The sequence below is a fragment of the Mesorhizobium sp. WSM4849 genome (genome assembly GCF_055811385.1).
In genome coordinates this window covers 1-112,025 of sequence record NZ_JBVVPW010000024.1, presented here as the reverse complement: position 1 = coordinate 112,025, position 112,025 = coordinate 1, and the positions used below count along the sequence as shown (strand labels likewise).

The following is a 112,025-nucleotide window of genomic DNA, read 5'->3' as shown; positions in this document are numbered from 1 at the left end:
CTTGTTGCAGGCCGGAAAATTCGCCGGATCGCGGAAATACGGACAGCGCGTGCGCTGCATCAGATTGCCGCCGATGGTCGCCATGTTGCGGAGCTGCGCCGAGGCCGCCTGCCACAGCGCATCCGAGACGGCGGGGAACCGGCTTTTTATCTCGGCATGGTCGGCGACGCTGCTCATCCTTGCCAACGCTCCGATCGTGGCGCCCCGGTCATCGACCGTGATCCCATCCAGTCCCTTGAGATGGGTGATGTCGACCACGGTTTCGGGTTCGGTGACGCCGCATTTGGCGAGATCGATGAGCGTCGTGCCGCCGGCGAGCAGCATGGCGCCGGGCAGCGCCGCCGCCTGGCGTGCCGCATCGATGGAATTGGCGCGCAGATAGGAAAAATCCCTCATGACGCGACCTCCAGTGCCGCCTGGCGCACGGCGGCGACGATGTGCGGATAGGCGCCACAACGGCAGAGATTGCCGGCCATATATTCGCGGATCTCGTCATCCGAGCCGGCATGGCCCTCGCGGATACAGGCGACAGCCGACATGATCTGGCCCGGCGTGCAGTAACCGCACTGGAAGGCGTCCTGTTCGAGGAAAGCGGCCTGCACCGCGTGCAGCGTGCCGTCGCCGTCAGAAAGCCCTTCGATTGATGTGACCGCCCTGCCCTCGGCCTGGGCGGCGAGCGTCAGGCAGGCCAGCACACGCTGGCCGTCGACATGCACGGTGCAGGCGCCGCATTGGCCCTGGTCGCAGCCTTTCTTGGTGCCGGTCAGGCCGAGATGATCGCGCAAGGCGTCGAGCAGCGTGACGCGCGGCTCGACCTCCAGTTCATGGCGATGTCCGTTGATTTGAAGTTGGATGGGAATTCGGGTTTTGCTTGTCATGGGGCGTCTGGCTCCTGTTGCTTGACGCGAAGGGGGATGATCTGGTGCCCGGCCGGCGAGCGGCAAGGGCGGGGAAGATCGGCGAAAACGGCGGCGCGCATAATCTCCCCCTCGAGGGGGAGATGGCCGCGAAGCGGCCAGAGGGGGTCGCCTCGCATAGAGCGCCACCCCCATCTGCCGCAGGAGGTCGTGCCCGGTCGAACCGACCCCCTTCTGTCGCCTTCGGCGACAACTCCCCCTCGAGGGGGGGAGATCACGCTCTCGCCGGCTTGCAGGCTCTCGACACGTGACATACCGGTCCCCTGGTTATATGATAAAGGTGCTCCACTAAAACGGAGGAGCCTCCGTTTATTACGTGGGGGGTGGACCCGTCGGGTTCAAGCCCCGTATTCGCAGTGGAGAAAATTTTGGCTTCGCAGCCGCCCGCAACCGCCAAAGACGAGCCCGACCCGACAGCGGCAAAACCGCTGCGCGCCGATGCGCAGCGCAACCGCGACGCGCTGGTCGAGGCAGCAGCAGCGGCCTTTGCCACGCATGGCGCCGATGCCTCGCTGGAGGAGATCGCGCGCCAGGCCGGCGTCGGCATCGGCACGCTCTACCGGCATTTTCCGACGCGCGAGCATCTGGTCGAGGTGGTCTACCGGCGCGAAGTGGAAAGCCTGTGCGTGGCCGCCGACGAGCTCGCTCTTCACCACCCGCCCGACGTTGCGCTCGAACAGTGGATGCAGCGCTTCGTCGACTACATCGCCACCAAGCGCGGGCTGGCGACGAGCCTGCGTATCCTGCTCAACACCAATTCAACCTTGTTCTCGGACATGTCCGGCCGGGTGACACTTGCCTTGCGGCAGCTGATCGAAGCGGCGGTCGCCGACGGTTCGATCCGCAGCGACGTCGACAGCTCCGACGTTCTGCACGCGCTGGGCGGCATCTATTCTGCGCCCGATACCGAGGACTGGCGCGACCGCTCGCGCCGGCTGGTGTCGCTGCTGATGGACGGGTTGAGGTTTGGGGCTGGCAAGTCCGCGAAGGGCGGGTGAAGGCTGGGCTGCCGAAAAGCGCGGCGCTGGGACGAAGTCCGCTTTGCGCCATTTCCGGGCGCTCGCGAGTACCGCCACCAATATCGCCTTTTCGACCCCCTCTCGGACCTTGCGCCCAAGGGGCCAAGGCCGATCCCGTGCGGCCAGTTGGGGAGAGGACTATTCAAGCCTCTTCCCAAGTTGCTCAATCCAGTCGAGTCGCGACCAGTTTGCCGTCCATCATCATCGGGATGATTGCCAGCTTCTTTTCTTCCATGAATTCCAGATCGGCGCTGCCTTGATTGAGGTCCATCAGTTGCTCGACTTTTCCATCCGGATGAATGCGAAAGAGCGCCCCTGCGACCCAATCGGTAACCAGCCAGTTCCCTGCCCCGTCCGATTCTAGACCATCTAGATTTCCAACAGGCTCGCCGGACCCGATGTCAGAGATGGCCTTCGTCTTCAGGTCGACCGCGATCAGATGGCCGGGTGTCTTGGACGAAAAATCCGGCTGGATGTCGCGACCCCAGCCGGCGACGAGGAGGCGACCGTCTTCGATACGCAGACCGTTCGGATGCAGAAGATCCTCGCTCTCGAGCCAGACGGAGAGAGCATCATTGTCCAGAACATAAATCCTGTTCGCCAGCATGTCGGAAGCAAAGACACGACCCGCCTCGTCGACGGCGGGATCATTCAGGAACTGAGCGCCTTCGGCAGGCCACGTTCCAGTGATTTTACCGCTCTCGACGTCGACGGCCACAAGCCGATCGATGTCGGTGACGAAAAGCGTATCGCCTTGCATCACCAATCCCTTGGGCGCATTAAGGCCGGTCACCCACTCGGCTGCCTGCAACTTTCCGTCAGGCGAAACCTTCGAAAGGTATCCGACCCCATCCCTGCCGGCGGGGTCGCCAACAATGTTGGAGAGGTAGAAGATGTTCCGCTTGGCGTCGAAAAATACGCTCTCCGGGGCCTTGAATCCGTCAAGCGACCAGACCTCCTCCGCTTTCGCAGGTGAGCCTGCCACTCCTAGTAGTAGAATAGAAAATAGAACTGACTGCAACTTGATCATGATAACCTCCCTATATTGTTTTTCTTGTGTATCCGGGTAAGTGCAACCGAACATTGCTTCGTCGCTTATGCAAAGCGTAGGGTTGCAGCTTCGATTCCGACAAATCCATCTGTCAGAGCGATTTCTGCTTAGCCTCGTCAACTTTACAATTCCCCAGATGAATGGCAGTTCCAACGTCAACTGTCCTGGAAGCCGTACTGCGGACGAAAAGCAACGCCTGACATCCCGCGACGCTGTACTCGGCGCGAGAGGCCGGTGTTCGAAAGCGACGCCTACTAATCGAAACGCCAGCCTGTCGCCTTTTGCGGACGGCCGATGCGGTTCGCCGAACGCATCATCGGCTCGAGGCTCGGATCGTTGATATTGCCGAAATCGGGCACGAGCGGCCGCCAATACCCAGGAAAGACCTGCCACTGAGTTCCACGAGAGCCTAGAGGCGGAAGGAGAGCCGAGCTTTCCGACCGGTCCGGGTGGGTGGGCCGAGCAACAGAGTGACGGCGCTAACGCCCAGCGTAGCAGCACCGACGCAACCGCCGACAACCAGGGTAGGTAAACACAGGTCCTGACGGGTAAATTCGCGCGCTTGCCGCGCCGCGATGACATCCTCAACCTCACCTGAATGCGGCTGTCGCCCCATTCGATAACGGAATGCCAGCGGAGCAAGTAACTCCGCGCTGAATTGCGTCCGGTGCGAAATCCTATGCGAACAAGCCGACTGCTCGATCGTAAAAATGGTCGAGAGCGCAGCGCCTGGCGGCAATCCGGGCGGCTTCAAGCAATTCCTCGCGACCCGAGGCGCCGTCCTTGTAGGTTGCGATGACCACGCGCGCGATCATTTCGGCGTCCTCGTTGTCAAGCTCCGCTTCGCCGGACCGCAAAATTTCCCGAACCACACCCCTCAAGAGATCCAGTTCAATGGTTGAAAAAACGCCCATATGGGGCGCGGATGTGCACTCCACCGCCATCTGAATTCCTCCCGCTGTCACGATATCAAACACGCGAGAGATTACAACTAAAGTATTAGACGAGCGCTTCGGAGGTCGTTCGGCACCCGAACACCGCTGCAACCTTGCTATGCCGCATTTGCCCGAAGTGCCGCGAAATGCTTTTCTCACGTTGGTACAAACAGAAATGGTGCCATCTCATTGCCGAAGCGTCCGCAGACAACGATCGACGTTTCAGGCGGTTGTCGGACCCAACACCTTACGGAACCCCGTTGCGCCGCATGACGTGCAGACGTAGCAAATGCGATTAGTCGGCCATCGATGGAGTACTCATGAAGAAGACTGTCGTTAGGGTTGTCTGTGCCATCGGCCAAGCGGGGCAGATTGGCCTCGATGGGCGCCTTCCCTGGGAAGGCAACCGGTCGCCGGAGTTCGTCGCCGACGTTGCACGGTTTTTCGACGTCACGAGAGGACACGTCTTGCTCGCCGGCCCCAAGACGATCGCGAGCGTTCCGGATTTTGCTCGCGCGGATCGGGAACTTGTCGTTGTTCGCTCCAGCATGGATCCCGAGGACACGCTCCAACGCTTTGCCGGCCGTGTCGTTTTCATCGGCGGCGGTCCACCGGTGTGGGACGCCTACGCGCGCTTCGTCAGCCACTGGGATGTCACCCGGCTGCCCTATGACGGGCCGGCGGACCGCTGGTTCGATGCAAGATGGCTTACGGGAAGTGGCGAGGTTGCGAGAAATCACGCGACCAATGAAGGCTCGGCTCGTTTCGATTCGGGGAACATTTAGACCACGTTGCGACCCAAGTTCCAGTCCGCATTTTCTGCGACTTTGCGGCAACTGATCGAAGCGGCGGTGGCCGATGGCTCGATCCGCAGCGACGTCGACGCCTCCGACGAGCTGGGCGGCATCTATTCAGCGCCCGACACCGAGGACTGGCGCGACCGCTCGCGCCGGCTGGTCTCGCTGCTGATGGACGGGCTGAGGTTTGGGGCTGGCAAGTCCGCGAAGGGCGGGTGAAGGCTGGGCTGCCGAAAGCGCGGCGCTAGAACGAAGTCGGCTACGCGCCAATTGGCGACGTTTGCGGGGTTCTCACCGAATGTCAGGTGCATGAGCGAAGGCGGGCATCAGCGGACTATGGGCAGCGCGAATTTCACCGCACCGGCATAGCTTCAGTTTCTTGCCGAGTTCGCCGCACGGATTAAGGCGCCTCTTGCCATTGCTGAAGCCTCAACTCAGCACCCGGCCTCGCGCGGGGCGGCTGCGACACACGAACTCGCGTGTTATCGCGATGCCTTTGTGATATGTTTCCTGCCCCACCGAAGCGGGGCCAAATGGCTGCGGAGGGAGCCCAATGAATATCGCAGTTTGGCTCAGAGGTTTAGGCCTGGAGCAGTACATTTCGGCTTTCGACGAAAACGCGATTGATGCCGAAATACTGCCGCGCCTCACCGCCGAGGACCTGAAAGAAATCGGGGTTGCCGCGCTTGCCCACCGCAAGCGCATCCTGGAGGCAATTGCCGCGATGCAAGGAGAGCCGGCGTTAGAGTCGGCGAAACCAGCTTCAGCCTCACCAATTCGGACGTCGGCTTCGGTTGAGCGGTCCGGCGAACCTGGACGGCCTCGCGAGGCAGAACGGCGTCAATTGACGGTCATGTTCGTGGATCTCGTCGGTTCTACCGCGCTTGCGACGCGGCTTGACCCTGAGGAGATGCGCGACCTCTTGAGGAAGTTTCAGAATACTGTCGCTGGCGAAGTCCTTCGCTTCGAGGGACACGTCGCGAAGCTTATGGGCGACGGAGTATTGGCCTATTTCGGTTGGCCGCAGGCACACGAGGACGAGGCCGAGCGCGCTGTTCGCGCGGCGCTTGCGGTGGTCGCTGCCGTAGCTGACTTGTCTTTGGGTGACGGGCAGCAACTCTCGGTCCGGGTCGGCATTGCAACTGGCGTCGTAGTCGTGGGCGACCTGATTGGTGTAGGTGCCGCGCAAGAGAATGCAGTCGTGGGCGAGACCCCCAATCTTGCAGCTCGGCTCCAAACTTTGGCCGAGCCGGGAACGGTAGTCATCTCGGAGCTTACCTATAGACTTATCGGAAAGCTGTTCGAGGTGACCAGAATCCGGCCGCAGCGGTTGCCAGGCTTCGACACGCCCATAAACGCATTCAAAGTGATTGGAGAGGGACGCGCCGAGAGTCGATTCGAAGCACTTCATGCAGCCGAATCTGCGCCGCTTACAGGGCGGGAACATGACATCGCCCTGCTCCTCGATCGGTGGCTGCTTGCCGCTTCCGGGGAAGGCCAAGTTGTCGAGCTATTCGGCGAGGCTGGCATAGGCAAGTCCCGCATTCTGCAAGAGCTGCTGGAGCGCCTAAAAGACGAGGCACACACGCGACTGCGGTATTACTGCTCGCCTTATCACCTCGAAACCGCCCTCTATCCTGTGACGGATCAGTTGCTCCGGGCCGGGAACATCAGGCGGACGGACCCGCCCGAGCGTCAGCTTGACTTTCTTGAGCAACTGCTCGCCGGTTCGACAAAGAACCCCAATGAGGCGATCCCACTAATCGCGGCATTGCTGTCGATCCCGACCGAGGGACGCTATCCCAAGCTCGACCTGATGGCGCAAAAACAGAAGTCTCGCACATTCGAGGTGCTGATCGAGCAGCTGGAGGCACTGGCCCGCAGCAAGCCGGTCCTGATGCAGCTTGAGGACACGCATTATCTTGATCCGATGTCCGCCGAGCTCTTCGACCAAATCGCGGGCCGGATTCAACACTTGCTTATAATGCTGATTGCAACTTCGCGACCGGAAGGCGCAGTCCGCTGGGCTGGTCTTCCGCACGCGACTTTTTTGACCCTGAATCGGCTCAGCCGTTCCCAAGCGGCCTCTATCATTGCAGCGATGACGGGGGGCAAGCAGTTACCCGCAACAGTGCTGGATCAGGTTCTGTCGAAGACCGAGGGCGTGCCGCTTTTCGTGGAAGAATTGACGAAGGTCGTGCTTGAATCGGGCCTGCTTGAAGAGCGTGACGGCGAACTCGTGCTGGCAGGCCCACTGCCTCCGTTTGCCGTCCCGGCCACTCTGCACGACTCGCTGATGGCCCGGCTCGATCGGTTGGCTTCGGTCCGGGAGGTCGCGCAGATCGGGGCAGTGATCGGTCGCGAGTTCAAGCACGAGTTGCTTGCCGCAGCCGCTGGACTTCCTGATTTTGAGCTTGAGCGGGCAACGAACGAGCTAGTAGCGGCCGGCCTTGTTTTCCGCCGCGGCAGCAACAGCCAAGTAACTTACGTCTTCAAGCATGCGCTCGTGCAGGATGCGGCCTACAGCAGCCTCCTGCACAGCCGCCGCCAGCAGCTTCATGCCCGGATTGCGTCCATTCTCGAGGAACGCTTCCCCGAAATCGTCACCACAGAGCCCGAACTGCTTGCCCACCACTTTGGTCAGGCGGGCCTTGTGGAAAAGGCTGTCGAGTACAATGAAATCGCTGGTCGTCGGGCGCTTTCTCGCTCTGTCTTGACTGAGGCGCTCGCCAGATTCGACAACGCCCTAACCGGGCTTTCGGCGATGCCACCGTCCGAAGAGCGTTCGCGGCGCGAACTTGCAATCCAGTTGGCGCTCGGCAGTACGCACGTTGCTGCGCAGGGCTTCGCAGCACCTTCGACAGCGGCCGCTTATGGTCGCGCGCGCGAACTCTGTGAGGAGCTGAGCGATACACGTCAGCTCTTTCCGGTTCTTTACGGTCTATGTCTTTACCACCTCTATGCTGCCGAGTTGGCGGAGGCGCGTAGCGCAGCGGACCGCCTGCTTGAATTGGCGGAAGCGAGCAACGACTGTGGGCTGTCGTTCTTTGCTCATCGGGCGGCCGGGGTCAGCGCGTTGCCTGCCGGCGAATTCGCCCGCGCCCGGGCACATCTCGAGCAGGCGCTGGCTCTCTACGATCCCCAGGAGCACAGATCGCCGGCGTTTGTTTACGCCTTCGATCCACGGGTCGTGTGCCTGGACTATCTCGCCCGCACATTGCTGCCGCTTGGGTTTCCTGATCAGGCTCTGGCGGCCAACGACGAGGCGGTTGCTGAAGCGTATCGTGTGGGTCATCGCAACAGCCTCGCTCTGCCATTATTCTTCGGCGGCGTCATCCGCCAGATCCTTGGCGATCGCGAAGGTGTCCGGGAACGCTGCGCAGAGTTGACCCGCATTGCCAGCGAAGCTGGATTCCGTTTTTGGCTTGCCGGCGCCGCAATCTTGAGCGCTTGGACACTCGCTGAGGCGGGCGATGCCGATCGGGGTCGCCTGGAACTCCAACGAGGCCTTGTTGAGTGGCGTGCGACCGGCGCGGAATTCATGGTTCCTTATTTCATCGCTCTTCAGGCGCAGATCCAGGTCAGAGCCGGCGACCACGATGTTGCACTCCGTTTGCTTAAAGAAGCACATGCCAGGATCGAACGCACCAATGAACGATGGTTTGCAGCTGAGGTGCTACGCCTACAGGGCGAGGTGCTCCTTGCAGTCGGGGGAAGACGGAGTTGCACTTGCCAAAAATCGCCTGTCTGACGCGCTGGCGATTGCCCAGGCCCAGGGTGCGCGATTCTGGGAGCTGCGTGCTGCGCTGAGCCTCGCGCGGGCCGACTCTCCCATTTCTGGTGCTCGCGAGCGGCTCGCACTCATCTATTCCGGGTTTACCGAGGGACAAACGTTGCCTGACCTGCAAGCCGCACATGCACTCGCAACACCGGCTGAAGACCTTCGGGCGGCCAATTGATTGAAATGGCGACAGACAAAGGAGGACGCCATGGCACAACCGACCGAGAATATCCGCGACGTGCTTCAGAAGGCGAATGATGGCTGGAATTCGGCCTTCAATAGCGGCAATGCTGACGCAGTCGCTGCTCTATATACACCCGACGCGGTTGTATTGCCGTCCACCCATGCCTTCGTAAGGGGGACGAGTGCTATCAAGGACTTCTGGAAGGAATTGATCTCGGCTGGTGTGGGGAACCATGGCATCGAACTCGTGGATGCAGTGGCCGCCGGTGACATTGCCTACGCGACCGGGAAATGGTCGGCCGAAGGCGGCGAAACGCAGCGCTACGAAGGATCCATAGTCACAATCTTCCGACGCGAAACCGATGGATCGTGGAGAGTATGCCTCCACACTTGGAACTGATGCGCTGCTTCCTGGGGTTGGATGGATCGCGGATCTACCGACGGCAAAAAAACCCAATACGCCAGGGACCGCGCCGTTTCGGAACGAATGGCAGATCCCCCACCCGAAGCTGTCCTTAGGTCACGCTGGCACCAGGGTTTCCGGATGTTGACGCCTCCTACGAACATGTAGGCGTTGAAGCGGAATGGTATTAGTCTGCGCGGTCTGGGGCTTCAGGGACGCGGCAAACGCATGGATTTCAGCTCAGGCCATGGCTATTTCCTCATCGGCGGCCTCATCCTGGTCGGTGCCGGGCTTCTGATCCTTTCGCTGATCGTCAATGCTCGTGTGGCACACAATGTGCGCCACGACATACGCCATCGTGAAAAGCTGCTGGAATATTATCGCAACATCTTTTCCCAGCTCGGGGTGATCCTGATCGGAATTGGCGTTTCTCTGTTCATCTTCTTTTTTCAGCAGAATTATCAGGACCAGCGCAAACGCGAAACGGAGCTGCAGCTGGCTCTCGCCAAACTGGCCGCGCGCATTGCTCGCGGCGCCGCCGTCGTCGAATACCTTGGCGAATTCGATGCGCTGCTGGATGATGGCGGGCCTTACATCAGCCCGGAGCTCGGTGGAACGAATGCCGCGATCAGCGCGCACGGGGCGGAACTCGGCAAGCAGGTCGCCCAGATCCTTCTGGTTGAGCGCGACGTTGAGGTTCAAGCCTTCGATATCCTGAACCTATCGCGCGATTTCGAGGCATCGTTCGTCGTCAACGAACTCGATCCCACGCTGTGGTTCAACATCGTCCGGGATGAGAGCGAGATCAAATATGCCACCACTCAGCTCGCCCTCGACTACAAGGACCTGCAGGATGCGATCGGCGGAGACTCGATCGCGGTTGCGATCGCAAGTCCCGAAAAGGAGGCAAAGATCAAGCAGGAGGTGCTCGACATCTTTTATGATGCCGACCTCTTGCGCCAGCGCAGCCGGAGACTTCTCGGCCGTGCGTGCTGGCTTTTCAGCAAGGGGCGCAGCTTCGTCAATCTTGGACCGGTCAACGAGATCGAAGCCGATGCCAGGTCGCACCAGGAATGGATCGACCGGTCGAAACGCTTCCTGACGCAGTTGAAGTCGGGAAGCGGCGATTGCTTCAAATTGCTCCAGTTCAGCCCGGCACCCTGAGTCGAGAACGCGGCGGCAAAAGGCCCGCCGCCCTGCGGGTCTAGGCTCAGACTCAGTCAGCTGGCTACCGCCGATGGTCGATATGGGGGTGGAATTTTGCCATTCGTCTTGCGGCGCTGGCCTAATCGCTGCTGATGCAGAACCGGATGACCATTCCGATCGAAGGCCCTATAACAGGCCGACAGGATTGCGATGATCAAGGGGAGACGATGCGCTACATACGTCCGCTTTCAATGGAAGATGCTGTTGGCCAGTTGGCCGGCTCGTCTGGCACGGCCGCCATTCTCGCCGGAGGCAGCGACCTCCTGGTGAGGATGAAAGGCGGCTTTATCGAGCCCGACCTTATCGTCGATATCAAGGCGATCGAGGGACTGGGCGAGATCAGGGAAACGGCGGAGGGCTTCGGCATCGGTGCGGCGGTCTCCTGCGCCCTGATGGGCGAGAGCGCGGCCTTGAAGAGGGAATGGCCGGGCGTAGTCGAAGCGGCCAAGCTGATTGGCTCGAAACAGGTGCAGGGACGCTGCACAATCGTCGGCAATCTTTGCAACGCCTCGCCGGCCGCCGACAGCGTGCCGGCGCTGGTGGCCGCCGGCGCCAGGGCATTGATCATCGGGCCAGGAGGCAGGCGCACGGTCGCGGTAGAGGCAGTGCCGACCGGGCCTGGCAAGACGTCGCTCGCCAAGGGAGAAATCATCGAGGCGATCCTGCTCGACAGGCGCGCGCCGCGCTCCGGCGATGCCTATCTGCGTTTCATTCCACGCACGGAGATGGACATCGCCGTAGTCAGCGCCGGGGTGAACCTGACGCTCGATGAGCAAGGTGTCGTCAAATCGGCCCGCGTGGCACTGGGCGCCGTGGCGACGACGGTGCTGCTGGTGGAAGAGGCCGCCGAAGCCCTCATCGGCAGGAAGCTGGACGAAGCCGCGCTGGAGCGGCTCGCCAAGGTCTGCTCGGGGGCCTGCCGGCCCATCGACGACAAGCGCGGCACCATCGAATTCAGAAGGAAAGTTGCGGGTGTGCTGGCCAGGCGGGCCGCCATGACCGCCTATGCACGTGCAGGAGGCAAATGATGGCCGGTGTAGCAGTCTCAACGACAATCAACGGCGACAATTTCGAGTACCTTTGTCAACCGGACGAGACGCTGCTCGATGTGCTGCGCGACCGCCTCGGGCTGACCGGCGCCAAGGAAGGCTGCGGCACCGGCGACTGCGGCGCCTGCAGCATCATCCTCGACGACCGGCTGGTGTGTTCGTGCCTGGTGCTTGGCGCGGAGGCTGAAGGCCGGCGCGTCGAGACCGTCGAAGGCATGGCGCATGGCGACACGCTGCATCCGCTGCAGCAGAAGTTCCTCGAGCACGCAGCACTGCAATGCGGCATCTGCACGCCGGGCTTCCTGATCGCTGCGAAGGACCTTTTGGCCAAGAACCCCGACCCGACCGAGGAGGAAATCCGCTTCGGCCTCGCCGGGAACCTCTGCCGCTGCACCGGCTATGACAAGATCGTGCGCGCCGTCCAGGACGCGGCAAACGTGATGAAGGGAGCATGACGATGAATTTCGATCCACGTTTCGCGGGGCGCAATTTCACCTCGGTCGGCACCCGCCCCATCCGTCCCGACGGCGTCGACAAGGTGACGGGCCGCGCGCGCTACGGCGCGGATTTCAACATGGCCGGCCAGCTGGTCGGGCGTGTTCTGAGAAGCCCGCACGCCCACGCCACGATCAGGAAGATCGACACCTCGAAGGCGGAGAAACTCCCCGGCGTGAAGGCAGTGATCACCGCCGCCGACCTGCCCGACCTCACCGATGGCGATTCCGCCATGTACGACATCCTCGACAACTGCATGGCGCGCAAGAAAGCACTCTATGACGGCCATGCGGTGGCTGCGGTCGCCGCGGTCGACGCCCGCACCGCCAGGCAGGCGCTGAAGTTGATCGAGGTCGACTACGAAGTGCTGCCGCATGTGACCGATGTCGACGAGGCGATGAAGCACTCGGCGCCCGTGCTCAACGACGCCATCTTCACCGCGGGCCTCGAGGAAAAGCCCGCCAAGCCGTCCAATGTCACCAAGCGCACTCAGTACGGCCATGGCGACGTTCATCAGGGTTTTGGACAGGCCGATTACGTCGTCGAACGCTCCTTCAAGACCGAGCAGACGCACCAGGGCTATATCGAGCCGCATGCCTGCGTGGCCAATGTCAGCTCGGACGGCACTGCCGACCTCTGGGTCTGCACGCAGGGCCATTTCGTCTACCGCCAGCACTGCGCCCAACTGCTTGGTATGGAAGCTTCCAAGCTTCGCGTCACCTCCTCGGAGATCGGCGGCGGTTTCGGCGGCAAGACCCATGTCTGGGCCGAGCCGGTGGCGCTGGCGCTGTCGCGCAAGGCCGGCCGGCCGGTCAAGCTGGTCATGACGCGCGACGAGGTGTTCCGCGCCTCGGGGCCGACCAGCGCCACCTCGATCGAGGTCAGGATCGGCGCCCGCAAGGACGGCACGATCACCGCGGCCGAGGCGACGCTACGCTACTCCTGCGGCCCCTATGCCGGCATGTGGGCCGAGATCGGCGCCATGACCGCGTTTGCCTGCTACAGGCTCGAGAACGTCAAGACGGTTGGCTACGAAGTGCTGGTCAACCGGCCGAAGACGGCCGCCTATCGCGCGCCATCGGCGCCGATGGCGGCGTTTGCGGTGGAAAGTGCCGTCGACGAGCTGGCCAAGGAGATCGGCATGGACCCGGTCGAGTTCCGGATCAGGAACGCCGCGCAGGAAGGCACCAGATCGTCCTACGGCCCGGTATACGGCCCGATCGGCATCGGCCCGACGCTCGAAGCGGCGAAGAACCATCCGCACATGAAGGCACCGCTAGGCAAGAACCAGGGCCGCGGCATGGCTTGCGGCTTCTGGTTCAACTTCGGCGGCCAGACCTGCACCGACCTCAACATCGGCATGGACGGCTCGGTCTCGCTTGCCGTCGGCACGGTCGATGTGGGTGGTTCCCGCGCGTCGTTGTCGCTGGTGGCGGCGGAGGAACTCGGCATCGCCTATGAGCAGGTCAAGGCGGTGGTGGCTGACACCTCCAGCCTCGGCTACAACGACATGACCGACGGCAGCCGCGGCACCTTCTCCTCCTCTATGGCGACGATCTCGGCCGCCCGCAACGCCATCAAGATCCTGCGGGAACGCGCCGCGCAGATGTGGGACATTCCCGTCGACGACGTGGTCTGGGAAAAGGGCCACGCCATCGCCAAAGGCGAGAAGTACGGCAACCTTGCGGCGCTGTCGCTGAAGGAGATCGCGGCCGCGTCAGGGAAAACGGGCGGGCCGATCGCCGGCCACAGCGAGCTCGTCGCCGACGGCGCCGGCGTCTCCTTCGCCACCCATATTTGCGATATCGAGGTCGATCCGGAGACCGGCGCCACGAGGGTCCTGCGCTACACAGTCGTGCAGGATGCCGGCAAGGCGGTGCACCCAACCTATGTCGAGGGGCAGTACCAGGGGGGTGCGGCGCAAGGCATCGGCTGGGCGCTCAACGAAGAGTACATCTACGGCAAGGACGGGCGGCTGCAGAACCCCGGCTTCCTCGACTACCGGATCCCGGTCTGCTCGGACCTGCCGATGATCGACACGCAGATCCTCGAGATCCCCAATCCCAACCATCCTTACGGGGTGCGTGGCGTCGGCGAGACCTCGATCGTGCCGCCGCTGGCGGCGATCGCCAATGCGGTGTCGAACGCCGCAGGCGTGCGGATGACGCATATCCCGATGTCGCCGCCGCGGATTCTCGCGGCGATCGAGGCGGAACGGGGAGGCTGATGGTCGAAGTAACGCTCTGGGGATCGCTCGGCGCAATCGCCGGAGGCAAGAGCAAGGTCGAGATCGAGGCGAAGGATATTCGGGAGCTGTTCAGGAAGCTGGCTGAGCAGTATCCCGGCTTCGAGCCCTTGATCGATCGCGGCATCGCCGTCGCTATCGACGGGACGATTTATCGGGATACGTGGTCGAAGGAATTGCCGCAAGGCGCGGAGATTTTTCTGCTGCCGAGGCTGGCTGGGGGGTGAGTGGGGGCGAGGACGTGCGGCATATAGAATGGCAGCTTTGCGCCTCATCTCAGTCGTTCCGCCCGAGGGCAGAGGCAACCGAAAGCGGACGCGCTGTTCCAGAAATCTACCTCTTGGTTACGGCAAAACGAACCACAAGAGCCCATCGACTAGACCGGTCGATGGGCTTCAGCCCAAGACATTCCAAACCAGACGGCCGAGTCCGGCTCCTTGCTCCAATCAATCAGGGCGTCGAGCGTCGCAGTGACGGATTGGCGAGGCAATCCGATAGCGACGATATCGTCCATCGCTTCATCGATGATGCTCGCAATGTTCCGGACAACTGCCTCAAAGTCAGGCTCGCCGGCGCATCCGCCAAAAAAGACAAATGTGATACGTCGTGGACGCAAGTCGGCCTGATGCAACAATTGAACAAGGCGACGTCCGATGATTGGATCATTGCCGTGTCGGTCGTAGGTTCGCTGATAGGCATGCCATAGTGAGGCAAATCCCGGTGGCTCGGGCCAGAGCCGCAGCCCATCATAGTCGTCATCTGACAATATCACCCGTCCGCCCGGTCGCACTGCGCCGGCCATGTTGCGAACAAGCAGCAACGGGTCAGGTAGGTGCTCGAGAACGAACCGCGCATGAGCAACGTCGAACTGTCCAAGCTCGTTATCGGTAAGAAGTGGAGCAAGCACGTCACCCTGCCTCATCTCCAGAAATGCCAAATCCCCATCGGCGTCAGCCTGGCGTAGCGCCTCCGCTATCTGCTCCGGGCTTCGCTCCAAAGCCAAGACCGGAACACCGGTGGCCCGCGCCATCATTCTCGAAAACTGCCCTAACCCAGCACCGAAATCGACGACCCGCTCGCCAACAACCAGCTGTGCAGCGTCGAGACATCGTTGATTAAGACGCTTGTTTAAAGCCGTCAGCCGTTGCTGCTCGGCTTCACTTGATCCATGCGTATAATGCGATGACGACATTCACTGCCCCCAGATCGAATGACCATCAGCTTCGCATAAGGTCGGACGGCGTCAAGATCAGCGGCTGTGAATTGAACCGTGGCGACCCCTGCGCCCGGCACATCAATTACCGCTTTGCGCCTATATCGGCCGTAGAGGGCGCGTTGGCCCCTACGCAAATGCAGACATCGCCGGTGTGGTTAAGTCACGTCTGCAGGCTATCCGCATGTTCCCGCGAAGGCTCGCAAGGCTTGAAAATACGCCGGTCATTCTGATCCAGACACTTAGGCGCGGCAATCTGCTCGGCAGGCTGACATGCCTGATCGGCAAGTCCCTCGGAAGACAGGAGACTTGCGGTCAACAAGAGGGTAGATTGCATCCCAGCTTCGGCTGAACTTCAGAGGGAAAGTTGGAACGCAGACTGGCCGCTATCCTCGCAGCTGACGTCGTGGGCTACAGCCGCATTATGGGCCTGGACGAAGAAGGTGCGCTGGCCGCTTTGAACCGCATTCGCGAGGAGTTGTTCAATTCCACCGTCTCGGACCACCGGGGACGCGTCGTCAAACAGACAGGCGACGGCTTCCTCGTCGAGTTTCCAAGCGTCGTAAACGCGGTTGCCTGCGCTGTAGCGATCCAAAGCGGCATGCGACAAAGAAATGCAAATGTGCCAACCCCCAATCGCGTCGACTTCCGCATAGGTATCAACCTCGGCGACATTATAGTCGAGGATGGCGATATCTTCGGCGACGGTGTCAATTTGGCCGCCCGGCTCGAGACATTCGCCGAGCCGGGCGGGATTTCCGTTTCTAGTTCCGTACGTGATCACGTCGGAGCCCGGCTCGACCTCACATTCGAGGACATGGGCGAGCAGTTGCTGAAGAACATCGACCGGCCCGTGCGAGTCTACAACATCCCCCTTGGCGCTTCGTCCGGAAGCGTGGACCGCGGCACGGCCGCCTCCGAGGACCGGCGCGAGAAGGAGAGGCCGCGGATTGCCGTGCTACCTTTCAACAATATGAGCGGCGACCCGGAGCAGGAATATTTCTCCGATGGCATAACCGAGGACATCATCACCGATCTGTCAAAAGTGTCAGGGCTTCACGTCGTCGCCCGCAATACCGTATTCACCTACAAGAGTAAGCCTATCAAGGTTCAGCAGACGGCACGGGAACTCGGCGTCCGATACGTCCTTGAGGGCAGCGTCCGCAAAGTGGGCCAACGCGTGCGCGTCACTGGTCAGCTCATTGACGGGAAAGATGGCACACACATCTGGGCGGACCGTTACGACCGTGACCTGACCGACATCTTTGCGATTCAGGACGAGATAACCCACACCATTGTCGAGCAACTCAGGGTCAGGCTTTTGCCTGAGGAGAAGAAGGCGATCGAGCAGCCGCCAACCGTGAGTGTCGAAGCCTACACCTATTATCTCAGGGGGCGGGAGTTTTTCCGCGAATGGACTAAATCGTATCTGCTTCTGGCACGCCGGATGTTTGCTATGGCAGTGGAACTGGACCCTAATTATGCGCGCGCATATGCCGGCATCGCTGATTGCGACTCGGCACTGTTCGTGTGGCATTCCGAGGAGATTTCACCTGATGCAATCATGGAAATGAGTGCCAAGGCGCTCACGCTCGATCCGGGTCTAGCGGAGGCCCATGCCTCGCTCGGGTTGGCACTCCTGCATAACAGGCGCCCCGAGGAGGCCAATGTAGCCTTTCAGCGTGCACTCGTCCTAGACCCTAATTCCTATGAGGCGAATTTCTTCTACGCCAGGCATTTTTACGTGAAAGGCGACTTCGAGGCGTCAGCCAAATATTTCGAACGCGCTGCGGAGATTCGTCCCGATGACTATGTCTCGGCGATGTTCCTGGCGGGTATATTTCGCCGACTCCGGCGCTTCGCGGATGCCGAGAAATGGGCGCGCGCGGGGATCGTATTGGCCGAAGGTATGCTTGAACTGCATCCGGAAAATGCCGGGCCTGCGCACCGCGGAGCGCTTTTACTGGCGTATCTGGGCGAACGCGAGCGGGCAAAGGAGTGGGCCGCCCGCGCCCTGGTGATCGATCCGGATGACCTTGTCGCCCACTTCAACATCGCGTGCGCGTATTCCGTCATGGGGGACCCCGACAAAGCGCTGGGTGTTCTTGGGAAAATCCTCCCGCACAGTACCTGGTATCAGCGGAGCTGGTTTGAAAACGAGCCGGACTTCGACCCGATCCGCGAGCATCCCCAATTCGGAAAATTATTCGCGGCTTTTGCCGGGCAACCAACAGCCGTCAGTGCGGCTGATCCTGGAGAATCAGCCGAAGCGGACCGTCCTCCTGAATAATGAGACGCGGGCAAACGACTGGCATAAAGGTTGGCGTTGAGGCGGACCACTTCCGACCAGTCGAGCTATCCAAATGCGAAGCGTACGTCCGCTTCCGCACTTCGTGCGCCAAAAGCCGTCAGTTCTTCGGCCCAAGGCAGACAGTTGTCTTCGGCCAAGTCGGGCCGCCACCAGCAATAATTCGTCCTCCCTCTATGCCCCCAGCGTCGGCTCCGTATTCACCTCCAGCGCCTCTTCCGCCTCATCCTCCTCGCCGAGAACCTCGCCGTGCACCCCCAGCGGCCGGCCTATCCAGATCGGGTCGACCAGATGATCGCGCTTGGGGTTGGTGGTGTTGGGGTGGATGAGGATGCTCAGGCCGCCATGGTTCAACATCAGCCACGGAACCAGGGTAGCGAAAATCCCGGTGGCGAAGGAGACCTGGTACATGGCCTGTTCGTGCGGGCCGACCGGCCCATCGCGCCAATTGCCCAGGCGCACGCGGAAGCGCTCGCCGATGCGCAGGCGCAGCCATTCGGCATGCTGCCGCTCGGCCGGCCCGTCATAGTAGATATGGGCGTGATAGCTGGCGATCTCCGCGAGAGGCCTTGGAGTGGCGGCGTCTTCGTTCACCTTGATGCTCCCCTTCGATGATTACCGGCAGACCCGAAGCATGGAAGGTCGACCTTGTCAGGCAGTGTTGATGCCGCCTCTTGCCGGGGGATAACTGGACAAGCGTGATTTTGACACTAGTCACCCACGCGCGCCAGCGTGCCGAGATGATTGCCGTCGAGAAACTCCATCGTCATCGCCGACGCCTTGCCGTCGGGGCCGAGCACAAAGCTTACGCCAGACGGCGCGTCCGGCGTCTCGGCGTCCGGATAGGTCAGGAACATGTCGCGGTCGAAATGCTCCAGTGAATAGGACCGGGCGCCGCCCGGCCCGACCTTGAGCACAAGGCCGTCGCCCTCACCCGACACAACCGCATCGCCGATGAAGTCGTTGAAATAGCGGCCTTTATAGGCGCTGGCCGGCCCGGCCGGGCTCGCCGGAGACGGCGGCGCGGCATAGGCGGCCTTGGCGGCGGCGACCGCCGGGCCGAACAAGCCCGCATAGGTATCGTCCCATGCCTTGACCCAGTCCTTCTCGATCTTTCCGTCAAAGGCCATATCGGCGAAGCTGTCGGACAGCCCTTCCGGCACGCCCGTCGAAAAGGCGTTGGCGACAATCACGATGCCAAGCTTCTCCTCGGGAAAGAGCGTCACCAGGGTGCGGGCGCCGACGCTGAAGGCGCCGGCATGACCCCAGCTCAGACCATGCCGGCCGAATTCGATGTTCCAGCCGAGGCCGTAGAAGGACTCGCTGCCGGAGACGGGGTTCTTGCCCCGCGTCATCAGGGGAACATGCGTCTGGTCCAGCGCGTCGGCTTTAATGAGGGTCTCGCCGGCATAGACGCCATTGCCGAGCACGAGGCGCACCCATTGCGAGAGATCGCGCGCCGTGGAGCTGACGCCGCCGGCGGGCGCCTGTGCATCCGGGTCGCGCTTTATCTTCGCCGCCCAGACGCCATCGACCCTGACGTGCAGTGCGGCGCGGTTGGCGTGCTTGATGAAGTCCGCATGACGGGAACTGGTCGAGGCCATTCCAAGCGGGCGGTAGAGCTTCTCCTCGGCGATCTCCTCCCACGACTTGCCCGTCGGCTTCGCGGCCGCGACGGCACCTTCGGTCAGTCCGAAATTGCTGTAGGAGTAGCCGGCGCGAAAGCTCGACGATGGCGACACGAACCGCAGGCGACGCAGGATCTCCGCGCGGTCGTAGCCAATGTCCTCGAGGTCGTCTCCGGCCGTGCCGGGAAGTCCGCTGCGGTGCGAAAACAGGTCGCGGACTGTGAGTTCGCTGGTCGGATAGGGCTCGGACAGCCGGAAGGCCGGATCGAGATCGGCGATTTTCGCATCCCAGGAAACGATGCGATCGCTGACCAGCGCCGCCACTATCGTTGCGGAGACCGGCTTGGACAGGGAGGCGATCTGGAACACCGTATCGGCGTCGACGGCCTCCGGCTTGCCGGCCTCGCGATGCCCGAACCCCTTGAGGAAGACCACCTTGTCGCCATGCACGACCCCGATGGCGAGACCAGGTACCCCACCATCCGCGACGACGCCTTCGGCGAGCGCCTCGAGCTTCGACAGGGCGGCAGTGATCCGCTCGGGCGTGTCGGCCGACGCCGCATGCGGCGAAAGCACCATGACGGCGATGAGGGCCCGCATCCCCCAGCGGCGGAAATTCTGACCCAGCCCCACGCTCGAGCTCCCCCTAACCCCTGCAAGAACTGGTCATACTACAGGCCGACGCAGGAAAGGCCAACCCTCGCTTGGTCGCGCTTCCCCTGTTCTTGCCTTTAAACAGGACTGACGGCGCCGTTCCGGTTTACCGCCAGGTAACTCGCCCGCCGGGCGAACAGGTCCGGGACCACTGCATGCACCTCCGCGATCAGGTCCTGTATCTCGGCGGTGAGAAGGACGCCGTTCTCGACGATGATCTTTCCGTCCACCATCGTCAGGTCGACATCGCTGCCGCGCACCGCATGAACAAGGTTGTGGTGCAGATTGAACCAGGGGCCGCTCATCAGCGGCGTCATGCGCGGCGTGTCGGTCCTGACTGCGATGATGTCGGCCTTCTTGTCAGGCTCGAGAGAGCCGATCTCATGATCAAGGCCAATGGCCTTCGCGCCTGAGATCGTGCCCATGCGCAGGACATCCCAGGCGTCGAGAGCCGAGGCGTCGAGCTTGTGCAGCTTGGCGAGCAGCGAGGTGCATTTCATGTCGTCGAACATGTCGAGATTGTTGTTCTCCTTCTCGCCATCGGTGCCGATCCCGACCGCCACGCCAGCGGCAAGCAGTTTTTCCACGGGCGCCGTCCCGCTCGCGAGCTTCATGTTGCTCACCGGATTGTGCGCCACGCCGATGCCATGCGCGGCGATGATGCCGATCTCCTCGTCATCGAGCCAAACGCAGTGGGCAAGCAGCACGTTTTTGGGCTCGAACAGGCCGAAGCGGCGCAGCACCTCGATGGGGCGCTGCTGGTAACGGCGGTCCATTTCGACAATTTCCGCCTGCGCCTCGTTGCTGTGGGTGTGAAAGCCCGTGTCGAACTTTTTCGCGAGATCAATGGCGCGCCTGTATCCGGCTTCGGTGGAGTAGAAGGCGTGCTCCAGGCCGACCCAGACGTGGATGCGGTCGTCGGCGCCGTGATGCCACTCTTCCAGCAGCTTTTCATTGGAATCGAACGTCTCGAAATAATCATAATCGGGATGCGCGCCCACGTAAGGCACCAGCACGGAACGGTTGCCGATCGCGGCCGCCGCCCGCGCGCTGCCATCCATATAGCGCCACATATCGACGATGGTGGTTGTGCCGGAGAGGACGGCCTCCGCATAGCAGAGCCACGAGGCGGCCTCTGCCTCGCGGGGCCGAAGCACGCGGTGCATCGGATCAATGTACATACGCAGCCAATCCCAGACCGGCAGCCCCTCGGCCGTGCCCCTCAAAATGCCGGAGTGGCAATGGGCATTGACGAGACCCGGCATGAGGAGGCGGTTCCTGAGCCGGCGGAGCTCTGTATGGGGATAAGCCTTCTCGATCTCCGACCTCTGGCCGACGGCGGCGATCCTGCCGGAACGCACGACGACTGCTCCATCCTCGATGACGCGGCGCTCCGCGTCCATCGTGATCACCGTGTCTGCGGCCAGTATCAGATCCCGCTCCATTGTCGCCCTTCCTTATCAGTTCCACTGCGGAAACTAAGTTTTCCGCGCGATGACGACAAGCGCATAGACTCGCGCATTGTGTGCGCATAATTAGAACAGGCGGGAAGGAACGCAGGATGCCCTTGATCACGCAGTCGGCGCGGCTGCTCGAAATGGTGGCCCGTTACGGATCAATCCGCAGGGCGGCCGAACGTGTCAATGCCGCCCCCTCGGCGGTGAACCGCCAGATCCTCAATCTGGAGGCTGAGCTTGGGACGCTCCTGTTCGAGCGCGTTCCGCGCGGCATGCGGCTGACCGAGGCGGGAAAGATCCTCGTCGATCAAATCCGTGCCTGGCAGCGCGACTACGAGTGCGCCCGCGCCTCCGTGGAAGGCCTGAAGGGTCAGAACGGAGAGTTGGTGCGGATCGGGGTGATGGAATGCCTGGCCGCCGATTTCCTGCCTCGTGCTTTCGGCGAGCTGCAGCAGGAGCATCCGGACGCCACGATGCGGGCGGTCGTGGACGGCACGGCGGAGATCGCGGCCCAACTCCTCTCCAACGAGATCGATCTCGCGGTCGCCTTCAACATGCCGCGCGACACGGGTTTGAAGATAGTCCACGAGATCCGGGTGGAACTAGGCGCCGTCATGCCGCCGAGCCATCGTCTGGCGCGGGAACAGGAAGTGCCGCTTTCGGCGCTCCTTGAATATCCTCTTGTGCTTGCCGATGGCACGCTGAGCATCCGGCCAATCGTGGACGCCATGCTGGAGCGCACGCGCAGGCCGGCCGCAGAAGCGGTCGTGACCAATTCCATCATAATGCTGAAGTCGATGGTGATGCGCGGAGCAGGTGTAGGAGTGCTCACGTCGGTCGACGTCTATAGCGAGGTCAAGGCAGGCCAGCTCTACTTCGCGCCGATCGCCGGCGCGCATGTCTTCGAACTGCTCTCCGTTTCGGTGCGTGACACCAAGGCGCTCAATCCCAGCGCGGTAAGGATGGCCGAGATCGTCTCCTCTGCCATGGACAAGTTGACTCAGCCTATCCCTGGGAACCAGCCGGTCAACGGTATCGAACAGACCACCGCTCAGCGGCGACGACCGTCATGAAGAGCCCGATCGACAACAGCGATGAGAGCACGATAGCGGCGTAGAGCCGGTCGGACTGATAGTTGAAGGTCGCCTGGATGATCAGCGCGCCGAGACCTTTGTCGGAGCCGATCCATTCGCCGACGATCGCGCCGATCACCGCGGTCGCCGAGGCGATCCGCAGCGAAGCGAAAAGCATTGGCAGCGCACGCGGCAGGCGCAGGCGCCAGAATACTTCCCAACGCGTCGCCGACAGCACGCGAAACAGCTCGTGCTCGCTGGGGCTCGCCGATTCCAGGCCCCGGATCATGTTGATCAACGTCGGGAAGAAACAGATCACCGCCGCGATCACGATCTTGGGCAGCATGCCGAGGCCGAAGATGAGGATGACGACCGGGGCCAGCGCCAGCACCGGGATCGTATTGAAGAACAGCACGACCGGAAAATAGGCAGCCTGAAGCGTACGGCTGTGCACGAAGACGACCGCCAGCAGCACTGCGGCGAGATTGCCGAGCACGAAGCCGGAGAGCGCCTCGATGCCCGTCGGCCAGAGGTTCGACAAGAGAAGCGATCCGTTCCTGGCAAACACGCCCGCTATCGCGGTCGGCGTCGGAACGATGTATGCGGGCACGCCGGCGAGCGGCAGCAGAACCTGCCATGCGAGAATGAGCGAGCCGGCGCCGAGGATCGGCAGCACTGTCTGTGCGAACGGCGAAAGCAGGCCCCGGTTCACGAGGCCGCTCCAAGAGCGGAGCGCATCCTGGCCATTGCCGCGACGATCGCCGGATCCTCGCGCGAGCATCTGTTGTCCGGCCCCTTCAGCGGACGCAGATCGTGGTCGGCGACGATCCGTCCCGGATGGGCGGCAAGCACGATCACGCGCTGCCCGAGATAGACGGCTTCGGCAATGGAATGCGTGACGAATAGCACGGTCGTTCCGGTCCGCCGCCAAAGGTTCAGCAGTTCGTCGTTGAGGCGGTCGCGGGTGATCTCGTCAAGCGCGCCAAACGGCTCGTCCATCAGAAGCAGGCGTGGCTCGCCAAGCAGCGCCCGGGCGATCGCCAGCCTTTGGCGTTGTCCGCCGGAGAGCTGATGCGGCAGGCGCTCACTGAGCGCCGACAGGCCGACGAGTTCGAGCAGTTCGTCGGCCCGGTCGTCTATCATGCGCGACAGGCTGCGGCGGCCCACCTGGATCGGCAGCCGTACATTCTCGCGCGCCGTGCGCCACGGCAAAAGGGTCGAGTCCTGGAAGACAAAACCCACGCCTCGGCCGGAGCGCACCGCCGACGGCGTTTCGCCCATCACGCGTATCGTGCCCGCGAGCGGCGCCAAAAGATCGGCGACAACCCGCAGAAACGTCGACTTTCCGCAGCCCGAAGGCCCGAGGATCGACAGTAACGTCCCGGCCTCGACTGTCAGTTCGAGACCGGAGATCACCGTCACTGGCGAGCGCCGGCCGGGATAGCCGACGTCGAGCCCGGAGGTCTCGATGGCCGGCGCGGCCATCAGGAGGTGGGCGCGCCGAGCTTCGGCCGTTCAGCCGCACTGAGTTCGAGAATCTCAGTCGTATAGACGTCCTCGGCCTTCGGCCTGCCGTTCGGGTATTGGCCAATCTGGTCAAGCAGCGCGATCTGGCTCTCGATCGAGGCAGGATCGAACGTGCCCCATCCATCCTTTTTCGTGTTGTCGTCGAACGACAGTTTCAGCACCAGCGGGATCGTCTTCTTTTCCCAGCCTGCGTCGATCTCGGGATAGGCCGCGACGAGCTTGTCGACCGCCTGCTCGGGATTGGCGTGGACCCAGCCCCACCCCCTGGCGACCGCGCCGATGAATTTTGCCAGGGTCGCGGAATCGGATTCAATGGCGCTGTCGGTCGCAAAATAAACGTCGGCATAGGACGCCAGGCCCAGCTCCGACAACAGCAGATCGATGCGATCATCGCCGACGACGCTGAGCGCCTGCGTGTTGGTGATCCAGCCGCCGATCGCATCCACGTCGCCACGGACGAGCGGGGCCTTGTCGAACCCGACATTGACGATGGTGACTTCGGAAGGGTCGGTGTTGTTCTTCGCGAGCATCGCGTCGATGGCGAAGCGCGCGGTCGGCTGCGTGCCGATCCGCATCCCCTTCAGGTCCGCCGCCGACCGGATCGGCTTCGCCGGTTTCGAGGTCAGCGCATAGGGTCCGGTGCGATAGCCGCAGGCAATGATCTTCACCGGAACGCCGCTCGCCCGCGCGGCATAGAGTTGAGGCGATTCGGAGAATTGGCCGAGCTGGGCGGCACCGGACACCACCGGCGGCACGGTGGCGGCGTTCGGTCCGCCGGGGCTGAATTCGACTTCGAGCCCGGCCTCTTTGAAGTAGCCATTGGCGACGGCTGCCACGTCGCCGATCTGGCCGTTCGACATCAGCCAGTCATACTGGATGACGAGCTTGGCAGCTGCCGAGGCGCTGGCGCCAAACAGCTGAAGTCCCGGCCCGAAAGCCGCCAGGCCGGCGGCGCCGGCCTTCAGGATCGATCTGCGATTCCATTGCGATGTGTTCCCACTCATCTTCTTGCTCCTTTGTTGGACGGTTTGCATGCGGCGCGGCCCTTCTCGCGAGGCCGTCGCGATCCAATCACACTTGCGTGTCGTGATAGTCGCCCGGCCCGGCGCCGGTCCAGGCGTAGAGCTCCCACAGCGTCCCGTCCGGGTCGTGGAAGTAGGCGCAGCGCGCGTTCCAGACATAGTCGCCGGGCGGCCCGACGAACGGCACGCCCTTGTCCGACAGCTCGGTATAGAGCCGGTCGACCTCGCCGGCGCTTTCGAGTTCCATGGCGACGCATGCCTTGTGCGCCTGCTTCGGTGAACGGACATTCGAGACGCCGCAGTGGCGATTGATGTGGTCCAGTTCCCATGCGGCGAGCGTCACGCGCTCGGAATGAAAATCGACAAAGCCCTCGGCGCGCCGTCTGATCCGGTAGCCGAGTTTTTGGGTGTAGAAGTCGATGGTACGGTCGATATCCTCGACAAGCAGGCAGATATCGGTGATTGCCTTGGTCTGCCCGAGCGACATGGTCATTTGCCTCGATTGATCTTCGCGGTGAGTTCGACGCCTACGCGCGCTGCCGCGCCTTCGATGTGCCGGCGCATCGCCTCGCCGGCAGCCTGCGGATCATGCGCGGCGAGCGCGTCGTAGATCCGCACGTGCTCGGCGACGTTGACCTCGACCAGGTCGTGGAGCGGGTTGGTGAGGCGGGCATAGTGGATCGACTGGCGGATCTGCTCGCAGACGAAGGAAATGAAGGTGTGGATGTAGCTATTGCCGGTGGCCCGGGCGATCGCCCGATGGAAAAGCAGATCGGCCTCGATGCTGCCATCCTCCCAGCGCTCCTCGCCGCCCATGCGGTCCAGCGCAGCCTTGATCGCGTCAAGATCATCGGATGTACAGCGCGCCGCGGCGAGTGTGGCGGACTCGGTCTCCAGAATGCTGCGCAGCTCGAAGAGCTGCTCCATGTTGCGCTGGTCTTTCAGTGCTTCACGGTCGATCCGGATGGCTGTCCGCTGTTCCGGCGCCATGACGAATGCGCCTACGCCCTGACGCGCCTCGATCATGCCATCGGCGCGAAGCTGCGCGATCGCTTCCCTGACAACATTGCGGCTGACGCCGAATTTATCGGCGAGCTGGCTTTCGGTGGGAAGCCGGGCTCCCGGGATGATGTCGCCGCCCTCGATCTCGCGGCTCAGATGCGAAGCGACGCGATGCGGAAGCGCCTCCACGCTGCCTATGATGGACGAACGCTGCTTCATGCGGCTTTCCCCTACAAATCGCCCGGACCAGGCATGAGACACGCGGGATTGAACAGGCCCGCCGGATCGAAGGCTGCCTTGATCGCGGTATGAAGCTGCCGCTCGCGCTGCGACAGGCCGGCCCAGAACACATGGCTGCGGCTGCGACCCACACCATGCTCGGCACTGAACGAGCCGCCGAGCGCGAGAGGGAAGGTCATGTCGGATGCTTCAGCGGCGTCCTTGACGTCCTGCAGCACGGCACCGGCGTCAGCTTGCAGCGTGAAGTCGAGCCGATCGACGGAGCGTATCCGATTGAGACGCTCAAGCGACAGCACGGCGAACTCCGAATTGTCTGGAATCGCGCCGCCGGCAAGTCCGGTATTGCCGCCTTGCACGACGATCGCGACACCGCTCTGCGAGCACCATCTCACAAACGCCTGGACGTCTTCCACGGATCCTGGACGCACGATGAAGCGGGCACTGCCGCGCCTGTCGCGGCCCCAATCGAGGAGGTGCGCTCTGCCAGTGGCGACCGTCCGTCTATCAGCGCATCACCCGCCAGCTGCGCAGGCAGCTCAGCAATTGCGCCGGAAGCTTCGCGTTGAAGAGATGGATGAACCGTAGTCATGGGTCCGATCATACGGTCATCCTACAACTTGGCAAGTCGCATTCTCTCGGTTGCCGTCTTCACTTCGGCGCCGAACTCCGCGGCCCACCCCGCAATCCACGCCCGCGCCTGAACTGTTCGCCCTCGAAAAATGCTATTTTTTACAACCGGCCGGGGCCAATGCCTTAACGTGCTGCCTGGAACTGTTCTTTGTCGGCCTGAAAATGTTTCAGATCCTTCGCAGTTTCTCGCTTGGCCAGGTCGGCCAGCGGCCGTTCGAAATGGGCTGCAAGACGATGATAGCGCTGAAGGACATGAAGGACGGCAAGGCCTCCGCCGGCCGACCCGACCTACACCGGGCTTGACATTTGCACTCCGGAGACAGCGGATACCTGCATCGCCAAATAGCACTATTGGGCGGGAGGAAACTCCCGCCCTTTTCCTAGGGGATATCAATGTCGGAATTGTTCTCGCTCAACGGCCGTGTCGCGTTGGTCACGGGTGCTTCGCGTGGTCTCGGCTTCGCCATGGCCAAGGCACTTGTGGAAAACGGCGCGACAGTGATCGTCAATGCCCGCGATCCGGCCGCCCTCGCCGCGGCGGCTGAAAGGATCGGTGCCGAAGCCCTGCCGTTCGATGTCACCGACGCGGCGATCTCAAGGGCGTCGCTGGAAGGAATCGTCGAACGCCACGGCCGCCTCGATATTCTGGTCAACAACGCCGGCATCCAGCATCGAAGTCCACTGGTCGAATGGCAGGACGAAGATTTCAACCATGTGATTGCCGTCAATCTGTCGGCCTGCTTCCGCATGATGCGCGACGCGGTGCGCCTGATGCTGCCAAACAAGTTCGGGCGCATAATAAACACCGGATCGGTTGCGGCGATACTTGGCCGTCCCACCATTCACGCCTATGTGGCGGCAAAGGCGGGGCTGCACGGGCTGACACGCTCGACCGCCGCTGAACTGGGCCGTCACGGCATCACCGTCAACGCGATCGCCCCCGGCTATTTCGCCACCGAGCTCAATACCGCACTTATGAGCGACGAGGCCTTCACCAAATGGGTCGAGACACGAACCCCGGCGGGCCGCTGGGCCCAGCCTGAGGAGCTCGGCGGAGCCGTGGTGTTTCTTGCCTCCGACGCTGCCGCCTACGTCAACGGACATGTACTGGCCGTTGACGGTGGGCTATCGGTTTCCCTCTGACCGGCAACGTGCCTTTCAGGAATAGATTTCAGCCGGGCAGCGCTGCGAGATCTGCGAAGACCGGCTGAGTTAGCCAATCCCATAGACCAGGCTCACGCGCCCGTCGGGAAGCTGCTGAACCTTCCGCAGTTCGAGCCCGCGACGATTTTGCGTTGCTCCAAACAGCGCCTTCCCTTCCCCGACGAGCAGCGGATAGACGATCAGCCGCAGTTCATCCACCAGCCCGGCATCGATAAGGCTCGCGGTCATTCGAGCACCGCCCATGAGATAGATATCCTTGCCCGGCTGCTGCTTGAGGGCAGCGATGTCTTCGAGGCTCCGCACGAAGCGGGTCTTTGGCCAGGCCGCCGAAATCATTGTGTTCGAAAGCACATAATGCGCGGTCTGTTCGGCAAAGCGGGCCCATTCGAGCTCCGCCGGCGTCGGTAATTTGCCGGTCATCGGCAGCGGCTTGTCCGGCTCATTCTGGATCGCGCTCCAGTAGCGCTCGTAGCCGACGTACATGACGCTCCCGAGCAGGCAGGCATCGATCTGCGGCGTCAGCCCATACTCCTCCGACCACGCGTCGACCCAATCGGCGTAACCCTCGGGTCCCTCCATCTTGCCGTCGACGGAAACCTTCATTCCGGTGATCAATTTGCGCATGACTTCCTCCATCGGGCTTGCGAAATGCAAGCACGTTTCATCGTCGGTTCGTTGCTGGTGTGCGAGCCTCCAAGGGCCGATGCCGGTGGAGGCTGGGCGGTGACTTCAGGGGTTGGCCGACGCGATCGTGTCAGGCCGGCAGGCGGCGGTCGTATTCTTCCCGCAGGCGGCTCCAGCCGTTCCAGAAAGAGGTCGGGGTCTTGCCCGCGAGGCGGGCAGCGAGCATGTCGAGGTGCATGTGCCAGCCGGCGGTGACGTTGAGCTGAATTGCGCGCTCCGGCAGCCGGCGATGGATGACGGTGAGCAGCACATCGTTGCCCTTCGGCTCCAGCAAGAAGGAAACGCCGCCGGTGTTTCCCCAGGTGATGGCAAGCTTGTAAGGCGGATCGAGCTCGGTGATCCGGCCCTCCATCCGATGCTCTTCGGGGAAGCCCGCAGGGCGCTGGCCGGGCGGATCGGTCAGCTCGTCGTTACGCCAAACGAATTCGAACGACGTGCCGGCCTTCATTTCCATCTGGCCCGCGGCCATCCACTGCCGACGCAGGTCACTCTCGGTGAGATAGGCCCAGACCCGCTCGATAGGGCCAGGCAAAAGCCGCTGGATGGTGAATGTCGCCGGCTCGGTCAGCTCGCCATAGGCTTCGATGGTTTTCATCTGGTTCATTGGTCGTTTCCTTCTTTTGAAGTGGGCGATTTCCTGGAATCATCCTGGGCTTTGCGTGCGTCCTCCTCGCGAAGGAGACGTTCGAGAACATCGAGACGGTTGGTCCAGAAGCGCTCGTAGAAGCCAAGCCATTGGTGGGCGCTGGCCAGCGGTCCGGGTTCGAGGCGGCAAAGATGCGTGCGGCCCCTCACCTCGCGACGAATAAGCCCGGCATTCTCCAGCGCCTTTATGTGCTTGGAGGCGGCGGCCAGCGACATGTCGAACGGTTCCGCCAGCTGGCTTACCGTTCGCTCGCCGCCGGCGAGGTCGCGAAGCATCCTCCGGCGAGTGGCGTCGCCAAGCGCGTGAAAAACCGCGTCGATCTGGGATGTCTCTAATTCAACCATGGAGTTGAATATAGAGGCGCGTTTTCGGATTGTCAACCGTTTGGTTGAATGATTGTGGGAAAACCCCTGCTACGCCAGATTCAGCAAAATTTCAGAAATCTTCCGGTACGCACCCGTTCTTTGGCTTCATTGTTCTCAAGAAAGAAGGAACCGGATGAGGTCGACCATGTCACTGAATGAGAACACGCGCCAAGCCGCCCGGCAGGAACTCCTCGAATATGTATCTTGCGTTATGGCTGCGTCGCCTTGTGCGCCCATGCCTGGAACGATGTTCGAAATGCTCGAGATCATCGCCATGGACAGGCGGATGGCTTCCAGCCAAAGTGAAGGCGAATCAAATTCCTTTGGTCCCTTGACGTCTGAGCGGATTGAGACCCCAATCAGGCAGCGTCTAGTCAGGCTGATCAGGTCGGCATTCGATGTCGCAAGAAAATCCAGAGCCCGTTCTGGCACTTGGCAGGTGCGAGCTTGATCTGGCGCGCGGCCTCCTTCTCCGCGACGGGAAACCTGTTGCTCTCCGCTCCAAGGCGTTTGATCTGTTAACCTATCTCAGCAGGAATGCTGGGCGTGTCGCGACCAAGTCGGAACTGATGTCAGCGGTGTGGCCTGATGTCTTCGTGACCGAGGACTCACTGACGCAAGCCGTCAGGGAGTTGCGAAAGGCTCTGCAGGACGAAAGCCAAACCATTATCCGCACGGTCGCCAAACGCGGCTACGTCCTCTCTCTTCTCGATGCGCCAAAGCCAGAGCGCTCTGGACAGCCGAGCGTTGCGGTACTGCGCTTCAGCAATGAAGGTGCGCCGGAAGACACCCCTCTGGTTGACGGCTTCGCCGAGGACATTGTCAATGCGTTGGCTCGCTTTGGAACGGTCGTTGTGCTGGCGCGCAATTCCGGATTTGCATTTGTCTCGGATTCCGCTTCCGATTGGCGTGCCATTGGCGACAGCCTTGGCGCAACCTATTTGGTCCGTGGCAGGGCGACGACTCGCGCAGACGGCATGCGGGTCACCGTCAGCCTCATTACCGCTTCGACGGGTGGAGTTCTCTGGAGCGATAATTTTTCTGCGTCTGGCGGCCAGATCTTCGATATGCAGGAAGAAATCGCTCGCCGTGTGGTGAACCGGCTGGTCGCTCGGCTCGACGACGCAGGGATTAAACAAGCAACCCCAAAGCCTACGGACAGCTTGGCCGCATACGAGCTTCTCCTGCGTGGACTGGCCCGGCTGCGCGGCTATGGTGATGACGACAATGAGGCTGCGCGCAGTCTTTTCCAGGCGGCGGTCGAGAAGGACCCGACCTATGCCTTGGCGCATTCCTACATCGCGCTCGCCGATCTCATTATCGGTGGCTATGCTGAGGCATCCCCAGCGTTGCTTGGTTCAGTGATCGACCGCGCAGAGTGTGCGGTGACCTTGGCGCCGGAAGAGCCACGCTGCCATCGCGTACTCGCCCAGGCTTTCCTCTCAGCCCGTCGGTTCGAAGCGGCCGAACATCACCTTCAACGCGCGCTCGACCTCAATCCATATGACGCCGATACGATTGCTCAAATGGGATACTTGCTCACGATGAGAGGCAGGCCTCTTGAAGCACTCGCGGCGCTTGACAGTGCGATACGGATCAACCCGATCCATCCTGATTGGTACCACTATGATCGCTCTATCGCGCTTTACTCTTCAGGAGACTACAAGGCCGCGCTCCTTAGCATGTCGAAGCTCCCATTAAAGACACCCTGGCGGCTGACAAGGCTCGCGGCGTGCCATGCGCAACTCGGCGATCTCAAGGAAGCCCAGAGCATTATCGCAGACATCAAGCGGATAGCGCCTGACTATTCACCACTGGAGTTTGGGCAAACCAGGATAGCGTTCGAACATGCGAGCGATATTGAACACTTCACTGCCGGCGTCGCCAAAGCACTTGCAGCATATGAGGCCGGCCCGGTCGGCGCCCTGCCCGGACATCGTGAGTAGCAGCGCACTTATAGCGAAGGGCTGACGAGCCTTCCGGATTGGAGGATTACCTGTTTCTTCGCCCGGTAACCACAAATGGCAACTGCAACCGGACGCGAGACCTTCATTTGCCTTCGAAGAAATTATGGATCGCGGCTTCCAGCTTTTCAATGAGCTGAGGGTTATGGCAGCTTCCAGCCCAGATCAGGGCGTTCAGTCTCATATCCTTGTTGAGAAAGTTCATTTTCCGAGAATCCAGCAGGTATCCCGCGACCTCATAGTGCCGTCCCTTATAGCCTCGATAAGCGCGTTGTTTCTTCCGGTCTTGTCAGTCAGATTCACGTCGGCGCCGTTCTCGATAAGCAACTTGACGACATCAAGATGCCCGTTCTTTGCCGCTTCGATCAGTGCCGTTCTGCCGTAGTAGTCGGCTCTTGCATTGATCTCTATTTCCGGATGTTTCACCAGGGCTAAAATAGAGGCGTAGTGGCCCTTGGCCGAAGCAAGGCTCAAAGGCGTGCTCTTCCATTTGTTTCTGGAATTCACATCGATTGCTGGGTGTTCGATCAACGCCTCGACCGCCGCGGTGCGGGCATTGAGGGCTGCAAGATGAAGGGCTGACCAGCCGCCGTCGTCCGCCTCTTTGATATTGGCGCCGGCCGCCAATTCCGCTCGAACGGCCTCCGCATCGCCGCTTTCTGCCGCGAGCAGCAGATTCGACCAACCTCTCGCCTCTTCGGCTTCCAAGCTCTCAGTCAATGCAGTCGCCTCCCCGAATGCTCCCCGCAGGATACCATTGTTCCGGTTCGGCCGACATCCACCGAATGACCGGCTTCCATCGAAAAGCCTTTCTCATTCGACAGCCCTAAGCACCCGAACGGTGGATATACCACCAGGTTCGACATTTGGCGGATCGTGGACGAGCACTGCGACCCGGCATTGCTAAACGAGGCTCCCGGCCTGCAGTAGCTGCCGGCACTCGTCAAAGCTGCTATCGGATCCAAAGCCGCTATCGGAACGATGAGAAGCAAGATGCGAATTGGACGTCGGCGATTTCTTATCCTGTCGCTCGGAGCGGCTGCTTTCGGCAAGGCACAAGCCTCCGAGCCACTCTGGGCAGCCCTGCGATCCGGAGAAGCCATTGCCTTGCTGCGCCATGCCGCGGCCCCAGGCTCCGGCGATCCGCCTGGCTTCAGGCTCGGTGAGTGCAGCACCCAGCGGAATCTGTCGGAAGAAGGTCGTGCACAGTCCCGCGCGATCGGCGACCTGTTCCGTGCGAATGGCATCTCGTCGGCCGCCGTCTATTCGAGCCAGTGGTGTCGTTGCCTCGACACCGCTCGCCTGCTCGGGATCGGCGAAGTTGTGCCTCTTGAGCTGCTCAATTCATTCTTTGGCGACAGTTCGGCCGGCGAGCAGCGCACCGCCGCCCTTCTGGCCTGGCTTCGCGGGCAGCGTTTCGGTGGACCAGCCGTCTTTGTCACGCATCAGGTCAACATCATCGGCTTGACCGGCGAGGTGCCGGATAGCGGCGAAATGATCATCGCCCGTATTCATCAGGCTGACCCCGTGCAGGTCATCGGGCATGTTGCCACGCCGGCTTGAGCATCATGGCCTTCGACCCCATCTCGTGCAGCAGCGCTTCAGTCGTGGAACAACGACGTGCAAGGAGAGATCAAAGGGAGTGATGGCATGGCTATCGATTTCAACCACACAATACTGCCGGCCCGCAACAGCGAGGCGTCGGCAAAGTTCCTGGCGGAAATGCTTGGCCTTCCAGCCCCGAAGCGCTGGGGGCCTTTCCAGATGGTCACGACCGAAAACGGTGCCAACCTCGACTACATGGATACCGGCGGCGAAATCAGGCCGCAGCATTACGCCTTCCTGGTCAGCGAAGCCGAGTTCGACGGGATCTTCGGTAGGATTCGTGAACGGAACCTCCCGTACTGGGCTGACCCCAGCCGGACGCAGCTGGGCGAGATCAATCACCACGACGGCGGCCGCGGCGTTTATTTCGAGGACCCGAACGGTCATCTTCTCGAGATCATTACCCGTCAATACGGCAGCGGCGGATGGAACCCGTGATCGCTCGGTGACGTAGCCAGTGGCGGACGCGCTGCGAGCCTTGTCACGGTGTTCTGCCGCAGCCAGCTGATCAGTCTGCTGAAATCGCGTCCGAAACTCGTCGCGGTCGTGACCCGCTCGGTCGAAGCGGTCGCCGGCGCAGTCCTTGTCGCCGTTGCCCTCCATGAAATCCTGTGAAGTAACGGTGTCGCCCTGGTTTGCTCAGTCGTCAGCGATGGAACTCGCCACCATCAATCCGTCCGCTGACGGCGAAGCCGGGAACTTGACGAGTTGCTCGCGCCCTCCGGCGATCAGTATGTAGAGCCTGGATATCTGCAACCCATCTCGTTTTTCGTCGATCTTCCCAGCGTCGGACCGGGTGAAAAAGCTCTTCAGGAAAGTCTCGTGATCGACATCGGTCAACGGCGACGGTGCATGTCTACACCGCCTTATCGTCCAACCTGGCTTTTGTTACCCCGATGATGGCCCCCCTTCGACATGGTGTCGTCCGCCGCAGTCGTCCACGTCGTTGCCTCATTTACATTCGCGATGGGGGAAAAGTTCGAAAAAGCATCGTAGGAAACCGGGGTCCATCGAAGCCTCCCCGCCGCTGCTGCTGTCCGGTCGAAATCGGGACCGTGTGCCAGGCAGGTGCTGTGGAAGGCTTCCAGTGCGCGCTCGACATCGACACCGGCGTTCACCGATGATGCCGGATAAAGGGTCGGCGAATAACGTCAGGAGGAAGCGAGGCGACATTTCACGCTCCGAGCCAGCTCAAAACGGTCGACACCTTTCAAACGCTTTGCCGCCGCGATCGATCCCTCCTGGCTAAACGCCCCAAACCGACAAGGCTGGCCTTACCGCTCCTCTGGGGGCTTCAAGTGCCGGAACTGCATCAGCAGCAGCAGGTCATAAATGATCTTCAATGCACCGCAGATGAGGAGGGGCCAAGCTCGGAAAGAGGCAGCAAGCAGAGCGCCCGCCAGCGCCGGACTGGCTGCCGCGGCCAGACTGCGCGGGACAGATGTGAAGCTCGCGGCCGCCGCCCGCTCCGCTTCCGTGACAACGGCCATGACGTAAGACGAGCGCGTCGGGACGTCCATCTGCGAAAGCGCAGCGCGGACCAGCAGCAGGGCCAGTGTCAGAGGTAGCGTCGGCGCAAGCGCCGACAGCATCAGGGCGATGCTGGACGGAATGTGTGTGAACACCATCGTGTTGATGAGTCCGATGTGCCGGGACAGCCAAGCTGCAACGGGGAATGAGAACGCCGAAAGCACGCCGGACCAGAAGAAGAAAAATCCCGCTTCCGAAAGCGACAGGTCGAATTTTTCGAAAAGCCATAGGGCAAGCAGCGACTGGACGACAAAGCCGCCGGCGAAAGCATCAAGGCTAAAAAGGGCCGCAAGCTTGAGAACGATATTGCGCGAGGGGCCAAGCGCGGACGCGGTACCTGTGTCCGACGTGGGACGGCGCTGCGGGATCCGCGCGTAGAAGAGGCCGCCGAGCAGGCCGAGCAACGCGTAGAGCACGAACATGGCCTTGATGCCGGTGAGTTGGTCGAGGCCGGATGGAGCAACAAGATCAGGGGTCGCCGAAGCGAGTGCGCCAACGGCGCCTGCAAGCGCGCCCACCAAGCTGTAACGCGCGAACATCTTGGTCCGGGCGGCATCAATGACTTCGCGTGTGAGCACGGCATGCTCTAATGGCACGAACACGCTGACGCTGCCGGCCGACGGGTTGATGGTGCCTGCGAACGCGATCACCAAAAGCAGCGCGTAGTCATGAACCAGGGCAAAGGCCACACCCGTGGCGACCATCAGACTGGTGGCGGCAAGCAGGAGACGGCGGTGATCGTGTCGGGCACCAAGGACTCCGACGGCGATGGTCAAGAGCGCTGAACCGAGCAGCGATGCGGTCGCGATGATGCCGACCTGCAGAGGCGTGAAGCCCAATGCGAGCAGGTAGACCGGCAACAGAACGGCCACGAAGCCATCGCCCATATCGCGCAGGGCTCGGGCCGCAAAAAGAAAGGTCGTCGGGTGGATCCGCTGCACTGGCCAAGCCTACTCTCATGACCTGCGTCGACGTCACCGCGCTCGGCAGCGACGCTCGGCAAGGCGGAAAGATCATGACGGAGTCGCGTTGGATATTCCAGCGAGGCGAGTATCGGTTTTGTTGGACTGGAACAGAGAGAACCTGTTCCGGGTAGATGGACGGGTGTTTGAGGTACGGATGGATGGATGAAGGAACTTGTTAGGGCCCGTGAGCTCACGCGGTCACTTCATCGAACGGCCGATGCCGAGCGCGTCCGTTTCGCGTGGGCACCCTCTCGCTCGCTCCACGCCTGCGAAATCCGCGGCGAAAATGGTATCGGACCGATTGGTGCTCCAATATGGACATGTAGAGTTGTTGTCTTCGAGCGTTCCGTGAGAAATGGCATCCAGGCAATGACAGGCCGCTAGACAGCAGACCGCCAGAGGGGGAATAGATGCGTCGCATCGCTCGGATCTCGCTTGCCATCATCCTTTCGCTAGCCGTCGCAATCCTGACTGCCTGGGCCGGACTTGCCATGTGGTATCGCCTGCCTGTGGCTGAGCTTGGACGGGCTCTGGCCGGCGTCCTTTTCATCTTGTTCGGCCTCGCCACTATCATCGCACTCTTCAGCCGGTTTCGCATCAGGGCGCTTGTCCTGTTTGCAGCTGCGTTTGCTGTGGTTCTGGTTTGGTGGAGCACCATCAGGCCTTTCGATCACGCGGACTGGGCGCCCGACGTCGCCCGTCAGGTGACCGGCACCCGCGACGGGAACCTGTTGACGCTGACTGATGTGCGCGCCTTCGAATGGCGTAGCGCTACTGATTTCACCGAACGCTGGACAACGCGGACCTACGACCTCTCCAACGTTCAGACGGTCGACCTCTTCATGTCTTATTGGTCCGGGACCAAAATCGCCCATGTCATCATAAGCTTCGGCTTTGCAGGAGGTGACTATCTTGCCTGGTCGATTGAGGTGCGACGCCATGGAGGCGGCAAGTTTTCTCCCATGGCAGACCTGTTCAAGAGCAATCCCTTGGTCATTATTGCGGCTGACGAGCGAGACGTCGTCGGCGTCAGGTCAAACGTTCGGGGAGAAGATGTCCAAATCTATCGGCTAAAAACGTCACCGGAAGCGGCCCGGGCGCTCTTGCTGGAATACGTGTTGGACGCAAATGCACTTTCCACGACTCCAGAATTCTATAATTCCATCACGACGAACTGCACGACCACGATCGTCAAGATGATGCGAGCCGTCGGTGACGTGGTGCCTCTTGACTGGCGCCTCATCGTTAACGGCTATCTTCCCGAATATGCGTATGCACAGGGTGCGCTCGATGTCAGCCTGCCGATGTCGGTTTTGAGGGAGGCGGCCCACATTGACGGCCGTGCGCGGGAGGCAGGCCTTTCGCCAGACTTTTCGAGATCGATCCGGATTGGCGTACCATCTCCCGGTCCGATTTATTGATCTCTGGAAACTATTTTCTGGTCGGTGCGAATCGGATCTCATCCCGGCTTCACGGCGCACTTCTACTTTCTCCACCTGTCGACTCGCCTTGGCGGACGTCGTGCCTAGATAAGCACACTGCGCTGGGCGAAACGATGCAGAAGGACCTGAGCATGCCTGAACAGATTACCCTGAACAAACCTGAACAGATCACATTGAATGATGGCTCAGCCATTCCGCAGATCGGCCTTGGCGTGTGGCAGGTCGATCCAGCCATCACGGCCCAGGTTGTGAGTTGGGGGATCCAGACCGGCTACAGATTGATCGACACCGCCGAAGGCTACCAGAACGAGGAAGGCGTCGGGCGAGCGATCCGCACGGCTGGCGTGCCGAGAAGCGAGTTGTTCATCACCTCGAAGCTGCGCAACGGCGCGCATCAGCGTGACGCCGCCCTGCGGGCCTTCGACGAGACGATGAGCAAGCTCGGCATCGAACAGATCGACCTGTTCCTGATCCACTGGCCAGTGCCCAGCCAGGGCAAATATGTCGAGGCGTGGAATACGCTGATCGAACTCAGGAATGGCGGCCGGATCAGGTCGATCGGCGTTTCGAATTTCAACCAGGACCATCTGGAGCGGATCATCGGCGAGACCGGAGTCACGCCCTCGGTCAACCAGATCGAACTCCATCCCCGGTTTCAACAGCGCCACATCAGGGAATTTCATGGCACGCACAACATCCGCATCGAAAGCTGGAGCCCGCTGGGCAGCGGCCGGCTGTTGAGCGACCCGACCCTAGAAAAAATCGCCGGAAAACACCGCAAATCCGTGGCGCAGGTGATCATTAGATGGCACCTTCAGGAAGGACTGATCGTCATTCCCAAGTCGATCCACCAGGACCGCATCGCCGCCAATTTCGACGTCTTCGATTTCGAGCTGGACGCGGCAGACCTCGAGCTCATTCGAGGCATGGATTCATCAGACGGCCGCACCGGGCCGAACCCCGTCACGGCTGCGTTCCTGTTCTGACGAGCGACGGGACTCGGCCAGATCAGCGAAGGCGGATGGCGTGAGGGTAGCGGCCGCTTGGCGACGGCCGGCTGCCCGATGCCGAACCTGTACGCTGCGATTTGTTGTCGGCCAATGTCAGACAGCCGGTTTACTGACGGAAAAAAGCTGCAGGCCACCGGGAGCACCTGCAAGTTCCGTCTCGCAATGCTCCTCAAACGTCAGGCCCGAACCGGCCATGAGATCACGAACGGTCCGGGACGCGATGATCTCACCCGGTCCGGCATGATCGAGCAGACGCGATGTCAGTTGAATTGCAATACCGGTGACGTCGTCGCCGCGCCTTTCGCATTCGCCAATATGGATTCCCGCGCGAACCCGAAGGCCGGATTCGCCCAGTCGACGACGGATCGCCAATGTGCATTGGATCGCTCTCGTTGGCCGCTGAAATACTGCTAGAAACCCGTTTCCGGTGCGCTTGATTTCCTCACCGTCCGCATGATGCAATTCTTTGCGTATCTCGTCATCGTGTCGCTGCATCAGATCGCGCCGCTTCTGGTTGCTGGTGTTGACGAGAGCCGACGGCAACCCGACGACTTCCATGTGCAGCGCCGTCACAAGCACGCGCTCGCTCGAGGCTGCCGGCAGAGAGCCGGTGACAAAAGCCTGAATCTCGTCGACCAGACGATCCGAATCCTGTCCCCAAATGACATGGTCATCGCCAGCAAGCTCGACATATTTAGCGCCTGCGATGTGCTTTCCCAGATACTGCCCCTCTTGCGGCTTCACCCAGCGATCGCCTGTTCTCTGGACAATCAGGGTTGGAACGTGAATGGCCGGAAGGATGCCACGAACATCGATTTCGGTGGCCCAGCGCCATTGAGAGATGGCGTCAGCGGGAGAAGCTGAATTGCGCAGGAAAGCCGCAAACCATTCTCGTTCGAACGCGTCGTTCATAAGACTGGGCGCCGCTCTGCTTAGATCCGAGGGCTCTCCCCACTCTCGCTCAATAGCGGACAATTCGTCTTCCATTTGCTCCCTGGTCTTTGCCCAAGGGTAATCCTTTGACCATATGCCCCTGGCATACGCGCCATTGAGCACGAGTGCCGCTGTACGCTCGGGATAGGTCGCCGCAAACAGCATGCACATGTTGCCGCCTTCGGAGCTGCCGAACAGAACCGTGCGCGTTGATCCGACCGCGTCCAACACCGCCCGCACGTCTTCCATACGCTCTTCGAGGGTTGGGAATCCTACGTTGCGATCGGACAGTCCGGTCCCTCGCTTGTCCATACGGATCAAACGGGAAAAGGAGCCGAGACGCTGGAGCACATGCGCCAACCTCGGCGAAGCCCACGCAAGATCGAGGTTGGAGACCCATCCGGGGACATAGATCATGTCGACAGGCCCATCGCCCGTCACCTGATAAGCAATGTTGCTTCCGGCCGATTTGACATAGTGGGTGGTTGGCCGCACGGCGTGGCCCCCGAACTCTGGGCGCTCGTCGGCCTGGGTCCGCGGAGATTGCATCTTGTGGGAAGGTGAAACCGAACCACGGGTCTTTCGAGGAGATGCGCCAGACATCATGCGGCGCGCCCGAAGGTCTTCGTACAGCTCACGGGTTTCCGGTTCGGGCTGCAAGCGAAGTTGTCGCTGCAGCGCATCACGGCAGCGCTCATACTGCTTCAGCGCGAGGCTGAAGCGGCCCTGGGCAGCATAGGTCCGCATCAGGGCTCGGTGGATGTCCTCCCTTAGCGGCTCCAAAGCCAGCAGGCGCATCGCCGCCCGCACGCATGGTCCAAGACTGTCCGTTGCTGAATAGTGGGCGACCAGCTTCTCCAGCACGGCGATTGCTAGCGCCCTCAATCGCTCGCGCTCGACTCTGAGCCAATCCTCGAACGGCTCCTCCTTCAGGCCGAACCCGTCGAGGAGGTCGCCACGATAGACAACGAGCGCCTGTTCGAGTTGCTCCGGTTCTGAGCCGGCGGCCAGCGCCTCGAACCGCGCGACATCGAAATCAAGATCGTCGAGATTGAGGGTAATGCTTTCGCCGTCGGTCAGGAACGTTCGGCCATCGGATGCTTCCATCCCCTTCCTGATGGCCGATAGGGCCTGTCGAAGGTTCATCCGGGCCTGGGCCTCACCGTTGCCGCCCCACAAAAGCGCGGCCAGCTTCTCGCGCGACTGACAGTGTCCGGATTGCAAGGCGAGATAAGCCAACATGGCGCGCGCCTTGCGGCTGAAAACCGGGGCCGCCGCTGCGCCTCCGGCGAAGTCGAAACCGCCTAGCAGACAGAGATGAGGGTGCGCCATCGGATCCGCCACAGCCACAACTTTGTTTGCGATCCTTTCCTGTAGTTGCCCCTAATTCAACCGTCATTTTCACCGGCCTGGCGTTTTCACGAATCCTTCACGCTGGCTGCAACGCGCCTCTCACGGCCGCGGTGGAAATTGTCCGGACGAGCAGCCCTTATTTCAGGAGGACACTATGCTACGCCCGAGTTCGGCCGAATGGCCCATCTGGCATGATGATCCCGGTCAAAATGCGCAGCCGCGCGGCGGCCCGTTACGCCACGATATTGCGCTTACGCATTATCTCGAGAAGCAGCGGGCCTGCCGGATATCAACGGTCCGCTCGTTCGATTTCCGGACCACCGCGATCCGCGCATTCGCGCTGATCGCGCGACTTGGGCGTGATTTTTTCCGGCGACTGCGTCCATTCAAACGGCGCATCGGTGTGAAAAATGCACTTACGTTGATCGACGATATTGGCTTGAGGCTGGCGCAGATCGAAGCCGAGATAAGCAACTCGTTCTGGCGTCGGTGAGCACGACAGCGGGTTTCGGCTCGATCCCAATGGCCTTTTTACGGTGAAAAGCTCCCCTTCCCGCTCACCTCATATCCCCGATCCATCCAGCAGCGGGACATCTTCTTCATCCCAGGGGCTCGGCAATGAACCCTTGCTCAGATTGGCTGTCGGCAGCGGCATCCAGCACTTCAGCTCGGGTTCCGCGTATTCAACCACGCGTCCGGGCGACGAGTCGGAAGCGCGCCATCCTTCGCTGCCGAACTGGTCGGCCCGAGACCAGTAAGCCAGGTCGACTTCCGCCGGCCCCTGTTCGGACGGCCGAACCGTGACAAGGATTCGGCTGCCATCCTTTGGCGCGCTCGACATGTGACGCCACCGATCGGGCTCGTCCATCGCATTTCCTCCTGCAGCCTGCATCTCGCCTGTCCAGACGAATAGTCGCTTCGCGTACAAGGCCGGTCAACCCGAACTTTGCGCAGGACAGTCTATAGTTGGCCGCCTGCCGGTCTGGCGCGACGTGGGCTCGCGGTCATCAGCGAACCTTGGCCTTGACCGCCCAGGCTCTCGTTTTCAGGGGAATGGACCCGTCCTCGCCGCGCGGCAGACTCTCGCGGAGCCTCTCCATCAATCTCTGGCGAGCTGCGGGTTCGAGACTCATGCAATAGCCGGGCGCCGGCCCCGCCCCCAGGGTGAAGGGGTGCCAGTAGTCTTCGAAGTCCTTGAACACAGCGGGCATCTCAATCCTGGTGGACTCGATGGAAACGAGGCCGGCCTTCTCCGCGAGATCGGTCAGTCCATCTCGTGTGCAAAATGGAAAACGCCTGTCTTCGGTGAGGTCGATGGCACCGGGGTCAAGCGCCGTCGCAGCGGTCCAGAAGGCCCGCATGAATTCCACCCCGCCGCCAGGATAATCCCACACATAGAATCCAATCGTCGCTCCAGGGCGGGCCACTCGCCGCATCTCGGCGAGCGCCTTTTGCTTGTCGGGGACGAAGTTGAGAACAAGCGCCGACACGACCATGTCCTTGCTGCCCGATTCGACAGCCAAGGCCTGCGCATCGCCTGCGGGAAACTCGACACGCTTGTCGGGCACGTTTGCCCGCGCCTTGGCGAGAAAACCCTCCGACGGGTCTATGGATACCAGGCTCCTGGGATTGCAACGGGCCAGGATGGCTGCCGACAGCGCCCCGGTTCCGCAACCCACCTCCAGCCAGTCCAGACCCTCCGCCGGATCGAGCCAATCCAGGAACGGTGGAGCGATCTGACGGCTCCATCGCCCCATATAGAGGTCGTAGCTATCCCCGGCCTGCCAGGCGTCGTGACGCGTTGCCTCAGTCATCGCAATCCCCTCCCTGATAGTTCGGTCCATCGGACCGCGGCGAGAATACGCTCGCCGCTCTCGCAGGAACAGAGGGCCAGGAAGGTGTAAACCCGGGTCGTACTCGAATGCCGCACGCGCGCACGCTCGCTCGAAACGGGCCCGTCAGGTAGACGAACCGGGCGCTGGACCTCTCCGATCCGGAAGGAAATCTCCTGCGGCTGCCGTCACCGGACGGCTTTGTGCTCAGCCTGCCCGGAACGCGAGGCTCCGCCTCATCAGTTGGATGCTGAGCGACAGGTCTCCGCTTCCGATGAACCAGGGAGACAGTATCAGGGACGATCTCAGTCCGCGATAGAGCAGATAGGGAAGTCCGAGCGACAGGGCGATCAGCGCCAACTCGGAAGACATTCCGAAGTCACGCAGCGTGAAATGAACGAACTGATGGACGAACATGATCACCAGGGAGGCCGCGCCGATTTCCGCCAACGGAGCGATGCGCAAGCTCGGCAACTCCATGAAGCGGATGAGGGCGAGGACAAAGGTCGAGATCGCCAGTGCAACGAGCAGGCCGAGAAGTGGAGGGCCGAAGACGGCGTTCTTCATGCTGAAGGTAAAGTCGGAACCCGCCCGCGCCGCTGCGAGCGCGGCCCCGGCAACCGCTACGACAAACACCGCCGACCACAGCGCGCTCATGCCGCGTTCGCGCAGGACATGTCCGAACCAGAATGCGCCGATGGCGAGCGGCACGTTCGTCAGAGCCAGCGGCGCGCGCACCTCCTGCCAATAGGCCTGGATTGAATAGGCGAGGCCGACGGATGCGCCGACGAAGATCAGCATGCCGGGATCGGTCGGTCCGCTAGTCCTGATCGCGACCTCATTGTAGACAAGTTGCGTGGCGACGAGGCAGGTGACGAACCAGAACACGCCGAGTTCGCGCGTGAGGTGCCGTCCGCCCAGCAGGGCGTCGGTGATGAGTTCCCTGATCTGCCAGGGCGCCGGGATGTCGCCGCGCAACAGGTCGACAACGAGCACGCTCGCCATGATCGCGCCGAGAAACGTCACATAGGGGATGAGCAGGCCCTGGGCGCGTTTCCGGAAAAGCGCCTTCCTGTCCGTGACGGCAAAAAGGTAGCCGGATATGATGAAGAAGAACGGCATGAAGAAGAGCGATGCCGCAAAGTAAACCGGGTGCGCCCATCGCCAGGTGCTGTGGTCGAGGACGTGGGCCATGACGACGAGGGTGATTCCCAAGCCCTTGGCGGTGTCCAGCCAGGTCTCACGCATGGGCAGGTTCAACTTCAGCGTTTCCTGGGTATGGCCTACCGGCCGCCCCGGTCCTTCGGTTTCGCTGAGATTGTGCATCGCATCATACCTTGTGGCAAGTGCGAATTGGCTCGGATGCTCCGGATTGCCGATAGTCCCATTCAGTCGGCGAGATTCAGCATTCCGCTTGATTTTCCGCTGATCCTCACGCATTGTTGCGCTGCACAATATCGGGATAGTGCCGATGTGTCAGTTCAAGGCCTTTCGATAGGAAACGTTGACCGGCACCGGTTACCGTTTTTGCGAGAGGCAGCGGACTGTTGAAATCGATCGCGCTTTGACGTCGGATCGGCCAGGTCCGATACGAGGCAGCAAGGGATCACATACCAAGATGCTTCGCGAATTGTCCGCCTACAAGAAAATGATGATGCTCGGCATTGTCGGGCTGCTGTTCGTCGCTGTCCTCGATGCCTTCAGCAACCTGCCGGTCGTTTCCGGCTGTGCGTTCTACGGCAATTGCGCGATCGCCGAAGCACCGATCGAACTCAGTCTGGACCCGACAGAGCAATGAAGCCACCTGGGAAGACCGCGCTTATCGTCTATGACGGCGACTGCATCTTCTGCCAGAGCTATGTCCGCTTTGCCCGGCTGCGCGACGCGGTCGGTCCTGTCGAGTTGCTCGACGCGCGCTCCGGCGACCCGCGTGTTGTCGGGTTTCAGCGCCAGGGCTTCGACCTGAACGAGGGCATGCTCTTCGTTTTCGAGGACCGCGTCTATCACGGCGAGGAAGCCATCAATCTCCTGGCGATCCTCAGTTCCTCTTCGACACTTTTCGGCTGGCTCAACCGCAGGATTCTCTCAAACAGGACGGCCGCGCGGCTGATCTATCCGGCGCTCAAGCTCGGACGCCGGGCCACCCTGAGGCTTCGTGGCCGCTCGCTCATCCCTGCCGACCTTGACCGGCGCTAATTCATGTCGCGCAAAAGTGCGCAGCGGTTTTGCGATAACGACATGAACTTAAAGCGCGACGCGTGAATCCTTACAAACGCGATGCGCTTTAGACATTTCCCGGCGAAATGGATGGCTGAAGCCGACTGCCCGGCGACATCTACCAGTTTCGTTCGTGAACATTCGAACAGCTCTCCTCCCAGAGCGGCGCTCAGTGGGTGCAGACCTTCGGCCGCGAGAAATCCACCAATTTGAAGGTAAGGAACTTTCGTTCGAGGAGGTTGGGCATTTCGCCTGCGAAGGTCGACGCGTTGGCGCGGGTAATCGTCTCGCCATCCTTCACGTAAGTCACCCAAGCCTCGGGCTTCCGGCGCAGTTGTTTCTTCAGATCGAGGAGGACGTGGTAATTGCCCGCCCGCGACTGCCGGACGAGATGGGGCTCCGAGGAATCAATGATCTTCACCACCTCGTTCTGATAGTTGAACAGGTATGGTGGTTTGGGAAAGAGCAGATGGTTGGTCTGGCCGGCTTCCGTGTGCAGATTGCTGAACATGTTGATAGAACTCTCCGTCTTGAGCCCGACATAGGGTGACAGGCAGGAGAGGAAGAACAAGCCCGGCACCAAATAGACCCAGAGCGGCTGGCGCGGCGAGGAAACGGTCCGGCAAGGCAGGTTCTGCAGAGCCACATAGGGTAGCACGACCATCGCCGCGCCGCCCACTACCGCCCAAACGAGGATCCAGACAGAGTGGACCATCATGTCGAAGGACCGCCCGGGAAAAGTATAGGTGAGCAGAATGACGAGAGTGACCGCGAACAGCATCACGGCCGCGCCCGGCAGCAAGATCCCGATCCGGCCGAACGTTTCGCGCAGCGGATTGGTAAACTCCAGCGAGGTGCGATAGAGCGCCTCGCTAGCGGGCGTGGGGATGCTCAGCACATACAGCGCGAACACCAGGCTGGAAAAGTCCATGTACCAGGAATAAGCCGAGATCGGGATCACGTAATGGAAGACGAGTGCGAGGATGAACCCCACGGCGAAATAGCGCTTCCAGTAGAGAGACACGATCGCGATCGCCTCAATGACGAAGGTGGCGAAGATCGCAAGATACCGGCCAAAGAGATTGTCCTCGAGGCCGAACGGACGAGCCAGCGGAGCGTATAGGCCCACAGCGCAACTCACGGAAGGGTCGAGGAAGTCGGTGTTGATCTTGTGGAAGATGCCGTAGAAATACATGATGGCGAGCAGCGACCGGGCGACGATCCGGATCTGTTGATAAAGGTCCATCCGGGCCAGGGCGGCGCCACGGCCGGCGGCCCGCAGATAGAGCACCGCTGCGCTGAGCAGGATAGCCCCGTTCATCACCGCCGTGATCGTCTTGTTATTCGAAGCGACCGGCATGCGCAGCGCGTATAGCACAAGCGATACCATCACGAGCCCGATCAAAAACTCGGTCCGCCGTGGGTACAGCAGGAGTAGCAAGCTGAACAGGACGACCGACCAGCTCAGAGCGGCAAAAAGTGGCCCCGTGTAGCCAAGCATGGAGTAGATATCACCGGCGATACTGAAGATCGCCGCCATTGCCCAGAAAGGGGTAAATGCGGTCAACCCGTCAAATGTGTCGTCCCGACCGCTGACGTTCGCGATTTTGCTGCGACCAATGTTCCATAACGGTATGGCGCCTGAGAACTGCTGCTGCCCTATAGACACTAGTTAGACCCCCTCAAAGATCCTTTTGGCGGTTCTTTCGACGTCCAACTGGGGACGGCTTGCCGCCTTCGGAACCGTTGCTCTATGTTGCACTGCAACATCAGCACGGGTTTAGATAAGAGTCAATTCGGTGTCGTCGGTAGCTCCTCCTACTGGGCATCAGCCATTGAGAAACTGCTAGCAGGCACGGTGTAGAGCGGGATGCGTTCAAATTGAACTGGCCATCCCGCTCTATCTATTGTTTAGCTGTATTTCTGCGACGCCAAAACTTAAAGCCACGCACGGAGTCCTTCGGATGCGACGCGCTTTAAGAGTTCGCCGACTATCGCTGTCTTGCCGTTTTGGGAAATTCCACTACGTCCGCCGGCGGGCGCTTGTACTGGGCTGCGGCAATTGCATCGATCAGAATATCCAGAGCCGCGCGAGCAGCGCTGCTCGTCTCGTCATCGCCGCGCAAATAGTGGCAGGCTCGTTCAAGATGGAGGTGGGCGGCGGCAAAGTCGCTAGTCATGGATTCTCCTTTTGCCCGCCGTCCGACAAGGATGGCCCATTTCGATTTACCCAAAGGCGAATATCCACAGCTGGATTTGAATCAACTTTGGCCGGTTAACCAGATCTTCAGCATCGCGAGGCGACCTTGCTGCTGCGGACATGTGTTGAGTTCCGCCTCAGGCAACAGACCCGCTCCGGAGACCGGGGCGGGTTTTTGCTTGAATGGTGCTTCGGGTCGAAGCCGGCATCCGCAATTGGCACAGGCAGGCGTCGGTTGGGGAACAGAAGAGGATGCCGAACGCCTATCCAATGCTCACGCTACGCTATCGCGGCTGAGCCGACGTACCTTCGAAGCGGTCCACTGCAAAGGGTGCGAGGCGGTCAGGATCGCCGCGTCCGGCAATCAGGTCGGCAACCAAGCGGGCCGTGATCGGCGCCAGAGTGAGGCCGAGATGACCGTGACCGAAGGCATGGATCACCCTGGGGCTGCCACGCGACGGACCGATGACCGGCCGGGAATCGGGCAGCGACGGCCGGAACCCGAGCCATTCGGACGAAGGCCGACCGAGTTGGGGAAAGAACTGCCTGACGCCGCGATCGAGCAAAGCCAGCCGGCGCGGATTTGCCGGTGCTGCAAACCCGCCGAGCTCGACGGTTCCGGCGACACGCAGCCGGCCGGTCATCGGCGTCATGTAAAAGCCGAGATCGACAGGACAGACCGGACGACTGAGCAGAGGCGCTTCGGTCGGGAATTCGAGATGATAGCCGCGTTCGGTCTCGAGCGGGACGCTGTCGCCGGCCTGCATCGCCAACGCCCGCGATTGCGCGCCCGCGGCGATCACCACCGTGTTCGCCTTGATGCGAAGGCCGGAACCGCCGAGCCTGACACCGTCCGCCTCGACCCGCAGCCCGGTTATTGCAGCCTGCGCCACCGACACGCCGCGGGCGGTCGCTGCATCGAGCACCCGCCGCATCAGCGTCTTCGGATCGGTGACGTTCATCGAGTCCGGGAAGTACAGGCCGCAGGCCCCGGTCGGGGGCAGGCCGGGCTCCAGCGCGGCCACCTCTCCCGGCGTCAGAACCTCCTGATGCACACCAAACCCGGCGCGCAGCGCCCTGCCCCCAGCGGCCTTGGCGAAATCGCTCTTGCGGCGATACAGGTAGAGACAGCCGTTGCGGCGCATCAGGTCGGCCATATCGGCCTCTTTCACCATCTCCTCCCAGGCCGGCAGGGCCCCAGCCAGAAGCCCGGCGAGCGCCATCGCGTTGGCGCGGGTGGCCGCCGGAAGCGACTGCCGCACGAAGCGGACCAGCCAGGGCGCCAGCTGGAAAAACGCTGTCCAGCGCAATGCGAAAGGGCTCTCCGGATCGAGGAGCAGTTTTGGCAATTGGCGCAGCACGGCCGGGTTGCCGACCGGCATGCAGGCATATTCGGCGAGCGTTCCGGCGTTGCCGAACGAGGCGCCGGAGCCAGGCTCGTTGGGGTCGATGAGCAGCACCTCGCGCCCCTCGGCCGCAAGCCGGAGTGCCGTTGCCAAACCGACAATGCCGGCGCCGACTATGGCGACTTGCACGGTTTCCGGTGCTGCCATCCTAGACGAAGCCAGGCAGTTGCAGATGCCCGGCCGCGAGCAGTTCGGCCATGGTGTTCAGGGCCGTGCGCAGATCGTCGAGCGAGCGCGCGGCGCCGACATTGATGCGCACCCCGTGCTGCACCGGCTCGCGCCCAACCGCGAAGGCGTCGCCGGGAAGAACGGCAACGCCACGTTCCAGGCAGGTGCGAGCGAAACCCGCGCCCCGCCACGGCTCCGGGAGGCGCAGCCAGGCATGGGTCGAGGTGGCGTGGCTCTGGACATCGTAGCGGCCGAGGATTTCGGTGAGGATGGCCTGGCGCTGACGAAGCTCCTGCTTCTGGGCTTCGATGATGCGCGCCGCCGAGCCCTCTTCTATCAGCCGCGCGCCGATCAGCGCCGTCAGAGGGCTGATGCTCCAGCAGTTGATGCGTAAAGCCGCGGCGACCTGGCCGGCTATGGCGCGTGGCGCGATCACAAAACCGAGGCGCAGCCCTGGGGCAAGGCATTTCGACAAGGCGCCGATGTGAACCGTCAATTCGGGCTCGAGGCTGGCAAGCGACGGCGGCGGATTGTCCGCCAGCGGCCGGTAGACGTCATCCTCGATGATGAGGACATTATGGCGACGGGCCACAGCCACCAGCTCGTGCCGGCGTTCCTCGCCCAGTGTGATGGTGGTCGGATTGTGCAGGGTCGGCACCAGGAAGACCGCGCGCGGGCGGAGCTGCGCGCAGGCTGCCTCGAACGCGTCGGCCCGCATGCCGCCGCGGTCCATGGCGACGCCTCTGAGATCGAGGCCATGCACCCGGCACAGTGCATTGATGCCCTGATAAGTCACTTCGTCGGCGAGCACGACCTCGCCCTGCCTGGTCACCGCGCCAAGCACACAGTCCAGCCCATGCTGGGCGCCCGCCGCCAGCACCACCCGGCCGGGATCGCCGTCGCCCGCCACCGGCCGCATCCACTCGGCGATTGCCTCCCTCGCCCACAGCGGCCCCTCGGGCGGATGATAGTCCTGAAGCGTGACGTAGTGCCGGTCCTTGGACAGGCGCGGCAACAGCAGCGCCAGCGCGTCGAGATAGGCCGAGGTCGCCGGTCTGTTGACGGAAAGATCGATGACGCCGGTGTCTTCGCTCGGCGCCGACACGAAACCTGGTCCTTCGCCGCCGTTGCGGGCGGCGACCGTGGTGCCGCGTCCGGGCCGCGCTTCGAGCAGGCCGCGCTGCTGCAGTGTCGACAGCGCGCGCGTCACGGTGGTGACATTGATGCCCAGTGCGCGGGCAATCTCGCGCTGCGGCGGCAACCGGTCTCCAACGGCAAGCGTGCCGGCTGTAATCCGTTCGGCAATAGCGTCAGCAAGGCGCCGGTAGACCGGGCCTTCATCCGAGGCGAGTTGCAGGTCCTGAAGCATGCGGGTTGGCGGTTTCGGTGTGTTGACACTCTGGCTACCGGCGCATCTAGCATAAGACAATGCTCCGGACAATAGCACTTGTCCGGTACATGTTTTCAAAATCCGGCTGAAAAAACTCACACAATTCCGAAGAAAGCCGCTTGACGGGCAAACTTGTCTGCACCTATGCTGCTTTAGCGATTGATTGTGTGAGCATACAAGTTTGGTTGCCGCCCTTGCGCGGCCAGCGTCATGCGAGACCGACACATGCACGGCAAGCACCACCTCGTTTCGACAAGCGGCCATTGCCGCCGCTCAACGGATTTCCGTTCGTGATCGCCGAAGCGACAGTCTTGCCAGCCGACAGCGCCGCTGCGGCACCGGACGCCCGCCGGCAGGGATTTGTCGAATTCGTCGATGTCGAAAAATCCTATGACGGCCGGACTTTCGCGGTGACACGGCTAAACCTCAGTGTGGCGCGCGGCGAGTTCCTCACCCTTCTCGGCCCCTCCGGTTCGGGCAAAACGACGACGCTCAACATGCTTGCAGGTTTCGAACGGCCGACCAGCGGCGTCATTACGCTTGAAGGCCAGTCAGTCGACAGGCTGCCGCCCTACGAACGCAACATCGGCATGGTGTTCCAGAACTACGCGCTGTTTCCGCACATGAGCGTTGAGGAGAACGTCGCCTTCCCACTCTCGGTCCGCAAGATCACCAAGGCGGACGTTGCATCCCGCGTCGGCCGCGCACTCGACATGGTGCGGCTGCGGCAGTTCGGCGACCGGCGGCCGGCACAGCTTTCCGGCGGCCAGCAGCAGCGTGTCGCGCTTGCCCGCGCGCTGGTGTTCGAGCCGAGCCTAGTGCTGATGGACGAGCCGCTCGGCGCGCTCGACAAGAAGCTGCGCGAGCATATGCAGCTCGAGATCAAGCAACTGCACACCATGCTCGGCGTCACCATCGTCTACGTGACGCACGACCAGAGCGAGGCGCTGACCATGTCGGACCGCGTTGCCGTGTTCAACAATGGCGGGATTGCCCAGCTCGGTTCGCCTGATGATCTCTACAACACGCCGGAGAGCTCGTTCGTCGCGAGCTTCATCGGCGAGAACAACACGCTGGAAGGCAAGGTCGAGCGCATCTCCGGCAAGGAGTGCCGCGTCGCGCTGGACGGTGGCGGTTCGGTAACCGCGCTGGCCATCGGCGTTGCGGAGGGTGCGGCCTGCCATGTCGCCATCCGCCCGGAGCGGCTGAAGCTCGCGCCCGCTTCGAACGGAGCAAATGCGCTGGCAGCCACGGTCGATGGCCGCATCTATCTCGGCGACCACCAGCGTCTTCTGGCCAGGCTTGAAAACGGACAGGTGCTGACCGTCAAAGTCGGCCCCGAAGCGACCATGGGTAGCGGGGAACCGGTCACGGTTTCCTGCGCGCCCAACGACTGCCGTGCCTTTCCGGCCGATGCCGGAACGGGCGGTTCCATCTCGAAAACAGGGGAATAAGAACAATGAAAATCACAAAAACCCGGCTGTTCGCCTTCGCGGCAGCCACAGCATTCATCATGTCAGGACACGCTGCCTTCGCCGAAGAGCTTTCGATCATGGCCAGCGGCGGCGCCTGGCAGGATGCCCAGCGCAAGGCGTGGTTCGAGCCGTTCAGCAAGGAGACCGGGATCAAGATCGTCGAGCAGGAATATCTTGGCGATCTCGGCAAGGTAAAAGCGATGGTCGACACCGGTAACGTGCCGATCGATCTGGTGACGGTCGAGACCGCGACCGTGCTGCAGGGTTGCGACGCCGGCATTCTCGAGCGGCTCGACTATTCCAAGATCGCCCCCCGCGAAAAGTTCATCGAAGGTTCGGCACTCGACTGCGGCGTCGGCCTTGATGCCTATGGCGACGTGCTTGCCTATGATCCCAACGTGCTGAAGGAGGCGCCGACTTCGGTCCTCGACATCTTCGACACGACCAAGTTTCCGGGCAAGCGCGCGATGCGCAAGTTTCCGGCGCAGAACCTCGAATGGGCGCTGATGGCCGACGGCGTTGCGCCGGCCGATGTCTACGAGGTGCTGGCAACCCCCGAAGGCGTCGATCGTGCCTTCAAGAAGCTCGACACCATCAAGCAGGATATCGTCTGGTGGGATGCCGGCGCGCAGCCGCCGCAGCTCCTCGCATCCAAGGAAGTGGTGATGACCACCGCGTGGAATGGCCGTATCCAGAACGCCATCGACAAGGACGGGGCGCCGTTCAAGATCGTCTGGAACAACCAGATCCTCGAATATGACATGATTGCCATTCCGAAGGGCGCCAAGAGCCCGGACCTGGCCTACAAGTATCTTGCCTATATCAGCCAGCCGGAAATTAACGCCAAGCTCGCCAGCTACATCACCTACGGGCCGGTGCGCATCGATGCGGCTTCCTTTGTCGCGCCGGACGCCCTGCCGAAATTGCCGAACGCACCTGACCACATGACCGCTTACCTGGTCGCCGATACCGAATTCTGGGGCGACTATGGCGAGGATCTGGTCAAGCGCTTCAACGCCTGGCTCGCGCAGTAGGGGAAAATGTCGGCGCTTAAGCCCACGAAACTGGACCGGCCGCGGGCAAGCCGCGACTGGTCGGCCGCCGATTCCGGCACAGCAAGGTCGGTCGCGGCGGCGCTTCGCCGCGCCGATCTCGGCGACCGTCTGCGGTCGCTGGCGCTGGCGGCACCTTTGCTTGTGCTGCTGGCGCTGAGCTTCGGCATCCCGATCGTCCTGCTTCTGTCGCGCGCCGTCTATGATCCGACGATTGCCGACGCTTTGCCGCAGACCAGCCAGGCACTGGTCGGCTGGAACGGCACGGGACTGCCCGACGATGCTGCGTTCCTGGCCCTTGCCGCCGATCTCCGGAGCAATCAGGCCAAGGGCACCGCCTACGAACTCGCCAAGAGCCTGAACGCCCGTCTACCAGGTGCACGCAGCCAGGTGCTCAAGACGGTGCGTCAACTCGAGGCCGCCGACAGGCCGCCGCTGGAGGTGATGAAAGCAGTGCCGTTCTGGTCGGCCCCGGGCACATGGCCGGTCATCGAGAGCGGCACCCATAGCGTGACGTCGTTCTACCTGCTGAGCGCGCTTGATCTGCGCTGGAATGCCGATGGCGGCATCGAAAGGGTGCCGCCCGAACAGGCCATCTTCCTGCAGGTGTTCATGCGCACATTCTTCGTCGCCGCTGCGGTGACGCTGGCCACGCTGATACTGGGCTTCCCCCTCGCCTACCTCATCGCCTCCGTGCCCAAGGGCCTCGCCGCCATCCTCATCGTCGCGGTGCTGTTGCCGTTCTGGACGTCGATCCTGGTGCGCACCGCGGCCTGGACGGTGCTCCTGCAGAAATTCGGCCTGGTCAACGATCTGCTGCTGTGGCTCGGCGTTGCCGACGACCGGCTCGACCTGATGTACAGCCGCATCGGACTGATCATCGCCATGACCCACATCCAGCTGCCGTTCACGCTGCTGCCGATCTACAGCGTCATGCGCACCATCCAGCCTTCGCAGATGAAGGCTGCCTATTCGCTCGGCGCAAAACCTTTTACCGCGTTTCGCCGCGTCTACCTTCCACAGGTCTTTCCGGGCGTGATGGCCGGCTGCCTGCTCACCTTCATCCTCTGCCTTGGCTATTACATCACGCCGGCACTGATCGGCGGCGCCAGCGACCAGCTGATCAGCAATTTTATCGCCAACTACGTCAATGTCGAACTGAACTGGGAGATGGCGGCGGCGCTCAGCTTCATCCTGCTCGTCTTCACCCTGGCGCTGTTCGGCATTTTCGCCCGCATCCTCGGCCTCGACCGTCTCAAGCTGGTGTAGCCATGTTGCTGTCTCCCTACCCGACGACAGGCGAAAGAATCCGCATCACCCTGCTCTGGCTGTGGTGCGGCATGGTGATCCTGTTCCTCCTCGTGCCGATCCTCATTCCCGTTCCCTTGTCGTTCAACAGCGGCGCCTTCTTCATCTTTCCGCTGGAGGGAATTTCGACGCGCTGGTACGAGGTCGTGCTTGGAACCCAGCGCTGGCAAGCAGCAATCGGCAACAGCCTGATCGTTGCGTTCGGGACGACGCTGATCGCAACGATACTCGGCACATTGACGGCTATTGCGCTTTCCGACGAAAAGTTTCCCGGCCGCCGCATCGTCATGCCGCTGCTGCTGTCGCCACTGATCGTGCCGGTGGTGATCACCGCCGTCGGCTCATATCTGTTCTATGCACGCGTCGGCCTTGCCAGCACCTATGCCGGCATCATCCTGGCGCACACCGCGCTCGCCAGTCCCTTCGTCGTCGTCACGGTGGGAGCGAGCCTCACCGGCTTCGACCGTAATCTGATGCGCGCCGCCGCCATCTCCGGAGCAAAGCCCATCACATCGTTCTTCAGGGTGATGCTGCCGCTGATCCTGCCCGGCGTGCTGTCAGGGGCGGCCTTTGCGTTCGTCACCTCGTTCGACGAGGTCGTCGTGGTGCAGTTCCTGGCCAGCGCCAATCAGCGCACCATGCCGCTCGAAATGTTCATCGGCCTGCGCGAGAAGCTGAGCCCGGCAATCACCGCTGCCGCGACGCTGATGATGGCACTGTCGATCATACTGCTCGTCGTTGCCAATCTTCTGGCCCGCCGTGGCAAGCAGCGACCGCGCATTGACTAGGAATGTCGTGCGGCGGTCGGCCAAAGCCCCCATAGGCCTGCCCGCGTCAGGCCGCTTTACGGTGCGATTTCCATGTCTCGTGGTGCTTGCCCCACGCCGACATGACTGTCACCGCATCGTTCAGGCTAAAGCCGAGCGGCGTGATCGAGTATTCCACGCGAGGCGGCACCTCGTCATAGGCGCGCCGGCTGATCAGCCCGTCGGCTTCCATCTGCCGCAATTGTTGCGTGAGCACCTTTTCGCTGACGCCAGGCAACAAGCGGCGCAGTTCGGCAAAGCGGTATGGCCGCAGGTGCAGTTCCCATAGCAGCGAGGTTTTCCACTTTCCGCCGATGGCCTGCAGCGCGGCAGCAAAACCGCAGCTGTCTGGTTCCTTGCGCCTCATTTGGCAGCTCCTGTCATGATGGCGATAGCTTACCTCAAGGTGCGTACTTCTCAACGCAGCAAGAATTTATATCTTCGGATCGAGCGCGCCAAACACAAAACGGACCCTCGTCGAGAGGGCCATCAGTCTATCGGAGAAGTTACTATGGCATCGAATGTCTGCGTGCTCGGCGCGGGCCGAATGGGCTCGTCCATTGCTCGAACGCTGCTCGACCGCGGCTATCCAACATGGGTCTGGAATCGAACCGTGGCAAAGTGCGACTCATTGGCGGCCCTTGGTGCGAAGGTCGCCCCCTCGGTGGAGGATGGAATCCGAGCGGCCGACGTCGTGATCATCAATGTTCTCGACTATGCCGCCAGCGACGCTTTGCTGAAGCGGGAGGGCATCGCTTCGGCATTGGCCAGCAAAGCCGTCGTACAACTCACCTCCGGCTCACCGCGTCTGGCACGGGAAGAAGCGCGCTGGGTGGAGGCACATGGTGCCGGCTATCTCGACGGGGCGATCATGGCCACTCCGGATTTTATCGGCAAACCCGAGACCGCACTGCTTTATTCGGGTTCCCGCGACGTTTATGAGAAGCACAAGCCCCTGCTGTTCGCACTCGGCGGCGGCACGAGCCATGTCGGGGAACTGCCGGGTCAAGCCTCTGCGCTTGATACCGCTCTGCTCACGCAGATGTGGGGCGGGCTCTTCGGAGCACTCCAGGGCATGGCTGTCGCCGAGGCCGAAGGTCTCGACCTGGCGACGTTCAGGAACCATCTTTCCGGATTCAAGCCTGTTGTCGATGCCGCTCTGTTCGACCTGGTGGATAGAACGAATGCACGCCGTTTTGCCGGCGACGACGCGACGCTGGCGTCATTGGGCGCCCACTACAGCGCCTTCCAGCACCTGCTTGAAGCATGCGAGGAGCGAGGCCTCGACGCGGCGATGCCGCGCGCCATGGACATGATTTTTCGCCAGGCGCGTTCGCTCGGGCGCATGGAAGATGATTTTGCGTCTCTCGCGCCGCTGTTTCGAAATGGCTCGTCGCGCCAGAGCCGGGAGCCAGCGAATGCATAGCGGCAAGACGAAACGAACCGCGACCTGCTCATGCCGGGGCGTGGAACTTGTCCTCGCCGGAGAGCCGCGACGCGTCTATGCGTGCAGTTGCATGGAGTGCCAGCGCTGCACCGGAACGGCGTTCTCATACCGGGCCATCTACGCCGGTTCCGCCCTCGTCGGCCAGAAAGGCGAGACCAGGTCCTGGCGCAGAACCGGCTCGTCGGGACAATGGCTGGAGCAGACATTCTGCACCACATGCGGGTCGGTCGTCTTCATGCGGGCAGAAGGGCTGAAGGATGCGCTGTCGGTATCGGTCGGCTGCCTGGAGGACCCGGAATTCCCACCCCCGATAATGCTCCATTGGCCTCACAGAAAGCATAGATGGCTTTGCTTGGAGGGCCTGCCAGAAGCAGCCGCCTCTTGAGGGCGGATCACCAAGCGCGATGCCTGGCTTGCAGCAGGCTCGGCATTGTGAGTCCGGCAACGTCTCCTTCGGCAATCGATTTCCGTTCAAGAAGGTCCCGATTGGGCGAATAGCTGTCGCGGGCGACTGCGAATCCCAAGGCTCCCTCGCAGCACTCCTTGCAACACTTTGCGCTCCCCGACGTTCTCCCAAGGCACGCTCCGTAGCCGATTGTCGCGGCTCCATTGGCAAATCCAATTGCTGGAGCGAGGGAGCCATCCCGGCTTCGCAGGCTGGCCACGGCACCGTGTGCCGTGGCAGTTCGGCAACCTGCATCGATGTGACGCTGGAGGAGACGCCATGGACATGGGCAACAGGAAGACGCAGTTTAATATCTGGTACTGGATCGTCGCCTTCGTCGGGCTGATGATCTTCCAATATGTCTACACTGCCACGCAGCACGTCGCTCAGATTCCCTTCAGCCAGTTTGAGACCCTGTTGCGCGACGGCAAGATCGCCGACGTGCAGGTTTCCGATCGCTTCATCCAGGGCCGCTTCAAGCAGCCGCAGGACGGGAAGCCTCTATTCATTACAACGCGGGTCGAGCCGAATCTCGCGCGGCAGCTGCAGGAACACGGCGTCACCGTCACTGGCCAGATCGAAAGCACATTCCTGAGCGACCTGCTCTCCTGGGTCGTCCCGATCCTCGCCTTCTTCGGCTTGTGGATGCTGCTGATGAGACGCATGGGCGGTGGCATGGGCGGGTTGATGCAAATCGGCAGGAGCAAGGCCAGGGTCTACGTCGAGGCCAATACCGGCGTGAGGTTCGATGACGTGGCGGGCGTCGATGAGGCCAAGGCCGAGCTGCAGGAGATCGTGGATTTTCTGAAGAGCCCGCAGGAATATGGCCGTCTTGGAGGGCGCATGCCCAAGGGCGTGCTGCTGGTCGGACCGCCAGGCACCGGCAAGACGCTGCTCGCGAAGGCCGTTGCAGGCGAGGCAAAAGTTCCGTTCTTCTCGATCTCAGGCTCTGAATTCGTCGAGATGTTCGTGGGCGTCGGCGCCGCCCGTGTGCGCGACCTGTTCGAGCAGGCATGCGCCAGAGCCCCGGCAATCATTTTCATCGACGAGCTCGACGCGCTGGGCCGCGCCAGGGGTGCGGGCCCGATGATGGGCGGCCACGACGAGAAGGAGCAGACACTCAATCAGCTCCTGGTCGAGCTCGACGGTTTCGATCCGAAGATCGGCGTCGTGCTGCTCGCCGCGACGAACCGTCCGGAAATCCTTGACCCGGCACTTCTTCGCGCCGGCCGTTTCGACAGGCAGGTGCTGGTCGACCGGCCGGACAAGCAAGGCCGCGTCCAGATACTCCAGGTCCACATGAAGAAGGCGAAGCTGGCAGCGGATGTCGAGGCCGAGAAAGTTGCCGCGCTGACGCCGGGTTTTACCGGCGCCGACCTCGCCAACCTCGTCAACGAGGCGACCCTGCTTGCCACGCGCCGGAAGGCAGATGTCGTGACGATGGACGATTTCAACAATGCGGTGGAGCGCATCGTGGCGGGGCTTGAGAAACGCAACCGGCTGTTGAACCCTAGGGAACGTGAGGTCGTCGCCTATCACGAAATGGGCCATGCTCTGGTAGCCATGGCGCTGCCCGGCGTCGACCCGGTGCACAAGGTATCGATCATCCCACGCGGCGTCGGCGCGTTGGGCTACACGATCCAGCGGCCGACCGAGGACCGATTCCTCATGACTCGCGAGGAACTGGAGAACAAGATGGCGGTGCTGCTCGGCGGCAGAGCGGCCGAGCAGATCGTGTTCGGGCATCTGTCGACGGGGGCCGCCGATGACCTGGCCAAAGTGACCGATATCGCCCGCGCCATGGTTACGCGTTATGGCATGTCGGAAAGGCTCGGCCATGTGGCGCTGGAAAAGGACCAGCGCTCCTTCCTGAGCCCCAACCCACTCGCCGGCGGTCCGCGCGAGCACGATTACGGCGCGGCCACCGCCGAAGCCATCGACGCGGAAGTTCGCAGCATCGTCGACACAGCTTTCGCGCGAACCGTCGGCCTGCTCACTGAGCGACGGGATCTGCTGGAAAAGACGGCGCGCAAGCTGCTCGAAATCGAGACGCTCAGCGAGGCTGAACTCGCGTCGCTCGTCGGAAACGTCTCGGCACCGGATCGTGCGACAACGGAGGCATCCGATCCGCAATCGGGGAAGCGACCGGTACGACGAGGCAAGGCTGCGGCTACAAACGTCTCGCGCCCCGCCGAGTGATGCCCTTCCTCGTCCCGACGGCAGATCGCTGGCATCGCCAATCTCGACGCGGCCTCCCCAGGTGACCCGTTCCCAGTGGCATAGTGTCGCTGCCAATCACTGAGATAGTCGCCCAGGGCCTGGCAATCATCAACAACGAAGACCGGCACGGCCCCGCGCACGCGCCAAGCCGGCGTTGCGGGCGGCCGCAATCCGCGTCGCGCGGCGCCGGTTGACCGGCTTGTTCAGTAAAGGCTAATGAGGCAGCGTTACGCGACCGATCGTTGTGTCTGTTTTTCAGATTTGGCGTTGCTTTCGTCGCGGTCCGAATCCGCCAGCTACGGTAGGCCAGGCTGAATGACCGACCTCATTTGCCTCGAATTCGCCCCTATCATTGAAGAGCGGTGCTGATTGCAATGCTGGCGCCATCCGTTTACCAACTCCTGCAGACAAAACGAAGGCTCGTATGATCCAGGACAATGCCAGGGTCGGCGTCGTGGTGCCGATGTTCAATGCCGAGCGAACCATTCGCGCCACCTTGACCAGCATCTGCCAGCAGGACCATCAGGCGCTGGATATTATCGTGGTGGACGACGGGTCGACGGACCAGTCCGCCTCGATTGTGGCCTCCTGTGCTGAGAGAGACCGGCGTATACGCCTAATGAGGCAGTCGAACGCCGGTGTTGCGCAGGCCCGCAACAGCGGTGCGGCCTCTACCGATGCAGAGTTTCTGGCGTTTGTCGACGCGGATGATCTCTGGGCCCCATCCAAGATCGCACTGCAACTGCGCGCCCTGCAGGAAGGCGGCTCTTCTGCGGGCCTGGCATATTGCTGGTTTGCCCAAATCGACGAGGACGGCCGGGTATTCTCACTATACCGACCCGATGCCGATGGCCGCGTTCTGCAACGGATGTGCAGAATGAATTTTGTCGGCAACGGAAGTTCGATGCTGATGCGTCGCTCCGCATTCGAGCAGGCGGGACAATTCGATCCTTCCCTGAGGGCCAGGAATGCACAAGGCTGCGAGGACCTTCTCATGTGCCTCAGGATAGCGGAAAGTTACGAATTCCGTGTCGTGCCTCAGCACCTGGTGGGCTATCGGATGACGAACGTCAACATGTCGAGCGATGTCATGCAGATGCTTCGTTCATGTGAAATCGTCCTTGCCGAGTATCGCGAAAAATATCCGCAGTTCGGCAGCGATCTCGATGCGCATCTGGTCGACATGATCCATTGGCTTGCCATCAGAGCCTTGGTCGGCGGGCGGCTGTTCGCAGCCGGCGACCTGCTGAGGAGATACTTCGTCCTGGAACCGCGCACGGCAATTTCCCGCCTGCCCAACATGATCGACATGTACTGCCGGGCCAGGCTGGTTCCTCGCTGGATGAAGGTTGGAGTGAAACGGATGCGAAACAAAAACGCCGAGTTTCGGCGCCTTTATGAAGAGACTATCTGGTGAATGTGAGCGTATTCCTGTTCGCGCGCTTGCAGCGGCTCTTCCGCCACGGGGGTCTGGGTGCACCTCGTGATCTGAGACCTTAAGCGCCGTCTTCGACGAGAGCGGACGGATCAATACTCCTCGGACCTGACTCGCGAAGCTGGCGCGGCGTCGGCGTCTTGAGGGCCACCTGGACTCGCCTTCGAAGCCACTCCGGAGGAAATGGCTGGCAGATGAAAGTCGGATCGGCGTCGAAAAAACGCTCGGAGGTACAGATGGAATGCGGTGAGGTCGGAACCATGCGCTGTTTAACGGCAAGTATTCTTGGCACAAGGCGACACAGCCGCCGCCACAGATCTTGTGCGGACGGCTTTGCGAAGACATGAAACAGCGCGGCCGGATCGATCCGTGTTGCGTGGACAAGCGGAGCGATGGCCGCGCCTGGCGACGTGCGGGCGGCTTCGCTGCCATAATACGCTGAAGCCACGCCATCGGACCAACGAAACAAGAAAGACGCTAGCTTGGGATGTCGCGTGCGGACTGTTTCAAGGACGATCCGGTGCGATGTCAGCATGACGACATACCTGGTCGACATAGAAGATAGTGATCGCCGGTAACCAATCAGATACTCGGGAACGACATCATAATCGCAGATCGCGGCAATGTTGAGCTGCATCTGCAAGTCTTCGGCTCCTTGGGCGCCTGCGGCTCTGAGCGACGGGTCGTATCCCCCGGTTGCCGTAAGAACTGACCGCCTGATTAGTGGTGAACTTGCATTGCCGATAAAATTCTCAACCAGCAGCCAGTTGTGGACGTCCCCGCGGGCGAGAGTTGGCGGGGAGCATTCGATCACCCAATCATCATCATCGATGACCCGATACCATGCGTAGACAAGGCCGAGAGACGGCCGCGACTGAAAGAGGCTGTGCTGCTTTTCCAGCTTTGTCGGGTGCCACACATCATCCGCATCAAGTGGCGCTATAAATTCACCCTTCGCCGCATGAATTGCCAGGTTTCTGGCGACAGCAACCCCTTGGTTCTGCTGTCTCAGAAGAGAAATACGCGGATCACTGGTTGCAAATGCCTCGACGATCTCAGCGGTCCGGTCGGTCGACCCGTCATCGACCACTATGATCTCTAGCTGTTTGAAAGTTTGCGAGGCGGCCGACTGAAGGGTGTGTCGGATGGTCTTTTCCGCATTGTAGGCAGGAATGATGACGGAAACTGCGGGTTGCATATCGAAAAAAGCCTGCTTTTGATGAAGGATGAAAGAAAGACGGGGCGCCACCGGCCTAAATACTAGCATGCTCGAGCGGGATAGTATCAAGCCGCGCCTCTCCCTATGGCTACTTCAATGTCTGAGAATTCGCCCGGTATTCGCACTTACGGCGGCGACACGTGCTAATATGCTGGTTTCAATCCGCCCAAACTTGTGGATGCCTTCATGCTTCCTTTCATTTCGCTCACATCCGTGCCCGTGGCCCCGTGGTCATATTGCCATCAGCTATATGCTTGAACACTCACATGTATCGCGTTTCTGCCGATCGGGATGGCATCCACGATCGGACATGAGCGTGGTTTTTACGGTTCTTGCGGCGGGAGACCGATGGTGATTCCGCGCGTTCTCCTGCAGCTTGGTCGGCTGGTGCGGCGTCGACGCCTGCGCCGTGCTCCCATCATACTGATGTACCATCGCGTTGCAGATATCGCCGTCGATCCGTGGAGCCTAGCTGTCCATCCGGCGAGGTTCGACGAACAAATCGAAGCGCTGACGCGGAGCCGGCAGGTGGTGCATTTGCATGAGCTGTTTGATGTCATCGCACGGGAAAAGCCAGGCAAACCGCTTGCGGTTGTCACGTTTGACGACGGCTATCACGACGTCTACAGCAACGCTCGCCCGATCCTGCAGCGTCACGACTGCCCGATGACGCTGTTTGTTGCGACGGGAGCAATCGGAAGCGGCAGAGAATTCTGGTGGGATGCGCTCACACGCATCTGTCTTGAGACCGCTGAACTGCCTGACCAACTCGACATCACGATCGAGGGAGGCAGGCATCAATGGCTTATCCCGAAGATGGTGGAAAAGGCCGGCCGTGACAAAGTCTACCGGGAGGTGTGGTCGGCGCTCCGAACGCTGCCGTATGAGCGACAGAACGCACACGTCGAAGACATTGCGAAATGGGCGGGCGTTGGTCTCGACGCCAGGCCAGAGCACTGTATTATGACTCCCGCGGAGGTTGGTGACATCAGTGACGACCTGATCACGATCGGCGGTCATACTGTCAGTCATCCCACGCTTCCGGCCCATTCCTTCGCGACCCAGCTTCGCGAGATCGTCGACGGCCGTTCGGCCTGTGAGCAAATGACCGGAAAACGCGCCCTCTCTTTTGCATATCCATTCGGAGACCATGACGCTCTGTCGGTAACTGCCGTCAGGGAAGCGGGATTTGAGTTCGCATGCACGACGCGCGCCGGGTGCGTTGCGCCCGAGGCAGACGTGCTGCGTTTACCTCGATTGTATGTCGGCAACTGGTCAGGGGACGAATTCTTGCGAAAAATCGAGGATCATCTGCTCTGATGAACGCACAGCAGACTACTATTATCACGCCTCGACGCGGCTGGTTTGACCTCGATTTCTGGCACCTGTGGCGCTATCGCGATCTGCTGCTCCTGTTCGCGATGCGCGACATCAAAGTCCGCTACAAGCAGACCTTGCTTGGTCCGGCTTGGCTGATCCTGCAGCCCCTGGCGCTTACCGCAGCCTTGACCACCGTCATCAGCGGTATCGCGGGCATTTCAACCGGTGGCCATCCCGCGCCAATCTTTTATCTGACAGCGCTGGTGCTGTGGTCGTATTTTTCCCAAGTCGTCTCCACCGCGAGCCAAGTCTTCATTGCGAACGGTCATCTTTTCAGCAAGATCTACTTCCCGCGACTCGTCGTTCCCGTGTCGTCGCTGCTGTCGAACAGTGTGGCCCTGGCGATCCAGCTTGGCGTCGCATTGGCTTTCTTGCTCTGGTACCAGCTGACAGGAAAAGTGGACGGGTTGTCGTGGCGCCTCGCGTTCTTTCCGCTGGTGATCATCCAGATCGCGGCATTCTCGTTGGCTGTTGGGCTTTGTCTAGGAGCGTCAACCGCCAAGTACCGCGATACAGCTCATATGACTCCGTTCTTGATTCAGATCTGGCTGTTCGTGACGCCGATCATCTTTCCTTTTTCGGCTATTCCCGAGCAGTACCGGACGCTGACCGGATTTCTGAATCCGCTCGCTGTCATAATTGATGAAGGGCGCTGGTGCTTCTTCGGCACTTCGGCAGTCGGTGCGCCACAAATCGCTGCAGCGCTTGTCATGACCTCGGTCGTGCTGTTCATCGGCGTCGTGATATTTCAACGCGTCGAACGAACGGCCATGGACATGCTGTGAAGAGAAATGACAACCCTTGCGGCCCCGTAGAGAGTGAAGGTCGCCTTTCGTCGGCCGCCGCGCATTCTGCACAACGGGCACGACGCCGATGCCATTGATCTCCGTCATCACGCCTTTCCTCAATGTCGAGCGGTTTCTTCCGGCTGCGATCGAAAGCGTGCGCGCGCAAACCTTCACCGACTGGGAAATGCTTCTCATTGACGACGGATCATTCGACGGGAGCGTTGCAATTGCGGTGGCTGCAGCAACCGGCGATCCGCGAATCCGTTTCATTCGATCGAACGGCCAGCGTCGCGGCGCCGCCGCGGCGCGCAATGCCGGAATTGCGGCCGCGTCGGGCATGTTCTTCACGTTCCTGGATGGCGACGATATATTTGAGCCGGAAAAATTCGAGACGGAACTTGCAATCTTTGATGCGCATCCTCGCGCTAAGGTCCTTTACGGACCGACCCTGTGGTGGTTCCCCGATGAGCCGCACAGGAACTGGACCGACTCGATGCCACACCAATCGGGCCGTCTGCACATGCCGCCCGACCTGCTCGACCAGGTCATCGTGCGCCAGCGGGCTCATGTGCCGTGCATCTGCTCGATCATGGTTCACCACGAAGCTTTGGTAGCGGTGGGCGGCTTCGATGAGGCGTTCGAGCTCTACGAAGACCAGACCCTTCTAGTGAAGCTGCTGTTGCGCTATCCGGTATTCGTGACATCCACGCCCACCGGCCGATACAGGCAGCACCTCGATTCAACATCGGCCAAGGCGACTGCTTCCGGCATCTACGATCGACTGCGCCCGCATGCTGCTCGCATTGGTTTCCTCGAATGGGTTGAGATGCATGCGTCGACCTCGGGATTGATGACGCCGGAGTTGCAGCGAGCGCTCCGCTTCGCATTTGCGCGCTATCCGGCCCAGCGTCGGCCCCTGACACTTCGCGATAGGTTTGACCTCGCCATCGAAGCCGGACGCCGGTTCGCTCGGCGGCTGACGCCACACCGCATCCTGTCGAAGGTGTTCAGGGTGCTGACGAGAGCACGGAAGTAGTGGGCGGGACCGGTGGCGCGGATTGGATCGCGACCGAGCCTGAGATGTCTGATATTAACGATCCCGTTTTAAGTGAATGACAAGTCGCATCGCCTCGCTGGGGGCGACGTGCTAAAACTGACGAGTGTCCATCATTCTGTGCCAAAATTCTGTTTGTGAGGCCTACGGTCGCGTTCGATTTCTGGCAACGAACACCAGCCCGTTGCCTCTCTGCGACGCTAAGGAGAATTTGGCTGTTTCATGATCGCAGTCGTCATAACAACTTACAACCATACTCGCTTTCTCGAGGAAGCCATTCAGAGCTGTCTTCGTCAAAGCCGGCCGATGGATGAAATTATTGTCGTCGACGACGGATCCACCGACAATCCGGCATCGGTTGTCGAGCGTCATCCAGGCGTGAGCTTGATCAGGCAGGACAATTGCGGGCTCGCGGCCGCCCGAAACACCGGACTGGCGGCTTCCAGATCCGATTACATCACCTTTCTGGACGCGGATGATCGTCTCCTTCCGAATGCCATTGAGACGGGCGTGCGAATGCTGGTTGCGCATCCAGATGCGGTTCTCGCGTACGGAGCTCATCGCTTCATCAATGGAAGCGGTGCGATCGAGTCAGACAAGCATCACATCGCGCTTATTGAAGATCCTTATCTTCAGTTACTGCGGACGGGAAACTTCATTGCGATGCATGCGACCGTGGTTTATCGGCGGGAGAGGCTCGCGGCCATGGGCGGGTTCGACGCATCAATGCGGTCCTGCGAAGACTATGAGCTATTCTTGCGAATCGCCCGGCGCGGTTCGATCGTAACGCACGACAATGTCGTCGCCGAGTATCGCATGCACGGCGACAACATGTCGAAGAATCGATCGATGATGCTCGCTGCAGCATTGTCGGTGCTTGACAAGCAGTTGGCAGGCCCGGTTGACGACGATGTGCGTTTTGCAGTCCGCGATGGTAGGCGGTTCTGGAAGACCTACTATACCGGAGAGTTGACTACAGAGGCCTTGCGCGCGATCCGCGCCGAACCCGCCAAAGCGATTCGCATGCTGCGGCAGGCTTTGCAGATGTCGCCGCCGATCACGCTGCAAACGGCGGCATTTAGGATAAAGCGCAAGGTCGGCAGGCATGTGCGACGGCTGCTCGGAGCTTCCGGCGCCGATTGGCGGGCTCCGCGCGTCGGTTCGGTGCGGTTTGGGGATTTCGCACGCACGATGCCGATGAGCCACTCATTTGGATATGATCGCGGCAAGCCAATAGATCGGTATTATATCGAGAATTTCCTACAATTGAATGCGGCCGACATACATGGTCGCGTGCTGGAAATCGGCGACAACAGCTACACGATGCATTTTGGCGGTGCTCATGTCGTCAAGAGCGACGTGCTGCATGTTGATCCCGATGATCCAAACGCGACCATCATAGGCGACCTGTCGCAGCCCGGAGTGCTGCCGTCAAGCGCCTTCGACTGCATCATCCTCACGCAGACACTTCATCTGATCTTCGACATGTCGGCCGCGGTCGCTGCACTGGCCCAAGCACTCAAGCCCGGGGGCGTGCTGCTGCTAACTGTTCCTGGCATCACCCCGGTCGATCGCGGCGAGTGGGGCAGCACGTGGTTCTGGTCATTGACGCAGGCGGCGTTGGCGAAGTTGCTTGCGAAATCCTTCAGCACGGCGAATATGGCGCTCGAAACCCACGGCAACGTCTTTGCGGCAGTTTGTTTTCTCCAGGGACTCGCCAAGGAAGAAGTTTCTGACCAGAAGCTCGACGTCCGGGATACCGCATATCCTATCGTTGTCACGGCGCGCGTCGTGAAGGACGGGCTGACCGCGGATCAACCCGGCAGTCGAACCGCAAATGTTACGGCTTGAGATCGATGACAGAATTGCCAGCCGTTGAGGTCCGAGGACTTTCCAAGCGCTACCGGCGCGGCGCGATCGGCGTGCGCTCATTGCGTGAGGAGGTCGAACAACTGGTCGCGCGTTTGCGCTCGCGAGAAGCTGAAGCTTCCCTCAACGAATTCTTCGCCATCAAGAACATCACTTTTTCCGTTCCGACTGGCACCGTGTGCGGTATCATCGGACGCAACGGCTCGGGAAAGACAACGCTGCTCAAGGTTTTGACCTCGATCACGGCTCCGGATGAGGGCGAGGCAGTGATGCGAGGCCGGATCGGAAGCTTGCTGGAGGTGGGGGCCGGATTCCATCCGGATCTCGACGGGATCGAGAACATCTACCTCAACGGCGCGATCCTCGGCATGAGTAAGGCCGAGATCACGCGTAAGCTAGACCGGATCATCAAATTTGCCGATATCGGCAGCTTTCTCGAAACGCCGGTCAAGCGTTATTCGTCCGGCATGTATGTTCGGCTTGCCTTCGCGATCGCTGCTCATCTGGAGCCGGAGATTCTCGTCGTCGACGAGGTGCTTGCTGTCGGCGATGCTGAATTTCAAAGGAAATGTCTCGGCACGATGAAGAACGTCGCGGGTGAAGGTCGGACCGTGCTGTTCGTGAGCCACAACATGGCCATGGTCCGGCAGCATTGCACAAAAGCGATTTATCTGGACCGCGGCCTTCTGAAGGATTTTGGCGAGGCATCATCGATCATCGATGCGTACCTGTCAAACACCGCCCCGAGCAGCAACGGATCCGAGCGCGTTGGCGATGATGACCTCTGGATGCAAGTGGCTATTGTGCATCCGGGTACGCGCGAGCGCTGCAGCCAGCTCAAGTTTGGCGGCGATTACGATTTTGTGCTGAAGCTGGGCGCGAGGAATTCGTTTCACCGAAGCGTGGTTCATATCCAGATTTTTGATCAGGAAGGCAACTTGATCTCTGTGCTCGAAAGCCTCGCGGAAGGCGTTGGTCAATTTGACATCGTTGGGCAGGCAAAGGTCGTATTCAGCGTGCGATCGTTGGGGTTGTTGCCTGGCACCTATAGCGCTGGAGCGGCTCTCTATGCGTGGGGAGAGGATGACCCGGACCTCGCAAGCGAGAACTTGCTAACGTTCGACGTTGTTGCAGCAACGGTCAATGACTCCTATTGGCCATATCTGAAAGAGCACGGGATTGTGCGACTGTCGCATTCTGCCCAGTTGCATAAGGTGGATTGAAGGCGCGTGGAGAGACGTCGTGGCGAATAAATCTTCGATGTAGTTCAATCCGTCGACCGCGCGACGGCAACGCTGAAATCGCGCGCGCCCTGCAAAGACTGAAGGACAATCCGGGCTTGCGGGAACGCCTCGGTCAGGCATCGCGAAAACGCATAGAGGAAAATTTCTCGCTTGCCGCAGTGGCCGCCGCTCTCGATTGTTTGTTGACCAGGCGGTAGGGCTCTTCAGCAAAAAAAGATCGTCACAACCGGCGGCGATACCAGGCCAGCGCCGTTTCGACGATCCGGTCGATTCCCGATTGCTCAGGCGTCCAGCCGAGTTCCCGGGTCGCCTTGCCGGCCGCGGCTACAAGCGCAGGCGGGTCACCTGCCCTGCGCGGACCGTAGGCCACAGGAAGGCGCGTTCCCGAAGCCCGGCTCACCGCATCGACCAACTCGTTCACCGTCGTTCCGGTTCCGGTGCCGAGATTGTAGACGTGGACTCCCGGATCGCGCAGAAGCTTCTCCCCTGCCAGAACATGCGCACGGGCGAGATCGGTGACGTGGACATAGTCCCGCACCGCCGTTCCGTCCCTTGTGTCGAAGTCGGTGCCATTGATGGTAAAAATCCGACCCGACCTGACCGCCGCCTCGATAGCGAGCGGAATGACATGCGTTTCCGGTTCATGCCGCTCACCGACCTCGCCGTCGGGATCACATCCGGCCGCGTTGAAATACCGAAGCACAACCGCGTTGAGGCCATGGGCATCCGAAAGATTGTCCACCATTCGTTCTACGATGAATTTCGACCATCCATAGGGATTGATGGGCGACTGCGGATGCGTTTCGTCAATCGGAGAACGAATCGGAACGCCGTAAGACGCGCAGGTGCTCGACAAGATCAGCTTGTCGACGCCGATCTTCAGCATTTCCTCGAGCAAGACCAGCGTCCCAAAACTGTTATTCCGGTAGTAGAGTTCCGGGCGCTCGACGGACTCGCCGACATAGGCGTAAGCGGCGAAATGCGCCACCAAATCCGGCCGATACTGGTGCAGCGCTGCTGCCACCGCTGCGACATCGCAAATATCGCCCTCGACAAGCGGTCCCCATTTGACCGCGTCGCGCCAGCCGCGCGAGAGGTTGTCGTACGCAATGACCGACCAACCGGATTCGGCGAATGCCTTGCAACAGTGTGAGCCGATATAGCCCGCCCCGCCAGTGACCAAGACTGTTTTCATTCGGCTGCAGCGGACCGAGCATATCCCGATGAGACCAAGTCTTCGAAATAGGCAATGGTCGTGGCGAGGCCATCGCGCAATGCAATTCTTGGCTTCCAGTTGAGATCGCGCAAGGCACACCCGATATCAGGCTGTCGCTGCCTTGGGTCATCGACGGGCAAAGGTAAAAACCTGATCTTGGATCGGCTTCCGGTAAGTTCGATCACGAGATTGGCAAGTTCGAGCATCGTGAATTCGACCGGGTTGCCGAGATTGATTGGACCGGTAACATCGTCGGCCGTGTGCATCAGGCGAACCAGACCATCGATGAGATCATTGACGTAGCAAAATGAGCGTGTCTGCTGGCCGGTGCCGTACACAGTTATCGGCTTGTTTCGCAGTGCCTGCATGATGAAGTTGGAAATGACGCGGCCGTCGTCCGGACGCATCCTCGGACCGTAAGTGTTGAAGATGCGCGCTACCTTGATCCGCAGACTGTGCTGCCGCCAATAGTCGAAAAACAGGGTTTCGGCACACCGCTTGCCTTCGTCGTAACAGGAACGGGGACCTATCGGATTTACCCTGCCCCAATAGTCCTCGGTCTGCGGGTGAATCTCGGGATCGCCGTAGACTTCAGACGTGGACGCCTGAAGGATCTTTGCGCGAACCCGCTTGGCGAGCCCCAGCATATTGATCGCCCCATGGACGTTGGTCTTTGTCGTCTGGACCGGATCGAACTGATAGTGAACCGGGCTTGCCGGGCAAGCAAGGTTGTATATTTCATCAACTTCTATGTAGAGCGGAAATGTCACGTCGTGGCGAATGATCTCAAAGGATCTGTTGTCGAGCAAATGCGAGACGTTTCTCCGACTTCCTGTGAAGAAATTGTCGACGCATACAACCTCGTGGCCTTCAGCAAGCAACCGCTCGCATAAGAACGATCCCAGAAAACCTGCGCCCCCCGTCACCAAGACTCGCTTTGCCTGCTGCATTTTAGGGATCCTCACGCCAGTTCTTCACGCAATCGAATGCGCAAAGCCCTGAGGCGAGGATAGGAAAAAAATGCTGCGCAGCAAACACAAAATGTTAACGCACTTGAAATAGGCGCGTGAGGTGTGGCGCAAAAATACGCGAAAAAACCGTTCATTCACCCGTTTTGACGGTTTTCGTCCGAACGTCGGCTTGCCGGCAATCGGCATTTGGACGTGAACGCGCTGCGCCGCAGCATGATCGATTGCTAATTAAGGGAGATGGGTCCTGCACAGTCTTGACCCGGCTCTATCACCGCCGATGAACGCCACGCGACTGGGGGTCAAAAGCTGACATATGCGATGTCCACTTTCGACCCCCTGCATCCTCTCTCCGCCGTGCTACGCCGGTTGCAACTCCCTGCGCGGCAGCCGCGGGAAGGCGATCGCCACCGCAACCGCGCCGAGCCCGACCAGGGCCGAGCCGATGAACAGCCAGGAATAGCTGGCATAGGCATCGAACACCATGCCGCCGGCGAGCGGGCCGAAGGCCATGCCGATGCTGGACAGCATGGTCACAGCACCAAACACCGTGCCGAGGATGCGCTGGCCGAAATATTCGCGCGCCAGCACCGCATAGAGCGGCATCACGCCGCCATAGGTGGCGCCGAAGATGACGGCGAGCGTGTAGAATTGACCAAGCTCACTGACGGCGAGATAGGCTGCGATGACCACGGACTGTATCGCCAGACCGGTAATCAGCACCGGCTTGACCCCCAGCCGGTCGGCGAGCACGCCGTATAGAAGCCTGCCGCCCAGGCCCGCCAGGCCCTCGATGCTGTAGATGCTGACCGCCGCCATCGGCGCTATGCCGCACAGCATCGCATAGCTCACCATGTGGAAGATTGGCCCGGAATGCGCCGCACAGCAGGCAAAGAAGGTCAGTGCCAGAACGATGAATTGCGGCGAGCGCAGCGCCTGCGGAACCGACATGCCTGTATCGTCGGCGGCAAGAGCGGAGGCAGCGTCACTAGCGACAGGCTTGGGCGGCTGACGCACCAGCAATGCGGCCGGCACCAGCAGCGCCCACGCCGCGACGCCGATGACAAACATGGCGGTGCGCCAGTCATAGGCCGAGATCAGCCAGCGCGCGAAGGGCGAGATCGTCATGGGTGCCACGCCCATGCCGGCCGAAACCAGCGAAACGGCAAGGGAGCGGTTCTTGTCAAACCAGGCCGTGGTCAGCGCGATCATCGGCGCAAAGAAGGCGCTTGCCGCGAGGCCGACGAGCACGCCATAGGTGATCTGGAAGACAAGCAGCGAGCCGGTGCGGCTGGCCAGTGCCAACGCCAGCCCGAGCAGCACCGCACCTGTCATCACGACAATGCGAGCGCCGTAGCGATCGTAAATGGCGCCCCAGGCGAAGCCGCCGAGGCCCATTACCAGGAAGTTCAGCGTCATCGCGCTCGATATGCCGGCGCGCGACCAATCTGTGTCGAGCGCCATCGGTTCGAGGAAGATCGCCAGCGAAAACATCGCCCCGAGGGCGACACAGGTCATCAGGGCGCCAGCCGCGACGATGACCCAACGATAGGAAATGCGCATATTTTGCTCCCGAGATCGTTTGGACACGGCGCGACTTCTTTCGAGCTTCGTCACACCGCTTGCGTCCGAAGGACGATGGCGACATTTCGAATCCTACAATCCGGTTGCATTTTTTATCCAGTCAGGAAATCGCGCCACTCAATTGCTCCATTGCATTGACCGTGCACCGCCCTGAGCTAGATTTCCAACCTGGCGATCAGGAGCTAACAGGCATGGAACTTCATCGCGGCCGTCTCATCGACCACGTCCAGCTGGTGGTCAGGGATCTCAAGGCCAGCCGCCGCTTCTACGAGGCGGTTTTCAAGGTGCTCGATGTTCCCATCGGCGGCACCGCCGAGGATTATTTCTGGGCCGACGAGCTGTTCGTCTCCAGCATCGACAGCCGGGCGGCCAGCGGACAACTAACGGGGCGCCACCACCTTGCCTTCCAGGCAAAGGACCGCGCGATGGTCGACGCCTTCTATAAGGCCGGCCTCGACGGCGGCGGCACGGACAATGGCGTACCGGGCGAGCGGCAGCATTACCATCCCGGTTACTATGCCGCCTTCCTGCTCGATCCCGACGGCAACAACATCGAGGCCGTATTTCACGGGCCAGCCAACCGCAGTACCGCTTCGGTGAAGATTACGTTCTGATGACCGGGTGACCCGGGCAATATCTTGCTTGCGACGGCGTCGGATCGACTGCGTGTGCCATCCCGCCCGCCCTATCGCGTCAGCGCCGCCATCTGGTTCGCCAGGAAATCGACGAACAGCCGGGCGCGGATCGGTAGCTGTCGCCCATACGCATGGACGATGTGCACCGGCATGGTCGGCATCGCCACCTCGGGCAGGATGCGGACCAGGCGGCCGGTGTCGAGATCGTCCTGCACGGCAAACTGCATCAGATGCGCGATGCCGGCTCCGGCAAGCGCCGCTTGCCGGATGGCGCCGCCGTCATCGGTATCGAGCCGCCCGTTCGGCACGATTGTCGTGCCGTCGGCGAAGGTGACCGGATAAGGCCGGCCGGCCATCTGATAGCGGATGAAGTCGTGGCTCTGCAACGCCTCGATCGAGGCCGGCCGGCCACGCTGTTCGACATAGGCCGGCGAGGCCACCAGCACGATCGGCAGATTGGCGATCTTGCGCGCGATGAGCCCGGTGTCCGACAGCGCCCCCATGCGCACCGCGACGTCATAGCCTTCGCGGATTAGGTCGGCGTGGCGGTCGGTAACGCTGAGTTCCAGTTTCACCTCGCTGTGCTGAGCCAGGAACGCTCGCGCCCAAGAGGCGATCAGGCCGCGCCCGAGTTCCACGGATGCCGTGACGCGCAACAGGCCGCGCGCTGTATCGGCCATCTGGACGATGTCCTCGGCATCATCGAGCGCTCTGAGCAAAGGCGCGATCCGCTCGTAATAGGCGAGGCCTTCGCTGGTCAGGCCCAGCCGGCGCGTCGAGCGCTGGATCAGCCTGACGCCCAGCCGGCGCTCGAGCCGCGCCACGCTCTTCGACACCGCCGAGGGGCTGGAGCCGACCAGCCGGCTGGCGGCATGGAACGAGCCCGCATCGACCGTGCGCACGAAGGCGACGAGACCGGCGGTCTTTTCGAGGATGGTGGTCATTCAAGAATTCCAGGCACGAAAGAACCGATCGAGGCTATCCTAATACGCTATCCGATCACTATTAAATACCGCTCATCATTAGCAAAGGAGAAATTTGATGAGCAAGCTGAACGGCAAGGTCGCCATCGTCACCGGCGCCTCCAAGGGTATCGGCGCCGGCATCGCCAAGGGCCTTGCAGCGGCCGGTGCCGCCGTCGTCGTCAACTATGCCTCGTCGCGGGAAGGCGCCGACCGCGTCGTTGCCGCGATCAAGGACGCAGGCGGCCGAGCCGTCGCCGTCCACGGTGATGTGTCGCAAGCGGCTGACGTGCGCCGCCTGTTCGAGGCGGCCAAATCGTCGTTCGGCGCGGTGGACATACTGGTCAACAATGCCGGCGTGTTCGCGTTCGAACCGCTGGAAGCCGTGACCGAGGCCGAGTTCCACCGCGAGTTCGACACCAATGTACTGGGCACCATCCTGGCCATCCGGGAAGCGGTGAACCATTTCGGCACCAGAGGCGGCAGCGTGATCAACATCAGCTCGGTCGCCAGCCTCAACCCGCAGCCGAACTCGCTGGTCTACGCCGCCACCAAGGGCGCGGTGGATTCGATCACGCTGTCCATGTCGCGGGAGCTCGGCGCCCGCAACATCCGCGTCAACGCCATCGCCCCGGGCGGTGTCGACACCGAAGGCCTGAAGCGGATTGGCATCGTCGGCAGCGAGTTCGAGAAGCAGGTCATCGCCATGACCCCGCTCGGCCGCTTCGGACAGCCCGACGACATCGCCCGCATCGCAGTGTTCCTCGCCTCCGACGAGGCATCGTGGCTGACCGGCGAGCGCATCACCGCCTCGGGCGGTTGGCGGTAGGGATAGAGGGCGCGGCCGCCGTTTCACGGACCATGCCCCACGCAGCGCGACGTCGATAAAACACTGCAATCGATGACGGGAGCGATCTAAGACCTATGTTGCGTCGAGGGAGGCGCGCCGTGCGGTATCGATGACGGCGAGAAGCCAGGGAGATAACGGATGACGGACGACGAAAGGGCAATCCGAAAGCTGGTCGAGACGTGGATGGATGCGAGCAAGCGTGGAGACACCGCGACCGTCCTCAGCTTGATGACGGACGACGCGATCTTCATGGTTCCCGGCCGGGAGCCCTTCGACAAGGAGATCTTCGCGGCGGCCGCGCAGGAGATGGCCGGCGTTCATGTCGACGGCACGAACGAGATCGTTGAACTACAGCTTCTCGGCGACTGGGCCTTCATGCGCGGTCGTATCGATATGACCGCGACGCCGCCGAACGGGAAGCCGGTGCGTCAATCGGGATATACGCTGACGCTCCTGCGCAAGGAGGCTGACGGTGAGTGGCGGCTGGCCCGCGACGCGAACCTGCTGACCGCGCAAGGCTAGAGCCGGTCTCCGGCATCTCTGCGCCGGACGCGCGCCAGGGGAAGCGATAAGATGGCAAAGATGCGACGCAGGTCGCCCTGAACAGCATTCCCCTCCTCCACCTGATCACACCGGCAAGAGGGCGTTCGGCTTGACATCGGCGATGGAGGCGAAAGTGTGCGTTTCGCGCACGCCGGGCAGTGGCAGGATGACCCGCTGCAGGAAATCCTGGAACACCGCCATATCGGCGATCCGCGCCTTGACCAGATAATCGAAACCGCCAACCACCATGTGGCACTCCAGAACCTCCGGAGCTTTCGCCACGGCTTCGGCGAAGCGGTCAAAGACGTGCGGCGCCGTGTGATCAAGCCGGACCTCGATGAACATCAGCGTTCCCCGGCCGACCTTGCGCGGATCGAGCATGGCCCGGACCGCGGTGATGAACCCGTCGCGGAACAGGCGCTTCACCCGCTGGCTGGTTCCGGTCGGCGACAGCCCGACACGCCCGGCAAGATCAAGCGTCGTCCGGCGCCCGTCCTCCTGCAGCAGCCGGAGCAGGCTGCGGTCTATCTGGTCGAGGTCGCCCATTTCACAATCCACGCTATTTCAGGGATTTGTGTGCCGATTTCACGCAGACTGGTCAAAATCAACGTATTTCATCACATGAAACCTCGCAATAGCCTGCGCTTCCCTCACCCGCTCAAAGCAAATGTGGTGAGCCGATTTCGACGAACACAGGGGTGCAGGATGACCAAGGAAGCGTTCAGCCCAGCCGGCAAGAGTGCGGCGGAAATCAGCAAGGGAGTGACCGAGATCCTGGTGCTGAGCGAAGCCGACGTGATGACGTGCATCGACCTCAGCCAGCTTCTCGATGTTCTGGAAGACGGCTTCAAGGCGCTGTCACAAGGCAAGGTCGTCAATCCACCCCGACCACAACTCGACATCCCCGGGGCCGGCTACAGCCTCGCCATGCCGGCCTGGATGGAGGGCATGAACCTGACCGTCAAGATCGTCAACGTCTTCGAAGGCAACCTGGCAATCGGCCTGCCCAGCCACCTCGCCACCATCAGCCTGTTCGATCCGCTATCCGGCCTGCCGGTCTGCATCATGGACGGCACCTTCATAACCGCGGTGCGAACCTCCGGCTCCGCCGTGCTGTCGGTGCGCGCGCTTGCGCGCCGGGATGCCAGGATAGCGACGGTGGTCGGCGCCGGCGTGCAGGCCAACCAGCACCTGCATCTGTTGCCGCTGGTGCGCGACTTTGCCGAAATCCGCGTCACCTCGAAGAGCTTCGACGATGCAGCAGCGCTTGCCCGGCTGCATCCGTCGGTGGTGGCGGTCGCCGACCTCGAGGCGGCGGTGCGCAGTTCCGACGTGGTGTGCCTGGCGACCCACTCCTACCAGCCGGTGATCGACGCAGGCTGGGTCCAGCCGGGCACGCATGTCTCGTCGGTCGGGGTGGCGCCGCCCGGCGGAGAAATGCCGATCGAGCTCATCGGCAAATCCAGTCTTTTTGTCGAAACCAAGGATGCGTTCAAACCGACCCCGGTCGGTTCTTGCGAGCTTGCCGGCTTCGACCCGGATTTCGGCACCGAGCTTGGCGCCATGCTGCTCGACCGCGCGCCGGGTCGCGTTTCGAATCAACAGATCACCACCTACAAGGCGATGGGCATTGCGATGGAAGACATGGTCGCCGCCGATCTCGCCTATCGTTGCGCCAAGCGTCTGCGCACGGGAAAGCTTTTCGTGCTGTAGGCGCGTGCCGCGAGCCAGACGGGATCGACGTTGCTGACAATGGCGCTTTCGCGGAAGCGGCCGGGCTAAAGGCCGGCGCCCTCAGGCCGGCTCGCGCTTCAGCGCCTGTGCCATGCAGTGGATGCCGCCGCCGGTCTTCGAGATCTCGCTCATGTCGACCGCCGCGACGTCGAAGCCGCGCGCCTTGAGCTGGCCGATCAGCGTCTGGCTCGAGGTCGGCGCGATCACCCGGTCCTTGCCCAGCGACATGAAGTTGCAGCCGAGCGCCATCGTGTCCTGGAACGGCACGTCGATGATCTCGTGGCCCTTGCCCTTCAGCCAGTCGACGATGCCCGGCTCGGTGCAGGCGAGGCAGACGGCGGTCAGTTTCTCGGCGATCGGCACCACCATCAGATCGATATGGACATAATATTCGTCGATGAAGGCGATGCGGGTCTCCCAGCCCTCCTTGTCGAACCAGGCCTGGACCTGGCGGGCGCCCTCCTCCTGGGTGCGGGCGCCGCCGCAGCCGATCAGCACCACGCCGTCCTCGATGACGTTGAAATCGCCGCCCTCGAAGGTGCCTGCGGTGATCATGTCGTAGATCGGGATACCGAGCTTCTCATAGGTGCGGATCGCCGCATAGTTCTCGCCGCGCCGCCACCATTGGGACATGGCGGTGATAATGGCGCCATACGGCGTCATGACGCTGGAATCGCGCGAATAGACCTGCATCGGCAATTCCGGCGTCGGCTCGTGCCAGTGGATGTTGACGCCGAAATGCTCGTAGGCGGCGACCAGATCCTTGTGCTGCGCCTGCGCGATCTGGATGTTGCACGGCGCCTCGCGCAAATGCTTGCGCGACAGCGAGCTGGTCGAGAGGTGGCGCAGGAAATTCGGCGAACCGAGCAGCACGTCGGTCAGGACGTCGGTCTCGTTGGCGAAGCCCCAGACGGTCAGCGGCTTGGTGCCACCGGCCGGATTGCGGCGCTGCAGTGAAAACGGCTCGGTGACGATGCGATCATGGACGGTCATGGGGTTCTCCTGGCTTGAATGATCACGCGGCTTGATTGCTTGGTATCCACCAGTCCCTTCCGCGCGGGGTGGTGACATATTCCGGCCAGCGGAAATGGATCGGCGGTTCGTAGTCGCAGAGCGGCGCGAGCCAATTGCTGCCACCAATGCCGCCGCCGGTGCGGCTGACGAATTCGTCCATCGCGGCTTCGCGGGCGGCCTTGTCTTCCAGCAGGCGAAGTGCCGCCAGGGCGATCGTCTTCGCGGTGCAGGTAACCATCGGATCGATGGTGGCTGAAATGCCGCCCAGCGCGTTCATCGCCCAGGACGGATACGCCTGGCCGTTCTCGGACCGCAGCGCCGGCCGGGCGACATAGAACCGCGCCGTTGGCGCGTGCCACGACATGTCGGTGTAATCGTCGGAGGTCGAATTGAGTTGCGATGGCGGCAGGTCGCGGCGCAGCAACGCCTCCGCCTCCTCAGGCGCGATCAGTTGCTCCAACTCGGCGATAAACGGCTCATCGGTCGCCGCGCCGCCGGCATTGACCTGGATTTCGCGCGCGATCGTCTTGGCCGTCTCGTCCCAGCGCGGCGGCCCGACCTTCGACAGCGCCTCGTAGGCAATCATTGCCATGGCGTGGTTAGCCAGCCCCGGCCGCGACTTCGACACCCAGTGCCGCTCGTAGCGGCAGCCGCTCATTTTCGCGGCGGCTTCGGCATTGCGGTCGAGCACGGCGGTCACCTGCTCGGCCATGGCAAGCGTCGGCACGCGGATCATGTACTGGATCTCGGCCAGACCCGCCGGCAGATTGTCGGCGGTCGCCTGCCCTGCCGTCAGGACCGCTTCGCTGATCGACCAGCCGCCCTGATGCGGCAGCATGGAATCGCGCAGCGCCTTGGAGGCCATGTACATCATCATGAGCGCGTCGTTGGCGCCGGGCGCCCTCACCGCCGAATGCGCCTGCGGAATCGGCGCGCCATCGCATGCGCGAACCCAATTTTCGGGTTCGTCGCACACAAAGCGGTAGATCATCGCGTAGGCCGCTCCGCAATGTGTGTCCCAGCGCGCCGTGTTGCAGAGCGGCAGCATGTAGAAGGGATGGAAGGAGATCATGCCGGCGAGCCCATCATAGTAGCCCTTTGCCGCATGGATCGGCTTCGATCCTCGCACTTTCTCCGCCGGCTCGCCGGTGAAACGCAGCGTGCCCGATATGCCGTGGCGCTGCATCGCCGCCTTGGCCGCCAGCAGACCGCCGAGGCTGGCAATGCCCAGCCCCGAATGCGGATCGGTGTGGCCGCCGGCCTCAGCGCCTAGACCCGGACGCGGTCGCTTGACGGTCGCCGCATCCTGGCAATTGCCGGGTACCGCGTCATACTCGGCATACATGCCGATGGTCGGCCCGGCGCCGTTGGTCCAGTGGGCGCAGAAGGCGGTGGGCATGCCGCCGGAGCCTTCCTCGACCGAAAAGCCCTCGTGCTTCAGATGCTCGACATACCAGGCGGCCGACTGGTATTCGCGCCAGGCGGTCTCGCCGAAATCGAAGATCGTCCGCGTCCACGCCGACAGCGACGGCTGGATATCGTCGAGACAGGCAAGCGCGGTTGCTTGGGCCGAGGTGGTCACCGGTTCCTCCATGGGTGAAAGAAAGCAGTGAAGCGCCTCGCCAAAAAGTGATATGTTTTCCCGGCTCATGCAAATTCGGTTCACCTCTTGAGAATTCCATCGACGCAGGCGCTGCGCGCCCTCGACAGTTTTGCCCGCCACGGCAGCGTCTGGCGCGCCGCGGACGAACTGCATCTGACCCGCAGCGCCGTCAGCCATCAGCTTCGCCTGCTCGAACGCGATCTCGGCTTCGATCTGCTCGAGCGAATCGGCAAGGGCGTGGCGTTGACGCCGCGCGGCCAACGCTATGCCAGTGACGTGCGCAAGGCGCTGACGGTGCTGGGCGATGCGGTAACGGGCCATGCCGGCACCGGCGTCGGCGGCTCGTTCAGCGTCAGCTGCACGCCGGGCTTCGCCTCGCTGTTCCTGTGTACTCACATTGGCGAATTCCGGCAGATGTACCCCGATGTCGCGCTGCGTATCCTGACGCCGCGGCGGCTGGACGATGTCAGCAATGCCGAAGCCGACGCCTTCATCGCCTTCGGCGTCGGCAACTGGCCGAACCGCTCCGTCGAGCTGTTGTGCGAAATCTCGTTCACGCCGCTGTGCAGCCCGACCCTGCTCAACAAGATCGGCGGCTTTTCCAAGCCCGCCGACGTGCTGCGCGCCAATCTCCTGCATCTCGGCGACACCGAGGACTGGGGGCGCTGGCTGGCGCTGTCGAAGGTCGAGAATCCCGACATCGAGGGCGGCATCTTCTTTTCCGACATGAACCTGGTCTTTTCGGCGGCGATCGCCGGCCAAGGCATCGCCATGGGCGACGAGCTGACCAGCCGCCGGGCGCTGAGCGAAGGCCGGCTGGTCCGCCCGTTCGACATCGCGATCAGTTCGCCGCGCTCCTATTTTCTCGTTTCCGAACATGCCAAGGCGGCGCATCCGGTGCTGAATGTTTTCAGTGCATGGTTGCGGTCGAAGCTGTCGGAGAACCAGCGTTAATCTCCCCCCTTGAGGGGGAGATGGCCGCGAAGCGGCCAGAGGGGGTCGCTTCGGCTGGGCTCGGCCCGGTCTGCTTTCAAAGAAAGAGGAAGTCGCCACTCCACGCGAGACGACCCCCTCTGTCGCCTTTGGCGACATCTCCCCCTCGAGGGGGGGAGATTGGCGCCATAGATGAATCAAATTTGCCGGTCAGGCGAAAACTATTCGGTTGCGGTGAGCCGCCGCCCTGCCTACGATTTCAATCAGCATTGAGGACAAAGGCAGGATGCAGCAACCCGGCCGTGCCGCAGAGATCAAGGCAATCGGGATCGGCAAGAGCTTCGGCTCGTTCCGTGCGCTGGACGACCTGACGCTCGATATCGGCCGCGGCGAGTTCCTGACCCTGCTCGGGCCGTCAGGTTCGGGCAAGACCACCTTCCTGATGATCCTTGCCGGTTTCGTGCAGCCGACCGACGGTCGCCTGTTCAGCGACGGCGTCGACATCACCGAGCGGCCGGCCGAGCAGCGCGCCGCCGGCATGGTTTTCCAGGGCTACGCCCTTTTCCCGCATATGAGCGTCGAGGCCAACATCGCCTTCCCGCTCAAGGTGCGCAAGAAATCGGCGGCCGACATCAAGCGACGCATCAGTGAGATGATCGAGCGCGTCGGGCTGAAGGGTCACGAGAAGAAACTGCCGTCGCAATTGTCCGGCGGCCAGCAGCAGCGCGTCGCGCTGGCGCGTGCCTTGGTGTTCGAGCCGGGCGTGCTTTTGCTCGACGAGCCGTTCTCGGCGCTCGACAAGGGCCTGCGCGGCCAGATGCAGGCCGAGATGAAGCGGCTGCACCAGGAAACCGGCACCACCTTCGTCTTCGTCACCCATGACCAGAGCGAGGCGCTGGCGCTGTCGTCGCGCGTCGCCATCTTCAACCACGGCAAGTTGCTGCAGGTCGGCGCGCCTGACGAGGTCTACGACCGGCCGGCCAACCGCTTCGTCGCCGAGTTCCTCGGCGAGATCAACATGCTGCCGCTGAAGGACGTGCGCAATGCCGACAACGGCGCCACCGGCCTGTGCGAAGACCGCACCATCACGCTACGCGGCAATGCAAGCGCCGTCGGCAGCAACGCCATCCTGGCGATCCGGCCCGAATACATGTCGATCGCGCCCGAAGCGACAGCCGGCGAGAACGGCATCGCCGCGACTGCGGTCGCCTCGACCTATCTCGGCGCTGCGACACGGCTCGATCTCACGACGCGCCAGGGTGCCAAGGTGACGGTCTCGGTGCCGAACGAGGTCGCCGCTTCGGCACTCGGCAAGGGCAATTCCGTGTGGCTGACATGGCCGGCGGAAAAAGGTTTCCTCCTTCCGGATGGAGGACAATGACGATCGGTGTGGCGAAGCTGAAATCGCCAGGCTGACTTTCGGGAAATATCAACGACAAAAAGGGGAACTGACATGACCAGCAATTCAAAGATGAGCGAAACCAAGAAACACTCGATCGAGACGCTCTCCGCCAGGGCCGCGCGCGGCGAGATCTCGCGCCGGCAGTTCACGCAACTGGCCGCACTCGTGCTGGCCGGGACGCCGATGCTGCTGCGCTCGACCGGCGCCTTCGCGCAAGCCAAGGAACTGGTCCTGGTCAACTGGGGTGGTGACGCCATCACCGCCTATGACGCGGCCTATGGCCAGGCCTTCACCAAGGAGACCGGCATCACCGTCAAGATGGATGGCTCCGGCCCGACCGAGGGCGCGATCGCGGCGCAGTTCAAGAGCGGCGCCCCGACCTGGGACCTGGTCGACGTCGACCCGTTCTCGGCCATCACTCTCGGCGCGCAAGGCATGCTCGAACCGATCGACTATTCGATCGTCGACAAGAAGAAGATGCGCGAGGGCTTCGGCTGGGAGCACGCCGCCTCGACCTATTTCTTCTCCTATGTCATCGCCTATGATTCCGAAAAATTCGGCAGCCAGGCACCAACCGGCATGGCCGACTTCTTCGATGTGACGAAATTCCCCGGCAAGCGCTCGCTCTACAAATGGGGCGTGTCGAGCTGGGAAGCGGCACTGCTCGCCGACGGCATCGCGCCGGCCTCGCTCTACCCGCTCGACCTCAAGCGCGCGCATGACAAGATCGCCGCCTTCAAGGAGAATGTCGTCGCCTATTGGGGCGGCGGCGCCGAAAGCCAGAGCGTGCTGCTCGACGGCGAGGCTTCGATGGCGATCGTCTGGTCGACCCGCGCCTCACTGATCGAGCAGGATTCCGGCGGCAAGATCAAGTTCATCTGGGACCAGGGCCTGATCTCGCCCGGCGCGCTCGCCGTGCTCAAGGGCAATCCCGGCGGCAAGGACGCAGCGATGAAGTTCATCGCCAGCGCCCAGGATCCGGAAAAGCAGCTGATCATGTTCGACAAGCTCGGCCAGGGTCCGGCCAATCCGGCGACCGACGCGCTGATCCCCGCCGACAAGAAGCGCATCAATCCCGTCGACCCCGAGAACATGAAGAAGCAGATACCGCTCGACATGGAATGGTACGCCAAGAACTACGGGGCCGCTCTCGACGAATACACGAAGATCATCTCCGCCTGATAGACCGGGATAACCGGGGCCGAGATGAAAGCATATCTCTCCGACAGGATGGGCGCGGCGCTGTTGATGGCGCCGCTGCTCTTCTTCCTGGCCGCCGCCTATGCCTGGCCATTCTTCGGCGTCGTCAACTGGAGCTTCACCCTGCCCGAGCCGGGGCTCGGGCAATATGGCACGCTGTTAAGCGACCCGCTGGTTCAGTCGGTGTTTGTCCGCACGCTGCGCATCGCCGCAATCGTCACAATTGTTTCGGTTGCCGCCGCCTACGCCATCACCGTGGTGTGGGTGCGCGGCACGCCGGCGCAGCGCGTGATCGCCGAGTTCTGCATCCTGGTGCCGTTCTGGATCTCGGTGCTGACGCGCGCCTTCGGCTGGGTGGCGCTGCTTTCCAATCGCGGCCTGTTCAACACCTGGCTGCAGGCGATCGGCTTCATCTCAGAACCGCTGACACTGGTACGCAACGAATTCGGCGTCATCGTCGGCATGACGCATTTCCTTATCCCCTTCGCCGTGTTTCCACTGGCGTCTTCAATGCGCAGCCTCGACGACCGCGTGTTGCTGGCGGCGCGCGGGCTCGGCTCCAGCCGCATGCGCACCTTCTGGTCGGTCTTCGTGCCGATGACGCGGTCGGGCATCATCGGCTCGGCGCTCATCGTCTTCGTCTTTTCGCTGGGCTTCTTCGTGACGCCTGCGATCCTCGGCGGCGGCCGCAGCGTTATGGTCGCCGAGCTGATCTATCTCCGCATCTTCCAGAGCCCGGACTGGGGCCTGGGGGCGGCGATCAGCGTCGTGCTGGTGCTGTTCGTCGGCGCGCTGATGGCGCTGGTGTTCCGCTATGTCAGACCGAAGCAGCTAATCTGATGCCGACCTACCGCCCCGGCCCCGTCTCGCTGGTCCTCGCCGCCCTGGTTGCGCTGTTCCTGCTGTTGCCGCTGCTTGCCGTGATCCCCGTGTCGCTGACGCCGACCCGCATGCTGGCAATGCCGTCCGGCGAATTGTCGCTGCGCCACTACCGGGCGCTGATCGAGGATCCGCGCTGGATTAACTCGATCCTGCTCTCGATCAGGATCGGCGTCGTCAGCAGCGCCTTCTCCACCGTGCTGGCGCTCTGCTTCAGCCTTGGCGTGTGGATGTTCCAGCCACGCTTCACCGCCGCACTTGTCGGCTTCGTGCTGCTGCCGATGGTGGTGCCGCCGGTGGTCTCGGCGATCACGCTCTACTTCCTGCTGACCTCGATCTCCGGTGTCAGCTCGTTCTTCGGCTATGACACCTGGCTCGGTGTCGCCATGGCGCATGCGGTGATGACGGTGCCCTTCGCCACGGTGCTGATCCTGGTGTCGCTCAGCCAGTTCGACCGGCGCATCGACCTTGCAGCGCGCGGTCTCGGCGCCACGGTATGGGAGCGCGCCACGCGCATCATCATGCCCAACATCAAATTCGGCATCGTCACCGCAGCCCTGCTGTCCTTCGTGCTGTCATGGGAAGAGATCGGCGTCACCCTGTTCATCACCTCGGTCAACGCCATCACGCTACCCAGGCTGATGTGGATGGGCCTGCGCGACAACATCGACCCGGCGATTGCCGCACTCTCGGTGATCCTGATCATCATCACGGTGCTGGTGCTCGCGGCGCGCAGCCTTGTGGTCAGGCTGCGCCGGGCGCATTAGGGCAGAAGCGTGCCTGCCCTACCCGGGTCGGCATGCACCGCAAGGCCATTGCGTTCGTTGCGTTGGAACGGGACGCCCACCGACTCCTGGCGGCGGAGCGCCGCCTTCACGCCATGGTGACAGGCGCGAATGAAACCTTGCGCCACGATGTGCGTTTTGGTGGGTTCAACTCATCAAAGGTTCCACCATGAACCAAGGATGGTTTTCCAAGCCGGTTGCGGTTTCGGTCGGCATCACGGGAGCGATCCGACATATTTCCAACGCGCAACAGGCCGTCGAATTGCTGACAGGCCAGTGGCGCGACGCCGGCAGTCTGCAACACAGCTCAGCGCTGCGCGCATGCCGCCGGGCCATGAGCGGCGATGTTACAACCGAAGCCGCAAGAGATGCCTTTGTCGGTGCCGCGCGGGAGGCGCATGTTCTGGTCGAGTGAGCGGCCGAACAGAGCCGGATAGATGGCGGGCCATACTAAGGCAGCTACCCCATGGCGTGGCGGATGGTCTTGGACAGACGGCTGAGGAATGCCGGCCTCGACGAGGCGTCAAGCTTCCAAGACAGCACCGCGGTCGCCATTTTCCGCGGCAACACCCCGACCGATAGGAACCAGGCGGCAAGGACGGCGCGCCGGCGCAGGGACGCCGTCATTTCGAGGCTGGCCACGGCGCCCGCCGCCCCGAGCGCCAGCCGGGAATCATTGGCCACGGGGTGCTGGCGCTTGTCTGCGCACAGCGACGCCAGCCGCTCTTCCAGATGGACCGGATCGTGGCGGACAGCCTCCGACGGCACAATTGTCAGGCCGATCCCGGAAGCATGGTCCGACAGCGCCTGCATGCGGCGGAAATCGTGGGTTACCCTCCAGCGTGCCCGCTCGGCGAGCTTTTCACCGAAGACCGAATGGTTGGCGCCGTGGATCCGGTAGGCGCCGAGGCATTCGTCGATGGACTGGACGTGCCCGTAAAGCGGCGCCAGCGTTGCAAGATAGCCATCGGCTCCCTGGCGGAACTCCGGCTCGGGAATCGGCATGATCGATTCCAGGGTTGAGCGGTCAAAGGCCAGCCCGCTGGTCACAGTCGTCTGATAGCGGCCCTTGTGCAGGAGTTTCGGCATGACGTCGCCGCTGTCGAAAGGCAGTTCGGGCGGCGGAAAGACATCCTTGATGCGTTGTCGTTCGTCGACGATATGCAACCTGGACTGCACCTGGGCGGTTGCCGCGTCCCAGGTGTCGACGATCCTGGAAATGGCGGTCGGATAGAGAAAGTCGTCGGCGTCGAGGAACAGGACGATCTTGCCCGAGCTTGCCGCAAAGCCGGTGTTGAAAGCGGCGGCATGCCCGCCATTTTGCGCTCGCGGGCAGGCGAGGATCCTGTCCCCATATGATTTCATGATTGTCGTCGAATTGTCCTGCGATGCATCGTCGACGACGATGACTTCGACATCCGCGTAGTCCTGCTCCAGGGCGCTGTCGATGCTGCGTTTGAGGAAACGCGCGTAATTGTAGTTCGGGATGATGATGGATACCGGAATCCTCGGGACAGACTGCATCGCATTTGACCTCGCATCTTGCTTTGGTTTCGGCAAAATCCCGCGCACGGGCCTGCCCCCTCTTCAAGTGCCCGACGAGTTTCCTGAGGAAAAGCCTGCGGCTTTCCATCAGGAGACGGGCTCGCTTTGCGACTTCGTACTGAGGCCGCCATGCCTTCGAGGGCTGCCGCCTTGGTCAAGGTTGTGGTCGGCGGCAGCAAAAGCTCCGACGGTTTTCGGCCGGTCGCAACCGAGCCCGACGGAAATGTCTCGCCCTTCGGTCGCGATCAGGTCGGGATCGAGGTGGACGGGCGCCTTGAAGGCATGGCGGATACTGACCTTCAAATACGGCTGGAACAAGCCCCGCACCAAGAACAAGACTCACAAGTCTGTTACATCTGAGGCAGCGCGCAGCGGCGTGGACTGTGGATAATCGCAGATGTTGGAGGTTGGCGGCGGCTATACCGAAGCCGGCGGCAGCCGGGCTTCGGTATATGACCGTGCAGCCTGAACGTCAGGCTGCCTGCAGCCCCGGCAACGACAGATCGGCTTCCTCCGGCAAGTCGCCGGCCATCGCGGCGGCAAACTTGGTCTGGTCGAGTTCCCCTTCCCAGCGCGCCACGACCACGGTCGCCACCGCATTGCCGACGAAGTTGGTCAGTGCCCGGCACTCCGACATGAAGCGGTCGACGCCGAGGATCAGCGCCATGCCGGCGAGAGGCACGGTGGGAACTACCGAAAGCGTCGCAGCAAGCGTGATGAAGCCGGCACCGGTGATGCCGGCGGCACCCTTGGAGCTCAGCATGGCGACGGCGAGCAGCAGGATCTGGTCGCCGAAGGTGAGCGGCGTGTCTGTCGCCTGCGCGATGAACAGCGCGGCCAGCGTCATGTAGATGTTGGTGCCGTCGAGGTTGAAGGAATAGCCGGTCGGGACGACCAGGCCGACCACCGAGCGGTTGCAGCCCGCGCGCTCCATCTTGGCCATCAGGCCCGGCAGTGCCGCTTCCGAGGACGAGGTGCCGAGCACCAGCAGCAGCTCTTCCTTGATGTAGCGGATCAGCGCCAGGATCGAGAAGCCGTTGTAGCGGGCGACCGCGCCGAGCACCACCAGCACGAACAGCAGCGCGGTCAGGTAGAATGTGCCGATCAGCATGGCGAGGTTGGCGATCGAGCCGATGCCGTATTTGCCGATGGTGAAGGCCATGGCGCCGAAGGCGCCGATGGGCGCGGCCTTCATCAGGATGGCGACGAGGCGGAAGATCGGCGTGGTCAGTGCCTGCAGGAAATCGACGACCGGGCGGCCGCGGTCGCCAACCAGCGCAAGAGCGAGCCCGAACAGCACCGAAAAGAACAGCACTTGCAGGATGTCGCCCTTCGCAAAAGCGCCGGTGATCGTGTCGGGGATGATGTTCATCAGGAAGCCGACGATGCTGGTGTCGTGCGCCTTTTCGGCATACGTCGCCACCTTTGTGGCGTCGAGCGTAGCCGGATTGATGTGCATGCCGGCGCCGGGCTGGACGACATTGGAGACGACGAGACCGACGACCAGCGCCAGCGTCGAGAACACCAGGAAATAGATCATCGCCTTGCCGGCGACGCGGCCCACCTTCTGCAGGTCGGAAACGCCGGCGATGCCGGTCGCCACCGTGAGGAAGATCACCGGCGCGATCACCATCTTCACCAGCTTGATGAAGGCGTCGCCGAACGGCTTCATCGCCTCACCGGTTTCGGGATAGAAGTGGCCGAGAAGCACGCCGGCGGCGATCGCCGCGAGCACCTGCACATAGAGATGCCGGTAGAAAGGAAGTTTGCCGCGCGGCTCGGCGGCAGCGAATACTGTCTGCATGACGTCCTCCATTGTGCTCCGATCGAAAGCTCGACCTCCCGGAGCAATTGCGTTGACCCCCAGCAGCCTCGCGACCGCCGAAGTCGTGTCTGCAACTGCCGTGCCAAGTGCGCGGAAAAGAGACTATCAATTTGATTTTATTGAGTATTCCAGAACTCACGAGGTCGCTTCGCACACAGAAAGTGCGGATATTCGCATAGCCGAATTGTGATTTGTGCGAAATCATGCACAAATGGGCGATGCTTCAACGCCCCTCCGCTGCCTTGTCGTCGACGCCCGAGCAACTCGGCAGGCGAGCGCGCCATGCCTGGCTGCTGTTTGCGGCCATCGCCCTTGCGATCGCCACGGTCGCACTTTACGGCGCCGGCCTCTATGGCCGCACCACCGAGGTCAGGGCCTTGGCGGCGCAAGCTCGCACCGATGCCAATCTGAAGGTCGCATTGCTGCGCGCTGTGCTGGAAAGCCCGCGCGCCCTGCCCCTGCTGCTGTCGGAAGACCAGCAGGTGCGCGACGCGCTGGCGCAGAAAAGTGGTGCTGCAACCGATGTGCTGAACCGCAAGCTCGAAGGGCTGGTCTCCGGCACCAAGGCTTCGGTGCTCTATGTCATCGGCACCAACGGGCTGGCGATCGCCTCCAGCAACTGGCGCGACCCGATCAGTTTCGTCGGCAACGACTACCGGTTCCGCGATTATTTCTCCGCGGCGATGCAATCGGGAACCGCCGAATATTTCGCGCTCGGCAATGTCAGCAAACGCCCCGGCCTCTACATCTCGCGCCGCGTCGGCGATGCTGCCGCACCGCTCGGCGTCGTCGTCGTCAAGGCGGAGTTCGATCAGCTCGAGGCCGACTGGCGCGAGGCGAACCGCCCGGCCTATGTCAGCGACGAGCATGGCGTCGTCCTGATCACCAGCGTGCCGTCCTGGCGCTTCATGACGACGGCGCGGCTTGCCGGGCCTGATCTTGCCGCCATCCAGGACAGCCAGCAGTTCGGCGATGCACTGCTGATGCCGTTGCCGATCACGCGCCCGCAGGCACTTAGCCCGGACATGTCGATCGTCCATGCCGTGACGCCCGGCGGCAGCGATGCGGAATATCTCAGGCTTTCAACCCTGATCCCTTCGACCCCCTGGCGGCTCGACTATCTCGTCCCGGCCGAGGCGCCGATCGCCGCCGCGGCCCGTGAAATGCGGCTCCTTGCGCTCGGCGTCGTTGTTCCGTTGCTCGGCCTTGCTGCGTATCTGTTGTGGCGTCGGCAGTCAGGACAAATGCGGATCGCCGCCGAACAGGCGGCGCGCACCGAACTCGAACGCCGCGTCGTCGAACGGACCGAGGATCTGAGCCGCGCCCGTGACCGGCTGCAGGCCGAGATATCAGACCACCGCAGCACCGAAGCCAAGCTGCAGGTGGTGCAGCAGGATCTGGTCCAGGCCAACCGCCTCGCCATCCTCGGCCAGGTCGCCGCCGGCGTCGCCCATGAGATCAACCAGCCGGTCGCCACCATACGCGCCTATGCCGACAACGCCCGCGTCTTCCTCGACAGGAAGCAGACCTCGCCGGTCGAGGAAAACCTCGGTGCCATCGCAGCACTGACCGAACGCATCGGCACCATCACCGAGGAGTTGAAGGCCTTTGCCCGCAAGGGCCGAACTGCCGCCGAGCCTGTCGAACTGCGCGGCGTCATCGAAGGCGCCGTGGTGCTGCTGAGAAGCCGCTTTGCCGGCCGGCTCGACGCACTGGCCATCGAATTGCCGCCGCCGAACCTCAAAGTGATGGGCAACCGGGTCCGGCTCGAACAGGTGCTGATCAACCTCTTCCAGAACGCGCTGGAAGCGCTGGACGGCCGCGACGATGCCAGGGTGCAGGTGTCGGTCGAAGAGACGGCGGACGGCGTGACGGTCGGCGTGTCCGACAACGGCTCGGGCATTCCGCCTGCGATCCTTAAATCGCTGTTCACGCCGTTCAACACGTCCAAGGAAAAGGGCCTCGGCCTTGGTCTCGTCATCTCGAAGGACATCGTCGCCGACTACGGCGGCCGCATCGAGGTTTCGAGCGACGACAGCGGCACCCGCTTCACCATCCATCTTGCAAAAGCAGCGTAATGGCCAAAGCAGAAATGACGAACGATGACGCCGCGCCAGTCATCCTGATCGATGACGACAGCGATCTCCTGAAGGCCACTGCGCAGACGCTGGAGCTTGCCGGCTTCTCGGTATCGGCTTTTTCGGTGGCGGCCGAGGCGCTGGCGACGCTCGACGCCGGTTTTGCCGGCGTGGTGGTGTCGGATATCCGCATGCCTGAGATCGACGGCCTGCTGCTTTTCGACCGCGTCCTGCGGCTGGACCCGGACATTCCGGTCATCCTCGTCACCGGGCATGGCGACATCGCGGTTGCCGTCAAGGCGATCAAGGACGGTGCCTACGACTTCATCACAAAGCCCTTCGCCGCCGACCGGCTGGTGCAGAGCGTGCGCCGCGCCGCGGAAAAGCGCCGCCTGGTGATGGAAAACCGCGCCTTGCGCGAAGCGGCCGGAGAGGCGCAGGACGGCCTGCCGCTGATCGGCCAGACGCCGGCGATGGAAAGGCTGCGCCGGACGCTGCGCCAGATCGCCGACACCGATGTCGATGTTCTGGTGACCGGCGAGACCGGTTCCGGCAAGGAGGTGGTGGCCAGCCTTCTGCATCGCTGGAGCCGCCGCGCCAAGGGCAATTTCGTCGCGCTGAATTGCGGCACGCTGCCGGAGACGGTCATCGAGAGCGAATTGTTCGGCCATGAGGCGGGCGCCTTCACCGGCGCGCAGAAGAAGCGGATCGGCCGCATCGAACATGCCAGCGGCGGCACGCTGTTCCTCGACGAGATCGAAAGCATGCCGGTCTCGACACAGGTGCAGATGCTGCGCGTGCTGGAGATGCGCGAGGTCACGCCGCTCGGCACCAACGAGTTGCGCCCGGTGGACCTGCGCGTGGTTGCCGCCGCCAAGGTCGATCTCGGCGATCCGCACCAGCGCGGCACGTTCCGCGAGGACCTCTACTACCGGCTCAACGTGGTGACGATCTCCATTCCGCCGCTGCGCGAGCGCCGCGACGACGTCGCCCTGCTGTTCTTCTATTTCGCCGAGCGCGCCGCAGCCCGCTTCAGGCGTCCGCTGCCGGCGGTGCCGGCCTCGGTGCACCGCCACCTCAGGGAGCATGACTGGCCGGGCAATGTGCGCGAACTCGCGCATTTCGCCGAGCGGCTTGTGCTTGGACTGGAAGAAGACGCCGGAGCGCCATCCCCTGCCCCAGCCCAGCCGGATGCCGCCATGAAGCTGCCGGAGCGGCTGGAGCGCTACGAGGCCGACATCATCCGCGAAACGCTTGGCCGCAACGAGGGCGACGTCAGGCGCACGATCGAAGCGCTGGGGATTCCGCGCAAGACCTTCTACGACAAGCTCCAGCGCCACGGCATCGTGCGCAGCGAGTTTTCGAGATGAAGGAGGGCCGCCGCCTCGGCCTCATCTGCCTGCTGGCGTCTTGTCTCCGCAGAACGGGCCGAAGGACACCTTCACCGAAAATATCGCCAATCAGCAGGGTTGCAGAAAGAGCGCCGACGTCGCGGCCAGCCTCTTTCTCCCCGTTCTACGGGGAGAAATGCCCGGCAGGGCAATGAGGGGCAGCGCCAACGTCTGCAAACGTCCCTCTCCGCAGCAACTCTGCTGACGCGAACCCGATTCCGGTTTTCGCCATCCTACGCTACACTTGGTCCACGCCAACCGGACCACCATTTCATGATTGTCCAGACCTGCATCAATGGGGCGCGCAGCGCCGATTTCCATCCGCAGCTGCCGCTTGACGCGGAAGCCATGGCGCGAGACGGCGCGGCCTGCGTGGCCGCCGGTGCGGCCGAGCTGCATGTCCATGCGCGCGGGCTCGATGGTCGCGAAAGCCTCGCGCCTGAGGCGATGAACCCGACCGTGCTGGCGCTGCGCCGCGCCTGCCCGGGAACGCTGATCGGCGTCTCAACCGGCGCCTGGATCGAGAACGACGACGAGCGGACGCTTGCCGCGATCGCCGGCTGGAGCGAGCTGCCCGACTACGCCTCGGTCAATCTGAGCGAGGAAGCCGCGCCCGAAGTCATGCAAAGCCTGCGGCAGCGCGGCATCGGCATCGAGGCCGGGCTCGCCTCCGTCGCTGACGCCGAGCGCCTGGTCCGGCTTGACCGTGGCAACCAAGTGCTGCGCATCCTGATCGAGATCTCCGAGCAGGAGTTGGACGCGGCGCTGGAGGTCTGCGACGGCATCGCGGCGGTGCTCGACCGCGCCGGGATGCGTCGCGCCATCCTGCTGCATGGTGCCGACGCCACGGTGTGGCCGTTCGTCCGCAGGGCGGCGGAACGCAACTGGTCGACGCGAGTCGGGCTGGAGGACGGCAAGGCGCTTCCGGACGGCACTACGGCATCGGACAATGCAGCACTGACGGCTGCTGCGGTGGCGATTTTCCGGGCCGGCCGCTGATTCAATCCGTAGGCTTCGGGCGCCTTGCCAAATCTTTTCGGGATCCAGCGTCAGGCCACGTCCCGCAAAGTCGAACGCGGCGTCGCCGACTTCGCGGTTGCGACTGCGCCGTCCTGGTGGAGCGCGAACCCTGTGGCGCCCGGGTCGCCCAGTTCAGAGCGGAGCTGCATGCTCGGGATGTGGTAGTCGCCGCCATTCTGCTGCCGATAGGGAATGGGTCGGGTTGTCTCGAGCGTCCGCATCCTTTCGCGCAGGCGCTCAGCGACAGGCTCGAAATCGGCCTCCCCGAAACGATCCACTCTGTAGACCACGAACGGCGGAAGCACGTCGTAACCCGGATAGTAAAGGATCCCGTGATTGATCGGGAACAGCAGGTCGTCGATCGGGCCGTTGACGCCGCGGGCGGAATAATGCTCCTCCCAGCCGCCGGCGGTCACGATCAGCATCGCGCGCTTGCCGGCGAGCGTTCCCTCGCCAAAGCGGTCACCCCATCGCTTGTCGCTATGCTCGCCGACACCATAGGCGAAGCCGTAGGCGTACACCCGGTCGACCCAGCCCTTGAGGATCGCCGGCATGGCGTACCACCACAGCGGGAACTGGAGGATCAGCGTGTCGGCCCACAGCAGCTTGTCGATTTCCGCTTTAACGTCAGCGGTCAGAGTGTTGGTCGTAAAAGCTTTTTTGGATGCCCCAGCCGGCAGGAGGCGTTCTTCGGGCGGCCACGACGGAAAGTCGGCACGGTCCACCTCGGATTTCCAGCCATCGGCATAGAGGTCCGACACCCTCACCTCGTGGCCCTCGGCCTCGAGTTCCCTGATGGCCACGTCACGCAGTGCGCCGTTGAGCGAACGCGGTTCAGGATGAGCAAAAACAAGCAGGACTTTCATGGGTCAGCTCCGAAGAAGGACAATGAACGCTGAAGGTAGCCAGCCCCGGGGTGATCCGCTATGCCTAGGCAATGCATATGATTATGCCGAATAATGGATAGATCTGATGTGACGCTCGAGCGCATGCGCACCTTCGTTCGCGTCGCCGAGCGCGGCAGCCTGTCGGCGGTGGCGCGCGAGCTCGGAGTTGGGCAGTCGACGGTCACCCGGCATCTGCGCGAGCTCGAAGACGCCGTCGGGGTGTCCTTGCTCAGCAGGACCACCCGGCGGGTCACGATGACCGATGAAGGCAGCCGTTACTATGCCGACAGCGTCCAGATCCTGCGCCTCGTCGAGCAGGCCGGCGACGAGGCACGGGGCACGCGCGGCGCGTCGGCCGGCACGATCCGGATATCCTGCACGACGGCGCTCGGGGTCTTGCACGTCAGCCGGCTGATCTTCGCCTTTCAGGACCGCTATCCCGACATCGGGATCGATCTCAGCCTCACCGACGAGCGCATCGACCTTGTGCGGGAGGGAGTCGACATCGCGCTTCGACTCGGTCCGCTCACCGACAGCTCGATGAAGCTGCGGGCGCTCGGCCAGTCCCGGCGTCTGCTGGTGGCGTCGCCGGCCTATCTGGCGGCGCGGGGCAGACCGGCTGTCCCGCAGGACCTGCCTGGCCATGAAGGCATCCGGATGTCGAACATCGCAGGGAGCGACACGCTCGCCCTGCAGGGGCCGGGCGGCGAACGCCATGCGGTACCCTTTGGCGGCCGATTTCGGGTCGACCATGGGCTCGCAGCGCGCGAAGCGCTCGTCGCCGGGCGCGGTATCGCACCTGCCCATCACTGGCTTGTCGAAGATCTCCTCGCCGCCGGCCGGCTGGAAGTGATCCTGCCAGACTACACCCCGCCTCCCGTACCGCTGAGCATGCTGATCGTCCCGGAGCGCGCGGGCATTGCCAGGGTCCGGCTGCTGGCCGATTTTCTCGCCGAGCGGATTCGCGGCATTCCGGGGATCGAGAAACCGCGTTAGTCGGCATGCCCTCGGTCGACCACGACACCGGCAAAGATACACCATTCGGCCCTGTTGACAGGCGGCCGAACGCTCTTGCGATTTCAAAAGATACACCCTAAGCTGTTTTCATATCAGAAAGAAAACTTCATCATTTCTTTCCATTTATGAAAGCCTAAGCGTTTGCGGGAACATCTCGATCAGACCGACCGGCGACTGGTCAAGCTGCTGTCACAGGATGCGCAGCTTGGAGTCAATCGGCTCGCCGAGAAGATGGCCGTCTCGGTGCCGACGGTGCGCATGCGGTTGCGCAACCTGCTCGACCGCAACCTGCTCAAGATCGTCGGGCTACTCAACCTGACCGAGCGCCCAGAATTGATCTCGGCGATCGTCGGCATCAATGCGCAGGGGCGAGGCCGGGCTCGGGAACTGGCGCAGCGCATCGCCGAACTGCCTTTCGTGAACTCGGCCTCCGTCGTCACCGGACGCTTCGACATCATCGTCGACGTGACGGTGGCCGGCGATGTCGCCGATCTCTATCGCGTCACCAGCGAGCTGATCCCCGGCGCGGGCGAGCCCGGCGAAGTCGTGCGCAGCGAGACCTTCGTCGTCATGGCCTCCTGCAACAAATGGGTCAGCCTGCCGGAAGGCTGCTGGTCGGACGAGACCAAGCGCGACGAAACTGGGCGGCACGAAACTGGCCGAAAGGAAATGCCATGAAGATCGCGGTCCTCGGCGGCCTCGGCCTGCAGGGCCGTGCGGCGATCGCCGATCTCATCGCCAGCGCCGGCGTCGAAGAAGTCATCTGCGTCGATGCCGCCCGGGATGGCGCAGCCCGACTTGGCGGACTGGCCGACCTTACCCGCGTGCGTTTCGTCGTGCCCGAGGGCGCGATCGCCCCTGTGTTGGCGAACGTGCTGGCGGGTGTCGACGCCGCCATCGATCTGTTGCCGCAGCCGCTGATGCGCGAGGCGGTGCAGGCCGCGATCGCGTCGCGCACGCCGCTGGTCACTACCAATTACGGCAAGACGATCGCCGATCTCGCCCCGGCAGCGGAAAAGGCCGGCGTTTCGATCATGACCGAATGCGGGCTCGACCCCGGCATCGACCTCGTGCTCTACGCACGCGCCGCCCGTGAATTCAACGCCATTACGGCGATCGATTCCTATTGCGGCGGTATCCCCGAGCCGAAGGCGATGGCCAAGCCGCTATGCTACAAGGTGAGCTGGAACTTCGACATGGTTCTGATGAGCCAGAACCGCGACAGCGTGCTGGTCGAGGACGGCCAACGGGTCGAGGTGCCGGCCGGCCGCCAGCACGACAATCCGTTCATCCATCAGATCGAGGTCGAGGGGCTGGGCAGACTGGAAGCCTTCCCCAATGGCGATGCACCGCATTACGCCGGCATGCTTGCCGCCGCCAAGGGGCTGCAGCGCTCCGGCCGCTATTCGCTGCGCTGGCCGGGCTGGTCGGCGTTCTGGGCGCCCCTGAAGGAGCTCGGCTTCCTCTCCGAAGACAAGGTGCCCGGCGTTGGCGCCAGCCCACGCGAATTTCTCGGCCGGCTGCTCGGCCCGCAACTGAAATATGGCGCCGACGAGAAGGACCTTTGCGTGATGCGCAATGTCTTTACCGGCACCCAGGGCGGCCGTCGCAAGACAGTGACATCGGACCTGATCATCGAACGCGATCTCGCCTCCGGCTTGTTCGGCATGAGCCTCGGCGTCGGCTATCCCGCAAGTATCGTGGCGCAGATGCTGGCCCGGGGCGAAATCACTGAACCCGGTCTGCTCAACCCGCTGCTGCATGTGCCCGACGGCCCCTTCCTCGATGAGCTGGCCCGGCGCGGAATACGAGTATCCGAAACGATCAGCTGGGATTGAGGATTTTCGAACGGTGGTCGCCGCCGGCAACGGCGCTGCTGCTCAAACAGCACCCCCAAGGGTGAACAACAAAGTGAAAACAACAAACGACAACAAGGAGGAATGCCCAATGAAGCCAATGAAGATTGCGAAGATGGCCAAGCTTTTCATCGCAGGCCTTGCGCTCGCCGGCCTCACTGCCGCGGCCAGTGCCGGAACGCTCGACGAGATCACCAAGCGCGGCGAATTGCGTGTTGCCGTGCAGACGCAGGGACCGCCCTTCTCGCTGGTCGGCGCTGCCGGCGAACGCACCGGCAGTTCGGTCGAGCTTGCCGAACTGATGGCCAAGGAAATGGGCGTGAAGATCACCTTTTTGGATTTCGATTGGGACGGCCTGATCCCGGCGCTGCTGTCGGGCAAGGCCGATCTTCTGGTCGCCGACATGACGCCGACGCTGGCGCGGGCGATGAAGGTCGCCTTCACCAAGCCTTACATGTACACCGGCAGCACCGTCTTCACCAAAGCCGACGGCAAATTCAAATCCACCGAGGACTGCAAGGCCAAGGGCACCAAGATCGCCGTGCTGCTCGGCGCCACCGGCGAGAAGGAGGCCAAGAAGGCCTTCCCCGACGCCGACATCAAGAGCTACAAGGGCGGCGGCCCGCTGCTGCTCGACGCCGTCAACAACGGCCAGGCCGATTGCGGCGTCAACGACGTCTCGGCGGTCAAGGGCCAGTCGACCGCCTATCCGGCCGGCAGCTTCACCATCATGCCGGACATGCTGTCGAAGGAGCCGCTGGCCTTCGCCACGCGCTATGACGAGCAGGACCTGCTGACCTGGATGAACCTGTTCCTCGATCAGGTCAGCCTCGACGGCCGCCTGCAGAAGAACCTCGACTACTGGGTCAATTCCGACGACTGGAAGAAAGACCACTAAGCAGCGGTAGATCCGAGCGGTTTCGCGTGCGCCTCGGCGCTTCGCGAAGCCGCTTGATCGCCTGAGGGACCCCTTCCAGCGATGCTCGAAAATTTCAGCTTCCGCACTATCGTCGAATATCTGCCCCTGTTCGGGCAGGGCCTCATCACGACCGGGTGGCTGTCTGTCCTCGCCTTTGCCGGCGCGCTCGCCGTCGGCATCGTGCTCGCCGCCATGAACCAGCAGCGCGGCCGGCTGTTCCGCATCCCGGCCAAGGCCTATATCGACGCGGTGCGCGCCACGCCCTTGCTGGCGCAGCTTTATTTCTTCTATTTCGGCCTGCCGCGGCTCGGCATCATCCTGCCTGAGCTCGTCGTCGGCATTCTCGCTCTGTCGCTGAACAGCGGCGCCTATGTCGCCGAGATCATCCGCGCCGGCATCCTGTCGATCCCGCGCGGCCAGGTCGAGGCCGGCGTCGCTTCGGGGATGACCTATGTCCAGCGCATGCGACTGGTCATCCTGCCGCAGGCGTTCAAGGTGACGATCCCGCCGCTGCTCGGCCAGGCGATCGTGCTGGTCAAGGATTCCGCTCTGCTGTCACTGATCGCGGTCGCCGAACTGACTCGCGCCGGGCAATTGCTCGCCTCCGACCGCTTCATGCCGGCGGAAGGTATCATCACCATCGCCGCCTTCTACCTCCTGCTCTATTACGGGCTGAAGGGACTGGCGGCACTGTCCGGGCGCTGGCTCGGCCTAGCGGGGGCACGGACATGATCTGGCAGCAGCTGCAAAGCATAGCCGGCAGCTATCCCCTCGCCCTGCGCGGCCTCGGCATGACCGTGGTGCTGTCGCTGGTCAGCCTGGTGCTGGGTACGCTGATCGGCTTTGGCCTCAGCATCCTGCGGACCGGCGGCAACCGGCTGATCAGCGGTGCGATCGGCGCCTGGGTCGACCTGACCCGCGGCACGCCATTCCTGGTGCAGATCTTCCTGATCTTCTTCATCCTGCCGGAACTCGGCATCGAGCTCGACGCCTTCACCGCCGGCATCATCGCGCTGACCAATCTGGCCGCCTGCTTCATCTGCGAGATCGTCGTCGCCGGCATCCGCTCGGTGCCGACCGGCCAGGTCGAGGCGGCGCTGGCGTCCGGCCTCTCGCGCTGGCAGCGCATGCGCCAGGTAGTGCTGCCGCAGGCGATGCGCATCGTGCTGCCGCCGCTGGTCGGGCAATATGTGCTGCTGATCAAGGATTCCTCTGTTGTTTCGGCCATCGGGCTCACCGACCTCACCCGCGTCGGCTGGCTGGTGGTGCAGCGTGTGCCCAACGGCCTGCTGGTCTTCTTCCTCATCGGCCTCGGCTATTTCATCGTCTGTTATCCGCTGATCCTGCTGGCCCGCCGGCTTGAGCAGCGCATCGGTGCGGCCCATGGCGAGGTGCAGATATGACGAACCCCAGCAAAGGCCGCACCGGCATGATCGAGTTTCGCGGGGTCAACAAATGGTTCGGCCCGCTCAATGTGCTGAAAGACATCACGCTCAGCGTCGAGCCGCGCGAAGTGGTCGTCGTCTGCGGCCCGAGCGGCTCAGGAAAGAGCACCCTGATCCGCTGCATCAACGGTCTGGAGACGATCCGCGACGGCGACCTGGTGGTCGACGGCCAGCGCCTCGGCGACCCCGCCACCAACATGATGCGGCTGCGCACCGAGATCGGCTTCGTCTTCCAGTCGTTCAACTTGTATCCGCACAAGACCGCACTTGAAAACGTGACGCTGGCGCCGATCCATGTCCGCAAGATCCCGCGCGCCGAAGCCGAAAAGGCCGGCCGCGAGCTGCTTGCTAAGGTCGGCCTTGCCGACAAGGTCAATGCCTATCCCGCACAACTCTCCGGCGGCCAGCAGCAGCGCGTGGCGATCGCCCGCTGCCTCGGCATGCGCCCCAAGATCATGCTGTTCGACGAGCCGACCTCGGCGCTCGACCCCGAGATGATCTCGGAAGTGCTCGACGTCATGGTCGCGGTCGCTGAGGAAGGCATGACCATGATGGTGGTGACGCACGAGATGGGCTTTGCCCGCAAGGTCGCCCAGCGCGTGGTGTTCATGGATGCCGGCGCCATCGTCGAGAGCGGCACGCCCGACGAATTCTTCTCGCATCCCAAGACCGACCGCAACCGCGCCTTCCTGAGCAAGATCCTGCGGCATTAGGATTGCCGGAAGCGAAGGTTCGCCGCCTGAAGCCTTGCAAAGCTATTTGACCTTGATGACAACCTTGCCCTTGGCGCGGCCCTGCTCGATGTAGGCCAAGGCCTCATTGGTCAACTCAAGCGGGAAGACGCGATCTATGACCGGGCGGATAACGCCCGACTCGATGAGAGACGTGATCTTGGTCAACTGCGCCCCATTGGCCGTCATGAACAGGAACGAATATCGGACACCTGCGCGTTTGGCCCGCCTCCTGATGCCGGCGCTCAAAAAGCGCATGACCAAGTTCAGCACCATGCTCAGAGCCTTCTCCCCGGCAAACTCCGGATCGGGCGGACCGGAGATCGAAACGGCGACGCCGCCTGATTTCAACACACGCAGGGACTTTTCGAGGGTCTTGTTGTCCTGGCTGTTCAGGACGACGTCGTAGCCCGAGAGGACTTTCTCGAAGTCATCCTTCTTGTAGTCGATGATGACATCGGCGCCCAGATTCCTGACCATATCCATGTTGGACGCGCTCGTTGTCGTGGCGACCGTCGCGCCGAGGTGCTTTGCCAACTGAATGGCGAATGTTCCCACTCCGCCGGAACCAGCCTGAACGAAGACCTTCTGTCCTTTCTTCAGCTTCGCTCTTTCAATCAGCGCCTGCCAGGCGGTCAGCCCCACCAGGGGAATGGACGCAGCCTCTTCCATACTGAGGTTCTTCGGCTTCAGGGCCACGTCCGCATCATTTATGGCGATGTATTCAGCGAAAGTCCCGACTCGACCGTCGCGCGGTCGCGCGTAGACCTCGTCGCCCGGTTTGAACTGTCGGACCTTCGAGCCGACGCGAATGACCGTTCCAGCCACGTCATGGCCTGCAACGAAGGGCGGGCGATAGGGCAGGATGAGTTTGAATTCTCCGTCCCTGATCTTTGAGTCCAGCAGATTGAGACTGGCGGCATGGATCTGCACCAGCACGTCATTCTCCCCTACTTCCGGCTCCGGAACTTCTCCAAGCCGCAGGGGAGCATTCTTTGCGTATCGATCGACGATGAAGGCCTTCATTGTAGCTTTCCCAAATTGAGGAGACCCGGAGCGCCCGATCGACATCTCCGATGCGCCGCGCTATTGCATTACGATCACTTAATGATAATATGATCGTAATGCAATAGCTGATTGAAGGAGAAAAACATGCGCTACGAGAAGGGCAGGAAGGAAGCATCGCGGCAGCGGATCATGGATGTGGCGACCGACCGGTTTCGCTCCGACGGCATCGCTGCATCAGGTCTCGCAGGCATCATGGGCGAGGCGGGACTGACCAATGGAGCTTTCTATCCCCATTTTCCGTCCAAGGCGGCGCTTGTGCGTGAGAGTTTGGCGGCCGCCCTGGAGGTTCAGGCGACCCAGATCCAGGAACTGTTGGCCGCTGGCGGCGCGTCACTGGCCATCGACGCGTATCTGTCGACGGAACACCGAGACAATCCAGGCAAAGGTTGCGCTTCAGCCGCGCTGTTGCCCGAAATTGCGCGTGAGCCGGCAGAGACGCGCCAAGTCTACGCCGAACACCTGCTCAAGCTGGTACGCCAGGTGGCGGCCGAACTTACGCCCGACGCCCGCGACCCCGAAGGTGTCGCGTTCGGCGTCTTTGCGACCCTGATCGGCACGCTTGAGCTGTCCCGCGCGGTGAACGGAACCGAACTGTCCGACCGCATTCTTGAGGCTGGCGCGATAGCGGCGAAGGCGCTGCTCCAGCTCCGCGAGAACGACAAGCCAGAAGAAGGGAAACCATCATGAACGTGCATCATCTGTCGCGACCTGCGGCGATCATCAAACACAGGGACGTGCCGACGAAAACGGTTGACGTCGGCGGTACGAAATTCGCCTACCGGGAACTTGGGCCCACAACCGGGGTACCGGTGATCTTTCTTACCCATCTGAGTGCGGTTCTCGACAATTGGGATCCCCGGGTCGTCGATGGTATTGCCGCAAAACGGCGAGTTATCACCTTCTATAACCGTGGTGTTGGTGCATCAGGCGGGTCCACTCCCAACACGGTGGAGGCGATGGCCCGCGACGCGATCGCCTTCATCCGGGCCCTCGGTTTCGAGCAGGTCGACCTGCTCGGCCTGTCTCTTGGCGGCTTCATCGCCCAGGCGATTGTTCAGCTGGAGCCTGATCTGGTTCGCAAGATCATACTCGCGGGAACCGGCCCGGCCGGTGGTGTCGGCATCGACAAGGTGACGTTCGTCACCATCTTCGACATGATCCGCGCCGCGCTGACCATCAAGGACCCAAAGAACTACCTCTTCTTCACCCGAAGCCCCAACGGCAAGAAGGCGGCGCGCGAGTTTCTGCAGCGATTAAAGGAACGGACCAATGACCGCGACAAGCCCATCGCGCTCGGCGCCTTCAACCAGCAGCTCAAGGCGGTCCGTGCCTTTGGCCAGGAGCGCCCTGCCGACCTGTCGCGTATCCGGCACCCGGTCCTTGTGGTGAATGGCGATCACGACAGAATGGTGCCCACCAGCAATTCCGTCGACATGGCACGGCGCTTTCCCAATGCCGAGCTGGTCCTGTACGAGGACGGCGGGCATACGGCCATTTTTCAGTATCACGACGCCTTCGTGAAAAAGGCCCTGGACTTCCTCGAGGCCTAACGGCGCTTGGTCCGATCCATCGGGTGACGACTAGCTGTCGTCTGCAACGCAAGGTTGAAGGTCTGTAGCGGACGAAGACTCCGCAGGACCTGGGTTCCTCACCCCCACCTCGCCGGGGCGAGGAACCCAAGCTTATTGTGTATCCGCATGGGCCCTGAGCTCTGCCCGCTTCTCGTCGGAGACGACGGCGAGATCGAGCACCTTCTGCAATTCAGCCGCGTGGCGGAACGACGGCTCAGGCGGAACGCCCGTGCGCACCGCATCGACAAAGCGCTGGTAGTTGGTCGGCACAGTTCCGGCATCGAGAACCTGCCATTTGGCGTTCTCGATGTTCTCGCCCATGCACGCTTTCAGCTCCGAGTTTTTCAGATTGTGCACGACCTCGATGCCGCCCTTGTCGCCATAGATGCGCAGCCGCAATTCGTTGAGATGACCGGTTGCCCAGCGGCTGGCATGGACGACGCCGAAGGCGCCGTTGCTGAAATCCAGCGCCATGGTGAAACTGTCGTTGGCGTCGAGTTCGTACTCGCCGATCCGGTTGCCGGGCGCCTTGTCGAATGACCTGAGGCGGCAGAACACATGGTCGATGTCGAGCGCCGCGCCATAGCTGGCGAAATCGAGGATGTGGATGCCGACATCGCCCAGCACGCCATTGGAGCCGTGGCCGCGCGACAGCCGCCACAGCCATTTCGGATCGGTGCGCCAGTCGCCCCAGAATTTGGAAACCAGCCAGCTCTGCAGATAGGACGCTTCGACATGCCTGATCTGGCCGATCTCGCCGGCCAGCACCATGGTGCGCGCCTTCTGCAGCGGGGCGACGTTGCGATACGTCAAGTTGACCATGTTGATGATGCCGGCTTGCTCGGCGGCATCGGCCATTTCACTGGCCCTCTGGTAATTTTCGGCCAGCGGTTTTTCGCACAGCACCGGCTTGCCCGCCGCGATCAGCATCATGGTGGTCGGATGGTGGATGCGATCCGGCGTCACGTTCGCCACCGCGTCGAACTTGTCCCATGCGAGCGCGTTTTCCAGCGACGCGAACCGGTTGGGGATACCGTAGCTGTCCGAAAACTTGTCGACACGCGCGCGGTCGAGATCGACGGCGCCGACCAGCTCGACGCCTTCGATCTTGCTGAACTGCCTGGCGTGCTCTTCCGCCATCCAGCCGGTGCCGAGTATCAGGAGACGCATGATTCTTATCCTTAGGATGAGGCTTTATCTTGTTGTTCGACCGTAGATTTTCCGAACCGAAGCTTCGGAATAGGCGCCTAGCGAAAACCGGCTTCGCCCGCGGCATGAAGTCTTCCGCCGCGCTCGACGATCGGCTCCAGCGCCTTCTCCACCGGCACATTCGGCGCATCGAGGATGGCCGGGTTTGAGCCGAGCGGGTTGTGCGCCCATTTCACCGCGTTGCGCAGCACCTTGTGGACGGTGGCGTCGTGATAGGTCGGATAGGTCTCGTGGCCTGGCCTGAAATAGAAGATCTTGCCGGCGCCCCGACGATAGGTCAGCCCCGACCGGAACACTTCGCCGCCCTGGAACCAGGAGATGAAAACCGTTTCCAGCGGCTCCGGCACGGCGAACTGCTCGCCATACATCTCCTCGTTCTCGAGCTCGAAATACTCGCCGATCCCGGCAGCGATCGGGTGGTTGGGGCTCGTCACCCAGAGCCGCTCGCGCTCGCCGGCTTCGCGCCATTTCAGCGTGCAGGGCGTACCCATCAGCGTCTTGAATATCTTCGAGAAATGGCCGGAGTGAAGGACGATCAGCCCCATGCCTTCCCAGACGCGGCGCGCCACGCGCTCGACGACTTCGTCGGCGACGGCGCCATGGTCCTTGTGTCCCCACCACACGAGCACATCGGTTTGGGCCAAACGGTCGGCCGGCAGGCCATGCTCCGGCTGTTCGAGCGTCGCCCACGATACGGAAATTTCCGGGTCAAGCTTCAGCGCGTCGGCGATCGTTGCGTGCATGCCCTCGGGGTAGATTCCAGCGACCACCTCATTGGTACGCTCATGGATATTCTCGCCCCAAACGACAGCGCGTATAGTCATGACATCCTCTTGAATGGTTGAATCCGCCGCCCCGGTCCGGTCAGTCTTAGTATCCTCGGCCGGGAATGAAAACGGTTTCGAGGTCGGTTGCTGACAATTGGGTGGAAATCCGGCGGGGAAAGTCCATACGGCAAACCCAGCGATCCTGGCGGCCCCCCTCTGTCCGGCCGGACACAAGGGGGGCGCGAAGGATCGCTGCAGAGCGGCTTACATTCTGCACCGCTACAGGCGCGCTACACTCCACGCCCTTCCGACGCGACCTGCATTAGCGGCTTGGTTAGCCGCGCACGACGAGACGCTTGATCTTGCCCTTCTTGAAGGCGGCGAGGAAGCGGGCGTAGTCTTTGAAGGCGACGCAGCCGCTCGATTCCGCGCGGCCGCCGCGCAGCAGGTAGGTGTGGGCAAGAAAGCCGTCGCGGCCATATTTGTTTTTGCCGTCGATAGGAGTGAGGCGCAGAGCCTCCACCCCATGGAAGCGCGATTCGCGCAGCCTCAAATCGTAGGTGTGGGGCGGCGTCGGGCCGGCATTCTTCCGGTTGGCATAGCGCGGCTGGTCGGCCATCGAGCCCCGTCCCGAATGCGCCTCGAGCCGTGAGCCGTCCGGCATATAGACGGTTTTCGCCGAGATGTCGTAGACGGCGACGCCGCTGCCCACGCCGGGCCTGCTGAACAGGTTGCGGAAGGCCCCGCCGCCCGCCGGGCTGTCGGGCTTAGCATAGGCCAGCATGTCTGCGGCTTTCGACCGCTTGGCCGGCTTGCCCGGGCTGCTTTGCATGCCCGGGCTGCCCTGCATGCCCTGGCTGCCTTGCATGCCCGGGCTGCCTTGCATGCTTGGCACAGCCGCTGACGACGAATTCCTCGGCGACAACGCTGGCGCCCGGGGTATCTCGACGTGCGGAGCGGTGGCGGCCTGCACCCTGTTGGCTTTGGATGGCTGAGATTGGGCCTTGGCGGCCTTCGATGCCTGGACCTTGGGCGCTTTGGCCTTGGGTGCGTCGACCTTGAGTGCGTCGACCCCGGGCGCCTCGTCTGACTGATCGATTTCCGCATGCGGGCGAAAGGTCGGCAAGGGAACGCTGTCGGACATCTCGTCCTGCGGCGGCAGCGAGGCCATCTGCACCTCGCCCTCTTGCGACGCAGCAGGGTCAGCCGTCGTCACTTGCGGCAGCACATCGATCATCTGTTCCGGCAATGCATTCGCTAGCGCCAGTGCCAGACGCGAGGATCGTTCGATCTCAGCGATCTCGGGCCCGAAGCGCACCGACGCGGGGCCATGCTGATCGGGCAGGCGCACCGGCTCCGCAAATCGCTGGCCCGTCGGCAGACTGGCGACCGCAAACGGCGCGGCCCCGCCGGAGGCGCGGGCAAAGGCAGCAGCAATCTTTTGCGGCGATAGCGCCGCTTTCGCCACCACGCCGTCGAAGCGCGCTTGCGGCGAGATTTTTGCGACAGGCGCCACAGTATCCGGCCGCGCTAACGGCTTGAGACGCGCAACCTTGCCTTCATGCACGAAGCTCGCGGCTGCCTGCGCGCAACCGGCATCACATCGGCTGAGCAGCGACGCCTGACGCTGCCGGCTTGCCAGTGACGGCGCCCACGAATTGGTCCATGAATTGGCCCATGAATTGGCAAGCGTGCGCTGGGGATCGGCGAGCGCGATGGTGCGCGGCGCGAGCAGGCTTGGCGGAAGACTGTTGGAGGCGGCGGTGAGCGAGGTTCCCATCGAATGGAGACCGGCCACGGTCGCCACCGACCACCCAGCGATCGCCACGCCAACAATGGGAATCGCGGCCCAGCGCAGGCCGGGCCTCATCGAAGTAACTCCAGTATCAGGATTATCACCCCGGTTTTTCAAACGCACAAACGCCATACAACCAACCTCAATCGGCCTTGCGGCATGCGGGGCTCGCAGCCGTCACAATCACAGTCGCCTGGTGCCCCCTGCACGCTTCGCGTCTGTTGCCGATTGATTCAAAAGATGGACAAACTTGGTTAACCAATCCCTCTACCGATCGCCGATTGGGCGAAGGTCGATATCAAAAAAGCTCCCTCCAAAAACTAGAAAATGGCGGAAAAGCCCTCCGTGTCAGGCTTTGCTGCCCGTTTTTGCAGGCCGAGTCAAGAAAACGAAAGGATTAGACCTTGCCTGGGCGGGCGCCAGGTAGAGGTGAATTCAGGTCAAAAATACCGGGTCATCCATGATCGTTTGCGCGCGGCAATGCCGCCTGCAGCCTGGCCGGTATCGGGAAAGGCGATCGCGCTTCCAGCGGCATCCGACCCGTTCAGACCTTGACAAGGACGAGCGCATGACCGGCCTCCCGTCGCGTCCGACCTACAGCGCCGCGTGGCCGTTTGGACGCGCAAAGGACGCTATAGCACTTGGATCTTGCGCATGAACCTTTCCGAATCGAAGGTCAGCGCAGCAAAAATCGATTTCGATTTTCGGAGGTCATGAACTGGAACTACTGTATACTTGGCGGAAGGCACGGAGATCGCAATGGGCGCAGAATGCTGCGGACAGGATCACGAACCGTCGAAGCAGGAGGACGCTTCGTATAGGCGTGTTCTTTGGGCGGTATTGGGTATCAACGTGGCAATGTTTGCGGTCGAAATCGGCGCCGGCGTGGCGGCGGGATCTGCCTCGCTCCAGGCTGACGCTCTCGACTTCCTGGGCGACGCCGGCAACCACGCCATCAGCCTGTTTGTGGTCGGCATGGCTTTGCGGCATCGCGCCATGGCGGCGTTTGCCAAGGGCGCGACCATGGGCGTTTTCGGCCTCTGGGTGATCGGCGTCGCCATCTGGCACGCAATGCACGCAACCCTTCCGGAAGCGTCTACAATGGGTGCGGTCGGGCTTGCCGCGCTGCTGGCCAATGCTGCATCGTTCGGGCTCCTGTGGGCTTACAGGGGCGGTGACGCCAACATGCGCTCGGCATGGATTTGCACCCGCAACGACGTGCTGGGCAATCTGGCGGTGCTGTTGGCCGCACTGGGTGTTTTCGGTACCGGCGCTGGTTGGCCGGACATCATCGTCGCAGCCATCATGGCGGGATTGGCTCTCCAGGGCGCGATTGTCGTCCTGCAGCAGTCGCGCGCCGAACTTGATACGGGCAAGCGTGATCTTTACGAAAAGAGAACCGGTCAGATTTCAAACTGAGACACGACTGCATTATGATCCGCGTGACGCAACTCACATCCATCCTTACCTGTCCCCACTGCGGACATCGGGTTTCCGAAGTGATGCCTACCGATGCCTGCCGGTTCTTCTACGAGTGCAAGGGCTGCGGGACACTGCTTCGGCCGAAGGCAGGGGACTGTTGCGTCTTCTGCTCCTACGGCGATGTGCCATGTCCGCCGGTCCAGGAGGCGCCTGCAGGAGGATAGGGCGTCCTGCTGTGACGGAGTTTGCCATGACTGACGAATGCATCCTGTCCAAATGCCCGTCAAGGGATGGGCCTGAACGTCGCGGCTCAGCGTTTCGGCTTGCAAATGCCGCTTTTTAAGGCCAGCCTAGGTGGATGATCGCACGCCGGTCGCCAAAGCAATTCCTGGTCATGCTGCTCGCGGTCTTCCTGACCGCCGGGTTCAGCCTGTCCGCCGCCCAAGCCAGCATCATGTCGGCGAAAATGGCGACGATGACCGGGATGACCATGGCTGGCGACGTAGGCATGGCGACAGACGCGGCAAGCACCATGGACAGCGATTGCGGCGCGTACCTCGAGGGCGCTGACGACAACGGCAACCCGATGCAGTGTCCACCGACCTGTATCGCTCCGGTGCTGGCGGTGCTGCCGCAGGGCCTCGCCGCGACGATGATGCTGCGGGCACAGCAACCGGAGCCATCGCCCTACCCGCTGCTTTGCGGGCATACACCCCTGCCCGACCCATCCCCTCCAAAACCCAGCGATCACGCCTGACGCCACGTCTCCTGCATTGAGCGGGTGATGTCTGCGTCCGGTTGTCTTTGCGCGTTCAGCACCGTGACTAGTTCGCACATGGCAACGACGACGGCGCTCTGCGCCATCGGTTGCGTGGTTTACAAAAGGGTCGAAGAGTGAACAGCGATTTCAGTTTTGTTGTTTCGCGCCGGAGGTTTCTCCAGGTGGCGGGCGCCTCTGCGGCTGTCGCGATGCAGCCGTCATCATTGCGGGCCGCTGCTGTCGAACACCGGCGTATTGCGGTCGCGCCAAGCCAGGCCTTGCTGACAAGTGGCGGCCAGCAGACCGCCGTCTGGGCCTATGACGGCACCGTCCCCGGTCCGACGCTGCGCTTGCGGCAGCACGAACCGGTTCGCATCACCGTCGAAAACGGACTGGACGAGGACACCACGGTTCACTGGCATGGCATCCGGTTGCCAAACACTATGGACGGCGTGCCGGGCCTCACTCAGCCGCCGATCAGGCCGGGCGAAAATTTCGTCTATGAGTTCACGCCGCCCGATGCCGGCACCTTCTGGTACCATCCGCATGCCGACAGCCTCGTGCAGCTCGGCCGCGGGCTTGCCGGCGCGCTCATCGTCGAGGAGCGTGAGCCGGTCGCCGTCGATCGCGAGCTGTTGTGGCTTCTGCAGGACTGGCGGCTCACCAAGGATGGGCAAATCGCTCCCGGCTTCGGCAACATGATGGATGCGGCGATGTCAGGCCGCGTCGGCAATGTCGTCACCATCAATGGTGCCGCGCCGACGGACCAGCCGGTGCACGCTGGCGAGCGCATCAGGCTGCGGCTGGCCAATGCGTCGCTGGCCCGCATGATGGCTTTGCGCTTCGAAGGCCACCGCCCGATCATCGTCGCGATCGACGGCCAGCCCTGCGATCCGCACGAACCGGAAGGCGGCCGTCTCGTGCTTGCGCCCGCCATGCGCATCGATGTGATGCTCGACATGCAGGGCGATCCGGGCAAGCGGTACGCCGTGACCGACGAGTTCTATGACGGCCTGGCTTATACGCTGACCAGCCTCGCCTACGATGCCGGGCCACCGCTGCAAGCCCATCCTCTCGATGCGCCCTTGCGCTTGCCAGCCAATCCGCTGCCGAGCCCGGACCTCGCCAAGGCCGAGCGCCAGGAGATCGTGCTGCAAGGCGGCATGATGGGTGGCGGCAAGCTGGCCGGCGTCGGCGGCATGATGGGGATGGCGACACACGGCATGAACGGCACTGCCGCCTGGGCGATCAACGGCATGTCGATGACCGGCGACGGCCACGCCGGCATGGCGCCGCAATTCACGCTGAAACGCGGCGCGACCTGCCACCATGCGCAACGAGACCGCCTGGTGGCATCCCATGCACGTCCACGGCTTCAGCATGTCGATGCTGTCGCGCAACGGTGCGGCGGTGCCGCACCGGCAATGGCAGGATACAGTGCTGCTTGCCCCCAAGGACACGATCGAATGCGCCTTCGTTGCCGACAATCCCGGCGACTGGATGCTGCACTGCCATGTCGCCGACCACCAGATGACCGGCCTCATGACCGTGTTCCGCGTGACGTAAAGCTTTTTCATTCAACCAAGGAGAACTGCAATGAAACCGATCTACGCCTTCGCCGCCTTCGCGGTCGCAATCGCAACACCAATGCCCGCGCTTGCCGCGACGATCAACGCCATCATGTACAAGAACCCGCAATGCAGCTGCTGCGAGGCCTATGCCGCCTATCTCGAACAGAACGGCTTCAAAGTCGATGTCAAGCCGGTCAACAACCTCTCCCAGATCAGCAGCGATGCCGGCGTGCCCGCCGACCTCGAAGGCTGCCATACGCTGATGGTCGACGGCTACGTCGTCGACGGTCTGGTGCCGGTCGATATCGTCAAGAAGCTTTTGACCGAACGGCCCGCCATATCAGGCATCACGCTGGCCGGCATGCCGACGGGCGCACCCGGCATGGGTGGCGAGAAGGCAGGGACCTGGACGATCTACGCCTTCACCAAGGACGGCCAGGCGCCTACCGTCTACGCGACGGAGTGAGGGCATCGTGAGCAAACTGGCCATGGCCCTGGTTGGCGTGCTGCTGGCGTTTTCGCGGTCGGCATCGGCTACCGAACCGCCGCAGAATTTTGCCGTTCACGAAACCCCGGTGCCGGTGCCGGAAATCCGGTTTGAGGACGGTAACGGCCAACCGAAAACGATTGCGGATTTCCGCGGCAAGGTCGTGCTGCTCAACATCTGGGCGACATGGTGCGCGCCCTGCCGGAAGGAGATGCCGACCCTCGACCGGCTGCAAGCAGAACTCGGCGGGCCGGATTTCGAGGTCGTCGCGCTGTCGATGGACCGCGCCGGCCCGGACATCGTGAAGAAGTTCTTCGCCGAGATCGGCATCAAGCATCTCGCCCTCAATATTGATACCTCCGGCAAGGCCATGTTCGCGATCGGCACCGTCGGCCTTCCGGCAACCTTGCTGGTCGATCGCGACGGCAAGGAAATTGGCCGGCTGATCGGGCCGGCCGAATGGGATGCGCCTGAAATGGTCGACTTCATCCGCAGCCGCATCGCCGCCAACTGAGAAAGGAAAGGACATGTCCGCAACAGAACTGACCGGGGCCAGCGAGACCTCGCCGACCATGTTGAAAGGCAGTGACTGATGCTTATCCGGGTCCAAGACGAGCCGCAGGCTCGCCGCGTTGCGTTGGCATTCGGCGAATGGATCCGTTTGCTGCGAAGCCTGATCGCAATCGCGGCGTTGATCGCGGGCTTTGTGCATCCGGCGCAGGCGCACTCGCTCGACGAAATCGACGCCATGCTTCAGAGCGACGAGAAATATTTCCAGCCGATCGACAAGCCGGCGCCCGATTTCACGCTGCGCACCGCCGATGGGCGCGTCGTGCGAACGGCCGATCTGCGCAGCAAGGTCGTCATCCTCCACTTCATCTACACATCCTGCCCCGATGTGTGCCCCCTGCATACCGAGAAGATCGCCGAGATCCAGACGATGGTGAATGCCACGCCGATGAAGGACCGGGTCACCTTTGTGAGTATCACCACCGACCCGACGAGGGACACGCCAGACGTGCTGCGCAATTACGGGCCGGCGCACGGGCTCGACCCGGTCAATTGGCTGTTCCTGACCACGGCCGCGGACCAGCCGGACGATGCGACCCGGAAGCTCGCGGAAGCCTTCGGCCACAAGTTCGCCTTGACCGATGACGGTTACCAGATGCACGGCACCGTCACTCATGTGATCGACAAGGAAGGCCATTGGCGGGCGAATTTCCACGGCCTGAGTTTCGCGGCGGTCAATCTCGTCACCTTCGTCAATGCGCTCACCAACAATGTCGAGCATCCGCACCATGAGCAGGAAACGGGGTGGTGGGCGACAATCAAGGGCATGTTCTGAGGCATGACCATTATTCGGAGGTGCCGTCTGTCCGGCGAAACAAAAGGAAGGAGAACCCTGTGGTCCACAAATCCAAGCCATTGGGCAGAGCCATCGGCAAAATGGCCTGTGCCCTCATGCTGGCCTGCGCAATGGCCTGGCTCGCGCTCGGTCCCGGACTGCAGGGTCAGGCCATCGCCGCAGGCGAGATGTCTCAGGACCAGTTCGACCAGCGCATCCACGACTATATCCTCGCCCACCCCGAGGTGATCATGGAGGCCCTGCAGAGCCTGGACGCGCGCCAGCGCGAGGCCGAGGCAAAAGCGGCGAAAGCCGCCTTGGCGGCAAGGGCCGACGAGATTTTCCGTGACCCGGCCAGCCCTGTCGGCGGCAACGCCAGCGGCGATGTCACCATGGCCGAATTCTTCGACTACAATTGCTCCTATTGCCGCCAGGTGGCGCCGATCATGGCGCAGGCGGCGGCCGACGACCCGCAGCTCAGGATCGTCTACAAGGAATTCCCCATCCTCGGACCGGATTCCGTATTTGCGGCCAAGGCGGCGCTCGCTGCTCAGCGCCAGGGCAAATATGCGGAGTTCCACAAGGCCTTGTATGACGCCAGGACCCGAGTGACCGAGGCGGTCGTGCTCAGGGTCGCCGCCGAGATCGGCCTCGATGTACCCCGCCTGAAGACGGATATGCAGCTTCCGGACATTCAGGCGGCGATAGATCGGAACGCGCAACTGGCTCAGGCGCTGAAAATCAGCGGAACGCCGGGCTTTGTCGTTGGCGACCAGATTTTCCCCGGCGCCACCGACCTTGCGACGATGAAGAAATTGATCGACCATGCAAGGAGCAGCAAATGAGCGAGATATCGCCTCCAAATCGACGAACGGTTGTTCTGGGCGGCGTTTTTGGCACCGCTGCCATTGTGAGCTTCCTCAAGCGGCTGGATTTGGCAATCGCCGCTGAGGATCCCGAAATAGTGCGCCGTTTCAAAGATCTCAGCCAGCATGGCAACAGCACCTGCTCGGCCAAGTTCACGGAGTCCATTGCAACCTTGCCGAGCACGGCGCGGATCACGGGCTCCTGCTGCAGCCCGATGGAGATGAAGCGCTATGTCGAGCAGGTGAACGGCCTGACCAAGTACCGCGACATCGCGATGATCCCAAGCGATCCGTACGATATTCCGGCGGGCGTCGCGCAGAAGGTGATGCCTTACTACGATCTGAAACTCACCGCTGCCGAACAGCAGGCCTACGATTATGCGATGGCAAATTCCGAAGAGAAGGGACCATGCTGCTGCCAATGCTGGCGATGGGAAGTGTACGGCGGACTGGCGAAGTTCCTGATCCGCGAGCATGGGTTCACCGGCGAGAAGGTCGTCGACGTCTGGGACCTGTCAGACGGCTGCGGCGGGGGTATATAAAAACGACCAAGGCGACAGGCGGCCGATCGGGGTTCCCTACCGTCTTGACCGAAGTGTAGGGCGAACTAATTCGTCGTCCGTGAAGAAAGCGATTTTCGCGTCAACCTTGAAAGTGATCTGCGTTGGAGCGCTTTGTCCCAACTGAGGGG

General features: G+C 62.1%; 108 protein-coding genes and 3 pseudogenes (1 of these 111 running past the window's edge). 67 read left to right on the top strand and 44 right to left on the bottom strand.

The window, feature by feature from the left end; all coding sequences use genetic code 11:
• Together AC0L3L_RS25110 and AC0L3L_RS25105 are read right to left on the bottom strand one after the other, a co-directional pair.
• Positions 1-396, bottom strand: the start of a protein-coding gene (locus tag AC0L3L_RS25110; protein ID WP_473639555.1) for an FAD binding domain-containing protein. It extends 588 nt beyond the left edge of the window; the window shows 396 of its 984 coding nt (coding positions 1-396); the start codon lies at positions 394-396; the stop codon falls past the left edge of the window.
• Entirely contained in the window at positions 393-878 is a 486-nt protein-coding gene (locus tag AC0L3L_RS25105) for a (2Fe-2S)-binding protein (RefSeq protein ID WP_473530140.1), read from the bottom strand. The genes AC0L3L_RS25110 and AC0L3L_RS25105 overlap by 4 nt, the downstream gene beginning before the upstream one ends.
• 407 nt (positions 879-1,285) lie before the next feature.
• Between AC0L3L_RS25105 and AC0L3L_RS25100 the strand changes: the two genes are divergently transcribed.
• Complete coding sequence (locus AC0L3L_RS25100) at positions 1,286-1,915, top strand: TetR/AcrR family transcriptional regulator (protein ID WP_473530139.1); 630 nt, start codon at positions 1,286-1,288, stop codon at positions 1,913-1,915.
• A 184-nt stretch (positions 1,916-2,099) separates the two neighbouring features.
• Here AC0L3L_RS25100 and AC0L3L_RS25095 read toward each other — a convergent pair whose 3' ends face one another.
• The gene (locus AC0L3L_RS25095) at positions 2,100-2,966 is read right to left on the bottom strand and encodes an SMP-30/gluconolactonase/LRE family protein (RefSeq protein WP_473639553.1); all 867 of its coding nucleotides are present in this window, start codon (positions 2,964-2,966) and stop codon (positions 2,100-2,102) included.
• A 698-nt stretch (positions 2,967-3,664) separates the two neighbouring features.
• Entirely contained in the window at positions 3,665-3,964 is a 300-nt protein-coding gene (locus AC0L3L_RS25090) for a hypothetical protein (protein WP_352960716.1), read from the bottom strand.
• A 278-nt stretch (positions 3,965-4,242) separates the two neighbouring features.
• Between AC0L3L_RS25090 and AC0L3L_RS25085 the strand changes: the two genes are divergently transcribed.
• The 9 genes from AC0L3L_RS25085 (at position 4,243) to AC0L3L_RS25045 (ending at position 14,308) form a co-directional block, all read left to right on the top strand.
• Positions 4,243-4,707, top strand: coding sequence for a dihydrofolate reductase (locus AC0L3L_RS25085; RefSeq protein WP_473639551.1), 465 nt, complete (start codon positions 4,243-4,245; stop codon positions 4,705-4,707).
• A gap of 6 nt (positions 4,708-4,713) precedes the next feature.
• Positions 4,714-4,938, top strand: a complete 225-nt coding sequence (locus AC0L3L_RS25080; protein WP_473639549.1) for an SbtR family transcriptional regulator — start codon at positions 4,714-4,716, stop codon at positions 4,936-4,938.
• Between the two features lie 334 nt (positions 4,939-5,272).
• A complete protein-coding gene (locus AC0L3L_RS25075) occupies positions 5,273-8,470 on the top strand; it encodes an adenylate/guanylate cyclase domain-containing protein (RefSeq protein ID WP_473639547.1) in 3,198 nt (1,065 codons plus the stop codon).
• Positions 8,471-8,708: 238 nt separating this feature from the next.
• Positions 8,709-9,083, top strand: a complete 375-nt coding sequence (locus AC0L3L_RS25070; RefSeq protein WP_473597546.1) for a YybH family protein — start codon at positions 8,709-8,711, stop codon at positions 9,081-9,083.
• 231 nt (positions 9,084-9,314) lie between these two features.
• Entirely contained in the window at positions 9,315-10,250 is a 936-nt protein-coding gene (locus tag AC0L3L_RS25065) for a hypothetical protein (RefSeq protein WP_473639545.1), read from the top strand.
• 209 nt (positions 10,251-10,459) lie between these two features.
• Complete coding sequence (locus tag AC0L3L_RS25060; RefSeq protein WP_473639543.1) at positions 10,460-11,320, top strand: FAD binding domain-containing protein; 861 nt, start codon at positions 10,460-10,462, stop codon at positions 11,318-11,320.
• Positions 11,320-11,796, top strand: a complete 477-nt coding sequence (locus AC0L3L_RS25055; RefSeq protein ID WP_473487593.1) for a (2Fe-2S)-binding protein — start codon at positions 11,320-11,322, stop codon at positions 11,794-11,796. The genes AC0L3L_RS25060 and AC0L3L_RS25055 overlap by 1 nt, the downstream gene beginning before the upstream one ends.
• 2 nt (positions 11,797-11,798) lie before the next feature.
• The gene (locus AC0L3L_RS25050) at positions 11,799-14,063 is read left to right on the top strand and encodes a xanthine dehydrogenase family protein molybdopterin-binding subunit (RefSeq protein ID WP_473639541.1); all 2,265 of its coding nucleotides are present in this window, start codon (positions 11,799-11,801) and stop codon (positions 14,061-14,063) included.
• Positions 14,063-14,308, top strand: a complete 246-nt coding sequence (locus AC0L3L_RS25045) for a MoaD/ThiS family protein (RefSeq protein WP_473526981.1) — start codon at positions 14,063-14,065, stop codon at positions 14,306-14,308. Before AC0L3L_RS25050 ends, AC0L3L_RS25045 begins: the two co-directional genes overlap by 1 nt.
• Positions 14,309-14,457: 149 nt before the next feature.
• On the opposite strand, the gene AC0L3L_RS25040 is transcribed toward AC0L3L_RS25045, so the two are convergent.
• Positions 14,458-15,273: a class I SAM-dependent methyltransferase gene (locus AC0L3L_RS25040; protein WP_473639539.1), complete on the bottom strand. Its 816-nt coding sequence runs from the start codon at positions 15,271-15,273 to the stop codon at positions 14,458-14,460.
• A gap of 388 nt (positions 15,274-15,661) precedes the next feature.
• Between AC0L3L_RS25040 and AC0L3L_RS25035 the strand changes: the two genes are divergently transcribed.
• Positions 15,662-17,584 (top strand): TPR end-of-group domain-containing protein, encoded by a 1,923-nt coding sequence (locus AC0L3L_RS25035; protein ID WP_473639537.1) that lies wholly within the window; start codon positions 15,662-15,664, stop codon positions 17,582-17,584.
• A 192-nt stretch (positions 17,585-17,776) separates the two neighbouring features.
• Here the strand turns inward: AC0L3L_RS25035 and AC0L3L_RS25030 are convergent, their stop codons facing one another.
• The 3 genes from AC0L3L_RS25030 to AC0L3L_RS25020 all read right to left on the bottom strand — a co-directional run bounded on the left by AC0L3L_RS25030 (position 17,777) and on the right by AC0L3L_RS25020 (position 21,329).
• A complete protein-coding gene (locus tag AC0L3L_RS25030; RefSeq protein WP_473487563.1) occupies positions 17,777-18,196 on the bottom strand; it encodes a DOPA 4,5-dioxygenase family protein in 420 nt (139 codons plus the stop codon).
• Between the two features lie 116 nt (positions 18,197-18,312).
• A complete protein-coding gene (locus AC0L3L_RS25025; RefSeq protein ID WP_473639572.1) occupies positions 18,313-19,830 on the bottom strand; it encodes a serine hydrolase in 1,518 nt (505 codons plus the stop codon).
• Between the two features lie 131 nt (positions 19,831-19,961).
• A complete protein-coding gene (locus AC0L3L_RS25020; protein ID WP_473639535.1) occupies positions 19,962-21,329 on the bottom strand; it encodes an amidohydrolase family protein in 1,368 nt (455 codons plus the stop codon).
• Between the two features lie 116 nt (positions 21,330-21,445).
• Here AC0L3L_RS25020 and AC0L3L_RS25015 point away from each other — a divergent pair, with 116 nt between their 5' ends.
• Positions 21,446-22,414, top strand: coding sequence for a LysR family transcriptional regulator (locus AC0L3L_RS25015; protein ID WP_473639533.1), 969 nt, complete (start codon positions 21,446-21,448; stop codon positions 22,412-22,414).
• Here the strand turns inward: AC0L3L_RS25015 and AC0L3L_RS25010 are convergent.
• The 6 genes from AC0L3L_RS25010 to AC0L3L_RS24985 form a co-directional block, all read right to left on the bottom strand.
• Positions 22,368-23,126: an ABC transporter permease gene (locus AC0L3L_RS25010; RefSeq protein WP_473639531.1), complete on the bottom strand. Its 759-nt coding sequence runs from the start codon at positions 23,124-23,126 to the stop codon at positions 22,368-22,370. The genes AC0L3L_RS25015 and AC0L3L_RS25010 overlap by 47 nt on opposite strands.
• Positions 23,123-23,899 (bottom strand): ABC transporter ATP-binding protein, encoded by a 777-nt coding sequence (locus tag AC0L3L_RS25005; RefSeq protein ID WP_473639529.1) that lies wholly within the window; start codon positions 23,897-23,899, stop codon positions 23,123-23,125. Before AC0L3L_RS25005 ends, AC0L3L_RS25010 begins: the two co-directional genes overlap by 4 nt.
• Entirely contained in the window at positions 23,899-24,945 is a 1,047-nt protein-coding gene (locus AC0L3L_RS25000) for an ABC transporter substrate-binding protein (RefSeq protein ID WP_473639527.1), read from the bottom strand. The genes AC0L3L_RS25005 and AC0L3L_RS25000 overlap by 1 nt, the downstream gene beginning before the upstream one ends.
• Positions 24,946-25,012: 67 nt before the next feature.
• A complete protein-coding gene (locus AC0L3L_RS24995) occupies positions 25,013-25,450 on the bottom strand; it encodes a VOC family protein (RefSeq protein WP_473639525.1) in 438 nt (145 codons plus the stop codon).
• A 2-nt stretch (positions 25,451-25,452) separates the two neighbouring features.
• Complete coding sequence (locus tag AC0L3L_RS24990; RefSeq protein WP_473639523.1) at positions 25,453-26,184, bottom strand: FadR/GntR family transcriptional regulator; 732 nt, start codon at positions 26,182-26,184, stop codon at positions 25,453-25,455.
• An 11-nt stretch (positions 26,185-26,195) separates the two neighbouring features.
• The gene (locus AC0L3L_RS24985; RefSeq protein ID WP_473639521.1) at positions 26,196-26,633 is read right to left on the bottom strand and encodes an FAD-binding oxidoreductase; all 438 of its coding nucleotides are present in this window, start codon (positions 26,631-26,633) and stop codon (positions 26,196-26,198) included.
• Positions 26,634-27,033: 400 nt separating this feature from the next.
• Here AC0L3L_RS24985 and AC0L3L_RS24980 point away from each other — a divergent pair.
• Together AC0L3L_RS24980 and AC0L3L_RS24975 are read left to right on the top strand one after the other, a co-directional pair.
• Positions 27,034-27,181 (top strand): annotated as a pseudogene (locus tag AC0L3L_RS24980) (sugar ABC transporter substrate-binding protein); the annotation flags it as partial.
• Between the two features lie 47 nt (positions 27,182-27,228).
• Positions 27,229-27,978, top strand: coding sequence for a glucose 1-dehydrogenase (locus AC0L3L_RS24975; RefSeq protein WP_473526969.1), 750 nt, complete (start codon positions 27,229-27,231; stop codon positions 27,976-27,978).
• A 69-nt stretch (positions 27,979-28,047) separates the two neighbouring features.
• Here the strand turns inward: AC0L3L_RS24975 and AC0L3L_RS24970 are convergent, their stop codons facing one another.
• From AC0L3L_RS24970 to AC0L3L_RS24960, 3 genes are all read right to left on the bottom strand, one after another.
• Entirely contained in the window at positions 28,048-28,623 is a 576-nt protein-coding gene (locus AC0L3L_RS24970) for a dihydrofolate reductase family protein (RefSeq protein WP_473526968.1), read from the bottom strand.
• A 130-nt stretch (positions 28,624-28,753) separates the two neighbouring features.
• Positions 28,754-29,287, bottom strand: coding sequence for an SRPBCC family protein (locus AC0L3L_RS24965; RefSeq protein ID WP_473526967.1), 534 nt, complete (start codon positions 29,285-29,287; stop codon positions 28,754-28,756).
• Positions 29,284-29,673 carry an ArsR/SmtB family transcription factor gene (locus tag AC0L3L_RS24960; RefSeq protein ID WP_473639519.1) on the bottom strand — a complete coding sequence of 130 codons (390 nt, stop codon included), beginning with the start codon at positions 29,671-29,673 and terminating at the stop codon, positions 29,284-29,286. Before AC0L3L_RS24960 ends, AC0L3L_RS24965 begins: the two co-directional genes overlap by 4 nt.
• Before the next feature lie 419 nt (positions 29,674-30,092).
• Between AC0L3L_RS24960 and AC0L3L_RS24955 the strand changes: the two genes are divergently transcribed.
• Entirely contained in the window at positions 30,093-31,640 is a 1,548-nt protein-coding gene (locus tag AC0L3L_RS24955) for a winged helix-turn-helix domain-containing tetratricopeptide repeat protein (protein WP_473639517.1), read from the top strand.
• A 219-nt stretch (positions 31,641-31,859) separates the two neighbouring features.
• On the opposite strand, the gene AC0L3L_RS24950 is transcribed toward AC0L3L_RS24955, so the two are convergent.
• Positions 31,860-32,378 (bottom strand): ankyrin repeat domain-containing protein, encoded by a 519-nt coding sequence (locus AC0L3L_RS24950; protein WP_473639515.1) that lies wholly within the window; start codon positions 32,376-32,378, stop codon positions 31,860-31,862.
• A gap of 387 nt (positions 32,379-32,765) precedes the next feature.
• Here AC0L3L_RS24950 and AC0L3L_RS24945 point away from each other — a divergent pair, with 387 nt between their 5' ends.
• Positions 32,766-33,221 (top strand): histidine phosphatase family protein, encoded by a 456-nt coding sequence (locus tag AC0L3L_RS24945; protein WP_473639513.1) that lies wholly within the window; start codon positions 32,766-32,768, stop codon positions 33,219-33,221.
• 87 nt (positions 33,222-33,308) lie between these two features.
• Complete coding sequence (locus AC0L3L_RS24940; protein ID WP_473639511.1) at positions 33,309-33,701, top strand: VOC family protein; 393 nt, start codon at positions 33,309-33,311, stop codon at positions 33,699-33,701.
• A 201-nt stretch (positions 33,702-33,902) separates the two neighbouring features.
• On the opposite strand, the gene AC0L3L_RS24935 is transcribed toward AC0L3L_RS24940, so the two are convergent.
• Together AC0L3L_RS24935 and AC0L3L_RS24930 are read right to left on the bottom strand one after the other, a co-directional pair.
• A complete protein-coding gene (locus tag AC0L3L_RS24935; protein WP_473639510.1) occupies positions 33,903-34,103 on the bottom strand; it encodes a hypothetical protein in 201 nt (66 codons plus the stop codon).
• A gap of 434 nt (positions 34,104-34,537) precedes the next feature.
• Positions 34,538-35,680: an MFS transporter gene (locus AC0L3L_RS24930; RefSeq protein WP_473639570.1), complete on the bottom strand. Its 1,143-nt coding sequence runs from the start codon at positions 35,678-35,680 to the stop codon at positions 34,538-34,540.
• A gap of 488 nt (positions 35,681-36,168) precedes the next feature.
• Between AC0L3L_RS24930 and AC0L3L_RS24925 the strand changes: the two genes are divergently transcribed.
• Positions 36,169-37,179, top strand: coding sequence for an Lnb N-terminal periplasmic domain-containing protein (locus tag AC0L3L_RS24925; protein ID WP_473639508.1), 1,011 nt, complete (start codon positions 36,169-36,171; stop codon positions 37,177-37,179).
• 152 nt (positions 37,180-37,331) lie between these two features.
• A complete protein-coding gene (locus AC0L3L_RS24920; protein WP_473639506.1) occupies positions 37,332-38,186 on the top strand; it encodes an aldo/keto reductase in 855 nt (284 codons plus the stop codon).
• Positions 38,187-38,303: 117 nt separating this feature from the next.
• Here AC0L3L_RS24920 and AC0L3L_RS24915 read toward each other — a convergent pair whose 3' ends face one another.
• Positions 38,304-40,385 (bottom strand): alpha/beta fold hydrolase, encoded by a 2,082-nt coding sequence (locus AC0L3L_RS24915; protein WP_473639504.1) that lies wholly within the window; start codon positions 40,383-40,385, stop codon positions 38,304-38,306.
• Between the two features lie 265 nt (positions 40,386-40,650).
• Between AC0L3L_RS24915 and AC0L3L_RS24910 the strand changes: the two genes are divergently transcribed.
• Complete coding sequence (locus AC0L3L_RS24910; RefSeq protein ID WP_473639502.1) at positions 40,651-40,989, top strand: hypothetical protein; 339 nt, start codon at positions 40,651-40,653, stop codon at positions 40,987-40,989.
• A 69-nt stretch (positions 40,990-41,058) separates the two neighbouring features.
• On the opposite strand, the gene AC0L3L_RS24905 is transcribed toward AC0L3L_RS24910, so the two are convergent.
• The 3 genes from AC0L3L_RS24905 to AC0L3L_RS24895 form a co-directional block, all read right to left on the bottom strand.
• The gene (locus AC0L3L_RS24905) at positions 41,059-41,364 is read right to left on the bottom strand and encodes a hypothetical protein (protein ID WP_292186190.1); all 306 of its coding nucleotides are present in this window, start codon (positions 41,362-41,364) and stop codon (positions 41,059-41,061) included.
• A 139-nt stretch (positions 41,365-41,503) separates the two neighbouring features.
• Positions 41,504-42,310 (bottom strand): class I SAM-dependent methyltransferase, encoded by an 807-nt coding sequence (locus tag AC0L3L_RS24900; RefSeq protein ID WP_473639500.1) that lies wholly within the window; start codon positions 42,308-42,310, stop codon positions 41,504-41,506.
• 225 nt (positions 42,311-42,535) lie between these two features.
• Positions 42,536-43,654 (bottom strand): acyltransferase family protein, encoded by a 1,119-nt coding sequence (locus AC0L3L_RS24895; protein WP_473639498.1) that lies wholly within the window; start codon positions 43,652-43,654, stop codon positions 42,536-42,538.
• Between the two features lie 292 nt (positions 43,655-43,946).
• Between AC0L3L_RS24895 and AC0L3L_RS24890 the strand changes: the two genes are divergently transcribed.
• Together AC0L3L_RS24890 and AC0L3L_RS24885 are read left to right on the top strand one after the other, a co-directional pair.
• Positions 43,947-44,126, top strand: coding sequence for a hypothetical protein (locus AC0L3L_RS24890; RefSeq protein WP_473639497.1), 180 nt, complete (start codon positions 43,947-43,949; stop codon positions 44,124-44,126).
• Positions 44,123-44,524 carry a DCC1-like thiol-disulfide oxidoreductase family protein gene (locus tag AC0L3L_RS24885; RefSeq protein WP_095496521.1) on the top strand — a complete coding sequence of 134 codons (402 nt, stop codon included), beginning with the start codon at positions 44,123-44,125 and terminating at the stop codon, positions 44,522-44,524. The genes AC0L3L_RS24890 and AC0L3L_RS24885 overlap by 4 nt, the downstream gene beginning before the upstream one ends.
• Before the next feature lie 190 nt (positions 44,525-44,714).
• Here the strand turns inward: AC0L3L_RS24885 and AC0L3L_RS24880 are convergent, their stop codons facing one another.
• From AC0L3L_RS24880 to AC0L3L_RS24865, 4 genes are all read right to left on the bottom strand, one after another.
• Positions 44,715-46,214, bottom strand: coding sequence for a thiol-disulfide oxidoreductase (locus tag AC0L3L_RS24880; protein ID WP_473639495.1), 1,500 nt, complete (start codon positions 46,212-46,214; stop codon positions 44,715-44,717).
• A gap of 322 nt (positions 46,215-46,536) precedes the next feature.
• The gene (locus AC0L3L_RS24875) at positions 46,537-46,779 is read right to left on the bottom strand and encodes a hypothetical protein (protein ID WP_473526952.1); all 243 of its coding nucleotides are present in this window, start codon (positions 46,777-46,779) and stop codon (positions 46,537-46,539) included.
• A 250-nt stretch (positions 46,780-47,029) separates the two neighbouring features.
• Positions 47,030-48,298, bottom strand: coding sequence for an NAD(P)/FAD-dependent oxidoreductase (locus AC0L3L_RS24870; RefSeq protein ID WP_473639493.1), 1,269 nt, complete (start codon positions 48,296-48,298; stop codon positions 47,030-47,032).
• Position 48,299: 1 nt separating this feature from the next.
• A complete protein-coding gene (locus tag AC0L3L_RS24865) occupies positions 48,300-49,688 on the bottom strand; it encodes an aminotransferase-like domain-containing protein (RefSeq protein WP_473639491.1) in 1,389 nt (462 codons plus the stop codon).
• Between the two features lie 311 nt (positions 49,689-49,999).
• On the opposite strand from AC0L3L_RS24865, the gene AC0L3L_RS24860 reads away from it, so the two are divergent.
• From AC0L3L_RS24860 to AC0L3L_RS24845, 4 genes are read left to right on the top strand one after another with little or no spacing between them, the layout of a single operon-like run.
• Positions 50,000-51,163, top strand: coding sequence for an ABC transporter ATP-binding protein (locus AC0L3L_RS24860; protein ID WP_473639489.1), 1,164 nt, complete (start codon positions 50,000-50,002; stop codon positions 51,161-51,163).
• Positions 51,164-51,168: 5 nt separating this feature from the next.
• On the top strand, positions 51,169-52,218 hold the full coding sequence (locus AC0L3L_RS24855) for an ABC transporter substrate-binding protein (protein ID WP_473487532.1): 1,050 nt from the start codon (positions 51,169-51,171) through the stop codon (positions 52,216-52,218).
• Between the two features lie 6 nt (positions 52,219-52,224).
• Complete coding sequence (locus AC0L3L_RS24850; RefSeq protein ID WP_473639487.1) at positions 52,225-53,505, top strand: ABC transporter permease; 1,281 nt, start codon at positions 52,225-52,227, stop codon at positions 53,503-53,505.
• A 2-nt stretch (positions 53,506-53,507) separates the two neighbouring features.
• A complete protein-coding gene (locus tag AC0L3L_RS24845; RefSeq protein WP_473487530.1) occupies positions 53,508-54,332 on the top strand; it encodes an ABC transporter permease in 825 nt (274 codons plus the stop codon).
• A 46-nt stretch (positions 54,333-54,378) separates the two neighbouring features.
• On the opposite strand, the gene AC0L3L_RS24840 is transcribed toward AC0L3L_RS24845, so the two are convergent.
• A complete protein-coding gene (locus AC0L3L_RS24840) occupies positions 54,379-54,717 on the bottom strand; it encodes a winged helix-turn-helix transcriptional regulator (protein WP_258123107.1) in 339 nt (112 codons plus the stop codon).
• A gap of 15 nt (positions 54,718-54,732) precedes the next feature.
• On the opposite strand from AC0L3L_RS24840, the gene AC0L3L_RS24835 reads away from it, so the two are divergent.
• The 4 genes from AC0L3L_RS24835 to AC0L3L_RS24820 all read left to right on the top strand — a co-directional run bounded on the left by AC0L3L_RS24835 (position 54,733) and on the right by AC0L3L_RS24820 (position 59,879).
• Positions 54,733-55,776 carry an NAD(P)-dependent oxidoreductase gene (locus tag AC0L3L_RS24835; RefSeq protein ID WP_473487529.1) on the top strand — a complete coding sequence of 348 codons (1,044 nt, stop codon included), beginning with the start codon at positions 54,733-54,735 and terminating at the stop codon, positions 55,774-55,776.
• Positions 55,703-56,182 (top strand): GFA family protein, encoded by a 480-nt coding sequence (locus AC0L3L_RS24830; RefSeq protein WP_473487528.1) that lies wholly within the window; start codon positions 55,703-55,705, stop codon positions 56,180-56,182. The genes AC0L3L_RS24835 and AC0L3L_RS24830 overlap by 74 nt, the downstream gene beginning before the upstream one ends.
• 345 nt (positions 56,183-56,527) lie before the next feature.
• Positions 56,528-58,441 (top strand): ATP-dependent zinc metalloprotease FtsH, encoded by a 1,914-nt coding sequence (ftsH, locus tag AC0L3L_RS24825; protein WP_473639568.1) that lies wholly within the window; start codon positions 56,528-56,530, stop codon positions 58,439-58,441.
• 445 nt (positions 58,442-58,886) lie between these two features.
• Positions 58,887-59,879 (top strand): glycosyltransferase family 2 protein, encoded by a 993-nt coding sequence (locus AC0L3L_RS24820; RefSeq protein ID WP_473487526.1) that lies wholly within the window; start codon positions 58,887-58,889, stop codon positions 59,877-59,879.
• A 79-nt stretch (positions 59,880-59,958) separates the two neighbouring features.
• Here the strand turns inward: AC0L3L_RS24820 and AC0L3L_RS24815 are convergent, their stop codons facing one another.
• Complete coding sequence (locus tag AC0L3L_RS24815; RefSeq protein ID WP_473487525.1) at positions 59,959-61,185, bottom strand: glycosyltransferase family 2 protein; 1,227 nt, start codon at positions 61,183-61,185, stop codon at positions 59,959-59,961.
• Positions 61,186-61,464: 279 nt separating this feature from the next.
• On the opposite strand from AC0L3L_RS24815, the gene AC0L3L_RS24810 reads away from it, so the two are divergent.
• From AC0L3L_RS24810 to AC0L3L_RS24790, 5 genes are all read left to right on the top strand, one after another.
• Positions 61,465-62,436 (top strand): polysaccharide deacetylase family protein, encoded by a 972-nt coding sequence (locus tag AC0L3L_RS24810; RefSeq protein WP_473639485.1) that lies wholly within the window; start codon positions 61,465-61,467, stop codon positions 62,434-62,436.
• Complete coding sequence (locus AC0L3L_RS24805; RefSeq protein WP_473487523.1) at positions 62,436-63,281, top strand: ABC transporter permease; 846 nt, start codon at positions 62,436-62,438, stop codon at positions 63,279-63,281. The genes AC0L3L_RS24810 and AC0L3L_RS24805 overlap by 1 nt, the downstream gene beginning before the upstream one ends.
• Positions 63,282-63,369: 88 nt before the next feature.
• Positions 63,370-64,320: a glycosyltransferase family 2 protein gene (locus AC0L3L_RS24800; RefSeq protein WP_473487522.1), complete on the top strand. Its 951-nt coding sequence runs from the start codon at positions 63,370-63,372 to the stop codon at positions 64,318-64,320.
• Positions 64,321-64,560: 240 nt separating this feature from the next.
• The gene (locus tag AC0L3L_RS24795) at positions 64,561-66,189 is read left to right on the top strand and encodes a glycosyltransferase family 2 protein (protein ID WP_473639483.1); all 1,629 of its coding nucleotides are present in this window, start codon (positions 64,561-64,563) and stop codon (positions 66,187-66,189) included.
• Positions 66,190-66,194: 5 nt separating this feature from the next.
• Positions 66,195-67,430, top strand: a complete 1,236-nt coding sequence (locus tag AC0L3L_RS24790) for an ABC transporter ATP-binding protein (protein WP_473639481.1) — start codon at positions 66,195-66,197, stop codon at positions 67,428-67,430.
• Between the two features lie 241 nt (positions 67,431-67,671).
• Here AC0L3L_RS24790 and galE read toward each other — a convergent pair whose 3' ends face one another.
• The 3 genes from galE to AC0L3L_RS24775 form a co-directional block, all read right to left on the bottom strand.
• Positions 67,672-68,646: a UDP-glucose 4-epimerase GalE gene (galE, locus tag AC0L3L_RS24785; protein WP_473639479.1), complete on the bottom strand. Its 975-nt coding sequence runs from the start codon at positions 68,644-68,646 to the stop codon at positions 67,672-67,674.
• Positions 68,643-69,617: a UDP-glucuronic acid decarboxylase family protein gene (locus AC0L3L_RS24780; protein ID WP_473487518.1), complete on the bottom strand. Its 975-nt coding sequence runs from the start codon at positions 69,615-69,617 to the stop codon at positions 68,643-68,645. The genes galE and AC0L3L_RS24780 overlap by 4 nt, the downstream gene beginning before the upstream one ends.
• A gap of 378 nt (positions 69,618-69,995) precedes the next feature.
• Positions 69,996-71,198 (bottom strand): MFS transporter, encoded by a 1,203-nt coding sequence (locus AC0L3L_RS24775; protein WP_473639477.1) that lies wholly within the window; start codon positions 71,196-71,198, stop codon positions 69,996-69,998.
• Positions 71,199-71,410: 212 nt separating this feature from the next.
• Between AC0L3L_RS24775 and AC0L3L_RS24770 the strand changes: the two genes are divergently transcribed.
• Positions 71,411-71,833 (top strand): VOC family protein, encoded by a 423-nt coding sequence (locus tag AC0L3L_RS24770; RefSeq protein ID WP_473639475.1) that lies wholly within the window; start codon positions 71,411-71,413, stop codon positions 71,831-71,833.
• Between the two features lie 71 nt (positions 71,834-71,904).
• Here AC0L3L_RS24770 and AC0L3L_RS24765 read toward each other — a convergent pair whose 3' ends face one another.
• Positions 71,905-72,798 (bottom strand): LysR family transcriptional regulator, encoded by an 894-nt coding sequence (locus AC0L3L_RS24765; RefSeq protein WP_473639473.1) that lies wholly within the window; start codon positions 72,796-72,798, stop codon positions 71,905-71,907.
• Positions 72,799-72,895: 97 nt separating this feature from the next.
• Here AC0L3L_RS24765 and AC0L3L_RS24760 point away from each other — a divergent pair, with 97 nt between their 5' ends.
• Positions 72,896-73,645 (top strand): SDR family NAD(P)-dependent oxidoreductase, encoded by a 750-nt coding sequence (locus AC0L3L_RS24760; RefSeq protein WP_473639471.1) that lies wholly within the window; start codon positions 72,896-72,898, stop codon positions 73,643-73,645.
• 159 nt (positions 73,646-73,804) lie between these two features.
• Positions 73,805-74,188 (top strand): YybH family protein, encoded by a 384-nt coding sequence (locus AC0L3L_RS24755; protein WP_135935352.1) that lies wholly within the window; start codon positions 73,805-73,807, stop codon positions 74,186-74,188.
• Positions 74,189-74,293: 105 nt separating this feature from the next.
• On the opposite strand, the gene AC0L3L_RS24750 is transcribed toward AC0L3L_RS24755, so the two are convergent.
• Positions 74,294-74,755 (bottom strand): Lrp/AsnC family transcriptional regulator, encoded by a 462-nt coding sequence (locus AC0L3L_RS24750; RefSeq protein WP_473639469.1) that lies wholly within the window; start codon positions 74,753-74,755, stop codon positions 74,294-74,296.
• A gap of 159 nt (positions 74,756-74,914) precedes the next feature.
• Between AC0L3L_RS24750 and AC0L3L_RS24745 the strand changes: the two genes are divergently transcribed.
• Positions 74,915-75,922 (top strand): ornithine cyclodeaminase family protein, encoded by a 1,008-nt coding sequence (locus AC0L3L_RS24745; RefSeq protein WP_473639467.1) that lies wholly within the window; start codon positions 74,915-74,917, stop codon positions 75,920-75,922.
• 81 nt (positions 75,923-76,003) lie between these two features.
• On the opposite strand, the gene AC0L3L_RS24740 is transcribed toward AC0L3L_RS24745, so the two are convergent.
• Both AC0L3L_RS24740 and AC0L3L_RS24735 read right to left on the bottom strand, forming a co-directional pair.
• On the bottom strand, positions 76,004-76,936 hold the full coding sequence (locus tag AC0L3L_RS24740) for a dimethylarginine dimethylaminohydrolase family protein (protein WP_473639465.1): 933 nt from the start codon (positions 76,934-76,936) through the stop codon (positions 76,004-76,006).
• Between the two features lie 22 nt (positions 76,937-76,958).
• Positions 76,959-78,551 (bottom strand): zinc-binding metallopeptidase family protein, encoded by a 1,593-nt coding sequence (locus AC0L3L_RS24735; RefSeq protein WP_473639566.1) that lies wholly within the window; start codon positions 78,549-78,551, stop codon positions 76,959-76,961.
• 75 nt (positions 78,552-78,626) lie between these two features.
• Between AC0L3L_RS24735 and AC0L3L_RS24730 the strand changes: the two genes are divergently transcribed.
• From AC0L3L_RS24730 to AC0L3L_RS24705, 6 genes are all read left to right on the top strand, one after another.
• Positions 78,627-79,514 carry a LysR substrate-binding domain-containing protein gene (locus AC0L3L_RS24730; RefSeq protein WP_473639463.1) on the top strand — a complete coding sequence of 296 codons (888 nt, stop codon included), beginning with the start codon at positions 78,627-78,629 and terminating at the stop codon, positions 79,512-79,514.
• A gap of 265 nt (positions 79,515-79,779) precedes the next feature.
• On the top strand, positions 79,780-80,874 hold the full coding sequence (locus AC0L3L_RS24725) for an ABC transporter ATP-binding protein (protein WP_473547825.1): 1,095 nt from the start codon (positions 79,780-79,782) through the stop codon (positions 80,872-80,874).
• A gap of 90 nt (positions 80,875-80,964) precedes the next feature.
• Positions 80,965-82,077: an ABC transporter substrate-binding protein gene (locus AC0L3L_RS24720; protein WP_473639564.1), complete on the top strand. Its 1,113-nt coding sequence runs from the start codon at positions 80,965-80,967 to the stop codon at positions 82,075-82,077.
• A 24-nt stretch (positions 82,078-82,101) separates the two neighbouring features.
• Positions 82,102-82,935, top strand: coding sequence for an ABC transporter permease (locus tag AC0L3L_RS24715; protein WP_473639461.1), 834 nt, complete (start codon positions 82,102-82,104; stop codon positions 82,933-82,935).
• A complete protein-coding gene (locus AC0L3L_RS24710) occupies positions 82,935-83,741 on the top strand; it encodes an ABC transporter permease (protein ID WP_473639459.1) in 807 nt (268 codons plus the stop codon). The genes AC0L3L_RS24715 and AC0L3L_RS24710 overlap by 1 nt, the downstream gene beginning before the upstream one ends.
• A gap of 187 nt (positions 83,742-83,928) precedes the next feature.
• Positions 83,929-84,174: a DUF982 domain-containing protein gene (locus tag AC0L3L_RS24705; RefSeq protein ID WP_473526936.1), complete on the top strand. Its 246-nt coding sequence runs from the start codon at positions 83,929-83,931 to the stop codon at positions 84,172-84,174.
• A 44-nt stretch (positions 84,175-84,218) separates the two neighbouring features.
• Here AC0L3L_RS24705 and AC0L3L_RS24700 read toward each other — a convergent pair whose 3' ends face one another.
• On the bottom strand, positions 84,219-85,283 hold the full coding sequence (locus AC0L3L_RS24700; RefSeq protein WP_473526935.1) for a glycosyltransferase family 2 protein: 1,065 nt from the start codon (positions 85,281-85,283) through the stop codon (positions 84,219-84,221).
• A 171-nt stretch (positions 85,284-85,454) separates the two neighbouring features.
• Between AC0L3L_RS24700 and AC0L3L_RS24695 the strand changes: the two genes are divergently transcribed.
• On the top strand, positions 85,455-85,664 hold the full coding sequence (locus AC0L3L_RS24695) for a hypothetical protein (protein WP_473526934.1): 210 nt from the start codon (positions 85,455-85,457) through the stop codon (positions 85,662-85,664).
• Positions 85,665-85,776: 112 nt separating this feature from the next.
• On the opposite strand, the gene AC0L3L_RS24690 is transcribed toward AC0L3L_RS24695, so the two are convergent.
• Positions 85,777-87,108: a dicarboxylate/amino acid:cation symporter gene (locus AC0L3L_RS24690; protein ID WP_123148166.1), complete on the bottom strand. Its 1,332-nt coding sequence runs from the start codon at positions 87,106-87,108 to the stop codon at positions 85,777-85,779.
• 239 nt (positions 87,109-87,347) lie between these two features.
• Here AC0L3L_RS24690 and AC0L3L_RS24685 point away from each other — a divergent pair, with 239 nt between their 5' ends.
• The 3 genes from AC0L3L_RS24685 (at position 87,348) to AC0L3L_RS24675 (ending at position 91,597) form a co-directional block, all read left to right on the top strand.
• The gene (locus tag AC0L3L_RS24685; protein ID WP_473639457.1) at positions 87,348-89,207 is read left to right on the top strand and encodes a sensor histidine kinase; all 1,860 of its coding nucleotides are present in this window, start codon (positions 87,348-87,350) and stop codon (positions 89,205-89,207) included.
• Positions 89,208-89,221: 14 nt separating this feature from the next.
• A complete protein-coding gene (locus AC0L3L_RS24680; RefSeq protein ID WP_473639455.1) occupies positions 89,222-90,577 on the top strand; it encodes a sigma-54-dependent transcriptional regulator in 1,356 nt (451 codons plus the stop codon).
• 294 nt (positions 90,578-90,871) lie between these two features.
• Positions 90,872-91,597 carry a 3-keto-5-aminohexanoate cleavage protein gene (locus tag AC0L3L_RS24675; RefSeq protein WP_473639453.1) on the top strand — a complete coding sequence of 242 codons (726 nt, stop codon included), beginning with the start codon at positions 90,872-90,874 and terminating at the stop codon, positions 91,595-91,597.
• 50 nt (positions 91,598-91,647) lie between these two features.
• Here the strand turns inward: AC0L3L_RS24675 and AC0L3L_RS24670 are convergent, their stop codons facing one another.
• Positions 91,648-92,484, bottom strand: a complete 837-nt coding sequence (locus AC0L3L_RS24670) for an NAD(P)H-dependent oxidoreductase (RefSeq protein WP_473639452.1) — start codon at positions 92,482-92,484, stop codon at positions 91,648-91,650.
• A 93-nt stretch (positions 92,485-92,577) separates the two neighbouring features.
• Between AC0L3L_RS24670 and AC0L3L_RS24665 the strand changes: the two genes are divergently transcribed.
• From AC0L3L_RS24665 to AC0L3L_RS24635, 7 genes are all read left to right on the top strand, one after another.
• The gene (locus AC0L3L_RS24665; RefSeq protein WP_473639450.1) at positions 92,578-93,501 is read left to right on the top strand and encodes a LysR family transcriptional regulator; all 924 of its coding nucleotides are present in this window, start codon (positions 92,578-92,580) and stop codon (positions 93,499-93,501) included.
• A 162-nt stretch (positions 93,502-93,663) separates the two neighbouring features.
• Positions 93,664-94,200 (top strand): Lrp/AsnC family transcriptional regulator, encoded by a 537-nt coding sequence (locus tag AC0L3L_RS24660; protein ID WP_095518778.1) that lies wholly within the window; start codon positions 93,664-93,666, stop codon positions 94,198-94,200.
• Positions 94,197-95,360 carry a saccharopine dehydrogenase family protein gene (locus tag AC0L3L_RS24655; RefSeq protein WP_473639448.1) on the top strand — a complete coding sequence of 388 codons (1,164 nt, stop codon included), beginning with the start codon at positions 94,197-94,199 and terminating at the stop codon, positions 95,358-95,360. The genes AC0L3L_RS24660 and AC0L3L_RS24655 overlap by 4 nt, the downstream gene beginning before the upstream one ends.
• 109 nt (positions 95,361-95,469) lie before the next feature.
• Entirely contained in the window at positions 95,470-96,276 is an 807-nt protein-coding gene (locus AC0L3L_RS24650) for an ABC transporter substrate-binding protein (protein WP_473639446.1), read from the top strand.
• Positions 96,277-96,357: 81 nt separating this feature from the next.
• A complete protein-coding gene (locus AC0L3L_RS24645) occupies positions 96,358-97,029 on the top strand; it encodes an amino acid ABC transporter permease (protein ID WP_473639444.1) in 672 nt (223 codons plus the stop codon).
• Positions 97,026-97,700, top strand: a complete 675-nt coding sequence (locus AC0L3L_RS24640) for an amino acid ABC transporter permease (protein ID WP_473639442.1) — start codon at positions 97,026-97,028, stop codon at positions 97,698-97,700. Before AC0L3L_RS24645 ends, AC0L3L_RS24640 begins: the two co-directional genes overlap by 4 nt.
• Before the next feature lie 26 nt (positions 97,701-97,726).
• Positions 97,727-98,455, top strand: coding sequence for an amino acid ABC transporter ATP-binding protein (locus AC0L3L_RS24635; RefSeq protein ID WP_473639562.1), 729 nt, complete (start codon positions 97,727-97,729; stop codon positions 98,453-98,455).
• A 42-nt stretch (positions 98,456-98,497) separates the two neighbouring features.
• On the opposite strand, the gene AC0L3L_RS24630 is transcribed toward AC0L3L_RS24635, so the two are convergent.
• The gene (locus tag AC0L3L_RS24630) at positions 98,498-99,499 is read right to left on the bottom strand and encodes an NADP-dependent oxidoreductase (protein WP_473639441.1); all 1,002 of its coding nucleotides are present in this window, start codon (positions 99,497-99,499) and stop codon (positions 98,498-98,500) included.
• A gap of 126 nt (positions 99,500-99,625) precedes the next feature.
• Here AC0L3L_RS24630 and AC0L3L_RS24625 point away from each other — a divergent pair, with 126 nt between their 5' ends.
• Entirely contained in the window at positions 99,626-100,228 is a 603-nt protein-coding gene (locus tag AC0L3L_RS24625; protein ID WP_473487497.1) for a TetR/AcrR family transcriptional regulator, read from the top strand.
• A 2-nt stretch (positions 100,229-100,230) separates the two neighbouring features.
• Positions 100,231-101,091 carry an alpha/beta fold hydrolase gene (locus AC0L3L_RS24620; protein WP_473639439.1) on the top strand — a complete coding sequence of 287 codons (861 nt, stop codon included), beginning with the start codon at positions 100,231-100,233 and terminating at the stop codon, positions 101,089-101,091.
• 132 nt (positions 101,092-101,223) lie between these two features.
• On the opposite strand, the gene AC0L3L_RS24615 is transcribed toward AC0L3L_RS24620, so the two are convergent.
• The 3 genes from AC0L3L_RS24615 to AC0L3L_RS24605 form a co-directional block, all read right to left on the bottom strand.
• Positions 101,224-102,282 carry a Gfo/Idh/MocA family protein gene (locus tag AC0L3L_RS24615; protein ID WP_473639437.1) on the bottom strand — a complete coding sequence of 353 codons (1,059 nt, stop codon included), beginning with the start codon at positions 102,280-102,282 and terminating at the stop codon, positions 101,224-101,226.
• A gap of 77 nt (positions 102,283-102,359) precedes the next feature.
• Positions 102,360-103,145 carry a ThuA domain-containing protein gene (locus tag AC0L3L_RS24610; RefSeq protein WP_473639435.1) on the bottom strand — a complete coding sequence of 262 codons (786 nt, stop codon included), beginning with the start codon at positions 103,143-103,145 and terminating at the stop codon, positions 102,360-102,362.
• A gap of 277 nt (positions 103,146-103,422) precedes the next feature.
• Complete coding sequence (locus AC0L3L_RS24605; RefSeq protein ID WP_473639433.1) at positions 103,423-104,958, bottom strand: DUF2778 domain-containing protein; 1,536 nt, start codon at positions 104,956-104,958, stop codon at positions 103,423-103,425.
• Between the two features lie 684 nt (positions 104,959-105,642).
• Between AC0L3L_RS24605 and AC0L3L_RS24600 the strand changes: the two genes are divergently transcribed.
• The 9 genes and pseudogenes from AC0L3L_RS24600 to AC0L3L_RS24560 all read left to right on the top strand — a co-directional run bounded on the left by AC0L3L_RS24600 (position 105,643) and on the right by AC0L3L_RS24560 (position 111,876).
• Positions 105,643-106,302 (top strand): cation efflux transmembrane domain-containing protein, encoded by a 660-nt coding sequence (locus tag AC0L3L_RS24600; protein WP_473639431.1) that lies wholly within the window; start codon positions 105,643-105,645, stop codon positions 106,300-106,302.
• 14 nt (positions 106,303-106,316) lie between these two features.
• Positions 106,317-106,451: pseudogene (locus AC0L3L_RS24595) on the top strand (GDCCVxC domain-containing (seleno)protein); the annotation flags it as partial.
• A gap of 248 nt (positions 106,452-106,699) precedes the next feature.
• Positions 106,700-107,062 carry a hypothetical protein gene (locus AC0L3L_RS24590; protein ID WP_473639430.1) on the top strand — a complete coding sequence of 121 codons (363 nt, stop codon included), beginning with the start codon at positions 106,700-106,702 and terminating at the stop codon, positions 107,060-107,062.
• Positions 107,063-107,274: 212 nt separating this feature from the next.
• A pseudogene (locus AC0L3L_RS24585) lies at positions 107,275-108,631 on the top strand (multicopper oxidase family protein).
• Between the two features lie 30 nt (positions 108,632-108,661).
• Entirely contained in the window at positions 108,662-109,102 is a 441-nt protein-coding gene (locus tag AC0L3L_RS24580; RefSeq protein WP_473639428.1) for a DUF411 domain-containing protein, read from the top strand.
• A 7-nt stretch (positions 109,103-109,109) separates the two neighbouring features.
• The gene (locus AC0L3L_RS24575; RefSeq protein WP_473639426.1) at positions 109,110-109,637 is read left to right on the top strand and encodes a TlpA family protein disulfide reductase; all 528 of its coding nucleotides are present in this window, start codon (positions 109,110-109,112) and stop codon (positions 109,635-109,637) included.
• Positions 109,638-109,715: 78 nt separating this feature from the next.
• Positions 109,716-110,468 carry an SCO family protein gene (locus AC0L3L_RS24570; RefSeq protein ID WP_473639425.1) on the top strand — a complete coding sequence of 251 codons (753 nt, stop codon included), beginning with the start codon at positions 109,716-109,718 and terminating at the stop codon, positions 110,466-110,468.
• 59 nt (positions 110,469-110,527) lie between these two features.
• Positions 110,528-111,313, top strand: a complete 786-nt coding sequence (locus AC0L3L_RS24565) for a DsbA family protein (RefSeq protein ID WP_473639423.1) — start codon at positions 110,528-110,530, stop codon at positions 111,311-111,313.
• Positions 111,310-111,876, top strand: coding sequence for a hypothetical protein (locus tag AC0L3L_RS24560; RefSeq protein WP_473639422.1), 567 nt, complete (start codon positions 111,310-111,312; stop codon positions 111,874-111,876). Before AC0L3L_RS24565 ends, AC0L3L_RS24560 begins: the two co-directional genes overlap by 4 nt.
• The last annotated feature ends 149 nt before the right edge of the window (positions 111,877-112,025 follow it).

Excerpts from the sequence above, each read along its gene's own strand:
- AC0L3L_RS25105 (WP_473530140.1), bottom strand. The coding sequence starts at position 878 with ATGACAAGCAAAACCCGAATTCCCATCCAACTTCAAATCAACGGACAT.
- AC0L3L_RS25095 (WP_473639553.1), bottom strand. The coding sequence starts at position 2,966 with ATGATCAAGTTGCAGTCAGTTCTATTTTCTATTCTACTACTAGGAGTG.
- AC0L3L_RS25085 (WP_473639551.1), top strand. The coding sequence starts at position 4,243 with ATGAAGAAGACTGTCGTTAGGGTTGTCTGTGCCATCGGCCAAGCGGGG.
- AC0L3L_RS25075 (WP_473639547.1), top strand. The coding sequence starts at position 5,273 with ATGAATATCGCAGTTTGGCTCAGAGGTTTAGGCCTGGAGCAGTACATT.
- AC0L3L_RS25070 (WP_473597546.1), top strand. The coding sequence starts at position 8,709 with ATGGCACAACCGACCGAGAATATCCGCGACGTGCTTCAGAAGGCGAAT.
- AC0L3L_RS25065 (WP_473639545.1), top strand. The coding sequence starts at position 9,315 with ATGGATTTCAGCTCAGGCCATGGCTATTTCCTCATCGGCGGCCTCATC.
- AC0L3L_RS25060 (WP_473639543.1), top strand. The coding sequence starts at position 10,460 with ATGCGCTACATACGTCCGCTTTCAATGGAAGATGCTGTTGGCCAGTTG.
- AC0L3L_RS25055 (WP_473487593.1), top strand. The coding sequence starts at position 11,320 with ATGGCCGGTGTAGCAGTCTCAACGACAATCAACGGCGACAATTTCGAG.
- AC0L3L_RS25050 (WP_473639541.1), top strand. The coding sequence starts at position 11,799 with ATGAATTTCGATCCACGTTTCGCGGGGCGCAATTTCACCTCGGTCGGC.
- AC0L3L_RS25045 (WP_473526981.1), top strand. The coding sequence starts at position 14,063 with ATGGTCGAAGTAACGCTCTGGGGATCGCTCGGCGCAATCGCCGGAGGC.
- AC0L3L_RS25040 (WP_473639539.1), bottom strand. The coding sequence starts at position 15,273 with ATGTCGTCATCGCATTATACGCATGGATCAAGTGAAGCCGAGCAGCAA.
- AC0L3L_RS25025 (WP_473639572.1), bottom strand. The coding sequence starts at position 19,830 with ATGCGGGCCCTCATCGCCGTCATGGTGCTTTCGCCGCATGCGGCGTCG.
- AC0L3L_RS25020 (WP_473639535.1), bottom strand. The coding sequence starts at position 21,329 with ATGGAGCGGGATCTGATACTGGCCGCAGACACGGTGATCACGATGGAC.
- AC0L3L_RS25015 (WP_473639533.1), top strand. The coding sequence starts at position 21,446 with ATGCCCTTGATCACGCAGTCGGCGCGGCTGCTCGAAATGGTGGCCCGT.
- AC0L3L_RS25005 (WP_473639529.1), bottom strand. The coding sequence starts at position 23,899 with ATGGCCGCGCCGGCCATCGAGACCTCCGGGCTCGACGTCGGCTATCCC.
- AC0L3L_RS25000 (WP_473639527.1), bottom strand. The coding sequence starts at position 24,945 with ATGAGTGGGAACACATCGCAATGGAATCGCAGATCGATCCTGAAGGCC.
- AC0L3L_RS24995 (WP_473639525.1), bottom strand. The coding sequence starts at position 25,450 with ATGTCGCTCGGGCAGACCAAGGCAATCACCGATATCTGCCTGCTTGTC.
- AC0L3L_RS24990 (WP_473639523.1), bottom strand. The coding sequence starts at position 26,184 with ATGAAGCAGCGTTCGTCCATCATAGGCAGCGTGGAGGCGCTTCCGCAT.
- AC0L3L_RS24975 (WP_473526969.1), top strand. The coding sequence starts at position 27,229 with ATGTCGGAATTGTTCTCGCTCAACGGCCGTGTCGCGTTGGTCACGGGT.
- AC0L3L_RS24970 (WP_473526968.1), bottom strand. The coding sequence starts at position 28,623 with ATGCGCAAATTGATCACCGGAATGAAGGTTTCCGTCGACGGCAAGATG.
- AC0L3L_RS24965 (WP_473526967.1), bottom strand. The coding sequence starts at position 29,287 with ATGAACCAGATGAAAACCATCGAAGCCTATGGCGAGCTGACCGAGCCG.
- AC0L3L_RS24960 (WP_473639519.1), bottom strand. The coding sequence starts at position 29,673 with ATGGTTGAATTAGAGACATCCCAGATCGACGCGGTTTTTCACGCGCTT.
- AC0L3L_RS24955 (WP_473639517.1), top strand. The coding sequence starts at position 30,093 with ATGTCGCAAGAAAATCCAGAGCCCGTTCTGGCACTTGGCAGGTGCGAG.
- AC0L3L_RS24940 (WP_473639511.1), top strand. The coding sequence starts at position 33,309 with ATGGCTATCGATTTCAACCACACAATACTGCCGGCCCGCAACAGCGAG.
- AC0L3L_RS24930 (WP_473639570.1), bottom strand. The coding sequence starts at position 35,680 with ATGGGCGATGGCTTCGTGGCCGTTCTGTTGCCGGTCTACCTGCTCGCA.
- AC0L3L_RS24925 (WP_473639508.1), top strand. The coding sequence starts at position 36,169 with ATGCGTCGCATCGCTCGGATCTCGCTTGCCATCATCCTTTCGCTAGCC.
- AC0L3L_RS24920 (WP_473639506.1), top strand. The coding sequence starts at position 37,332 with ATGCCTGAACAGATTACCCTGAACAAACCTGAACAGATCACATTGAAT.
- AC0L3L_RS24915 (WP_473639504.1), bottom strand. The coding sequence starts at position 40,385 with ATGTTGGCTTATCTCGCCTTGCAATCCGGACACTGTCAGTCGCGCGAG.
- AC0L3L_RS24910 (WP_473639502.1), top strand. The coding sequence starts at position 40,651 with ATGCTACGCCCGAGTTCGGCCGAATGGCCCATCTGGCATGATGATCCC.
- AC0L3L_RS24905 (WP_292186190.1), bottom strand. The coding sequence starts at position 41,364 with ATGGACGAGCCCGATCGGTGGCGTCACATGTCGAGCGCGCCAAAGGAT.
- AC0L3L_RS24900 (WP_473639500.1), bottom strand. The coding sequence starts at position 42,310 with ATGACTGAGGCAACGCGTCACGACGCCTGGCAGGCCGGGGATAGCTAC.
- AC0L3L_RS24895 (WP_473639498.1), bottom strand. The coding sequence starts at position 43,654 with ATGCACAATCTCAGCGAAACCGAAGGACCGGGGCGGCCGGTAGGCCAT.
- AC0L3L_RS24890 (WP_473639497.1), top strand. The coding sequence starts at position 43,947 with ATGCTTCGCGAATTGTCCGCCTACAAGAAAATGATGATGCTCGGCATT.
- AC0L3L_RS24885 (WP_095496521.1), top strand. The coding sequence starts at position 44,123 with ATGAAGCCACCTGGGAAGACCGCGCTTATCGTCTATGACGGCGACTGC.
- AC0L3L_RS24870 (WP_473639493.1), bottom strand. The coding sequence starts at position 48,298 with ATGGCAGCACCGGAAACCGTGCAAGTCGCCATAGTCGGCGCCGGCATT.
- AC0L3L_RS24865 (WP_473639491.1), bottom strand. The coding sequence starts at position 49,688 with ATGCTTCAGGACCTGCAACTCGCCTCGGATGAAGGCCCGGTCTACCGG.
- AC0L3L_RS24855 (WP_473487532.1), top strand. The coding sequence starts at position 51,169 with ATGAAAATCACAAAAACCCGGCTGTTCGCCTTCGCGGCAGCCACAGCA.
- AC0L3L_RS24850 (WP_473639487.1), top strand. The coding sequence starts at position 52,225 with ATGTCGGCGCTTAAGCCCACGAAACTGGACCGGCCGCGGGCAAGCCGC.
- AC0L3L_RS24845 (WP_473487530.1), top strand. The coding sequence starts at position 53,508 with ATGTTGCTGTCTCCCTACCCGACGACAGGCGAAAGAATCCGCATCACC.
- AC0L3L_RS24840 (WP_258123107.1), bottom strand. The coding sequence starts at position 54,717 with ATGAGGCGCAAGGAACCAGACAGCTGCGGTTTTGCTGCCGCGCTGCAG.
- AC0L3L_RS24835 (WP_473487529.1), top strand. The coding sequence starts at position 54,733 with ATGATGGCGATAGCTTACCTCAAGGTGCGTACTTCTCAACGCAGCAAG.
- AC0L3L_RS24830 (WP_473487528.1), top strand. The coding sequence starts at position 55,703 with ATGATTTTGCGTCTCTCGCGCCGCTGTTTCGAAATGGCTCGTCGCGCC.
- ftsH (WP_473639568.1), top strand. The coding sequence starts at position 56,528 with ATGGGCAACAGGAAGACGCAGTTTAATATCTGGTACTGGATCGTCGCC.
- AC0L3L_RS24820 (WP_473487526.1), top strand. The coding sequence starts at position 58,887 with ATGATCCAGGACAATGCCAGGGTCGGCGTCGTGGTGCCGATGTTCAAT.
- AC0L3L_RS24810 (WP_473639485.1), top strand. The coding sequence starts at position 61,465 with ATGGTGATTCCGCGCGTTCTCCTGCAGCTTGGTCGGCTGGTGCGGCGT.
- AC0L3L_RS24805 (WP_473487523.1), top strand. The coding sequence starts at position 62,436 with ATGAACGCACAGCAGACTACTATTATCACGCCTCGACGCGGCTGGTTT.
- AC0L3L_RS24800 (WP_473487522.1), top strand. The coding sequence starts at position 63,370 with ATGCCATTGATCTCCGTCATCACGCCTTTCCTCAATGTCGAGCGGTTT.
- AC0L3L_RS24795 (WP_473639483.1), top strand. The coding sequence starts at position 64,561 with ATGATCGCAGTCGTCATAACAACTTACAACCATACTCGCTTTCTCGAG.
- AC0L3L_RS24790 (WP_473639481.1), top strand. The coding sequence starts at position 66,195 with ATGACAGAATTGCCAGCCGTTGAGGTCCGAGGACTTTCCAAGCGCTAC.
- galE (WP_473639479.1), bottom strand. The coding sequence starts at position 68,646 with ATGAAAACAGTCTTGGTCACTGGCGGGGCGGGCTATATCGGCTCACAC.
- AC0L3L_RS24780 (WP_473487518.1), bottom strand. The coding sequence starts at position 69,617 with ATGCAGCAGGCAAAGCGAGTCTTGGTGACGGGGGGCGCAGGTTTTCTG.
- AC0L3L_RS24775 (WP_473639477.1), bottom strand. The coding sequence starts at position 71,198 with ATGCGCATTTCCTATCGTTGGGTCATCGTCGCGGCTGGCGCCCTGATG.
- AC0L3L_RS24770 (WP_473639475.1), top strand. The coding sequence starts at position 71,411 with ATGGAACTTCATCGCGGCCGTCTCATCGACCACGTCCAGCTGGTGGTC.
- AC0L3L_RS24765 (WP_473639473.1), bottom strand. The coding sequence starts at position 72,798 with ATGACCACCATCCTCGAAAAGACCGCCGGTCTCGTCGCCTTCGTGCGC.
- AC0L3L_RS24760 (WP_473639471.1), top strand. The coding sequence starts at position 72,896 with ATGAGCAAGCTGAACGGCAAGGTCGCCATCGTCACCGGCGCCTCCAAG.
- AC0L3L_RS24755 (WP_135935352.1), top strand. The coding sequence starts at position 73,805 with ATGACGGACGACGAAAGGGCAATCCGAAAGCTGGTCGAGACGTGGATG.
- AC0L3L_RS24750 (WP_473639469.1), bottom strand. The coding sequence starts at position 74,755 with ATGGGCGACCTCGACCAGATAGACCGCAGCCTGCTCCGGCTGCTGCAG.
- AC0L3L_RS24745 (WP_473639467.1), top strand. The coding sequence starts at position 74,915 with ATGACCAAGGAAGCGTTCAGCCCAGCCGGCAAGAGTGCGGCGGAAATC.
- AC0L3L_RS24740 (WP_473639465.1), bottom strand. The coding sequence starts at position 76,936 with ATGACCGTCCATGATCGCATCGTCACCGAGCCGTTTTCACTGCAGCGC.
- AC0L3L_RS24735 (WP_473639566.1), bottom strand. The coding sequence starts at position 78,551 with ATGGAGGAACCGGTGACCACCTCGGCCCAAGCAACCGCGCTTGCCTGT.
- AC0L3L_RS24725 (WP_473547825.1), top strand. The coding sequence starts at position 79,780 with ATGCAGCAACCCGGCCGTGCCGCAGAGATCAAGGCAATCGGGATCGGC.
- AC0L3L_RS24720 (WP_473639564.1), top strand. The coding sequence starts at position 80,965 with ATGAGCGAAACCAAGAAACACTCGATCGAGACGCTCTCCGCCAGGGCC.
- AC0L3L_RS24715 (WP_473639461.1), top strand. The coding sequence starts at position 82,102 with ATGAAAGCATATCTCTCCGACAGGATGGGCGCGGCGCTGTTGATGGCG.
- AC0L3L_RS24710 (WP_473639459.1), top strand. The coding sequence starts at position 82,935 with ATGCCGACCTACCGCCCCGGCCCCGTCTCGCTGGTCCTCGCCGCCCTG.
- AC0L3L_RS24705 (WP_473526936.1), top strand. The coding sequence starts at position 83,929 with ATGAACCAAGGATGGTTTTCCAAGCCGGTTGCGGTTTCGGTCGGCATC.
- AC0L3L_RS24700 (WP_473526935.1), bottom strand. The coding sequence starts at position 85,283 with ATGCAGTCTGTCCCGAGGATTCCGGTATCCATCATCATCCCGAACTAC.
- AC0L3L_RS24690 (WP_123148166.1), bottom strand. The coding sequence starts at position 87,108 with ATGCAGACAGTATTCGCTGCCGCCGAGCCGCGCGGCAAACTTCCTTTC.
- AC0L3L_RS24685 (WP_473639457.1), top strand. The coding sequence starts at position 87,348 with ATGCTTCAACGCCCCTCCGCTGCCTTGTCGTCGACGCCCGAGCAACTC.
- AC0L3L_RS24680 (WP_473639455.1), top strand. The coding sequence starts at position 89,222 with ATGACGAACGATGACGCCGCGCCAGTCATCCTGATCGATGACGACAGC.
- AC0L3L_RS24675 (WP_473639453.1), top strand. The coding sequence starts at position 90,872 with ATGATTGTCCAGACCTGCATCAATGGGGCGCGCAGCGCCGATTTCCAT.
- AC0L3L_RS24670 (WP_473639452.1), bottom strand. The coding sequence starts at position 92,484 with ATGAAAGTCCTGCTTGTTTTTGCTCATCCTGAACCGCGTTCGCTCAAC.
- AC0L3L_RS24665 (WP_473639450.1), top strand. The coding sequence starts at position 92,578 with ATGGATAGATCTGATGTGACGCTCGAGCGCATGCGCACCTTCGTTCGC.
- AC0L3L_RS24655 (WP_473639448.1), top strand. The coding sequence starts at position 94,197 with ATGAAGATCGCGGTCCTCGGCGGCCTCGGCCTGCAGGGCCGTGCGGCG.
- AC0L3L_RS24650 (WP_473639446.1), top strand. The coding sequence starts at position 95,470 with ATGAAGCCAATGAAGATTGCGAAGATGGCCAAGCTTTTCATCGCAGGC.
- AC0L3L_RS24645 (WP_473639444.1), top strand. The coding sequence starts at position 96,358 with ATGCTCGAAAATTTCAGCTTCCGCACTATCGTCGAATATCTGCCCCTG.
- AC0L3L_RS24640 (WP_473639442.1), top strand. The coding sequence starts at position 97,026 with ATGATCTGGCAGCAGCTGCAAAGCATAGCCGGCAGCTATCCCCTCGCC.
- AC0L3L_RS24635 (WP_473639562.1), top strand. The coding sequence starts at position 97,727 with ATGATCGAGTTTCGCGGGGTCAACAAATGGTTCGGCCCGCTCAATGTG.
- AC0L3L_RS24630 (WP_473639441.1), bottom strand. The coding sequence starts at position 99,499 with ATGAAGGCCTTCATCGTCGATCGATACGCAAAGAATGCTCCCCTGCGG.
- AC0L3L_RS24625 (WP_473487497.1), top strand. The coding sequence starts at position 99,626 with ATGCGCTACGAGAAGGGCAGGAAGGAAGCATCGCGGCAGCGGATCATG.
- AC0L3L_RS24615 (WP_473639437.1), bottom strand. The coding sequence starts at position 102,282 with ATGCGTCTCCTGATACTCGGCACCGGCTGGATGGCGGAAGAGCACGCC.
- AC0L3L_RS24610 (WP_473639435.1), bottom strand. The coding sequence starts at position 103,145 with ATGACTATACGCGCTGTCGTTTGGGGCGAGAATATCCATGAGCGTACC.
- AC0L3L_RS24605 (WP_473639433.1), bottom strand. The coding sequence starts at position 104,958 with ATGAGGCCCGGCCTGCGCTGGGCCGCGATTCCCATTGTTGGCGTGGCG.
- AC0L3L_RS24600 (WP_473639431.1), top strand. The coding sequence starts at position 105,643 with ATGGGCGCAGAATGCTGCGGACAGGATCACGAACCGTCGAAGCAGGAG.
- AC0L3L_RS24590 (WP_473639430.1), top strand. The coding sequence starts at position 106,700 with ATGCTGCTCGCGGTCTTCCTGACCGCCGGGTTCAGCCTGTCCGCCGCC.
- AC0L3L_RS24580 (WP_473639428.1), top strand. The coding sequence starts at position 108,662 with ATGAAACCGATCTACGCCTTCGCCGCCTTCGCGGTCGCAATCGCAACA.
- AC0L3L_RS24570 (WP_473639425.1), top strand. The coding sequence starts at position 109,716 with ATGCTTATCCGGGTCCAAGACGAGCCGCAGGCTCGCCGCGTTGCGTTG.
- AC0L3L_RS24560 (WP_473639422.1), top strand. The coding sequence starts at position 111,310 with ATGAGCGAGATATCGCCTCCAAATCGACGAACGGTTGTTCTGGGCGGC.